General features: G+C 60.2%; 106 protein-coding genes, 3 tRNA genes and 1 riboswitch (1 of these 110 cut by a window edge). Of the genes, 43 read left to right on the top strand and 66 right to left on the bottom strand.

The window, feature by feature from the left end:
• The 4 genes from dps to glnQ all read left to right on the top strand — a co-directional run.
• Positions 1-42: the 3' end of a DNA starvation/stationary phase protection protein Dps gene (dps, locus tag H7K56_RS04380; protein ID WP_021508421.1), read on the top strand. It extends 462 nt beyond the left edge of the window; the window shows 42 of its 504 coding nt (coding positions 463-504); its start codon lies off the left edge, out of view; its stop codon occupies positions 40-42.
• A gap of 311 nt (positions 43-353) precedes the next feature.
• Positions 354-1100 carry a glutamine ABC transporter substrate-binding protein GlnH gene (gene glnH, locus H7K56_RS04385; RefSeq protein WP_021508422.1) on the top strand — a complete coding sequence of 249 codons (747 nt, stop codon included), beginning with the start codon at positions 354-356 and terminating at the stop codon, positions 1098-1100.
• Between the two features lie 86 nt (positions 1101-1186).
• A complete protein-coding gene (glnP, locus tag H7K56_RS04390; protein WP_021508423.1) occupies positions 1187-1846 on the top strand; it encodes a glutamine ABC transporter permease GlnP in 660 nt (219 codons plus the stop codon).
• Positions 1843-2565 (top strand): glutamine ABC transporter ATP-binding protein GlnQ, encoded by a 723-nt coding sequence (glnQ, locus tag H7K56_RS04395; protein ID WP_150360609.1) that lies wholly within the window; start codon positions 1843-1845, stop codon positions 2563-2565. The genes glnP and glnQ overlap by 4 nt, the downstream gene beginning before the upstream one ends.
• Positions 2566-2633: 68 nt before the next feature.
• Here glnQ and rlmF read toward each other — a convergent pair whose 3' ends face one another.
• On the bottom strand, positions 2634-3560 hold the full coding sequence (gene rlmF / locus H7K56_RS04400) for a 23S rRNA (adenine(1618)-N(6))-methyltransferase RlmF (RefSeq protein WP_150360608.1): 927 nt from the start codon (positions 3558-3560) through the stop codon (positions 2634-2636).
• Between the two features lie 179 nt (positions 3561-3739).
• Here rlmF and H7K56_RS04405 point away from each other — a divergent pair, with 179 nt between their 5' ends.
• Complete coding sequence (locus tag H7K56_RS04405; protein WP_150360607.1) at positions 3740-4369, top strand: flavin reductase family protein; 630 nt, start codon at positions 3740-3742, stop codon at positions 4367-4369.
• Positions 4370-4402: 33 nt separating this feature from the next.
• Here the strand turns inward: H7K56_RS04405 and H7K56_RS04410 are convergent, their stop codons facing one another.
• From H7K56_RS04410 to hutI, 7 genes are all read right to left on the bottom strand, one after another.
• Positions 4403-5887: an HAL/PAL/TAL family ammonia-lyase gene (locus H7K56_RS04410; RefSeq protein WP_058757806.1), complete on the bottom strand. Its 1485-nt coding sequence runs from the start codon at positions 5885-5887 to the stop codon at positions 4403-4405.
• Positions 5884-6684: an ABC transporter ATP-binding protein gene (locus tag H7K56_RS04415; RefSeq protein WP_021508428.1), complete on the bottom strand. Its 801-nt coding sequence runs from the start codon at positions 6682-6684 to the stop codon at positions 5884-5886. The genes H7K56_RS04410 and H7K56_RS04415 overlap by 4 nt, the downstream gene beginning before the upstream one ends.
• Before the next feature lies 1 nt (position 6685).
• Positions 6686-7414, bottom strand: coding sequence for an ABC transporter permease (locus H7K56_RS04420; protein ID WP_150360606.1), 729 nt, complete (start codon positions 7412-7414; stop codon positions 6686-6688).
• Between the two features lie 11 nt (positions 7415-7425).
• On the bottom strand, positions 7426-8145 hold the full coding sequence (locus H7K56_RS04425) for an ABC transporter permease (RefSeq protein WP_031279871.1): 720 nt from the start codon (positions 8143-8145) through the stop codon (positions 7426-7428).
• A gap of 12 nt (positions 8146-8157) precedes the next feature.
• Positions 8158-9009, bottom strand: coding sequence for a transporter substrate-binding domain-containing protein (locus H7K56_RS04430; RefSeq protein WP_150360605.1), 852 nt, complete (start codon positions 9007-9009; stop codon positions 8158-8160).
• Between the two features lie 348 nt (positions 9010-9357).
• Positions 9358-10149 (bottom strand): N-formylglutamate deformylase, encoded by a 792-nt coding sequence (hutG, locus tag H7K56_RS04435; protein ID WP_104092739.1) that lies wholly within the window; start codon positions 10147-10149, stop codon positions 9358-9360.
• Entirely contained in the window at positions 10146-11360 is a 1215-nt protein-coding gene (gene hutI, locus H7K56_RS04440) for an imidazolonepropionase (RefSeq protein WP_104092738.1), read from the bottom strand. The genes hutG and hutI overlap by 4 nt, the downstream gene beginning before the upstream one ends.
• An 84-nt stretch (positions 11361-11444) precedes the next feature.
• Here hutI and H7K56_RS04445 point away from each other — a divergent pair, with 84 nt between their 5' ends.
• Positions 11445-12800: a formimidoylglutamate deiminase gene (locus H7K56_RS04445; RefSeq protein WP_150360604.1), complete on the top strand. Its 1356-nt coding sequence runs from the start codon at positions 11445-11447 to the stop codon at positions 12798-12800.
• Entirely contained in the window at positions 12797-13336 is a 540-nt protein-coding gene (locus H7K56_RS04450) for a HutD/Ves family protein (RefSeq protein ID WP_150360603.1), read from the top strand. Before H7K56_RS04445 ends, H7K56_RS04450 begins: the two co-directional genes overlap by 4 nt.
• On the opposite strand, the gene hutC is transcribed toward H7K56_RS04450, so the two are convergent.
• Complete coding sequence (gene hutC / locus H7K56_RS04455) at positions 13320-14075, bottom strand: histidine utilization transcriptional repressor HutC (protein WP_021508436.1); 756 nt, start codon at positions 14073-14075, stop codon at positions 13320-13322. The genes H7K56_RS04450 and hutC overlap by 17 nt on opposite strands.
• Before the next feature lie 319 nt (positions 14076-14394).
• Here hutC and hutH point away from each other — a divergent pair, with 319 nt between their 5' ends.
• The 3 genes from hutH to H7K56_RS04470 all read left to right on the top strand — a co-directional run bounded on the left by hutH (position 14395) and on the right by H7K56_RS04470 (position 19328).
• Positions 14395-15948 (top strand): histidine ammonia-lyase, encoded by a 1554-nt coding sequence (gene hutH / locus H7K56_RS04460; RefSeq protein ID WP_150360602.1) that lies wholly within the window; start codon positions 14395-14397, stop codon positions 15946-15948.
• A 10-nt stretch (positions 15949-15958) separates the two neighbouring features.
• Positions 15959-17644 carry a urocanate hydratase gene (hutU, locus tag H7K56_RS04465; RefSeq protein ID WP_150360668.1) on the top strand — a complete coding sequence of 562 codons (1686 nt, stop codon included), beginning with the start codon at positions 15959-15961 and terminating at the stop codon, positions 17642-17644.
• Between the two features lie 526 nt (positions 17645-18170).
• Entirely contained in the window at positions 18171-19328 is a 1158-nt protein-coding gene (locus H7K56_RS04470; RefSeq protein WP_021508439.1) for a M20 aminoacylase family protein, read from the top strand.
• A 114-nt stretch (positions 19329-19442) separates the two neighbouring features.
• Here H7K56_RS04470 and ybiB read toward each other — a convergent pair whose 3' ends face one another.
• The 3 genes from ybiB to H7K56_RS04485 form a co-directional block, all read right to left on the bottom strand.
• The gene (gene ybiB / locus H7K56_RS04475; RefSeq protein WP_150360667.1) at positions 19443-20411 is read right to left on the bottom strand and encodes a DNA-binding protein YbiB; all 969 of its coding nucleotides are present in this window, start codon (positions 20409-20411) and stop codon (positions 19443-19445) included.
• A 72-nt stretch (positions 20412-20483) separates the two neighbouring features.
• The gene (gene dinG / locus H7K56_RS04480) at positions 20484-22619 is read right to left on the bottom strand and encodes an ATP-dependent DNA helicase DinG (protein ID WP_150360601.1); all 2136 of its coding nucleotides are present in this window, start codon (positions 22617-22619) and stop codon (positions 20484-20486) included.
• A gap of 54 nt (positions 22620-22673) precedes the next feature.
• The gene (locus tag H7K56_RS04485; protein WP_136547546.1) at positions 22674-23570 is read right to left on the bottom strand and encodes a LysR family transcriptional regulator; all 897 of its coding nucleotides are present in this window, start codon (positions 23568-23570) and stop codon (positions 22674-22676) included.
• A gap of 128 nt (positions 23571-23698) precedes the next feature.
• Between H7K56_RS04485 and H7K56_RS04490 the strand changes: the two genes are divergently transcribed.
• Positions 23699-24784, top strand: a complete 1086-nt coding sequence (locus H7K56_RS04490; protein WP_150360600.1) for an iron-containing alcohol dehydrogenase family protein — start codon at positions 23699-23701, stop codon at positions 24782-24784.
• A gap of 181 nt (positions 24785-24965) precedes the next feature.
• Here H7K56_RS04490 and H7K56_RS04495 read toward each other — a convergent pair whose 3' ends face one another.
• Genes H7K56_RS04495 through argH form a run of 7 tightly spaced genes read right to left on the bottom strand, consistent with a single transcriptional unit; the run spans position 24966 to position 31981 of the window.
• Positions 24966-26327 carry an MmgE/PrpD family protein gene (locus H7K56_RS04495; protein WP_182688960.1) on the bottom strand — a complete coding sequence of 454 codons (1362 nt, stop codon included), beginning with the start codon at positions 26325-26327 and terminating at the stop codon, positions 24966-24968.
• The gene (locus tag H7K56_RS04500) at positions 26311-27198 is read right to left on the bottom strand and encodes a polysaccharide deacetylase family protein (protein WP_150361910.1); all 888 of its coding nucleotides are present in this window, start codon (positions 27196-27198) and stop codon (positions 26311-26313) included. The genes H7K56_RS04495 and H7K56_RS04500 overlap by 17 nt, the downstream gene beginning before the upstream one ends.
• The gene (locus H7K56_RS04505; RefSeq protein ID WP_021508446.1) at positions 27191-28036 is read right to left on the bottom strand and encodes a polysaccharide deacetylase family protein; all 846 of its coding nucleotides are present in this window, start codon (positions 28034-28036) and stop codon (positions 27191-27193) included. Before H7K56_RS04505 ends, H7K56_RS04500 begins: the two co-directional genes overlap by 8 nt.
• Positions 28037-28047: 11 nt before the next feature.
• Positions 28048-28869: an ABC transporter substrate-binding protein gene (locus H7K56_RS04510; RefSeq protein ID WP_021508447.1), complete on the bottom strand. Its 822-nt coding sequence runs from the start codon at positions 28867-28869 to the stop codon at positions 28048-28050.
• 18 nt (positions 28870-28887) lie between these two features.
• The gene (locus H7K56_RS04515; RefSeq protein ID WP_021508448.1) at positions 28888-29652 is read right to left on the bottom strand and encodes an amino acid ABC transporter ATP-binding protein; all 765 of its coding nucleotides are present in this window, start codon (positions 29650-29652) and stop codon (positions 28888-28890) included.
• A 13-nt stretch (positions 29653-29665) separates the two neighbouring features.
• On the bottom strand, positions 29666-30544 hold the full coding sequence (locus H7K56_RS04520; protein WP_021508449.1) for an amino acid ABC transporter permease: 879 nt from the start codon (positions 30542-30544) through the stop codon (positions 29666-29668).
• 9 nt (positions 30545-30553) lie between these two features.
• The gene (argH, locus tag H7K56_RS04525; RefSeq protein WP_150361911.1) at positions 30554-31981 is read right to left on the bottom strand and encodes an argininosuccinate lyase; all 1428 of its coding nucleotides are present in this window, start codon (positions 31979-31981) and stop codon (positions 30554-30556) included.
• A 156-nt stretch (positions 31982-32137) separates the two neighbouring features.
• Here argH and H7K56_RS04530 point away from each other — a divergent pair, with 156 nt between their 5' ends.
• A complete protein-coding gene (locus H7K56_RS04530; protein WP_021508451.1) occupies positions 32138-33109 on the top strand; it encodes a LysR family transcriptional regulator in 972 nt (323 codons plus the stop codon).
• A 166-nt stretch (positions 33110-33275) separates the two neighbouring features.
• Here the strand turns inward: H7K56_RS04530 and H7K56_RS04535 are convergent, their stop codons facing one another.
• Positions 33276-33794 carry a GNAT family N-acetyltransferase gene (locus tag H7K56_RS04535; protein ID WP_058775323.1) on the bottom strand — a complete coding sequence of 173 codons (519 nt, stop codon included), beginning with the start codon at positions 33792-33794 and terminating at the stop codon, positions 33276-33278.
• The gene (locus tag H7K56_RS04540) at positions 33791-34354 is read right to left on the bottom strand and encodes a helix-turn-helix domain-containing protein (RefSeq protein WP_058775322.1); all 564 of its coding nucleotides are present in this window, start codon (positions 34352-34354) and stop codon (positions 33791-33793) included. The genes H7K56_RS04535 and H7K56_RS04540 overlap by 4 nt, the downstream gene beginning before the upstream one ends.
• 152 nt (positions 34355-34506) lie before the next feature.
• Here H7K56_RS04540 and H7K56_RS04545 point away from each other — a divergent pair, with 152 nt between their 5' ends.
• Positions 34507-35241 (top strand): MerR family transcriptional regulator, encoded by a 735-nt coding sequence (locus H7K56_RS04545; protein WP_031279872.1) that lies wholly within the window; start codon positions 34507-34509, stop codon positions 35239-35241.
• A 79-nt stretch (positions 35242-35320) separates the two neighbouring features.
• Positions 35321-35428: a YohO family small membrane protein gene (locus H7K56_RS23595; protein ID WP_021508455.1), complete on the top strand. Its 108-nt coding sequence runs from the start codon at positions 35321-35323 to the stop codon at positions 35426-35428.
• On the opposite strand, the gene H7K56_RS04550 is transcribed toward H7K56_RS23595, so the two are convergent.
• Genes H7K56_RS04550 through osmF form a run of 4 tightly spaced genes read right to left on the bottom strand, consistent with a single transcriptional unit; the run spans position 35409 to position 39146 of the window.
• Complete coding sequence (locus tag H7K56_RS04550; protein WP_058757824.1) at positions 35409-36140, bottom strand: ABC transporter permease; 732 nt, start codon at positions 36138-36140, stop codon at positions 35409-35411. The genes H7K56_RS23595 and H7K56_RS04550 overlap by 20 nt on opposite strands.
• The gene (locus tag H7K56_RS04555; RefSeq protein ID WP_021508457.1) at positions 36140-37075 is read right to left on the bottom strand and encodes an ABC transporter ATP-binding protein; all 936 of its coding nucleotides are present in this window, start codon (positions 37073-37075) and stop codon (positions 36140-36142) included. Before H7K56_RS04555 ends, H7K56_RS04550 begins: the two co-directional genes overlap by 1 nt.
• On the bottom strand, positions 37068-38234 hold the full coding sequence (locus tag H7K56_RS04560; RefSeq protein ID WP_182688961.1) for an ABC transporter permease: 1167 nt from the start codon (positions 38232-38234) through the stop codon (positions 37068-37070). The genes H7K56_RS04555 and H7K56_RS04560 overlap by 8 nt, the downstream gene beginning before the upstream one ends.
• Before the next feature lie 3 nt (positions 38235-38237).
• Complete coding sequence (gene osmF / locus H7K56_RS04565) at positions 38238-39146, bottom strand: glycine betaine ABC transporter substrate-binding protein OsmF (RefSeq protein WP_058757827.1); 909 nt, start codon at positions 39144-39146, stop codon at positions 38238-38240.
• A 217-nt stretch (positions 39147-39363) separates the two neighbouring features.
• Here osmF and H7K56_RS04570 point away from each other — a divergent pair, with 217 nt between their 5' ends.
• Positions 39364-40830 carry an MFS transporter gene (locus H7K56_RS04570; RefSeq protein WP_150361783.1) on the top strand — a complete coding sequence of 489 codons (1467 nt, stop codon included), beginning with the start codon at positions 39364-39366 and terminating at the stop codon, positions 40828-40830.
• A 31-nt stretch (positions 40831-40861) separates the two neighbouring features.
• On the opposite strand, the gene idi is transcribed toward H7K56_RS04570, so the two are convergent.
• Both idi and H7K56_RS04580 read right to left on the bottom strand, forming a co-directional pair.
• Entirely contained in the window at positions 40862-41395 is a 534-nt protein-coding gene (gene idi, locus H7K56_RS04575; RefSeq protein ID WP_021508461.1) for an isopentenyl-diphosphate Delta-isomerase, read from the bottom strand.
• Between the two features lie 193 nt (positions 41396-41588).
• The gene (locus H7K56_RS04580; RefSeq protein ID WP_058769488.1) at positions 41589-43484 is read right to left on the bottom strand and encodes a methyl-accepting chemotaxis protein; all 1896 of its coding nucleotides are present in this window, start codon (positions 43482-43484) and stop codon (positions 41589-41591) included.
• A gap of 397 nt (positions 43485-43881) precedes the next feature.
• Here H7K56_RS04580 and H7K56_RS04585 point away from each other — a divergent pair, with 397 nt between their 5' ends.
• Positions 43882-45294: a hypothetical protein gene (locus H7K56_RS04585; protein WP_150361784.1), complete on the top strand. Its 1413-nt coding sequence runs from the start codon at positions 43882-43884 to the stop codon at positions 45292-45294.
• 43 nt (positions 45295-45337) lie between these two features.
• The gene (locus tag H7K56_RS04590) at positions 45338-45910 is read left to right on the top strand and encodes a hypothetical protein (protein WP_058787681.1); all 573 of its coding nucleotides are present in this window, start codon (positions 45338-45340) and stop codon (positions 45908-45910) included.
• A gap of 158 nt (positions 45911-46068) precedes the next feature.
• Here H7K56_RS04590 and H7K56_RS04595 read toward each other — a convergent pair whose 3' ends face one another.
• Positions 46069-46803 (bottom strand): sulfite exporter TauE/SafE family protein, encoded by a 735-nt coding sequence (locus tag H7K56_RS04595; protein ID WP_150361785.1) that lies wholly within the window; start codon positions 46801-46803, stop codon positions 46069-46071.
• 100 nt (positions 46804-46903) lie between these two features.
• Between H7K56_RS04595 and H7K56_RS04600 the strand changes: the two genes are divergently transcribed.
• Positions 46904-47797, top strand: a complete 894-nt coding sequence (locus H7K56_RS04600) for a LysR substrate-binding domain-containing protein (RefSeq protein ID WP_150361786.1) — start codon at positions 46904-46906, stop codon at positions 47795-47797.
• 51 nt (positions 47798-47848) lie between these two features.
• On the opposite strand, the gene H7K56_RS04605 is transcribed toward H7K56_RS04600, so the two are convergent.
• The gene (locus tag H7K56_RS04605) at positions 47849-48958 is read right to left on the bottom strand and encodes a suppressor of fused domain protein (RefSeq protein ID WP_021508468.1); all 1110 of its coding nucleotides are present in this window, start codon (positions 48956-48958) and stop codon (positions 47849-47851) included.
• Positions 48959-49184: 226 nt separating this feature from the next.
• On the opposite strand from H7K56_RS04605, the gene H7K56_RS04610 reads away from it, so the two are divergent.
• The gene (locus tag H7K56_RS04610) at positions 49185-49478 is read left to right on the top strand and encodes a DUF983 domain-containing protein (protein ID WP_150361787.1); all 294 of its coding nucleotides are present in this window, start codon (positions 49185-49187) and stop codon (positions 49476-49478) included.
• Here H7K56_RS04610 and H7K56_RS04615 read toward each other — a convergent pair.
• Together H7K56_RS04615 and bglX are read right to left on the bottom strand one after the other, a co-directional pair.
• A complete protein-coding gene (locus H7K56_RS04615) occupies positions 49469-50347 on the bottom strand; it encodes an oxygenase MpaB family protein (RefSeq protein WP_058775313.1) in 879 nt (292 codons plus the stop codon). The two genes, H7K56_RS04610 and H7K56_RS04615, sit on opposite strands and share 10 nt — an antisense overlap.
• Before the next feature lie 181 nt (positions 50348-50528).
• A complete protein-coding gene (bglX, locus tag H7K56_RS04620; RefSeq protein WP_031279874.1) occupies positions 50529-52826 on the bottom strand; it encodes a beta-glucosidase BglX in 2298 nt (765 codons plus the stop codon).
• A gap of 155 nt (positions 52827-52981) precedes the next feature.
• On the opposite strand from bglX, the gene dld reads away from it, so the two are divergent.
• On the top strand, positions 52982-54691 hold the full coding sequence (dld, locus tag H7K56_RS04625; RefSeq protein WP_104092722.1) for a D-lactate dehydrogenase: 1710 nt from the start codon (positions 52982-52984) through the stop codon (positions 54689-54691).
• 100 nt (positions 54692-54791) lie between these two features.
• Here dld and H7K56_RS04630 read toward each other — a convergent pair whose 3' ends face one another.
• The 3 genes from H7K56_RS04630 to H7K56_RS04640 form a co-directional block, all read right to left on the bottom strand.
• Positions 54792-57233 carry a DUF3772 domain-containing protein gene (locus tag H7K56_RS04630; RefSeq protein WP_150361788.1) on the bottom strand — a complete coding sequence of 814 codons (2442 nt, stop codon included), beginning with the start codon at positions 57231-57233 and terminating at the stop codon, positions 54792-54794.
• 224 nt (positions 57234-57457) lie between these two features.
• Positions 57458-58396, bottom strand: coding sequence for a D-alanyl-D-alanine endopeptidase (gene pbpG / locus H7K56_RS04635; RefSeq protein ID WP_058781286.1), 939 nt, complete (start codon positions 58394-58396; stop codon positions 57458-57460).
• Positions 58397-58620: 224 nt separating this feature from the next.
• Entirely contained in the window at positions 58621-59208 is a 588-nt protein-coding gene (locus H7K56_RS04640) for a Yip1 family protein (protein WP_021508475.1), read from the bottom strand.
• Between the two features lie 164 nt (positions 59209-59372).
• Here H7K56_RS04640 and H7K56_RS04645 point away from each other — a divergent pair, with 164 nt between their 5' ends.
• A complete protein-coding gene (locus tag H7K56_RS04645; protein ID WP_150361789.1) occupies positions 59373-59948 on the top strand; it encodes a DedA family protein in 576 nt (191 codons plus the stop codon).
• On the opposite strand, the gene H7K56_RS04650 is transcribed toward H7K56_RS04645, so the two are convergent.
• Positions 59945-60724 carry an SDR family oxidoreductase gene (locus H7K56_RS04650; protein WP_058757839.1) on the bottom strand — a complete coding sequence of 260 codons (780 nt, stop codon included), beginning with the start codon at positions 60722-60724 and terminating at the stop codon, positions 59945-59947. The two genes, H7K56_RS04645 and H7K56_RS04650, sit on opposite strands and share 4 nt — an antisense overlap.
• Positions 60725-60842: 118 nt before the next feature.
• Here H7K56_RS04650 and H7K56_RS04655 point away from each other — a divergent pair, with 118 nt between their 5' ends.
• Both H7K56_RS04655 and H7K56_RS04660 read left to right on the top strand, forming a co-directional pair.
• The gene (locus H7K56_RS04655) at positions 60843-62657 is read left to right on the top strand and encodes a glycoside hydrolase family 15 protein (protein ID WP_150361790.1); all 1815 of its coding nucleotides are present in this window, start codon (positions 60843-60845) and stop codon (positions 62655-62657) included.
• A 199-nt stretch (positions 62658-62856) separates the two neighbouring features.
• Positions 62857-63969, top strand: coding sequence for a L,D-transpeptidase family protein (locus H7K56_RS04660; RefSeq protein WP_058775308.1), 1113 nt, complete (start codon positions 62857-62859; stop codon positions 63967-63969).
• Positions 63970-64067: 98 nt separating this feature from the next.
• On the opposite strand, the gene H7K56_RS04665 is transcribed toward H7K56_RS04660, so the two are convergent.
• Entirely contained in the window at positions 64068-65093 is a 1026-nt protein-coding gene (locus H7K56_RS04665; RefSeq protein ID WP_058775307.1) for a transporter, read from the bottom strand.
• Positions 65094-65259: 166 nt separating this feature from the next.
• Here H7K56_RS04665 and H7K56_RS04670 point away from each other — a divergent pair, with 166 nt between their 5' ends.
• A complete protein-coding gene (locus H7K56_RS04670; protein ID WP_150361791.1) occupies positions 65260-66867 on the top strand; it encodes an inorganic phosphate transporter in 1608 nt (535 codons plus the stop codon).
• Here the strand turns inward: H7K56_RS04670 and H7K56_RS04675 are convergent.
• The 4 genes from H7K56_RS04675 to H7K56_RS04690 form a co-directional block, all read right to left on the bottom strand.
• Complete coding sequence (locus tag H7K56_RS04675; RefSeq protein ID WP_150361792.1) at positions 66851-68050, bottom strand: MFS transporter; 1200 nt, start codon at positions 68048-68050, stop codon at positions 66851-66853. The two genes, H7K56_RS04670 and H7K56_RS04675, sit on opposite strands and share 17 nt — an antisense overlap.
• Before the next feature lie 174 nt (positions 68051-68224).
• Positions 68225-69187: a tRNA dihydrouridine(16) synthase DusC gene (gene dusC, locus H7K56_RS04680; protein WP_150361793.1), complete on the bottom strand. Its 963-nt coding sequence runs from the start codon at positions 69185-69187 to the stop codon at positions 68225-68227.
• Positions 69188-69191: 4 nt separating this feature from the next.
• Positions 69192-70598, bottom strand: coding sequence for an ATP-dependent RNA helicase RhlE (rhlE, locus tag H7K56_RS04685; RefSeq protein WP_021508484.1), 1407 nt, complete (start codon positions 70596-70598; stop codon positions 69192-69194).
• Between the two features lie 239 nt (positions 70599-70837).
• The gene (locus H7K56_RS04690; protein WP_021508485.1) at positions 70838-71230 is read right to left on the bottom strand and encodes a YbhQ family protein; all 393 of its coding nucleotides are present in this window, start codon (positions 71228-71230) and stop codon (positions 70838-70840) included.
• A 176-nt stretch (positions 71231-71406) separates the two neighbouring features.
• Between H7K56_RS04690 and H7K56_RS04695 the strand changes: the two genes are divergently transcribed.
• The 3 genes from H7K56_RS04695 to H7K56_RS04705 are packed head-to-tail and all read left to right on the top strand — an operon-like array spanning position 71407 to position 74374.
• Positions 71407-72168 carry an endonuclease/exonuclease/phosphatase family protein gene (locus H7K56_RS04695; RefSeq protein WP_150361781.1) on the top strand — a complete coding sequence of 254 codons (762 nt, stop codon included), beginning with the start codon at positions 71407-71409 and terminating at the stop codon, positions 72166-72168.
• Positions 72165-73409, top strand: coding sequence for a cardiolipin synthase ClsB (gene clsB / locus H7K56_RS04700; protein WP_150361780.1), 1245 nt, complete (start codon positions 72165-72167; stop codon positions 73407-73409). The genes H7K56_RS04695 and clsB overlap by 4 nt, the downstream gene beginning before the upstream one ends.
• Positions 73409-74374 carry a lysylphosphatidylglycerol synthase domain-containing protein gene (locus H7K56_RS04705; protein WP_058757844.1) on the top strand — a complete coding sequence of 322 codons (966 nt, stop codon included), beginning with the start codon at positions 73409-73411 and terminating at the stop codon, positions 74372-74374. The genes clsB and H7K56_RS04705 overlap by 1 nt, the downstream gene beginning before the upstream one ends.
• A 136-nt stretch (positions 74375-74510) precedes the next feature.
• Here H7K56_RS04705 and H7K56_RS04710 read toward each other — a convergent pair whose 3' ends face one another.
• From H7K56_RS04710 to moaA, 7 genes are all read right to left on the bottom strand, one after another.
• A complete protein-coding gene (locus H7K56_RS04710) occupies positions 74511-75218 on the bottom strand; it encodes a Bax inhibitor-1/YccA family protein (protein WP_021508489.1) in 708 nt (235 codons plus the stop codon).
• Between the two features lie 57 nt (positions 75219-75275).
• Complete coding sequence (locus H7K56_RS04715; protein WP_104092716.1) at positions 75276-76370, bottom strand: DUF1615 domain-containing protein; 1095 nt, start codon at positions 76368-76370, stop codon at positions 75276-75278.
• Positions 76371-76452: 82 nt separating this feature from the next.
• Positions 76453-76905 (bottom strand): molybdopterin synthase catalytic subunit MoaE, encoded by a 453-nt coding sequence (gene moaE, locus H7K56_RS04720; protein ID WP_021508491.1) that lies wholly within the window; start codon positions 76903-76905, stop codon positions 76453-76455.
• 2 nt (positions 76906-76907) lie between these two features.
• The gene (gene moaD, locus H7K56_RS04725; RefSeq protein WP_058757846.1) at positions 76908-77153 is read right to left on the bottom strand and encodes a molybdopterin synthase sulfur carrier subunit; all 246 of its coding nucleotides are present in this window, start codon (positions 77151-77153) and stop codon (positions 76908-76910) included.
• Complete coding sequence (moaC, locus tag H7K56_RS04730; RefSeq protein WP_058757847.1) at positions 77146-77631, bottom strand: cyclic pyranopterin monophosphate synthase MoaC; 486 nt, start codon at positions 77629-77631, stop codon at positions 77146-77148. The genes moaD and moaC overlap by 8 nt, the downstream gene beginning before the upstream one ends.
• A gap of 2 nt (positions 77632-77633) precedes the next feature.
• The gene (moaB, locus tag H7K56_RS04735; protein ID WP_058769469.1) at positions 77634-78149 is read right to left on the bottom strand and encodes a molybdenum cofactor biosynthesis protein B; all 516 of its coding nucleotides are present in this window, start codon (positions 78147-78149) and stop codon (positions 77634-77636) included.
• A gap of 17 nt (positions 78150-78166) precedes the next feature.
• On the bottom strand, positions 78167-79153 hold the full coding sequence (moaA, locus tag H7K56_RS04740) for a GTP 3',8-cyclase MoaA (RefSeq protein WP_021508495.1): 987 nt from the start codon (positions 79151-79153) through the stop codon (positions 78167-78169).
• Positions 79142-79278: riboswitch (molybdenum cofactor riboswitch) on the bottom strand. Its footprint overlaps the gene before it by 12 nt.
• A gap of 195 nt (positions 79279-79473) precedes the next feature.
• On the opposite strand from moaA, the gene H7K56_RS04745 reads away from it, so the two are divergent.
• Positions 79474-80376, top strand: coding sequence for a gluconeogenesis factor YvcK family protein (locus H7K56_RS04745; protein WP_150361779.1), 903 nt, complete (start codon positions 79474-79476; stop codon positions 80374-80376).
• A 30-nt stretch (positions 80377-80406) separates the two neighbouring features.
• Here the strand turns inward: H7K56_RS04745 and uvrB are convergent, their stop codons facing one another.
• The gene (gene uvrB / locus H7K56_RS04750) at positions 80407-82428 is read right to left on the bottom strand and encodes an excinuclease ABC subunit UvrB (RefSeq protein ID WP_021508497.1); all 2022 of its coding nucleotides are present in this window, start codon (positions 82426-82428) and stop codon (positions 80407-80409) included.
• Positions 82429-83346: 918 nt separating this feature from the next.
• Here uvrB and H7K56_RS04755 point away from each other — a divergent pair.
• Complete coding sequence (locus tag H7K56_RS04755) at positions 83347-84063, top strand: ABC transporter ATP-binding protein (RefSeq protein ID WP_021508499.1); 717 nt, start codon at positions 83347-83349, stop codon at positions 84061-84063.
• A gap of 42 nt (positions 84064-84105) precedes the next feature.
• Here the strand turns inward: H7K56_RS04755 and bioD are convergent, their stop codons facing one another.
• From bioD to bioB, 4 genes are read right to left on the bottom strand one after another with little or no spacing between them, the layout of a single operon-like run.
• Positions 84106-84777: a dethiobiotin synthase gene (gene bioD / locus H7K56_RS04760; RefSeq protein WP_150361778.1), complete on the bottom strand. Its 672-nt coding sequence runs from the start codon at positions 84775-84777 to the stop codon at positions 84106-84108.
• Positions 84774-85529, bottom strand: coding sequence for a malonyl-ACP O-methyltransferase BioC (bioC, locus tag H7K56_RS04765; RefSeq protein ID WP_058757848.1), 756 nt, complete (start codon positions 85527-85529; stop codon positions 84774-84776). Before bioC ends, bioD begins: the two co-directional genes overlap by 4 nt.
• Positions 85510-86661 (bottom strand): 8-amino-7-oxononanoate synthase, encoded by a 1152-nt coding sequence (gene bioF / locus H7K56_RS04770; protein ID WP_141496539.1) that lies wholly within the window; start codon positions 86659-86661, stop codon positions 85510-85512. Before bioF ends, bioC begins: the two co-directional genes overlap by 20 nt.
• Positions 86662-87693: a biotin synthase BioB gene (gene bioB / locus H7K56_RS04775; RefSeq protein WP_058757850.1), complete on the bottom strand. Its 1032-nt coding sequence runs from the start codon at positions 87691-87693 to the stop codon at positions 86662-86664. It lies immediately after the preceding gene.
• A gap of 87 nt (positions 87694-87780) precedes the next feature.
• Here bioB and bioA point away from each other — a divergent pair, with 87 nt between their 5' ends.
• A complete protein-coding gene (gene bioA / locus H7K56_RS04780) occupies positions 87781-89073 on the top strand; it encodes an adenosylmethionine--8-amino-7-oxononanoate transaminase (protein WP_104092710.1) in 1293 nt (430 codons plus the stop codon).
• Between the two features lie 67 nt (positions 89074-89140).
• Positions 89141-89617 carry a kinase inhibitor gene (locus H7K56_RS04785; RefSeq protein ID WP_058781275.1) on the top strand — a complete coding sequence of 159 codons (477 nt, stop codon included), beginning with the start codon at positions 89141-89143 and terminating at the stop codon, positions 89615-89617.
• Between the two features lie 78 nt (positions 89618-89695).
• On the opposite strand, the gene pgl is transcribed toward H7K56_RS04785, so the two are convergent.
• The gene (pgl, locus tag H7K56_RS04790) at positions 89696-90691 is read right to left on the bottom strand and encodes a 6-phosphogluconolactonase (RefSeq protein WP_150361777.1); all 996 of its coding nucleotides are present in this window, start codon (positions 90689-90691) and stop codon (positions 89696-89698) included.
• Positions 90692-90839: 148 nt separating this feature from the next.
• Between pgl and H7K56_RS04795 the strand changes: the two genes are divergently transcribed.
• Entirely contained in the window at positions 90840-91658 is an 819-nt protein-coding gene (locus H7K56_RS04795; RefSeq protein ID WP_058769464.1) for a pyridoxal phosphatase, read from the top strand.
• 106 nt (positions 91659-91764) lie between these two features.
• Here the strand turns inward: H7K56_RS04795 and modC are convergent, their stop codons facing one another.
• The 4 genes from modC to H7K56_RS04815 all read right to left on the bottom strand — a co-directional run bounded on the left by modC (position 91765) and on the right by H7K56_RS04815 (position 94571).
• Entirely contained in the window at positions 91765-92823 is a 1059-nt protein-coding gene (gene modC / locus H7K56_RS04800; protein ID WP_150361776.1) for a molybdenum ABC transporter ATP-binding protein ModC, read from the bottom strand.
• Positions 92823-93515 (bottom strand): molybdate ABC transporter permease subunit, encoded by a 693-nt coding sequence (modB, locus tag H7K56_RS04805; RefSeq protein ID WP_150361775.1) that lies wholly within the window; start codon positions 93513-93515, stop codon positions 92823-92825. The genes modC and modB overlap by 1 nt, the downstream gene beginning before the upstream one ends.
• Positions 93512-94285: a molybdate ABC transporter substrate-binding protein gene (gene modA, locus H7K56_RS04810; RefSeq protein WP_150361774.1), complete on the bottom strand. Its 774-nt coding sequence runs from the start codon at positions 94283-94285 to the stop codon at positions 93512-93514. The genes modB and modA overlap by 4 nt, the downstream gene beginning before the upstream one ends.
• A 127-nt stretch (positions 94286-94412) precedes the next feature.
• Entirely contained in the window at positions 94413-94571 is a 159-nt protein-coding gene (locus tag H7K56_RS04815; protein WP_021508511.1) for an AcrZ family multidrug efflux pump-associated protein, read from the bottom strand.
• 117 nt (positions 94572-94688) lie between these two features.
• Between H7K56_RS04815 and modE the strand changes: the two genes are divergently transcribed.
• The 6 genes from modE (at position 94689) to gpmA (ending at position 101408) form a co-directional block, all read left to right on the top strand.
• Positions 94689-95471 carry a molybdenum-dependent transcriptional regulator gene (gene modE, locus H7K56_RS04820; protein WP_150361773.1) on the top strand — a complete coding sequence of 261 codons (783 nt, stop codon included), beginning with the start codon at positions 94689-94691 and terminating at the stop codon, positions 95469-95471.
• 76 nt (positions 95472-95547) lie between these two features.
• A complete protein-coding gene (gene modF, locus H7K56_RS04825; protein ID WP_150361772.1) occupies positions 95548-97020 on the top strand; it encodes a molybdate ABC transporter ATP-binding protein ModF in 1473 nt (490 codons plus the stop codon).
• A 262-nt stretch (positions 97021-97282) separates the two neighbouring features.
• On the top strand, positions 97283-98326 hold the full coding sequence (gene galT, locus H7K56_RS04830) for a galactose-1-phosphate uridylyltransferase (protein WP_059010746.1): 1044 nt from the start codon (positions 97283-97285) through the stop codon (positions 98324-98326).
• On the top strand, positions 98327-99475 hold the full coding sequence (galK, locus tag H7K56_RS04835) for a galactokinase (protein WP_150361771.1): 1149 nt from the start codon (positions 98327-98329) through the stop codon (positions 99473-99475).
• Complete coding sequence (gene galM / locus H7K56_RS04840) at positions 99469-100503, top strand: galactose-1-epimerase (protein ID WP_021508516.1); 1035 nt, start codon at positions 99469-99471, stop codon at positions 100501-100503. Before galK ends, galM begins: the two co-directional genes overlap by 7 nt.
• A 152-nt stretch (positions 100504-100655) precedes the next feature.
• Positions 100656-101408 (top strand): 2,3-diphosphoglycerate-dependent phosphoglycerate mutase, encoded by a 753-nt coding sequence (gene gpmA, locus H7K56_RS04845; RefSeq protein WP_010616013.1) that lies wholly within the window; start codon positions 100656-100658, stop codon positions 101406-101408.
• Between the two features lie 63 nt (positions 101409-101471).
• Here the strand turns inward: gpmA and aroG are convergent, their stop codons facing one another.
• Positions 101472-102524 (bottom strand): 3-deoxy-7-phosphoheptulonate synthase AroG, encoded by a 1053-nt coding sequence (gene aroG, locus H7K56_RS04850; protein WP_021508517.1) that lies wholly within the window; start codon positions 102522-102524, stop codon positions 101472-101474.
• Between the two features lie 294 nt (positions 102525-102818).
• Here aroG and H7K56_RS04855 point away from each other — a divergent pair, with 294 nt between their 5' ends.
• The 4 genes from H7K56_RS04855 to zitB all read left to right on the top strand — a co-directional run bounded on the left by H7K56_RS04855 (position 102819) and on the right by zitB (position 107859).
• Complete coding sequence (locus H7K56_RS04855) at positions 102819-103178, top strand: YbgS-like family protein (protein ID WP_165899363.1); 360 nt, start codon at positions 102819-102821, stop codon at positions 103176-103178.
• 103 nt (positions 103179-103281) lie between these two features.
• Positions 103282-103866, top strand: coding sequence for a response regulator transcription factor (locus H7K56_RS04860; RefSeq protein ID WP_150361770.1), 585 nt, complete (start codon positions 103282-103284; stop codon positions 103864-103866).
• Positions 103848-106928: an ATP-binding protein gene (locus tag H7K56_RS04865; protein WP_166709785.1), complete on the top strand. Its 3081-nt coding sequence runs from the start codon at positions 103848-103850 to the stop codon at positions 106926-106928. Before H7K56_RS04860 ends, H7K56_RS04865 begins: the two co-directional genes overlap by 19 nt.
• Positions 106903-107859: a CDF family zinc transporter ZitB gene (gene zitB / locus H7K56_RS04870; RefSeq protein WP_058757864.1), complete on the top strand. Its 957-nt coding sequence runs from the start codon at positions 106903-106905 to the stop codon at positions 107857-107859. Before H7K56_RS04865 ends, zitB begins: the two co-directional genes overlap by 26 nt.
• Here the strand turns inward: zitB and pnuC are convergent.
• The 3 genes from pnuC to H7K56_RS04885 form a co-directional block, all read right to left on the bottom strand.
• A complete protein-coding gene (gene pnuC / locus H7K56_RS04875; RefSeq protein ID WP_058769456.1) occupies positions 107856-108575 on the bottom strand; it encodes a nicotinamide riboside transporter PnuC in 720 nt (239 codons plus the stop codon). The genes zitB and pnuC overlap by 4 nt on opposite strands.
• 25 nt (positions 108576-108600) lie before the next feature.
• Positions 108601-109662, bottom strand: a complete 1062-nt coding sequence (nadA, locus tag H7K56_RS04880; RefSeq protein WP_058757866.1) for a quinolinate synthase NadA — start codon at positions 109660-109662, stop codon at positions 108601-108603.
• Between the two features lie 126 nt (positions 109663-109788).
• Positions 109789-110304, bottom strand: coding sequence for a methylated-DNA--[protein]-cysteine S-methyltransferase (locus H7K56_RS04885; protein ID WP_021508524.1), 516 nt, complete (start codon positions 110302-110304; stop codon positions 109789-109791).
• Positions 110305-110462: 158 nt separating this feature from the next.
• On the opposite strand from H7K56_RS04885, the gene H7K56_RS04890 reads away from it, so the two are divergent.
• On the top strand, positions 110463-111929 hold the full coding sequence (locus tag H7K56_RS04890) for an AlkA N-terminal domain-containing protein (protein ID WP_104092700.1): 1467 nt from the start codon (positions 110463-110465) through the stop codon (positions 111927-111929).
• A gap of 363 nt (positions 111930-112292) precedes the next feature.
• On the opposite strand, the gene H7K56_RS04895 is transcribed toward H7K56_RS04890, so the two are convergent.
• The 5 genes from H7K56_RS04895 to pal form a co-directional block, all read right to left on the bottom strand.
• Positions 112293-112368, bottom strand: a tRNA-Lys gene (locus H7K56_RS04895).
• A 32-nt stretch (positions 112369-112400) separates the two neighbouring features.
• Positions 112401-112476 (bottom strand) — tRNA-Lys (locus H7K56_RS04900).
• A gap of 50 nt (positions 112477-112526) precedes the next feature.
• A tRNA-Lys gene (locus H7K56_RS04905) sits at positions 112527-112602 on the bottom strand.
• Positions 112603-112768: 166 nt separating this feature from the next.
• Positions 112769-113560 (bottom strand): cell division protein CpoB, encoded by a 792-nt coding sequence (gene cpoB / locus H7K56_RS04910; RefSeq protein WP_058757869.1) that lies wholly within the window; start codon positions 113558-113560, stop codon positions 112769-112771.
• A gap of 9 nt (positions 113561-113569) precedes the next feature.
• Positions 113570-114088: a peptidoglycan-associated lipoprotein Pal gene (gene pal / locus H7K56_RS04915; protein WP_021508527.1), complete on the bottom strand. Its 519-nt coding sequence runs from the start codon at positions 114086-114088 to the stop codon at positions 113570-113572.
• Positions 114089-114094 lie beyond the last annotated feature (6 nt).

A 114094-nucleotide genomic window follows, 5' to 3' on the forward strand; every position in this document is an offset into this window, starting at 1 on the left:
CTTGATAAGTTCCTGTGGTTTATCGAATCAAATATCGAGTAATGCTCAAACAGGCGGGTTATCCCGCCTTTTTTATGCCTGCTACCCGCCCGGCTTTTTTGACGCCGTTAACAATTCCTTAATCCTTTCTTTCCCTTATTATCACTCTGATGCACACTGTGCCTGCACCACCACAGCACAATGCACCATTTTGGTGATTCATTCTGGTGCAAACTTTTCCCGGCGTGCAGAATCGTGTCAGCCTGCCCCGGCAATCTGTTGATTTCCGCGTTTGAGAAAAGTTGGCATAATTTTTTCATATGATGAGCCGTACATCAGGCCACCAGGCCTGACGGGTAATAAGGAAAAAAATGATGAAGTCGTTGATTAAAGTCTCCGTGGCCGCGCTGGCGCTGGCCTTCTCGCTTTCCTCCACTGCAGCAGACAAAAAACTGGTGGTCGCTACCGACACCGCCTTCGTTCCGTTTGAATTTAAACAGGGCGACAAGTACGTCGGCTTTGATATCGACCTGTGGGACGCTATCGCTAAACAGCTGAAGCTGGATTACACCCTGAAGCCGATGGATTTCAGCGGCATCATTCCGGCGCTGCAAACCAAAAACGTTGACCTGGCGCTGGCCGGCATCACCATTACCGAAGAACGTAAAAAAGCCATCGAATTCTCTGACGGCTACTACAAAAGCGGCCTGCTGGTGATGGTGCGTAACAACGAAAACGACATCAAAGGCATCGACGATCTGAACGGTAAAGTGGTCGCAGTGAAAAGCGGCACCGGTTCGGTGGATTACGCCAAAGCGCATATCAAAACTAAAGACCTGCGCCAGTTCCCGAACATTGATAACGCGTACATGGAGTTAGGCACCAACCGTGCTGACGCCGTGCTGCACGACACGCCAAACATCCTGTACTTCATCCACACCGCTGGCAAAGGCCGTTTCAAAGCCGTCGGTGACTCCATCGAAGCGCAGCAGTATGGCATCGCTTTCCCGAAAGGCAGCGACGACCTGCGTGAGAAAGTGAATGGCGCGCTGAAAACCCTGCACGACAACGGTACCTACAACACTATCTATAAAAAATGGTTCGGCAGCGAACCTAAATAATTCAGGCCTGACGCCTTTTTATCAGCAGGGAGCTTTGTTCTCCCTGCTTTTTACATTTCCACTGCAACAGATTCTGGAGTCACACCATGGAGTTTGACTGGAGCGTCATCTGGCCCGCCTTACCGATCCTGATCGAAGGCGCCAAAATGACCCTGCTTATCTCGATCCTCGGCCTGATTGGCGGCCTGGTTATCGGCCTCGTGGCCGGTTTCGCCCGCGCCTACGGCGGCTGGATCACCAACAACATCGCGTTAGTGTTCATTGAACTGATTCGCGGCACGCCGATCGTGGTGCAGGTGATGTTCATCTACTTCGCCCTGCCGATGGCCTTCCCGGACCTGCGCATCGACCCGTTCACCGCCGCCGTCGTGACCATCATGATCAACTCAGGTGCTTATATTGCGGAGATTACCCGCGGTGCGGTGCTGTCGATCAACAAAGGTTTCCGTGAAGCCGGCCTGGCGCTTGGCCTGTCGCGCCGCGAAACGCTGCGCTACGTGATCATGCCGCTGGCGCTGCGCCGCATGCTGCCGCCGCTGGGTAACCAGTGGATCGTCAGCATCAAAGACACCTCGCTGTTCATCGTGATTGGCGTGGCGGAACTGACCCGTCAGGGGCAGGAGATCATCGCTGGTAACTTCCGCGCGCTGGAGATCTGGAGCGCCGTTGCCATCATTTACCTGGTTATTACGCTGGTGTTGAGCTTTGTGCTGCGCCGTATTGAGAAAAGGGTGAAAATCCTGTGATTGAATTTAAAAACGTCTCGAAAAACTTCGGCCAGACTCAGGTACTGCACGACATCAACCTGAAAATTAATCAGGGTGAAGTGGTGGTAATCATCGGGCCGTCCGGCTCCGGTAAATCTACCCTGCTGCGCTGCATCAACAAGCTGGAAGAGATCAGCAGCGGCGAACTGATTGTCGATGGCATGAAAGTTAACGATCCGAAAGTGGATGAACGCCTGATCCGTCAGGAAGCCGGTATGGTGTTCCAGCAGTTCCATCTGTTCCCGCAGATGAGCGCGCTGGACAACGTGGGCTTTGGTCCGATCCGCGTGCGCGGGGCGAAGAAAGACGCCGCACACAAACTGGCGCGTGAGCTGCTGGGCAAGGTCGGCCTCGCAGAGCGTGCGCACCACTTCCCTTCTGAGCTGTCCGGCGGCCAGCAGCAGCGCGTGGCGATTGCCCGTGCGCTGGCGGTGAAGCCGAAGATGATGCTGTTCGATGAGCCAACCTCGGCACTCGATCCCGAGCTGCGTCACGAAGTGCTGAAAGTGATGCAGGATCTGGCGGAAGAAGGCATGACCATGGTGATCGTGACCCATGAAGTGGGCTTCGCACAGAAAGTAGCGTCGCGCCTGATCTTTATCGACAAAGGTACCATCGCGGAAGATGGCAATCCGGACGATCTGATCACTAATCCGCCGAGCGACCGTCTGCGTGAGTTCCTGCAGCACGTCTCTTAATACGGCGTAAAAACAACAAAGCCGCTGCGGATCCCCGTAGCGGCTTTTTTTTTTTACCTGAGCAGCGCTTAGCGTGCCAGCCACTGCGCGCGCGTGGCGGGCGGTAAAAATGTCCAGGCGATAAAGCGGCTCTGCTTCTGGCCCTGCGCCATGTCGACGATGCGTACCTGATAAGCGTCGTGCGCCTTCAGCCGGTCGCGCAGTTCAGGCAGATGCTCTTTGCGCGACACCAGCGAGGTAAACCAGACGATGCGATCGCCTAATGCGACGCTTTCATCGATCATTCGGCCGATAAACGCACGCTCACCGCCGTCGCACCACAGCTCGTTATGCTGACCGCCGAAATTAAGCGGCGCCTGCCTGCTCAGGCCGAGATTGCGCACTTTACGCTGACTGCCGGCCGCCGCATCGGCCGCCGAGGCGTGGAACGGCGGATTACACAGTACCGCGTGATAGCGTTCGTTCTTGTGCACCACGCCAGCAAAAATCGCACTCTCCTGCTTCTGACGGCGCAGGCGAATGGCGCGCTGCAGGCCGGGATTGCTGGCGACAATCTGACTGGCGGCGTTAACAGCGTCCGCGCTGATGTCGGTGCCGGTAAAGCGCCAGCCATACTCCGCGTGACCGATCAGCGGATAGATGCAGTTGGCACCGCAGCCAATATCCATCACGTCGAGATCGCGCGGCAGCACGCCACCGTTATCGCTGGCCAGCAGATCCGCCAGCGCATGGATATAGTCAGCGCGGCCTGGTACCGGCGGCGTCAGATAGCCTTCCGGCAGCTGCCAGTTCAGGTTATAAAACAGTTTCAGCAGCGCCTGGTTCAGCAGCAGCACTGCGTGCGGATCGGCGAAATCAACCGACAGCTCACCGTAACCGTTGGGGCGCACTTTGTCCGCCAGCGGCGGATGCGCGGCAGTCAGGGCAGCAAAATCATAACGGCCCTGATGGCGGTTACGCGGATGAAAGAGCGCGGTAGCGGCAGGCTTGTTCATAGATTCTCCGGACATTAATGCGCGCGTAAGATACGCTGGATGACGGCAGCGCACAATCCGCCAGGAAAATTTAGTGCAACGAATTTAAATCTATTCTCCCTAAAACTGAATCCGCAATACTGCGTCCAGCCGCCAGCACCGCCGGAACACGCAGTATCCAGGACGAATCAGGAGCGCAAATGCGTCAACGTTACACTTATCAGCCACGCAGTGGACACGGTCTGCCTCACGATCCGCTCAACGCCATCGTCGGCCCGCGCCCGATTGGCTGGGTCAGCTCGCAAAGCGCCAGCGGCCAGCGCAATCTGGCGCCCTATAGTTTCTTTAACTGTTTTAACTACCATCCGCCAATCATTGGTTTTGCCAGCAGCGGCTGGAAAGACAGCGTGCAGAATATCAGTGAAACCGGCGAGTTCGTCTGGAACCTGGCGACGCGTCCGCTGGCAGAAGCCATGAATGAGAGCTCCGCCTCGGTGCCGCCCGATCACGACGAGTTTGCCCTCGCCGGCCTGACGCCGCTGGCCGCTTCCCACGTTAACGTCAGCATGGTAGCGGAGAGCCCGGTCAACTTTGAGTGTCGCCTGACGCAGCTGATTCGCCTGCAGAATGCACAGGGAGGCGAGCTGGAGAGCTGGCTGGTACTGGGCGAAGCGGTGGCGATTCACATCGATGAAGCGCTGCTGGAGAACGGCATCTATCAGACCGCCAAAGCGCAGCCGATTCTGCGCGCCGGCGGTCCTTCCGCCTATTACGCGATCAGCGAAGATCAGCGTTTTGATCTGGTGCGCCCGGACGCGCGCCGCGGTTAAATCAGGCCACTGGCGGCGCGTCACCTCGCGCCGCTAGCAGGCCAGCGTCTGTAACACCTTCACCGCCCGGGCTATCTCCGGTGCCAGCCAGCGATCCTCCTGCCAGGTGGCAACCTCAGCGCGCAGCGCGCGTAGCGCCCGGCCCGTGCCGCTGGCCAGCTGCGCCTCACCGTGAAAATCCAGCGCCTGCGCCGCCAGCAGGTACTCAATCGCCAGCACCTGCCAGAGGTTATTCAGCAGCCTGAGCAGCTTGAGCGCCGCGCCGGTACCGAGGCTGAGGTGATCCTCCTGCAGTCCCGAGGTGACGTAATTGTCCAGCACCGCCGGCTGCGCCAGCTGACGATTCTCCGCGCACAGGGAAGCCGCCACGTATTGCGCGATCATCATGCCGGAGTTGACGCCCGGCTGCGCCACCAGAAACGGCGGCAGCCCGCTGACCAGCGGATTGACCAGCCGGTCCAGCCGGCGCTCGGCAATACTGCCAATCTCCGCCATGGCAATTGCCAGCAGATCGGCCGCCATGGCGACCGATTCACCGTGCGGATTGGCCTGCGACACCACGCGCCAGTTATCCGGCGTGCCCAGTACCAGCGGATTATCGGTGCAGGCATTCAGTTCGATCTCAACCTGACGCGCTGCGTGGGCGAACTGATCGCGGCTGGCGCCGTGCACCTGCGGCATCGAACGCAGGCTGAGCGCATCCTGGGTGCGTATGCCGCAGCTCGCCGCCAGCAGCGGGCTGTCGCTCAGCAGCGCACGCAGACGCTGGCCGCTATGCTGCATACCGGGGCTGGCTTTCAGCGCAATCACCTCGGCATCAAAGGCCGCCAGCTGACCGCGCAGCGCTTCGAAGCTCATCGCGCCGGTGACATCCGCGCAATCCAGCAGCCGCGCCGCATCGTCCAGCGCCAGACAGCTCAGCCCGGTCATGCACGGCGTACCGTTGACCAGGCTCAGGCCCTCTTTGGCACCGGGGCGATACGGCTGTAAACCGGCCAGCCGCAGCGCCTGCTCCGCCGGCATCACCTGTTGCTGGTACTCAACCTCGCCCACGCCAATCAGCGCCAGCCCGATATGCGCCATGTGGGTGAGATAACCGACTGAACCCTGCGATGGCACCTGCGGCGTGATCTGCTGATTGAGCAGCGCCAGCAGATGCTGCACCAGCGCCACCGAAACGCCGGATTTGCCGTGGCTGTAGTTGGCGATGGCCGCACACAGAATGGCGCGCGTCTGCTCGCGCGTCAGCAGCGGACCGACGCCGCAGGCGTGGCTCAGCAACGTATTGCGTGACAGCTGGCTGAGCTGGTCTTCCGGCAGCGTGATGTTACACAGCGCCCCCAGCCCGGTGTTGATGCCATAGGCAATCTGACCGCTGGCAACGATCTGTTCGACGATCTCGCGACCGCGCGCAATGCGCTGCCAGGCGGCGGCGCTCAGCGTCAGTTCGGCGTTATGTCGCGCTACCTGTACCAGCGCCTGCCAGGTCAGCGGCGCATCGCCCCAGACGACGGTCATACTGGCTGCTCCGCGTGATGGCTCTGATGGCTGGAGATAAACTGCTTAAAGCGCGATGAACCGCTGGCGCCAAACATCGCTTCCGGCGTGCCCTCGCAATCAATGTTGCCCTGATGCATAAACACCACGCGATTTGAGACGTTGCGCGCGAAGCCCATCTCGTGCGTCACCACCAGCATGGTGCGCCCCTCTTCCGCCAGGCTGCGCATCACTTTGAGCACCTCGCCGACCAGTTCCGGGTCGAGCGCCGAGGTTGGCTCATCAAACAGCATCACTTCCGGATCCATCGCCAGCGCGCGGGCAATTGCCACACGCTGCTGCTGGCCGCCGGAGAGCTGCGCCGGATAAAAATCCTTGCGGTTAAGCAGCCCGACGCGATCCAGCAACTGCTCTGCCTGGGCGATACAACTCTTTTTGTCGCGCTTCAGCACATAGTGCGGACCTTCAATCACGTTCTGCAGCACCGTCATGTGCGACCACAGATTGAAGCTTTGAAACACCATGCCCAGCCGCGATCGCAGGCGTTCAATCTGCTTAGGATTCGCCGCCAGCTGATGGCCGCGCGCGTGGCGCTTCATTTCAATGGTTTCGCCGCCGACGCTCACCACGCCGGCATCCGGCGTTTCCAGCAGATTGATGCAGCGCAGCAAGGTACTTTTGCCCGAGCCGCTGGCACCAAGAATTGAAATAACATCGCCCTGATGCGCCTGCAGCGAGATGCCTTTGAGCACCTCCATAGCGCCAAAGGATTTATGGATATCAGTGGCGGACAAGGTGACTGGTGAAGTGGAATGCATATTACTCTCCGGCAAGCGGTTTAACGGCGGGCAGCGGCTTTTTTTCAGCGCGGTGCACCGGGGTCAGACGGCGCTCTAACAGCGCGTACAGCTGGACGATAATAAAGTTGAGAATCAGGTAGATCGCCGCAGCGCAGATAAACACTTCCATAGTGCGATAGGTACGCTGGATGATCTGCTGCGCCACGCCGGTGACATCCCACACCGTGACCAGGCTGGCAAGCGCGGTGGATTTCACCAGCAGAATCGCCTCGGTGGAGTACGCCGGCAGCGCATAGCGCAGCATGATCGGCGCGATGATGCGGCGCAGCAGCAGCCAGCGTGACATGCCGCAGGCCAGCCCGGCTTCGACCTGACCTGCCGGCACCGCCAGCAGCGCACCGCGCAGGATCTCAGCGGTGTAAGCGGCGGTACACAGCGACAGCGCCAGCACCGCGCAGATAAACGGCTCGCGCAGAAACGGCCAGACGAAGCTGTGGCGAATCACGCCAAACTGGCCGAGCCCGTAGTAGATGAGAAACAGCTGAATCAGCAGCGGCGAGCCGCGAAACACCAGAATATAGCCGCGGGCAAAACCGCTCAGCAGCCGCCAGCGGCTCATGCGCAGCGCCACAATGCCCAGCGCCAGCAGCCCACCGCAGACAAAGGCGCTGATAAACAGCCCGAGCGTCACCGGCAGCGCCGCGCTCAGCTTAAGAAAAGTGTCGGCAAGAAAAGCGAAGTCGATCATACTGCTGCTCCTTAGTGCTGTGCCGCAGTGCGACTTTGCCATGCGCGGCCGAGGCGCGACTCCGCGCGGCGAAACGCATGGTTCGACAGCAGTGTCAGCAGCAGATAGCAGCCACCGCCAATCAGGTAAAAGGTGAAGTAATCGCGCGTTGACCCGGCCGCCACCTGGCTGGCGCGCATCAGCTCGACGATGCCGGTAACTGACACCAGCGCCGAATCTTTCAGGCTCATCTGCCAGACGTTGGACATCCCCGGCAGCGCGTAGCGCACAATCTGCGGGACGAGGATGCGCTGGGCGATACGCCAGCGCGGCATCCCGATGGCTACCGCCGCTTCGACTTCGCCCTTGGCCAGCGCCAGGCGCGCAGCGCGATATACTTCACCCTGATAGGATCCGGAGATGAGCCCGATAGCCAGCGCGCCAATCAGGAACGGCGGCGCTTCAATAAAGCCGTCTGCACCAAACAGCTGGCCGACCAGCGTGATCAATCCCGATCCACCGAAGTAGAACAGGTAGATCACCAGCAGTTCCGGGATGCCGCGAAACACCACCGAATAGCTTTCACCCAGCCAGCGCAGCCAGCGCTGGTGCGAGAGTTTCGCCGCCGCCACGCCGGAACCGACCACGGCGCCAATCATCAGCGCCGCCAGCGACAGCAGCAGCGTGGTACCGGCGGCGCTCAGAATCAGGCGACCCCAGCCATCTGCACCAAAACTCAGCAGGCTCATCATCTTTCACCTCACTTACGGCGTTACGTCAGTTTTAAACCACTTCTCGCTCAGCTTTTTCACCGTGCCGTCCGCCAGCGCAGCGTGAATGGCGGCATCGAGTTTGGCCTTCAGGTCGTTATCAGCCATGCGCACGCCCATCGCTTCGCCTTCCCCCCAGATCGGACCGCCCAGTTGCGGGCCGCTGAACGTCAGGTTGCTGTTCTCTTTACGCGCCAGCATCGACTGCGCGAAGGTCACGTCATCAAACACCGCATCGATGCGGCCCGCCTGCAGATCGAGAATCGCATCCGCCGAAGCGGTGTATTCGCGCACGTCGGCCACATCTTTGAAGTATTTATCGATAAATGGCGTATACACGGTGCCGGAGGCAATACCGATGGTTTTGCCCTTGAGCGCCGCCTTCAGCGGGGCGATGGCCGCATTGATGGCAGCCTCGTCGTCGTGCAGTTTGATGATGTTCTTATCGGCTGGCAGCAGCGGGTTATCTTTGCTGGTGATGAAGGTCGCCGGCGTTGACGCGTACGGCGTGGTGAAGTTGACCACTTTTTTCCGGTCCGGCGTAATCACAATCGCATCCATGATGACGTCATATTTCCCGGCGTTCAGTCCGGCAATCATCCCGTCCCAGTTCTGCACCACCAGCTTGCACTGAATGCTCATGCGTTTGCAGAGATCTTCCATCAGTTCAGGTTCGAAGCCGCCCAGCTTGCCGCCCGGCAGCGTCAGGTTCCACGGCTCATAGCTGCCTTCAGTGGCGATGGTGATGGATTTCCACTCTTTAGCCTCGGCAGCCACGCCGGCCAGCATCAGGCTGGCAAACAGCGTGGTAAGGCACAAACGGCGAAACGGGGCACGGTGTGTCATACGTCTTCTCCTGGTGGTTAACAAATCTGGCTGTCTCTGTTGGCTGATACAGCGCAAATGACATTTCATGTATATACAAGTTAGCTTGCGGCAGATCATTGTCGGCATAAGCTTTTTGTGAGCCAGCCAGAATAAATAGTCATCATTGCCGCGCGGTCTTTACTTGTACATACAAGCTAGCAAGGGCTGTGCCAGATCGGCAAAGACGGTAAACGGAGGGGATCGGCGTCAGGCGGAACGCGTCGTGCACACTTACAGGGCAGGGGTTGCACAGCATTGGGGAGTGAGGCAGCGGTTGTACATCCGCCACATAAGAAACGGGGTCACCGTGATGGCGACCCGCATCAATTAAACGGCTTTCCCCGCCTGCAGAAACGCCTGCAGCAGCGGCTTCAGCACTTGCTGCAACCGCGTGGCGCGATCCTGCTGCCAGGCAAACGGCGGCGCCTCATCCATGTAATTCAGCTGCGCCAGCTCCAGCTGCACCGCCTGCACGCCCTGCGCTGGCTGGCCGTAAGCGCGCGTGATGTAGCCGCCTTTGAAGCGTCCATTCACCACCCAGCTGTAGTCGCTTTGCGCGGCGCACACCTGCTCAATCGCCGCGATGCTGGCCGCCGAACAGCTGGCGCCATCGTTGGTGCCGATGTTCAGGTCCGGCAGCTGGCCGTCGAACAGGCGCGGAATCACCGAAGCGATGGAGTGCGCATCAAACAGCAGCGCATAGCCATGTTCGGCTTTTAACCGCGCCAGCTCCTGCTGAATCTGCTGATGATAGGGCTGCCAGATAGTCTCGAGATAGCGCTGGCGCGCCGCGCTGTCCGGCGTCATGCCGGGTTTGAAGGTCGGCGTGCCATCAAACAGCGTCTCCGGATAGAGCCCGGTGGTGGCCGTGCTGTACAGCGGCTGGTTGTCCGGCGGACGGTTGAGATCGATCACGAAGCGCGAGTAGTGACCGATTAGCACGCTGGCACCGAGGTCGCGCACAAAGTCGTACAGCAGCGGAATATGCCAGTCGGTATCCGGCAGGCCGCGCGCGGCCTCGCTCAGCCCGGCGTCAACCTCCGGCGTCAGTTGGGTACCGGCATGCGGAATACTGACCAGCAGCGGCAGCTTACCGGCGGTGAAATGAAAAGGGGTCATTGCGCTTCTCCACGATAGATAACCTGGCACGGCAGTTCGCCGCCCAGCCAGTAAACCAGCTCAGCCGGGCGAGCCAGCGGCCAGTGGACAAAATTGGCTACTTTGCCTGGCTCCAGCGAGCCGTGCGTGGCCTGCAGGCCAAGCGCCTTCGCGCCCCACAGCGTGACGCCGGCCAGCGCTTCCTCCGGCGTCAGGCCAAACAGCGTACAGCCCATGTTCAGCATCAGCCGCAGCGACAGCGCCGGTGACGTGCCCGGATTGGCATCGCTGGCCAGCGCCATCGGCACGCCGTGCTGGCGGAACAGTTCGACCGGCGGACGCTGCGTCTCGCGCAGCAGGTAGAACGCTCCGGGCAGCAGTACTGCCACCGTGCCATGCTCCGCCATCGCGCGGGCATCCTGTTCGGTGGCATACTCGAGGTGATCGGCAGAGAGCGCACCATAGCGCGCCGCCAGTGCGGCACCGCCGAGTGCCGACAGCTGTTCAGCGTGCAGCTTCACCGGCAGGCCGAGCGCTTTGGCGGCATCAAATACCGCGCTCACCTGCTGCGGTGACAGCGCCAGGTGTTCGCAAAACGCGTCGACCGCATCTGCCAGCCCCTCCGCTTTCACCCGCGGCAACAGGCGCTGACAGATAATATCGATCCAGCCCTGCGGGTTATCCCTGAACTCTGGCGGGAAGCCGTGCGCTGCCAGGCAGGTGGCCTGCACATCGGCAGGCACCGACTGCGCCAGCTCGCGGATAGCGCGCAGCAGAGTGAGCTCGCTCTCCTCGTCCAGCCCGTAGCCGGATTTAATCTCCACCGTGGTCACGCCTTCGGCCAGCAGGCGATCGAGCCGCCAGCGCGCTGACGCCACCAGCTGCTGCTGACTGGCCGCGCGCGTGGCGCGCACCGTCGACAGGATGCCGCCGCCCTGCGCGGCGATCTCCGCGTAGCTCACGCCGTTGAGCCGCTGTTCGAACTCCTGGCTGCGATCGCCGCCAAACACCAGATGCGTGTGGCAATCCACCAGACCGGGCGTGATGATGCCGCCGTCAAACTGCTGCTGCCGGCGCGGGGCAAAGTCCGGTAAGGCACTGCGCGGGCCGACCCACACCAGCTCGCCGTTATCCACCGCCACGGCGCCATCCTCAATCAGGTTATAGCGACCGTCACGCATGGTGACCACATCGGCCCCCAGCCACAGGCTGTCGATCTGTTTACTTGCCATCCCACTCCCCTTTTGTCTGGCGATTTACACTGCGCCTCAAAGTATGTATATGTATATACAACTTTCCGCCATTGAGGATCAACCATGGCAGTTTATTTTGCCCCACGCGCACGGCTGGCCGACGGCTGGCAGGAAAACGTGCTGATCGCAACCGACGATCAGGGATTTATTTGCGCCCTTACCGCCGACAGTACGCCCGGTGACGCCGTGCGCCTGGCCGGCCCGGTGATTCCAGCGATGGCCAACCTGCATTCCCATGCCTTCCAGCGCGCCATGGCCGGGCTGGCGGAAGTGGCAGGCGATCCGCAGGACAGCTTCTGGACGTGGCGCGATCTGATGTACCGCATGGTGCAGCGCCTGTCGCCTGAGCAGGTCGGTGCCATCGCCACCCATCTCTACATTGATATGCTAAAGGGCGGCTACAGCCAGGTGGCGGAATTTCACTATCTGCATCACGATCCGCACGGCCAGCCGTATGCCGACGATGCGATGCTGCAACAGCTGATGCAGGCAGCGCACACCGCCGGTATCGGCCAGACGCTGCTGCCGGTGCTGTACAGCTACAGCGGCTTCGGTGCGCAACCGGCCAGCGACGGTCAGCGACGCTTCATTCAGCACACCGATGCCTATCTGCAACAGCAGCAGCGCGTCGCGCAGTGGAGCGCGCAGCAGCCGCTGATCAACCACGGCCTGTGCTTCCACTCGCTGCGCGCGGTGAGCGAAGCCCAGATGCATGAGGTGCTGGCCGCCAGCGCTGCGCATCTGCCGGTGCACATTCACGTTGCCGAGCAGGAAAAAGAGGTTAATGACAGTCTGGCATGGAGCGGCGAACGGCCGGTGGCGTGGCTGTATAACCGCTTTGCCGTTGATGCACGCTGGTGCCTGATTCACGCCACCCATCTCGATCAGCAGGAGATCGCGCGCATGGCGGACAGCGGCGCGATTGCCGGTCTGTGTCCCACCACCGAGGCCAATCTCGGCGACGGCATCTTCCCGGCGGTGGAGTACATCGGGCGCGGCGGACGCTGGGGCATTGGCTCTGACAGCCACGTTTCGCTCAGTGCGCTGGAGGAGCTGCGCTGGCTGGAGTATGGCCAGCGGCTGCGCGATCGTCGCCGCAACCGCATCACGCTAACCGATCAACCCTCGGTCGGCGATCTGCTGTGGCAGCAGGCGGCGCAGGGCGGCGCGCAGGCCTGTGGCATTGCCAGCGGTGAGCTGGCGGTGGGCAAACGCGCCGACTGGCTGGTGCTGGAGGAGGATGCGTTGCTGGCCAGCGTCAGCTCCGCCGCGCTGATCAATCGCTGGCTGTTTGCCGGCAGCAGCCAGCAAATTCGAGACGTGTTTGTTGCCGGACAGGCGGTGATTCAGCAGGGCCACCACGCGGCGGAAGAAGCGGCCGCCGCTGGCTTCGCCCGGGCAATGCGGGCGCTGCAATGATCGCGCGCTTTGACTACGCGCAGCTGCCGGTCAGCCGCTGGCGCAACGGCGGCGGGGAGACGCGCGAAATTATCAGCTATCCGCCGGGCGCAGCGCAGTTCGAGTGGCGCGCCAGCATCGCCACCATCGACGCCGACGGGCCATTCTCGCCCTTCCCCGGTGTCGATCGGGTGATCACTTTGCTGCATGGCGATAGCGTGCTGCTGCGCTGTGAACAGGCCGAACAGACGTTACTGCCCCATCAGCCGTGGGCCTTTCCCGGCGAATGGGCGATAGAGGCGCAGGTCAGCGGCAGCTGTCAGGACTTCAATATCATGACGCGGCGCGACGCATGGCGCGCGGCGGTAAGCGTGGAGCAGCTGGCGGTCAGCAGCCTGCATGGCGTGGCGTATGTGCTGGCCGGTACATGGCGCAGCAGTGCGGGCGAGACGCTGCAGGCGCAGCAGGGGATGTGGTGGCTGCAGGAGCAGCAGCAGCTGGTGCCGCAAACGGCAGAGGCCAGCCTGCTGTTTATCGCGCTTAGCCGTGTCCCCTGAAGCGGCCCAGCAATTTGTAGCGTGAGCCTGGGTAGAGCAGGCGCGCATAGGTGACGATTTTGTTGTCGCTCCACGTCTGGCGGCGGATAAGCAGGCACGGCTCGTGCTCGTCCAGCGCCAGATGCTTACGCTGGCGCAAATCCGGCAGTACCGCTTCAACGATATGCTCACCGGCGGTCAGCGGGGCGACGCGCATCAGATAGGTGTACGGCGTCAGGCTGTGGTAATCCTGGCTGAGGTAGTCAGGCGCGACCAGCGGATTGACCAGACGATCTTCCAGCTGCACCGGCAGCTCATTTTCATAGTGCACGATCAGCGAATGATACAGCGTCTGGCCGGTGGAGAGTCCCAGCACCGCCGCCTGTTCCGGATCGGCCTTCATCTGACCTATCGAGAGAATTTTGCAGCTGTGCGTATGGCCGCGCTGGGCAATTTCATCGGCGATGTTATGCACTTCCAGCATTGCGGTGTAGCCCTTCATCTCCGCGACAAAGGTCCCGACGCCCTGCATGCGCACCAGAAACCCTTCGCTGGTGAGTTCGCGCAGCGCACGGTTGATGGTCATGCGGCTGACGCCCAGTTCATTGACCAGCTCGCTCTCCGACGGCACCCGCTGGTTGGCTTTCCAGTGACCTTCGCGGATCTGGCTGACGATTGCCTGCTTAACGCGCTGGTAAATGGGCGCGGGTTCATCCCCCATCGCTGCCGCCAGCTGTGCGATTGCCGTTTGCTCCGCCATTTCCTGTTCCTTTTCCGAATGATGTGTGAAGTTTACTGTCTCGCCGCCTAAATGTATATACATCCAATGGTGCATAGCCTGCCTGCGTGGTGCAGCTTCCGCCCGCTTTTGGTGCAGCGTACCAGGCTGGAGGTTGCCGCGCCCGCATTGCGGCACGTTTCACAGAATACGATCAATCTGGCACAGCGCTTGCTACTTGTATAGACAAGATTAGACACTTATGCTTCACTCACAACACTTATAGCGCCCCTGGCGGATGCCATCGCAACTTACGCTCCGCCACAACGTGGCAGATCACTTGTATAGACAGGAGTAGACTATGTCAGGTTCGGTTCAGGCAATTCGCCTCGTTCCCGGTGAAGTGGACCTCGCCACCTTACGCCGTATTTATCAGGAGAAGGTGACCCTGCAGCTGGCAGAGGAAGCGCGGGCGGATATTGACCGCGCCCGTGAAACCGTCGAGGCCATCGTCGCCTCGGGCAAGGTGGTGTACGGCATCAACACCGGCTTCGGCAAGCTGGCACAAACGCAGATTCCCGCCGAACGCCTGGCGGAACTGCAGCGTAACCTGGTGCTGTCACACAGCGTCGGCCTCGGCGATCTGCTGCCGGACAACGTCACCCGCCTGGTAGTCGCCAGCAAAATCATCAGCCTGGCACGCGGCCACTCGGGCATCCGCAGGGAACTGATTGACGCGCTGCTGGCGCTGTTCAACGGCGGCGTGATGCCGTGCATCCCGGCGAAGGGATCGGTTGGCGCATCCGGCGATCTGGCGCCGCTGGCGCATCTCTCCCTGATGCTGCTCGGTGAAGGTCAGGTGCGCATTGACGGCCAGCTGGTGCCCGCCAGCGAAGGCCTGGCCCGCGTCGGCCTGCAGCCGATTGTGCTGGGGCCAAAAGAGGGTCTGGCGTTGCTCAACGGCACCCAGGTCTCTACCGCGCTGGCGCTGCGTGGGCTGTTTGAAGCCGAAAATCTGTTTGCCGCCGGGCTGATGGCCGGCGCGCTGTCGCTTGAAGCGATCAAAGGCTCGGTTAAACCGTTTGATGCGCGCATCCATCAGGCGCGCGGCCAGCACGGGCAGATTGCCGTCGCCGCTGCGGTGGCGACGCTGCTCGAAGGCAGCGAAATTCTCAGTTCGCACAGCAACTGCGGACGCGTGCAGGATCCCTATTCGATCCGCTGCGTACCGCAGGTGATGGGCGCCTGTCTCGATAACCTCAGCCACGCCGCGCGCGTGCTGCAGATTGAAGCCAACGCCGCTTCTGACAACCCGCTGGTCTTCAGCGACAGCGGCGACGTGATCTCCGGCGGTAACTTCCACGCCGAGCCGGTAGCCTTTGCCGCCGACATCATCGCGCTGGCGATTGCCGAAGTCGGTGCTATATCCGAACGCCGCCTGGCGCTGCTGCTCGACACCGGCCTCTCCGGCCTGCCGCCCTTCCTGGTGCGCGACGGCGGTGTGAACTCGGGCTTCATGATTGCGCAGGTTACCGCTGCCGCGCTGGCCTCGGAGAACAAATCGCTGGCGCACCCGGGCAGCGTCGACAGCCTGCCGACCTCAGCCAATCAGGAAGATCACGTATCGATGGCCACCTACGCGGCACGCCGCCTGGGCGAGATGTGCTTCAACACTGCTGCCGTGGTCGGCATTGAAGCGATGGCAGCGGCGCAGGGCATCGACTTCCACCGCCCGCTGCAAAGCTCTGCCGCGATCGAACAGGAGATGAGCCGCATTCGTGCGCAGGTCGCCTTCCTCGATCAGGACCGTTTACTGGCGCCGGACATTGATGCCATGCGCCTGTGGGCCAGCAGTTATGTCTGGCCTGAAACCCTTACTGCGCTGCTGCCAAGCCAGCGTTCTACTGCTAATTAAGGAACCGATGATGAGCGAAACTTTGACTCAGGCTGTTGCCCGTGAAATCCGTGCGCCGCGCGGTAATGAACTGCACTGCGCCAACTGGCTGATTGAAGCGGCATACCGCATGATTCAGAACAACCTCGATCCTGACGTGGCCGAACGCCCGGAGGATCTGGTGGTGTATGGCGGAATCGGCAAAGCCGCGCGCAACTGGGCGTGCTTTGAGCAGATTCTGCGCTCGCTGCGCGCGCTGCAGCCGGAAGAGACGCTGCTGATCCAGTCCGGCAAGCCGGTCGGTGTGTTCCGCACCCATGCCGATGCACCGCGCGTACTGCTGGCCAACTCCAACCTGGTGCCGCACTGGGCGACGTGGGATCACTTCCACGAGCTGGATAAGGCCGGGCTGATGATGTATGGCCAGATGACCGCCGGTTCATGGATCTATATCGGCGCGCAGGGCATCGTGCAGGGTACCTTTGAAACCTTCGCCGAAGCCGGTCGCCAGCACTACAACAGTGACCTGACCGGCCGCTGGATCCTCACCGCCGGTCTGGGCGGCATGGGCGGCGCGCAGCCGCTGGCGGGCGTCCTGGCCGGTGCCTGCGTGCTGGCGATTGAGTGCCAGGAGTCGCGCATCGATTTCCGTCTGCGCACCCGCTACCTCGACCATAAAGCCTACAGCCTGGATGAGGCGCTGGCGCTGATCAAAGACGCCACCGAAGCCGGCCAGGCGATCTCCGTGGGCCTGCTGGGCAACGCGGCCGAGCTGGTCCCGGAACTGGTGCAGCGCGCGAAAGCGGGCGGCATGAAGCCTGACATCGTGACCGATCAGACCTCCGCGCACGACCCGATCAATGGCTATCTGCCGGTGGGCTGGGACGTGGCGCGCTGGGAAACCGAGCGCGTCAGCAATCCGAAAGCGGTAGAGAAAGCGGCACGCGCTTCCATGGCGCAGCACGTGCAGGCGATGCTCGACTTCCACCACATGGGTGTGCCGACCGTGGATTACGGCAACAACATTCGTCAGGTGGCGCTGGATGAAGGGGTGAAAAACGCCTTTGATTTCCCGGGCTTCGTGCCGGCGTATATTCGTCCGCTGTTCTGCGAAGGCAAAGGCCCGTTCCGCTGGGTGGCGCTCTCGGGCGATGCGGAAGATATCTATAAAACCGACGCCAAACTGAAAGAGCTGTTCCCGGATCACAAAAACCTGCACCGCTGGCTGGATATGGCGCAGGAGCGCATCGCCTTCCAGGGCCTGCCGGCGCGTATTTGCTGGCTGGGGCTGGGCGAGCGTCATAAAGCGGCGCTGGCATTCAATGAGATGGTGCGCAACGGCGAGCTGAAAGCGCCGATCGTGATTGGTCGTGACCACCTCGACTGCGGCTCGGTGGCGTCACCTAACCGTGAAACCGAGGCGATGAAGGATGGCTCGGATGCGGTGTCAGACTGGCCGCTGCTGAACGCGCTGCTGAACACCGCCGGCGGGGCCACCTGGGTGAGCCTGCACCACGGCGGCGGCGTCGGTATGGGCTTCTCGCAGCATTCCGGGGTGGTGATCGTCTGTGACGGTACGGCTGAAGCGGATGCGCGCCTTGGTCGCGTGCTGTGGAACGACCCGGCCACCGGCGTGATGCGTCATGCCGATGCGGGTTACGAGCTGGCGCAGACCTGCGCAGAGCAGCACGGTCTCAATTTGCCGATGCTGAAGTAGTTCCAGGTGCGCATCAATGCGCACCCTACGGGAAGTTACCCCGGCTGGGCAATGCCGCAATGTGCGGTCTGTTAAGCCTTAACACTGTTCGCAAAGGTTGCACTGTACAAGGTCGGCATTGATGCCGACCGCGTGCAGCGCCAGCACGGCAGCATCCCATCACGCCCTGTAGGGTCGGCATTCATGCCGACCGCGTGCAGCGCCAGCACGGCAGCATCCCATCACGCCCTGTAGGGTCGGCATTGATGCCGACCGCGTGCAGCACCAGCACGGCGGTATCCTATCGCACCCTGTAGGGTCGGCATTTATGCCGACCGCGTGCAGCGCCAGCACGGCAGCATTCCATCACGTCCTGTAGGGTGGGCATTTATGCCGACCTTGCCCCCCCCTTATGCCAATCCGCTATAGCCTATAGCCAAATTATTCCTTTCCACGATAGACGCCCCCCACGCTTACCACTACAGTGGACACTTAACTTCCCGCGTCGGAGATTGCGCAGCTGACGCTGCTGATGGAGCCTTACCTTATGAGCCTGCCTGCTGTCCTGCTGGAAAACGCCCTCACCTGGCGTCGTCAGTTACATCAACACCCTGAACTGGGTTACCAGGAGCAGCAGACCAGCGAGCTGGTAGCCCAGGTACTGACCGATGCCGGACTGCAGGTGTTTCGCGGCCTCGCCGGCACTGGCGTGATCGGCACGCTGGAAAACGGTCCCGGTCCGGTCATCGGGCTGCGCGCCGATATGGATGCCCTGCCGATTACCGAAAAAGGCGAGCCGCAGTGGAAATCGAGCCGGCCTGGCGTGATGCACGCCTGTGGTCACGATGGCCACACCGCGATATTGCTGGCCGCAGCCTGTCAGCTGGCCGCCACGCGTAATTTCAAAGGTACGGTACACTTCCTGTTTCAGCCGGCCGAAGAGAATCTCGGTGGTGCGCGCAAAATGGTGGAAGAAGGTCTGTTTCAGCGCTTCCCGATGGATGCCGTGTACGCGATGCACAACTGGCCGGGATTGCCGGTGGGATCGCTGGCGGTAAATCCGGGCGCGATGATGGCATCGCTGGATTCGTTTGAGATTACGCTGCACGGCAAAAGCTGCCATGCGGCGATGCCGGAAAGCGGTGCCGACCCGATGGTGGTCGCCGCCGAGCTGATTCTGGCGCTGCAAACCATCCCGTCGCGCCGCCTGTCACCGCTGGCGTCGGCGGTGGTCAGCGTCACCCAGATTCACGGTGGCGAGGCCATTAACGTCATTCCGGAGCAGATCACGCTGCGCGGTACGGTGCGATGTCTGCAGACCGACGTGCGCAATCGCGTGCGCGGTCTGATTGAAGATTTTGTCACCACCCTGCCGCGCCCGTTTGGCGTCAGCGGCGAGATTCACTGGTATCCCGGCTATCCGGTTACCGCCAACCATGTCGCCCCGGCGGAGCAGGTGCGTGACGTGGCGTGCCAGCTGCTGGGTGAACAGCAGGTGCACTGGCAGGTTAATCCGTCGATGGCGTCTGAAGATTTCGCCTGCATGCTGGAAGCCTGTCCCGGCGCCTATTTCTGGCTCGGCGCTGACGGTGCCACGCCTTCAGCCCCGCTGCACAATGCGAACTATGATTTCAACGATGCGCTGCTGCCGATTGGTATTACGTTCTGGCAGCAGCTGGTGGAGAGCGTACTGATTAAACGCTGATGGCGCTGCTCAGCAAGCTCCTTCAGCTGCGCAGGCGTGCACCCCCTGCGCAACCGCTGCGGTGACCGCCGTCACCGCCCAGGTTTTTCGTGCATAGCCGGCCGGGCAGCCCGGTTAAATTCCCGCCTGCTGTAACCGCGTTTCGGCATCGGCCATTGTTGCGGCTTCGCCGGTCGCCACCAGACAGCACGCCAGCTGCAGGCGCAGCGCCTGCGGCACCGCGCGTTCACCGGCCAGCACCTGACGGATCCACGCTGCGGTATCCTGGGCGCCTTTGCTCTCTGCTAACGCCAGCGCGACCTCTGGCTGCCGCTCAACCCACACTTCCGCTTCTGCGCCGGCACCGCGAATATAATTAATCGCCGGGCAGCGCTGCGGATTGGCATAGACCTCACCTTCAGTGCCGTTCAGCAGAATGGCCGGTGCATCGATATCCTGGAAGAATTTCCCCACGCGCGGCACATATTCCGGATGCGACACGCTCGCCAGCCGCAGCGCGGCGCGTTCGGCAAACGGCGTCGCCAGCTTGGCCAGCGTGTGCGCGCTGTTACGCACGCCCATGCGCCAGCGCAGCGCCAGCTGTTTAGCCATTGGCGCACATAAATCATTGATGGTAATGAATGCCAGCTCGCCAGCGTCGAGTTTCGCCTGCGCCTGTTGCGCGCTGGTCACTGGCGCAATATCCAGCGCCGCCAGCACCGCTTCGCTGGTCACGCGGGTTGGGTCGTCGCTGACGCCGTGCAGCAACACCGGAAAACCGAGCTTCACCAGCAGCAGCGCCAGCAGCGGCGTCAGGTTGCCCTGGCGACGCGCGCCGTTATAGCTGGGGATGACGATGGGCATCGGACGCTGTGCCGGGGCCTGCAGCCGCATCATGCGCTGCTGCATCGCGTGGTAGAAGCCGCGCATCTCTGCTTCCCCTTCGCCTTTGATGCGCAGCGCAATCAGCACGCCACCCAGTTCGAGATCCGGCACCTCGTCCGCCAGCATCGCGCTGTAAAGCGCCACGGCAGTGTCAAAGTCGATATCGCGTGCGTGATTCTTGCCGCGGCCAATCTCTTTAATGATCTTATTCAGTTCCATCATACTTTCCCGCTTCCAGGGCGCGCCGTCACCCGGCGGCCAACAATCGTGCATCCGGCTGTTGCCGCATACTCAGGATTTCTTGCTGCGCTTCGCCGGTTTGTCCGCTTCCGGCACCGGCGGTTGTTCAATCGGAAACACCGGCAGCGCGGCCAGCAGGCGGCTGCCGTAGGTTTTGCTCAGCAGCCGGCGATCGTAAATGATGATTTCACCAAAACACTGATGGCTGCGGATCAGACGCCCGACCTGCTGGATCAGCGTAAACGACGCGCTGGGTAAACTTTGTACTTCAAACGGGTAGCGTTTGAGACTCTTCAGCCACTCCCCTTCGGTCAAAATTACCGGACTGTCTACCGGCGGAAAAGCGATTTTATGGATGTGCACCTGCGACAGCAGATCGCCTTTCAAATCGAGCCCTTCGGCAAAGGATTGCAGGCCAACCAGAATGCTGCTTTGTCCGGCGGTCACCCGTTGCCGGTGAAGCTCCACCAGTCGTGAACGCGGCTGATCGCCCTGCACCAGCATCGACAGACGCAACTCCGGCACCAGGCTGACAAACTGCTGCATCGCACGCCCGCTGGCAAACAGCACCAGCACGCCTTTGTGCTGCTGCGCCTGCATTTGCTGGCGGAAGAAGCGCGCCATCTCAGCGATGTGCTCCTCTTCATTGGCCAGCAGCGGCTCATAGCGCATTTGCGGGATGATCAGCTTGCCCTGATCGACATGGTTAAACGGTGAGTCGAGTGCCACAAAGCGGTCGCCGGCCTTTTGGTTCAGGCCGGACATCTCCTGCAGGCGGTTAAAGCTGTTTAGCGAACGCAGCGTAGCCGAGGTCACCACCACATGCGGGATTTTGCGCCACAGCAGCTTTTCCAGCTGGTCGCTGACGCGAATCCCGGCGCAGTGAAACAGCAGATGCGCCTGGCCGTCACGAATTTCACGCGTCACCCATTTCGACACCGGCGCGTTGGACGCTTTTTCCATCGCCGCCAGCCGCCACAGTTTGCTGATGGATTCAAACCAGCCGAAGTGGCGATTGAGCTGCAGGATGGCTTTGTGCAGCCGCATGATATCGGCCTTGCCGGTCTGTTCGCCCAGCTCGTTGAGCAGCCCTTCGCTCAGGCCGCGCAGCGCATCACTCAGCTTAAACAGCCGCGCGCACAGGGTCAGCAGTTCTGGCGGCAGCTCACCGAGCACAAAGCGAAACTCGCCTGGCTGATTGTCGCGCGGCAGCAGAGGATTGAGCGCGTTGCACAGCGTCTGCAGCTGCTCGCGCATCTCATCACAGTGTCCTTTCAGACGCTCAGGATTGCTCAGCGGCGGCGGGGATTTCGGCCGGAACTGCGCCATGATGGTCTCCACCAGCCGCACAAACAGATCGAGCTGCAGGCTGCTCCAGCCCGGCGTGATCTCCGCGCTCATCTCCAGCGCATCCCGCGCCACTTCCGGCAGGTGATGCCCTTCATCCAGCACCAGCATCAGGTGTTTGGCCGGCGGCAGCACCGACTCATTCTCCATTGCCGCCATCACCAGCGCATGGTTCGCCACTACCACATCGGCCTGCTCGATTTCGCGTCGCGCCACAAAGAACGGGCATTCGCGATACCAGCGACAGTGGTGTGCCAGGCAGTTCGCTTTATCAGTGGAAAGGCGCTGCCACAGGCTGTCGTCAATCGCCACGTCGCTGTGATCGCGCAGGCCATCCCACTTATAGCTGCTGAGGTCTTTCTCCAGCCGCGCGCAGAATTTCTGCTCCTCTTTCGAACCGGTCACCGCCTGTTCGTCGAGATACAGCAGCAGATCGCCCTGCTGATCGTCCGTGGCTGCCAGTGCGGTCAGGTTGCGCGGACAGACATAGCGTCCGCGACCAAAAGCCGCGGTGAAGGTGAGGTCAGGAATGATTTTCTTTAATAGCGGCAGATCTTTGCTGAAGATCTGATCCTGCAGCGCCACGTTGGCGGTGCTGATGACTAAACGTTTCTCTTCGGCGCGGCTGACCGCAATGCCGGGAATCAGGTAGGACAGGGTTTTGCCGACGCCGGTGGGCGCCTCAATGGCCAGATGGCGCCCCTCGTCACCGGCCAGACTCTTCGCCACTTCGGCGATCATCTGGCGCTGCGGCGCGCGTGGGATAAAGTCAGGAACCTGCTGCTGCAGCGCCTTATACCATTGCGCAATCTGGCTTTTTATCGCTGCTGTCAGGGCCATAGTGAATACTGTTGGTTAAACCGGCCTGTATTTTTACACAGTATTGCCACAGCGTCAGCTTTCGCGCTCAGTTTTTCGCGCTGGATTCAGAATTTCGCGCATCGCGCGGATCAGCGGCTCGCGCGCGCGGCCGCGCCGGAAGGCGAACGAAAACGGCGCGCGAAAGTGAAAATGGTGGGGCAGCAGGCGCAGCAACTGGCCCTGCTGCTCGCGGCTGCGCGCGTAATGCTCGGGCAAAAAGCCAATATAGCGCCCGGAGAGAATCAGCGTCAGCTGCGCTTCAATGCTCTCCACCGAGGCGGTGCTATGGCGGAAACCGCGCTTGTTCAGCTCCTGCTGGTTCCAGTAGCGCCGCGTTACCATGCCGGTCTGCTGCACGCGACGCACATCCGCATCGCCCTGTGCCAGCGCATGCTGCGGACTGCAGTACAGCCACTGCTGCTCCTCGTACAGCGGCAGCGTCACCAGATTGCTGGCGCGCAGCGGAAAGTGTCCGATGGCCAGGTCGAGCCGATCTTCCAGCACCTGCTGCTGCAGTTCGTTGGGCTCGCACACGCTGAGGGTGAGAAACACCGCCGGAAAGCGCTGATTAAAACGGGCGATAACCGCCGGCAGATCCAGCGTGCTGTCGGTGACGGTGGCGTCGACCACGCCGAGCGCAAACGTGCCACCCTGCGCGCTTTTCAGCGTCTCCACCTGCGACTGCCAGCCGCTCAGGGTCGCCAGCATTTCCCGGGTATAGGCGTAGAACTGTTCGCCTTTGCTGGTCAGCGCAAAGCCTGCGCGCCCGCGCTGGCACAGGATAAAGCCCAGCTGGCCTTCCAGTTCGCTCATGTAGGCGCTGATGGCCGGCGTGGTCATGTTCAGCGCCTGCTGCGCACGCGAATAGCCCTGGTTTTCCACCACGCTGGCGAACACCTGCAGCAGTTTCAGATTGGGTAAGGTTGGCACCGCACTTCCTTCAGGGATTGCTGACAATAGTTAATGAATCGCTGAAGTGATTATCGGCTGACAGGGATTTTTTCTGCAAGCCGCTTTGGCGATGATGCAGCCATTCCCTGAAAAAGAGAGCTTTCGCTATGTCGCAACAAAATTTGCTGTTCCCGGCGCGCGTGCTGCGTGGTGCGGGTGTGATTAACCAGCTGGGGGCCATCTGCGCCGGGCTGGGCCAGCGGGCACTGCTGATTGGCGGCCAGCGCGCAATGCAGGCGGTGGCGACGCAGGTAAAGACGCAGCTCGACGCCGCTGGCGTCACGCTGCTGGCACCGGTGTGGTTTGGTGGCGAAACCTCGCTTAACCATATCGAACGGCTGGCGGCGTTAGCGGTTGAACAACAGGCAGAAGTGCTGATCGGTGCGGGCGGCGGCAAGGCGCTGGACACGGTTAAAGCGGTGGGCGCACAGCTCGGGCTGCCGGTGATAACCGTCCCGACAATTGCCGCCACCTGCGCTGCGGTGACCCCGCTGACCATTCGCTACGACGATAACGGCAACTTCTTTGATATTTTCCCGCTGCCACAGGCGCCGGCGGCGGTGATCATCGACAGTGAACTGCTGGCAGCCGCCCCTGCCCGCTGGCTGGCCGCGGGCCTCGGCGATACGCTGGCTAAATGGTATGAGTTCCGGGCGGTAAGCACGCGCCATCCGGCGCGCACCGGCAATGCGCTGTCATCGCTGGCGCACAGCCAGATCTGCTATGAGGTGATCGCGGAGCACGGTCCGGCGGCTTACGCAGCGGTGCTGCGCGGTGAGAGCGGCACTTCACTCGATCAGGTGCTGGACGCGATTTTTACCTGGGCCGGTCTGACCTCGCTGATGAGCAATGGCGCCCACGCCGCCGCTGCGCACGCCATTTACGAAGGCTTCACCTTCTGCGACAAAACGCGCGAGTTTGGTCACGGCCTGCTGGTGGGTTACGGCAATTTGTGCCTGCTGGCGCTGGAGGATCGCAGCGACGAAGAGCTGGTGGATGAGATGCGCCTGGCGCGCGACTGCGGCGTACCGTTGACGCTGGCCGAGATTGCCGCGCTGGATGAAAGCGAGCTGGCGTTGATTATACGCGAATCTGTCTACGCGCCGGATATGGCGAACATGGCCGAACCGGTCAACGAAGCGCGGTTGCGGGCAGCGATGGCGCGGATTGAAGGGCTGGCGGAACGGGTTTGATTGCGGTCGCAATGGATGTGGTAAATCCCAGGTCACCGTAAACGGCAAATCCCAGGTCACCGTAAACGGCGACCCTACGGGCCAGCGCGCGCTTTTGTAGGGTGCGCATTTATGCGCACCGTCATCATCAGGTCGCGCTGGCCTGACCGAGCGGCATTACGCCATGGCTGGCGCCCCACTTTTACCTGGTCGCCAGCATCGCCGCGACTTGCCGCACATCCGCCACGTTATCCAGCGTCAGACACAGCGTTTCCAGCTGCTGCACCTGTGCCGCCGGCAAGACGCGCGCGGCGAGGCTGCGGTATTTGGCGCGCAGCGCCGCGTCGCTCAGCGGATTCGCCGGCGATCCGGACGGCACCGCGACGTGCTGCTGCCACTGCTGGCCCTGCACCGTTTCCAGCCGGACCCACGGCTCATCATCGCGCCCCTGCTGGTGGTCAATCTCCAGCTCAATACGCGCCATCAGCGCGGCAGCTTCCGCACTCAGGCGACGGCTGTCGTCATAACTCGCCAGCTCCGCGGAGCCATACAGCGCACGCGCCGTCAGCGCATACGGCAGGCTCATTTGCGCGGCGGCGAGGCTGGTGAGCTCACGCGTGCCGCACATCTCCAGCAGGAACGGATTGAGCCCAACCACAATGCGTGCAATATCCCCGGTCGCCACCGCATGCTGCTCAAGCAGCAGACCCAGCGCATCGATCGCCGCATGCGTACCGCGACAGGCGGCGTACGGCTTGATGGAACAGCGCGCCAGTTTCCACACCTCGCCCAGTTGGGCCGTGAGCGCGGCGGGCTGTTGCGTTTCACCGGCCAGGGTTTGCAGAAAGCCGCCCCAGCGTGCCTCAAATACCGCAGCCGGTCCGCTGATGCCGCGCTGTGCCAGCAGCGCCGCCTGTACGCCCCCTTCCGCCGCGCGCGCCGCGTGCAGCTTTTTGGTGTGTGAGCCATCATGAATAAAGCCCCACAGGCCACCACTGAAGCTGGCAGCGATGCCCAGCGCCGAGGCACACTGCGCGGCCGGTAGCCGCAGTAAACAACTGACGGCGGCAGCCGCGCCAAAAACGCCACAGCTGGCAGTTGAGTGCCAGCCCGCACCGTTGTGCGCCGCATACCCCCCGCAGGCTTCCAGTACGCGGCGGCCGATGTCATAACCCACGACCATCGCGGTGAGAAATGCCCGGCCGTCGACCGGCTGCGTCGCCAGCGGCAGTGCCGCCAGCAGCGCCGGTAACACCACGGCACCGGAGTGATCGCAGCCACCGGTGTCGTCCAGTTCATACATGTGCGCCGCCACGCCGTTGAGCCACGCCGCCTGGCGCGGGGAAGCTTGCTGCGCACAGCCCCACAGCTGCGCCACGGCGCTGCCGCCCTCTTCGGCCACCAGCGCCCGGCATTCGCGCCAGATCGGGCTGTCACAGCCCGCCAGCGCCGCGCCGAGCGTATCCAGCAGATGGCGCTTCGCCTGCGCTACCAGCGGTTCCGGCAGCTGGGCAAAGCGGGTGGCCGCGATGAAGTCCGCCAGCCGATCAAGCGTGGTGTCCATGTTCGCCTCCGCTGAGCCGGGCAAACACCTCTGCCGGATGATCGGCATCGTTATCCGGCTGCGTCTGCCAGTGCGCGGCCACCTGGCCGGCAGTAGCGATCCACACCTCATGCTGCTGCAGCGTCTCCAGCAGCTGACGCAGCAGGCCAATGCGTCCGGCGGTGCCGATAATTTCCGGGTGCAGCCGCAACAGGTAGCACAGGCCGAAACGGTGAAAACCGTGGAAATCCTGCGTCAGGTTAGCCAGCGTTTCGCCATAGGGCGCGATGCGCGACTGTCCGGGTGGAATCGCCGGGCTGAGGTTGAAGGCAAAATAGGGCGCATCCTCCAGCGTGTAGTGCATGGGCAGCTCCACCAGCCGGGTGCCGGGGTGAAAATAGGGTAAATCATCACCGCGCCAGCTGGAGGACCAGCGGATGCCGTGCGTTGCCAGCGCCGCAGCAAGGCCCGGTTTCCACTGGCCGGCCGGCGTGCGAAACCCTGCAATCGGCTGGCCGGTCAGCTGCGCCAGCCGCTCGCAGCCGCGCGTTACACTGGTAATCTGCTGCGCCAGCGTCAGCGCAGAGAAGTCTTCGTGTCGCTCACCGCTGCAGGCGATCTCATGCCCGGCGGCGACGATACGCTGCAGCACCTGCGGCTGCTCTTCGGCGACGATGGCCGGCAAGCACCAGCTGGCCAGCAGCTGTTTCTCCGCCAGCAGATCCAGCAGGCGATCAACGCCGCGCAGCGTGCCATAGCGCCACACCGACAGGGTTTTATCGCGCCCGGCAACCGCAGGCGCCTGCGTCAGGATGCCGTGAATATCGTGATAGTCGATGGTAATGATGGCCGCCGATTGTTTGCCCGACGGCCAGCGTGAATGTTCAGTCATGTTGCTGCTCCTGCAAATACCACGCGGCCACCGCATCACAGCGCGCAAACCACACATCGTCGCGCGCCGTCATGTGGGCAAACAGCTGCTCCAGCAACAGCAAACGGCCAGGCTGCCCGGAAATTTTCGGGTGGAACAGCGTGGTCAGGCACAGTCCTTCGGCCATCGCGCCGTCAAATTCGCGCTGCCAGTTGTCACCGGTGTGCGCATAGCTGGCGATGCGGTCGCCGCCCTGTGGAAAATCCGGCTGGCGCGTGTAGGCCAGCGAGGCGTAATCATCCATCTCCCATTTGCCGGGAATCTCCACCAGCGGCGTATGCCCGGCGACGGCAATGCTGTACGGCCGATCGTCACCACGCATGCTGCTGGAGTAAATCACCCCGGCTTCCCGCAGAATCTGCGGCGTTTCGGCGTGCCAGTCGCCGGAAGGAGTACGAAAACCGCAGGCGCGGATACCAAGATGTTGCTGAAAGATGGCGGCAGAGCGCGCCATCACGGCGCGCTGTTCATCTGGCGTAATCGCCCAGAACGATTCGTGGCGATAACCGTGATAGGCCACTTCGTGGCCCTGTTCGATAATCGCCTGGCACTGCCGCGGCCACTGCTCCACCACCCACGCCGGCACAAAAAACGTAGCCGGTAGTTGGAAGGCGCGCAGCAGATCCAGCAGCCGACCGAGCGCGCGAAACGGCCCGTAGGCGCCAAAGGTGAAATACTCTGGTGTTGACCACAGGCTGCCATTGAGCATGGCATCGCCAGTGGGACCATCAAGATCAAACGCCAGCGCCATACAGCCACGCTTGCCCTGCGGCCAGCGCACTGCGCCCGGTTGTTGCATACGCCCGCTCCTTAGCCCTGATTCACCGTGGCTTCGGCAATGCCGTTGTCGCTCAGGCCCCATTTGCTGAGGATTTTCTGGTAGCTGCCATCGGCAATCATGGCATTGATGGCTGCCTGAATTGCCGTGGTCAGCTCACCGGCATCTTTACCCAGCGCCATGCCGGTGTACTGGAAGGAGAAGGCTTTATCCAGCGGCTTAAAGGTGCCTTTTTCCAGGTTCATGATGTACGGCAGGGTTTCGCTGCCCTGTACCGCGCCATCCAGACGACGCTGACGCAGCTGCGTGCGCGCATCGGCGGTGCCTTCCGCGCCCACCACGATAATCGCGGGTTTACCGGCCGCTTCGCAGTGCGCTTTTGACCAGGTAGCAATCTCCTGCGGGAAGGTGGTGCGGCGGCTGGTACCTACTTTTTTGCCGCACAGATCGGTGGCGCTGTTGATGTCGCTGCGCGCCGCCAGGGTGTAGAATTGCGGACCGGTTTTGAAGTAGTCGATAAAGTTAACCACCTTCTGCCGCTCTTTGGTGTCGGTCATGCCGGACATCACCAGATCGACGCGTTTGGTCACCACCGCGTTGACCATCTGTTCAAACGCGATCTCCTGCCAGTTAACCTTAACGCCGAGCTTCTCGCCAATTGCCTGGCCCAGCTCATAATCGACGCCGCTCAGCTGATTGGTGGCCGGATCTTTAAAATCCATCGGCGGGTAGTTCGGCATGATGGCGACGGTCAGCCCTTTCTCTTTGATACTGGCCGGTACGGCAATCTCCGCCCAGGCAGAGGATTGCAGCAGCAGCGCGGCACTGATGGCACTCAATAACAATTTTTTCATCTATTCACCCCGGTCACGTTAAAGAAGAATCGCGTTGATAAAGTTTTTCATCCGTGGGTTTTGCGGGTTCAGCAGAATCTCTTCCGGTGCGCCCTGCTCAATAATGCGTCCCTCATCCATAAACACCACCTGGTTGGCGACCTCACGCGCAAAGCCCATTTCGTGGGTCACCACCAGCATGGTGGTGCCTTCTTTTGCCAGCTGGCGCATCACCGCCAGCACTTCACCGACCATCTCCGGATCGAGCGCCGAAGTCGGTTCATCAAACAGCATCAGTTTGGGTTTCATCGCCAGCGCGCGGGCAATCGCCACACGCTGCTGCTGGCCGCCGGAGAGCGACTGCGGATAGTCGTGCGCTTTGTGCGCCAGTCCGACGCGATCCAGCAGCGCCATCGCCTCTTCGCTGGCCTCGCGTTTCGGCCGCAGCAGCACGCGACACGGTCCCTCAATGATGTTCTCCAGCGCGGTCTTGTGCGGAAACAGGTTGAAGCGCTGAAATACCATGCCGGTCTGCAGCCGCTGGCGCGCAATCTGTTTGTCACTCAGCGGATGCAGCTTGTTGCCGGCAATGCGATAACCCGCCAGCTCGTTGTCGACCCAGATGCCGCCCTGATCCACTTTCTCCAGCTGGTTGATACAGCGCAGAAAGGTACTTTTACCGGAACCCGACGGGCCGAGAATGCACATCACCTCGCCGTAGTTCACTTCCAGGCTGACGTCCTTCAGCGCGTGGAACTGATCGAAATATTTGTTCACCTTGACGGCGCGCACGATGTTTCTCATCTCTCACTCCCGGTTACTGGCGACGACGATGGCCGCGTGAGAAGTAGCGTTCCAGCTGGCTCTGCCCGAACGACAGCAGCGTCACGATAATCAGGTACCAGATGCCCGCCACAAACAGCAGCTCCATCACGCGCGCGTTGGCGAAGTAGATGGTTTGCGCGTTGTACAGCAGCTCGGAGTACTGAATCATGCTGGCCAGACTGGTGGTTTTGATCATGCTGATGAACTCATTGCCGACCGGCGGCAGAATCACCCGCATCGCCTGCGGCAGAATGATGCGCTGCAGCGCCTGCAAACGCGGCATGCCGATGGCTTTGGCGGCTTCATACTGTCCGGTATCTACCGATAACAGCCCGGCGCGCACCACTTCTGAGGTGTACGCGCCCTGATTGATGCTCAGGCCAAGCAGCGCGGCGAGAAACGGCGTCATCACCGTGACGGTTTGCACGCTGAACAGACCGGGAATGCTGATGGTGGGAAACACCAGCGCCAGGTTGAACCACAGCAGCAGTTGCAGAATCAGCGGCGTGCCGCGAAAGATCCACGCATAGCCCACCGCGATATAGTGCAGCACCGGATTGGGCGACATGTACATGATGGCGGTGATGACGCCAAACAGGATGCCCAGCGCCATCGCCAGCACCGACATAATCAGCGTGTTAACCACGCCGTTAAGGATCGCCTGCGCGGTGAAGAACTGGCCGACGAACGACCACTCAATATTGCCGTGCGCAAAGGCGTTAACCAGCAGCGCCAGCAGCACGAGGATCACTGCCGATGCGGTGATGCGGCCATAATAGCGGCGCGGTACCACCTGATAGCGATCGAGATCGTAATGGGGCTGGACGCGGCCATTGTTGACCGATGGTTCAACCGGTGTGGTGTGTGACATAAGCTCTCCTCAGGCGCGCGGTCCGGCGTAATCATCGGCCCAGCGCTGCTGGTCCTGCATCAGGGTTTGCAGACGGGCCAGCTGCTCGCGCACCCGTGCCGGCGCGGTGCCGCCGTAGCCGCTGCGAGCTGCCAGCGCCGCTTCCAGCGTTAACGCCTGACGCACCTCGGGCGTGAGCCGTACATCGACGCCGTGCAGCTGCGCATCGCTGAGATCGGCCAGGCCGCAGTTTTCGCGTTCACACAGCTGCACCAGCTGGCCGGTAATCTCGTGCGCCTCGCGGAATGGCACGCCGCGCATTGCCAGCCAGTCGGCCACTTCGGTCGCCAGCGTAAAGCCATCCGGCGCCTGCTTGCGCATCACCTCAGTATTGAATTTCAGCGTCGCCATCATGCCGGCCATGGCAGGCAGCACCATCAGCAGCGTGTCGACCGCATCAATCACGTTACGTTTGTCGTCGCTGAGATCGCGGTTGTAAGAGAGCGGCATGGCTTTCATGGTGGTCAGCAGCGCCATCAGGTTACCGACCAGCCGGCCGCTGCGGCCGCGCGTCAGCTCGGCAATGTCCGGATTTTTCTTCTGCGGCATGATCGAACTGCCGGTGGCGTAACTGTCGTGCAGCTCCACCCAGCGGAACTGCCTTGACGCCCACAGGCACACCTCTTCACACAGCCGGGACAGGTTGATGCCGATCATGCTGGTGACGAACAGGAATTCCGCGGCGTAGTCGCGGCTGGCGACCGCATCGATCGAGTTTTCACACGGCGCCAGATAAGCGAGATCGGCTGCGGCCAGCTGTGGCTGACGCGCAATCGCCGAACCGGCCATCGCCGCCGCGCCCAGCGGACAGCGCGCGCTGCGGCGATCCCAGTCCTGCATACGCTCGATGTCACGCGCGAAGGATTGGGCATGCGCCAGCAGCTGATGGCTAAACACAATCGGCTGCGCCTGTTGCAGATGGGTGAAGCCGGGCGCGACGCTGTCAGTGTGTTGCGCGGCCTGCGTCACCAGCGCCTGCTGCAACTGCAACAGCGCGCTCACCAGCTTGCGGCCGTTATCCCGCAGGTAGAGACGCAGATCGTTGACGGTCTGATCGTTGCGTGAACGGCCGGCACGCAGCTTGCCGCCCAGCGCGCCAAGGCGTTCTGTCAGCGCGCGTTCGATGAAGGTATGCACGTCTTCATCGGCGGCAATCGGCTGCAGCTGGCCAGCGCGATAATCGGCGTCCAGCGCGTCAATCGCCGCCAGCATGGTATCCAGCTCGTCAGCACTCAATAGCCCGGCACGCGCCAGCTCGCGCGCATGGGCGCGGCAACCGGCGAGGTCATACGGCGCCAGCGCAAAGTAATAATCCGGGCTACGCGACAGCGCGGTTAAACTGGCTGCCGGAGCCGCTTTAAAACGTGCGCCCCATAACAGTTCGGCATTCTCAGACATGCTATTTCCCTCACAAATCAGCCGCAGCAATATGAAAAAGTTTGGATTCAGCCGGCAGCGATAATAAAAACTTATTTTATTGCCACGCTGGCAAATAGGTGGTATTTCAGATTCACTGTACTTTCACCGCAATTATTCCGGAGTTGAATAGCAAAAATGGAAAGTAAAGTTTCCCAGTCTGGAAACAATGCGAATAATCGCGGCGATAATGCGGTTCTGGCGCTGAGTAATATCGACTTAAAATTGCTGCGGGTATTTAAATGCGTGGTGGAAGCCGGCGGATTAACCGCCGCCAGTCACGAATTAAATATTGGCCTGGCGGCGATCAGTAAACAGGTTTCTGATCTGGAGATTCGGCTGGGCATGACGCTGTGCAGCCGCGGCCGTGAAGGTTTTGAGCTGACGCAGTACGGCATCAATGTTTATCAGGCCACGCTGGAGCTGTTCGTATCGCTCAACCTGTTTCGCGAGCGGCTGCACAACAGTCGCAACGAGCTGCTGGGCGACATCGCGATTTGCGTGGTGGATAACACCATTAGCGATCCGCACTCGCCGGTCACCAGTGCGGTGCAACAGCTGCACCAGAAAGCGCCAAAGGTGCAGATTCGTCTGCAGACCGCACAGCTGGATGATATTGAACGCGGCATAAGCGAAGGGCGTTTTCATTGCGGCATTGCGCCCGTGTATGAAATGAAAAATGAGTTTGATTACTTCGAACTTTATAAAGAATACGCAAAATTATATTGCGCTGCGTCACATCCTCTCTATTGCGGATCTTGCGATAAAAATATTTCGGTGGACGTATTACGTCAGCAGAAAATTATTAATCATTTATATGTTACCCCACGCGATGAACGCCGCCTGATTCCGGTGCAGGAGAGCGGTGTGCAGGCGGTGCAGGTGGAATCGGTGGCCATGCTGATTTTAACCGGTCACTTTATTGGGTATTTACCGGAACATTATGCCGCTCCGTTTATTGCCCGCGGACAATTGTGTGAGCTGGGCGATGACACGCTGCGGCGCGAAACGGCATTTTGTCTGGTGATGAAGAAAGGCCGGAAAATAAATCCTATCATCCGGCTGTTTATGCAGGCGCTGGGGTTGAGCGATGCGGCGGCGGCGCACTGATTTGGTGCGTGTGACCGGGTTTCTGCTGGCACGGGATGGGAAAGTGTACGCTGATGCCCTCACCCCGGCCCTCTCCCACCGGGAGAGGGAGACGCAGCCTGCGGACAAGGGAGAGGCAGCCTGCGGACAAGGGAGAGGCGGCGTCCGGTAACAGCAACCAGAACGCTTACGTCAGCCGCTTATACATCACCGTGGTAGCATCCAGCTCGCCGGCCGTGGATTCGGCATAGCACGGAATCGAACCCGCCACCTGCCAGCCGAGCGAAAGATAGAGCGCGCTGGCAACATCGCTGCTGCGCGTATCCAGCACCAGCAGCGTTTTCCCCTGCTGCTGCGCCAGCTGTTCGGCACGTAACATCAGACGGCGCGCAATGCCCTGACGTCGCGCACGCGGATGCACCAGCAGCTTGCTGATCTCCGCACGATGGCGGCCGTTGGGCATACTGCTGAAGCCCAGCATCACCGTGGCCACTATCTCGCCCGCTTGCCAGGCCACCAGCAGCTGATTATCGCCGCTCGCCAGGCTGTAAATTTTGTCCTGCCAGAAACGCGCCATCACTGCGCGATCGTCCGCGTCAATGAAGCCGACGCTGGCACCGTCTGCCACGCAGCCGTGCAGCACTTCACACAATGACGCCAGCAGCGGCTGCGCCTGGGTAGCGCTGAGAGAGTCGATTTCAATCATGGTTTGCACACCACCAGAATGTAGCGCGCGCCGCCTTCGGCATGCGCCTGAAAAGAGGAACGTCCGCTGAGGTGGAAGCGCAGGCAATCGCCGGCCTGTAGCGTCCAGCTCTGCGTCTCCATGGTGATGGTCAGCTCGCCCGACTGCAGCCAGATGTGCTGTTCCAGCCCCTGTACCGGTGGCGCATCATAATCAATGCGCGCGCCCGGACGCAGCACGCCCTCCACCAGCTCCGCTTTAAACTGACTGGCCGGCGGCGAGACGTTGCGCCGCTGGAAGCCGCTGAGCGTGTCCTGCCAGACTGGCTGCTGCTCCGCTTTCAGCAGCAGCGCCGCTTCTTCTTCTACTTCGCTGAGCAGTCGCGACATGGTTAAACCGTAGGCCACGCACAAGCGATTAAGCAAAGCGGCGGTAGGGCTGGTCTCGGCGCGCTCAATGCGCGACAATGATGCCCGGCTAATGCCGGTTGCCAGAGCCAGTTCATCCAGCGACCAGCCGCGCTGCAGGCGTAATTCCGCCAGACGTGCCGCAAGCCGATCTTCCGTATTTAGAGCAGACATCTTTAACCTCTCATTTTCGGGAAATTAATCTCATATAAGAGATAAAGCCCGAAATCGTGCAGTGGGTCAAGTTGTACAATAAAATAATCATTGTACAAGCTCACTCTGGCGGTTAAGGTGTTGTTATGCAGGTCAGAATTTTAGAGGATGCCATGGCCTTATACAGTATCGGTGATGTTGCCGAGCGCTGTGGAATTAACCCGGTAACCCTGCGCGCCTGGCAGCGTCGTTATGGATTGTTAAAGCCGCAGCGCACTGAGGGTGGTCATCGACAATTTGATGATGAAGATGTTCAGCGGATCGAAGAGATCAAACGCTGGATAGAGAGCGGTGTGCCTGTTGGCAAAGTCAAAGCCCTGCTTGAAGGAGAGACCTTCAACGTGCATGACGGCTGGACGGCGCTGCAGGAAGAGCTGATGAGCGTGCTGCGCCACGTGCGCGCCTCCAAACTGCGCACCAAAATCGCCACCATTGGCCGTGAACACCCGGTCGATGCGCTGATTGACCACGTTTTTGTACCGGTACGCCAGCGTCTCGGGCTGGATCAAAATACCGCCCGCACCATGTGCAGTCTGCTGGACGGCGCGCTGATTGATTATGTCGCGTTCTGTCTGGCAGGCGCGCGTAAAAAAGCCGGCAAAGATGCCTTAATGATTGGCTGGGGCGTAGAAGATCGCACCCGCATCTGGCTGGAAGCCTGGCGCTTAGCGCAGCAGGGCTGGCGCATTGATGTGCTGGCGGAACCGCTGGATATGCCGCGTCCGGAGCTGTTTCCCGGCCAGCATCTGTTTATCTGGACCGGTAAAAAGCCGACGCGCCGCCAGCTGGAGCAGTTTGAACACTGGCAGGCTCAGGGCTTCTCGATTCACGTCCACGAACCGACCTGAAAAATCGCACATGCGGCCTTTGCCTTACCGCATGTGCGCGTTATCATGCCGCACTTCATGACTTTTCTCAGGTTTACCTATGAACTGGAATAAAATTCTCATTGGCACCCTGTTTGCCATCATGGCGATTGGCGGCATGGGCGGCATGATGTTGGTTGGCTACAGCCTTATTCTGCATACCCACTGAGTGCGTGCTGCAACCGCTCCAGCAGCCGGTCGCAGATCAGCGCCAGCAGCGCCACCAGCAGCGCGCCCTGAATCACATAAGCGGTATTGAAGCCGCTCAGACCGATAATCACCGGCGAACCCAGACTCTCCGCTCCGACGGTTGAGGCGATGGTCGCGGTGCCGATGTTGATCATCACTGAGGTGCGCACGCCCGCCATAATCACCGGTGCCGCCAGCGCCAGCTCTATCTGCCACAGACGCCGCCACGGTCCCATTCCCAGACCGACGGCGATCTCACGGCTGCTGGCCGGAACGCTGTCCAGTCCCGCCAGCGTGCCCTGCAGAATTGGCAACAGCCCATACAAAAACAGCGCCATCACCGCCGGCGCAGCGCCAAAGCCCATGACCGGCACGGCAATCGCCAGCACCGCCACCGGCGGAAAGGTCTGACCGGCAGCCGCCAGCGTCTCCAGCAGCGGGCGGAACGCCCTGCCGCCGTGACGGGTAGCGAAGACCGCACAGCCAACGCCCACCACAATCGCCAGCGCGCTGCCGCTGATCACCAGCAGCAGATGGGCCAGCGCCAGCTGCCAGAAACTCTCCTGCTGGTACAGCGGACGCTCCAGCTGCGGAAACCAGTGCGCAAACAGCGGCGCACTGTGCGGTAACCCCCACAGCAACAGCAGAAATACCCCCAGCAGCCAGTAGAGCGGATCGCGCAGCACTCGCATCAGCCCGCCTCCTGCTGTCGCAGCAAATCGCTAAAATGCAGGACGCCCAGCGGCTGCTGATGCTGATCGACAACCGGTAATTTGTCGGTGCGGCGCGCAATAAACTGCGACAGCGCCTCGCGCAGCGTCAGCCCGGCGGCGATCGGTTCCGCCTCCAGCCACTCACCGCGCCGCGCCGCACTGCCGGCCCGCCCCAGCGCCAGCAGACGCACGCCCAGCTCGCTGCGGCCAAAGAACTGGCGCGCGAAATCACTGGCAGGCTGCGTCAGCAGGTCAATCGGCCGTCCCTGCTGCACAATCTCTCCGCCGTCCATCAGCACCAGCTGATCGGCGAGGGTTAACGCTTCGTCGATATCGTGCGTCACCAGCACCACGGTGCGCCCCGACAGCTGCTGAATGCGCAGCATCTCCTGCTGCAGCGCCTGCCGGTTGACCGGATCGAGCGCGCCAAACGGTTCATCCATCAGCAGCAGTTCCGGATCGGCCGCCAGCGCGCGCGCCACGCCAACACGCTGCTGCTGGCCGCCGGAGAGCTGGTGCGGATAGCGCGACGCTAGCTGACTGTCGAGATTGAGCAGCGCCAGCAGCTCCTCAACCCGTGCGGCAATTTTTTCCCGCGGCCAGCCAAGCAGCGACGGCACGGTGGCGATATTTTTGGCCACATTCCAGTGTGGAAACAGGCCGATGGACTGAATGGCATAGCCAATGCGCCGCCGCAGCGCGCGCGCATCCATCTGCTCGATCGGCTCACCGGCAAAACGGATTTCGCCGCTGTCATGCTCAACCAGCCGGTTAATCATCTTCAGCGTAGTGGATTTACCCGAGCCGGACGTGCCGATCAGCACGGTAAAACTGCCCTTCTCAATCTTTAGCGACAGGTTGCGAATCGCCTCTTTACCGGCGAACGCTTTGCTCACCTGATGAAATTCAATCATGTCCTCTCTCCAGCAGCGCCGACAGCAATCGCAGCAGCGCATCGAATATCACCGCCAGCGCCACCACCGGAATCACGCCCAGCAGCACCAGATCCAGCGCGCTGCTCAGCAGTCCCTGAAACACAATGGCGCCGAAGCCGCCGGCCCCAATCAGTGCGGCGACCACCGCCAGCCCGACGGTTTGCACCACCACCACGCGCAGTCCGGAGAGCCACACCGGCAGCGCCAGCGGCAGCTCGGCGTGCCAGAACTGCTGCCAGCCGCTCATGCCCATGCCGCGCGCGGTTTCACGCACCTCCTGCGGCACCTGCTGCAGCCCCGCGACCACGCTGCGCACCAGCGGCAGCAGTGCATACAGCACCAGCGCAATCAGCGCCGGCGCGACGCCAATCCCGCTGATACCGAGGCGCGCCAGCAGCGGAAAATGCGCCGCCAGCCCGGCCAGCGGTGCAATCAGCAGGCCAAACAACGCCACAGACGGCACGGTCTGGATCAGATTCAGCACGCTGAAGGCGGCATGTTGCCAGCGGGCACGACGCGCGATGGCAAGTCCCAGCGGCAGACCAATCAGCAAGGTGGGCAGCAGCGTGCCGCCCAGCAGCAGCAGATGCTGGCTGAACGCGGCGTTAAAGACGGCGGTGCGATTGCTGTACTCTTTCAGCAGCGACAGCGCGTCCAGCTGACCACTCAGCAGCAGTATCAGCGGCGGCAGCCACAGTTGCAGATTAAGCAGAATACGCAGCGGCGTCTGCTGGCTAAGCTGGCGAATCGCTTCGGCGGCCAGCAGCAGCGCTAATCCTGCCGCACACCATAGGCCGCTGCCCAGCGCGGTGCGCGCCAGCGGGCTGCCGCTGCGGGCCAGCTCACTGGCGGCGTGGCCGCCGATGCCAATCAGCAGGGCGAACAGTAGCTCCGCGCCCAGCAGCTGCGCCAGCGCCGCGCCGCGTCCCGGCGGCCACCATAATCCCAGCCATAGCCATAACAGCGGCAGCAACAGCAGCCAGCCCGCCGTTACCTGCCAAAGCATCAGCGGCTGTCCGGAGACCAGCCGGTTAGCCGCGTAGCTCAGCAGCGGTAGCGCTCCCAGCGCCAGCGTGATCAGTAGCGTCAGCACCAGCAGCACCGGCTGCTGGCGCGGTCGGTTTATCCGTGACAGCACCGCTTACAGCAACTTATTCTGCTGCAGCCACTGCTGCGCCACCTGGCTGGCGTCCTGACCGTCAACGGCGATTTGCGCGTTGAGCTGCTGCAGGGTTTTCTCATCCAGCTTGCTGAATACCGGCTGCAGCCAGTCGGCAATCTGCGGGTACTGTTGCAGCACGCTGGCGCGGATCACCGGCGCGGGCGCGTAAATCGGCTGTACGCCCTTCGGGTCGCTCAGGGTTTGCAGGCCGAGCGCCGCGACCGGGCCGTCGGTACCGTAAGCCATCGCCGCATTGACGCCGGACGTTTGCTGGGCGGCCGCTTTGATGGTAACAGCGGTGTCCCCGCCGGCCAGCGACAGCAGCTGTGACTGGCCCAGCTTGAAGTTGTAGGCTTTCTCAAACGCCGGCAGCGCATCGCTGCGCTCGATGAACTCCGCCGACGCCGCCAGCTTAAAGGTGCCGCCTTTTTTCAGGTAAGTGCTGAGATCGTCAAGGGATTTCAGGTTATTCTGCTGCGCGACATCGCCGCGCACCGCAATGGTCCAGGTGTTGTTAGCCGGTGCTGGCGTCAGCCACACCAGATGATTTTTCTCTGCATCGAGCTTTTTCACCTTCTCATAGCCCTGCTGCGCGTTTTTCCACGCCGCGTCCTTCTCATCATTGAAGAAGAACGCCCCGTTGCCGGTATATTCCGGATAGATATCCAGCTCACCGGCGGTGATTGCGCCGCGCACCACCTGCGTGGTACCGAGCTGGATTTTATTCACGGTTTTTACCCCATGCTGGTTCAGCACCTGCAGAATGATGTTGCCGAGCAGCGAACCTTCAGTATCAATCTTGGAACCTACCTTGACCGGGTCCGCTGCCTGCACGGCCCCGACACTCATCGCGAATGCGATCATCCCCAATAAACCCTGCTTAATCATGGCGCTTTCCTCAGCATTATTTTCTTTCAGTGATTATCAAGCGTAGCCTGGCGAAACGGGATGGGTGCGGTCAAGCGGCGCAATTCGTTCTTTTTCTGCTATCCGTTGCCGGTTTTATAGAACGCTTTGGTTGCACTTATAACCAAATCGAATTTTTCACATCCGTGGCGCGGCTTATGCTCATAGCCCCACTCTTTACAATAAATCACACAACATCATGTCTGACTTAACCTCTTCGGCGCACGTGGCGCTGGCAGGGAATACGCCGCAGGGCGAGACGCAGTGGATTCGCAGCGCGGCCGACGTGACGCGGCTGGTCAATAGCAGTAACGCCTCGCGCAGCAATGCGCGCATCGTCATCGCCATTGCGCTGGGCGGGGTTTTTCTCGATGCCTACGATCTCGGTGCGCTGGCCTTCGGTATTAAAGATGTCACGCGCGAATTCAATCTGACGCCCGCCGGCACTGGCATGGTGGCGTCGGCTATCACCTTTGGCGCGATTGTTGGCGCGCTGATCGGTGGCTATCTCACCGATAAAATTGGCCGCTATCGGGTCTTTATGGCCGATATGTTCTTTTTCGTGGTGGCGGCACTGGCCTGTGCCTTTGCGCCGAACGAGTACGTGCTGGCGGCGGCGCGCTTTGTAATGGGGCTCGGCGTCGGCATCGATCTGCCGGTGGCGATGGCGTTTCTGGCGGAGTTTTCCCGACTGCGCGGTCAGGGCAATAAGGCCGCCAGCGTCGCGATGTGGTGTCCCACCTGGTACGCGGCGATCAGCATCTCCTATCTGCTGGTGCTGCTGCTGTATGCGGTGCTGCCAGAGAGCCATACTGACTGGCTGTGGCGGCTAATCCTCGGCTTTGGCGCGGTACCGGCGCTGTTGATCATCGCCATCCGCAGCCGTTACATGAGCGAATCACCGATCTGGGCGGCAAATCAGGGCAACCTGCAGGGCGCAGCGGCAATCCTGCGGCGGTCATATAACATCAACGCGGAGGTCGCGCAGGATGCCGAGCTCACTGCCGCACAGCCAGTACGTAAAGCCAGCTGGCGCAACTACGGCGCGCTGCTGCAGGGCGTTTACCGCCGCCGTACGCTGCTGGCAACGATAACCTCGATTGCCTCGTCGTTCGCCTATAACGCCGTGGCCTTTGGCCTGCCGGTGATCATCTCCAGCTTCCTCGCGCAGTCGATGCTGACCACCATTCTGGTCTCGCTGGCGCTTAACCTGCTGTTTGCCTTTGTCGGGGGGCTACTGGCGGTACGGCTGGTGCCGCGACTGGGCGCGTGGAAGATGTCGGTGGCCGGTTACGCCTGCCAGTGTGCGGCGCTGCTGGGCCTGGCGCTGATTGGTCGCCCGGCCGGCGGCGAGCAAGCGGCCCTGGCGATTGCCATGCTGGCACTGTTCCTGTTCGGTCAGGGGTTTGGTCCGGGTTCGCACACCATGACCTTTGCCTCGCTGAGCTATCCGGCTTCGCTGCGTGGCGTGGGCGTCGGCTTTAACCAGACGCTGATGCGCGCCAGTTCGACGGTATCCCTGTTTGTGTTTCCGCTGCTGGTGGCGGCGTTCGGCACCGGCGTGTTCTGGGTGATCCTGCTCGCACCGCTGGCTGGATTACTGGCGCTGCTGGCGATTCGCTGGGAACCGTCAGGCTATGACGTCGATGCGGAAGATTTTCAGTAAGCGGATAACGCCTCAGCGATGAGGCGTTGGCTCAGGCGGTGAGGCGGAAATCGCCCAGCGTGTTGGGGATGCGCGGGAATGTGTGCAGGAACCACGGCGTGAATTTTGCCGGATTGTCGCGCATCTCCTGCTGAATCTGGTCGACTGAACGGTAACACCAGTCGTCAGCCTCATCAAGGTTGAGCACCGGCACTTCGTCACTGATGGCGAAAAACACGTGACCGTACTCATGTTCGATCAGACCGTTGCTGAGCGGCAGGTTATAGCTCAGTTCAAACACCGGCGTTAACGCCAGATCCAGTCCCATCTCTTCACGCAGGCGGCGCTCAGCCGCATCGCGCGTCGGCTCCTGCGGGTAGGGATGGCTGCAGCAGGTATTGCTCCACAAACCGCCGCAGTGATACTTGCTTTGCGCACGGCGCTGCAGCAATAGTTCATGGCGCGAATTGAACACGTAAACCGTTACCGCACGATGCAGCAATCCTTTCTCATGCACTTCCAGCTTTTCCATCTTGCCGGTGGGACGATCGAGGTGGTCAACGAGGATAACTTCAATGGCGGGCATGACAACTCCTTCGGAAAAATCCCCACTATTGTACACAATAGCGGAAGCAGCAGCGGAGAAAATCGCGCACATTCCGTGCGCTGGCGCGATAAGCAGTAAGCTTAGCAGCCAGCAGATAATTCAGCAGAAAAAGGTGGGGAAAAGCGTGACAGCGGCGCAAAAAACGCGCCGCTGTGCGCTCTGACGGGATGAATTACAGTTTGAAGCCGTGCACCACCTGCTCAAGCTGCACGCTCTGCTCTTCCATGGCGCGCGCCGCTGCCGAGACCTGCTCCACCAGCGCCGCGTTCTGCTGGGTGCTGCCGTCGAGCTGGGTAATCGCCACGTTCACCTGTTCGATCCCCATGCTCTGCTCGCGGCTGGCGGACATGATTTCGCTCATCAGCGTTGTGACGCTGCTGACGCCCTGCATCAGCTCGTCCATGGTTTGTCCGGCCTGCTCCACCAGCTGGCTGCCGGTGTCGATATTGGCCACCGACTCCTCAATCAGCTTCTTGATTTCGCGCGCGGAGTTGGCGGAACGCTGCGCCAGATTGCGTACCTCCGAAGCCACCACGGCAAACCCGCGGCCCTGTTCACCGGCGCGTGCCGCTTCTACCGCCGCGTTGAGCGCCAGAATGTTGGTCTGGAAAGCGATGCTGTCGATCACGCTGATGATATCCACCACCTTACGCGAGGAGTGATGGATTTCGCCCATGGTGCTGACCACCTGACGCACCACTTCACTGCCGCGCGCCGCCACCTGAGACGCGCCATCTGCCAGCTGGTTGGCGTGCGTGGCGTTGTCGGCGTTCTGACGCACCGTGCCGGTCAGCTCTTCCATCGACGCGGCGGTTTGCACAATGGAACTCGCCTGCGATTCCGTCCGCGCCGAGAGATCGGCGTTGCCGCTGGCGATTTCGCGTGAAGCTGCGGTAATCGCCAGTGCGCTGTCGCCCACCTGGCGCATCAGCCCCTGCAAATGGGCGATGAACTGGTTAAAGCTTTGCGCCACGGCGTTGAACTCCGGGCTATTGCTGGCTGGCAGACGCTGCGTCAGATCTGCGCCACCGGTCGACAGCGCTTCGATGTTTTGATGCAGCAGATTCAGGCGTTTCATCATCGCGCGGACAAAGCCAAGCAGCACCAGCAGCAGCAGAATCGCCAGCGGGATCTGGACCAGGCCGAGACGGGTCAGCATGCTGTGCGTCTGCGCATCCAGCAGCGCGGACGGCACGTCGCTGGCCAGATACCACGGGCTGCCGGGAATGGCCTGCAGGAACAGCGTGTGCTCGCCATCTTCTCCGCTGAAGGTGGTTTGCGACGGCTGAGAACCGGCCTGTGCCAGCAGCCCTTTCAGCGCCGCCGCCATTGGCAGTTGGGTATCAGCCAGATTTTCCAGCTTCGGCGTCCCCTCCAGCAACGCGGCATTGCCGACCACTTTGCCGTCCGCTTCGACAATCAGTACGCGGCCATGAATCGCCTCACCCATCTGCTGCGCCAGCTGGTTGAAAAAGCCGAGCGTGACGTCAATAGTTGAGACGCCCCACACAGTGCCGTTACGGTAAATCGCCATGGCGCAGTTGGTGCGCGGCTGCGGGCTGGCGGCATCCTGATAAGCCTTCGCCCACGCGCACTGGCCTTTTTCTGCGGCCATGCCATCTTTGTACCACGGCTGCTCCCAGTATTTGTCGGCAGCATCGGAGTTCCAGTAGGTGTTGACCTGCAGCTGGTTGCTGGCGTTACGCGCAAAGAACGAGCTGTCTTTCTCTTTCGCCGGATCGCGCCGGTTGGGTAACGGCCAGATACCGCCGCCGAACACGTTGCTGTCCTGATACTGGTTAACCAGCGCCGGCAGCAGCGTATCAATGGCGGCGCTGTCCATCACGCCCGCCGCTTCGGTAATGGCACGCTGCTGCGCCTGCACGCGGTTCATCTGCTCGACGATACGTCCGGCGAGACCATCCACCTCATAGCGCACCAGCCGGCTTTCGTTCTGGCTAAGCTGCGGTGCGATGAACTGGTTAATCACCAGGACGGTGACCAGCATAAGAACAACGAAGAATGCGACTAAGGTCGCGGTAAAACGGGATTGTGTGGTTTTTAACATCGGTGTGCCCTTACCCTGGTGTGGCGAGTTGCCTGATCGAGGTTAACGGCTTGTTACAGAAGAACTTGAGGTGCGCCAGATCACAAAATGGTTAACTGATTGAATAGCGTGATCATAAGAGCGCTTATTGTCACCGGCCTTACCCTGCCCCCTTTCTGACCGCTCTGGTGTTAACTTCCGTGCCAGTCGCTACGCCGGGCTTTCAGCCTTCAGTTCGCCGTCCGGAAGCGTCCTGAAAGGGAATTTGGCGCAAGCGCTGGTTCCGTTGAGTTGTGCTAACAGCGGACGTAATCGCCCCACGTATAGTGCATTTCTAAGCTGCCCACGCACAGAGACTAAAAATTTGCTGCAGGATGCCGATACCTGAACTTCTTAATCAATATATGAAGGACCATATATGTACTTCGTACGCTCTTTAATTCGTCCGCTTTCTTTGCTGTCTCTCCTGCCGTTTTCTTGCGTCCAGGCTGCAGATATGCCCGAATTAACAGGTGCCATCACGAATCCCTTTTCCGTTACCCGCATCCACGATCGGGTAAATTTCATGGTGTCATTAAACTTCAATAACGGAAAAACGGCGCAACAATGGCGGTCGATTGATTGCAAACAGGGCAAAGCACAGCTCCTGTATAAGGATCTGTTAAATGATAAGGGCTTTACCATCGCTCGTTATTACGGTAACAGCTATCTCCGGTATGCGCCTGCACAGGATGATCAGCAAATTACCGCAGACGATATCCACAAGGTGTGCAAACTCCCCATAAAAGAGGCTCGGTGGGAAAAGTTATCAGCCACGTCTGAAATCGGCACCACCAAACTGGTCGATGTGAATAGCATTCAACACACTGGCGACATTTTATCGGTTCGCCTGGGATATGATTACGCAGATATCATCTGGGAACCGCCTTACGATGCGCCGCTGGGATTAAAAACAGAACACTACCTGTACAACTGTAAGACCCATCAGGGTGCTGTAATTGCTGCCATGAATTTCGACAGCGAGGGGCGCGTTACAGATTCACTCATCACTGCTGATCTTGTTCGCCGCAAAAGTAGCTTCAAAATTGATACTCAGATGACACAACGCTTCGATCAGCTCTGCCAGTTACCCGCAGGAAAAAAGTTTACCGCTGAAGGACATTTTGTGTCCGCTGCGAATAAGCCAGCATCCACGTTGATGGGGCCATTAATGCCTGACCTGAGTAAAAATAATTCGCAGTGGCTGGATAAGTATTCTCTTTCTGATGAAATTGAACGGCAGGCACAAGCACTGATTAACCCCTGGGCGCTGCCACGCTTCAAACAAGTCCGTTATACCGAAGTAAGCACGCTCGGTAAGGTTGAAGTGCAGCTGGATGCACAGCCAAATGGTTATGTACGTAAGCTGGAAGATTACGGTATCTGGAAGGTGCAACGTTTGACGCTGGCTAATCAGTTGCAGCTTAAGTTCACCATGTCCATCAGCACAGGCGCATCTCTCCTTAATAAGTTGCAGACGGATCTGCGTTTTCCGCTAGTAACGGGTCAACAATATCAGGCGCAATGGGAAAGTATTGACTCCGACAAGAAAATTACGTCTTCAGGGTTACGCTGCAAGGTCACCTCGATGGGAGACGCAAAGAGCATTGCAGATGAATTTAGCGGCAAATATCTCTTAGTCGAGTGTCAGCAAACTGATTCAGGACAAGCGGGTAGCCGTGTCAGACTCGCCTGGCTGCAGGATCTCAATGTGTTCGTCACCGTTGCTATGCAGGTAGGTGATAAGCCGGAAAGCCTGGTGAAACTGGAAAATGTAAGTGTAATACGTTAATCAGCAGGCAGGCACACAGCATTGATTATTTATGGTATCTGAAATGAGTGAATTTAAAGATTTTGAGCTTGTAAAGGAATCACTGTTAGAGTTTATTAAAAAAAAGGAAGTAAAAGCCAGATTTGCTCATGTCGTGGCCAATGAGTACAACGACTGGGAAAAATGGTTTCAAATAGAATTTGAATATTTCCTTTTGAATGAAAAGTATTTTCATACCAGAAGGGAGTGGAAGGCAAAATCTGATCGGAGAAGCAAACCCAATCGTTTTCACATATTTGTCGATTTGATTTTCAGAAAACCTAATACTGCCAAGGATCAGTACATCTACCTTGAATTTAAGCGGGCAATAAAAGCGACAACGTTAGTCAAAGGAATGTTGCACGACATATCCAAAGTGAATTCGATCGTTAAATCACACTACATTGAGACTGAAACTAAGCAGCGTTCATTTTGGTGTGTGGGTTTTTATCACTCTTTCCATAAATTGACGGTTGACCGTGCACAGGAAGAGATCAAGCAATACTCCAAAAGCTTTCACGAACCGGTGTATCTATGCTCGTGCCGGGGCGCATCGCATTATGATGAATGCCCAAAAATCGGCGTAGTCATCATCTGACAGGTCTGTTTCCTGCGTACCTGAACCTTGCATAACTGACTCATCACAGCATCGCGCGAAAAGTATCCGTTGCCTATTGCAACTATTACTTCTCGTTGCGATGCCGATGGGGCTGACCCGCTACGCTTAAATTATTTCAAGGGTGATAAAGATTAATTTCATGGTGCTCCTGACCAGGCATTAACGATTAATCCTGCGCCGGAAATAAACAGAATGGCGTCTATCAGCACGGCAAATTGTGTGACTGACAGTCTCTGGACTATCACCTTCGTGCTCAGGGTGCCCAGCATAATGCCACTGCCCACTAACACACCGGTGAGCACAACCTGCATTGAGAGCGCCTGCTGGAAGGCGAACGTACTGACCTTGCTGAAATATAACAGCAAGGCGCTCGATGCTTCCGTGCCAATAAACGCGCCACGGCTCAATCCATAGGCGGTATAAATCAGCACGCTCACCGGTCCGGTGGAGAGAACCAGTCCGGTCAGAAAACCCACTACGCCACCACAAAGCCCTAACTGCTTTATCGAGAGCGTCCAGTGACTGTTTTTCAGGCTGCGTCTGACCAAAATCATCACCCAGAAAAACAGACCCAGCGCACCATCAATGATCCAGGCGGGTAAAGAGAGCAGCACATGCGCGCCTAACGACGCAGCTGGCACGCCAGGAAGGCTATAGGCCAGAGTGGCGCGCCAGTCGATTTCACGCCACCAGACCGCGATGCGCGAGAGATTTCCCAGGATTGCGGCGATAGCCATGACTGGCATCGCCACTCTGGGGCCGAAATTGCTGACCATCAGCGGCAGCAGCAGTAACGAAGAACCGGTGCCGATGATGCCACTCAGCGCCCCGGAGAGGATCGCGATCAGCGTCACAAAGAGATAATCACCCACTGACTTTCCTCATTTTCAACGGCAAAGCACGCATCTTAATCAGGGCGATTCGATCATAATATCGATAAATATTGCCCACTCCTGATACTAAAAGTCACAGATGAAAAAACGTAACCTGCCGCCGTTGAATGCATTGCGGCTGTTCGAAACGGCCGCGCACGCCAACAGCCTGAGTGATGCGGCTGAGGAATTAGGGATGACTCACGGTGCCGTTAGCCGCCAGATCAAATTGCTTGAAGAGTGGCTGGGACAACCGTTATTTGAACGCCAGGGACAACGCAGCGTGGCGGCGGAACATGCCCGGGCTTTTGCCGCAGAGATCAGCACCGCTTTTGACATCATCAGCGATGCCGCAGTGCGCTTTGGCAAAACACCCAACACCCGCACGATACGCGTCAATGCGCAAACCACCTTTGCGATGCACTGGTTGATCCCGCGCCTGCCGGCATTCCACAGCCAATATCCCGACATTGAAATCTCGGTATCCACCTCAAACAGTTCGGAGGTGAAAGGGCTATCTGGCTTTGACGTATTGATTCGCCGGGATGCACTTAACAAACCTGAATGGCGTTACTTTGAGAAGAAAGCGTTATTTGAGGAAAAACTCACCCTGATTGCCGCGCCGAAACTGTTAGCCACAAAAGCACTGAACACCCCTGCAGACCTGGCGACCCACGTTGTCGTGTTATCCAGTACGCGGTCAGGCGAGTGGGAACGGTGGATGAAGCAGGCTGGCGTCGGGGAGGTGCGTCCGGAACGTTTTCAGCGATTCGAACACAATTATATTAGTCTGCAGGCGATTATTGATGGCGTCGGTGTGGGTATCGGTGGAATACAAATGCTTGGACATGATCTGCAGGGCAACCGGCTTGTCACCCCGTTAGCTATTGAGGCGAAGGGGAGCCGCTACGTGGCGTTAATTGCGCCTGACGTGGATAAATCATCCTCGCTAAACCGCTTTGTCGCATGGCTGGAACGGGAAGCATCCGCTTAATACCCGCCTGGTCGCTGCCAGAGGGGTATGTCAGGGCTTTTTCGGCAGGCACTACGGTGCGGACTCCACCACTTCCTGGCGCGGACGGAACACATGATCGCTGCCCTGCGCCAGCAAACGCTGCAGCAGCTGCTGGCCGCCGCGATCGTCCGCCTGGGCAAACAGCCGCTCGGCTTCGGTGATTGGCGTCGCCCACAGCAGATTTGGCCGATCGCCGTCGCGCTTCGGCAGCCGCAGTTGCGCGTTTTCGCCCGCCAGCCCGTTGGCCAGCAGGAAGCTTTCAAAGCCGACCGGCGCGACCTCCGACGCCAGCGTGTGCCCTTCGCCAATCCACGTCAGCCGCGCCCACGGCAAATGAGCAAACTCCGCCAGCGCGCTGGCCATCTGTACCGCGTTGGCCTCGGTCATCACTTCGCCATCCACCGCCATCGCCAGCTCTACACGCCGGTACTGCGGTGCCAGCTCGTCAAACAGATAATCCACCTGCGGCATCGGCCGGATACTCATGCCGAGCGTGAAGAAATACCACACGCCGTTATGCCAGTGCTGCGAAATCGCCATCGGCGGCCAGTTGCCCTGATCGATGGCGTAATATTTTACCGACTCACCAAACTGCGCCTGGTAACGTTGCAGCAGCTCGCTCTGCACGCGATCCCACTGCTGGCCATCGTGCCAGTCACGCCAGAAATGACGCTGCTGTTCGGCGCGCGCGTAGTAATCGTTGGTGGAGGCTGAACCGAGCGGCGCGGTGAGACGGTTCTCTTTGATGCAGCCCGCCGAGAAACTGACCTGCTTGTCCTGATACAGGCTCCAGCCAGGGATCACCGCCAGCAGCTGGCCGTAATACCACAGCGCGGCACCGTCGTCGCTGGGCTCCCACAGAATCTGCAGGCCGGCCGGATCGAGCATCGGCTCCGCTTCCAGCGTGCGGCAATAGCTGGCGCTGAGCAGCGGCGCAATACCCTGCTCCATCGCTTCGCGATCTTCCTGCGCCGGTGCCGGCAGCAGATTGCGCAACCAGCAGCCGCGCACGGCGTACTGACTGCGGAACAGGTCGTTCGGCCAGATATAAAAATAGGCGGTACGCGCATCCTGTTCGACGATGGCGGTTAAAGTGTGTTGCTGATTCGGCACCTCAGCAATCAGAGGTTGGTGTGTCATAACGCCTCGACAATGCCTGGAGGGATCCATTTTCCCCGAGAATAGAGCAGGATCGGCACTCGCGCCATGTGACACAAGGGTAAAACTCTCAAAGTGCGCCAGGCCATCGTTCAGCCCGGCTTAAGAATGGCGGGGGCAGCGGCGGCGAAGCTTCAGATTTTTTTGCGATTCTTTTACCGCTTCGCATGCTATTGTCAGGGCAGTCTTCTGTTGCGGAGCTGTCGTCATGGTGCTGCAAAGCCTCGATCTCAATCTGCGCGAAATCGTGATTCTCGCCCTGCTGCTGTGGCTGTTTGTCCGCTATACGTGGGTGATGGCAGCCCTGACGCTGATCGTCGCTGCCATCGCGCTGCTGGTGCTGCTGCCGCTGGATATCTACTACACGCTGGTGCCGCTGGCGCTACTGGGCGTTGGCCTGGGCATGCTGCTGCATCACTATCAGCAGCGCCAGCTCCTGCTGAAACGCGAGGCGCGCACGCCGCGCAGCTACACCAGCAAGCAGGATGAATTTCACCTGTAACGCGGATCGCGCCCCATGCGCTGCATGGCACGCGCCCAGGCGCCACGCTGAATTGACCAGCGCAACAGGGCGGCAATCAACGCGATCTGCTTATCAATCCGCCATTGCGCCACTGGCCCGATCGGCTGTTGCATCAGCTGTTGCGCCCAGTCCGGCAGCAGACCACAGCCAGCCCGCAGCATGACGCGCATCGCCGGTTTCGCCTGCCAGCTGGGTGCCGGCGCGTTAAGCAGCAGCTGCATCACTTCGTGAGTGCGCGCATCGTAAACCAGCTCTGCCCGCATCGCCTGTAAATAGGCCTCAACCGCCTCTACGCTTTTCGGGACCTGCTGCGCACCAAGCGCTTCCGCTACCCGCGCCGCTTCGGCGTAATAACGATCGCGATCGGCGAGGCTGAGCTGTGGATTTTTGTAGCGCAGATGCGCGGCCAGGAAGCGGCTGGTTTCTGCAACGTGCACCCAGGTGAGCAGATGCGGATCGCTGGCGGCATAAGGTTTGCCGGTGTTATCGATGCCGGTGACGCGCAGATGGATGCGTTTAACCCGCTCAATCAGGGTATGCGCATCGGCGGTGTTGCCGAAGGTGGTGACCGCGATGAACTGACTGGTGCGCCGCAGCCGGCCGAGCATATCCTGGCGGAAACTGGAGTGATCCCACACGCCCGCCAGCGCCGCCGGATGCAGCATCTGTAGCATCAGCGCGCTGATGCCGCCGCACAGCATCGCGGGAAAGTCGCCGTGCACCTGCCAGATGATGTGGTCAGGGCCGAACAGGCCGGGATCGCCCGGCGGTTGAGAGATGTCAAATTCGTTGAGCGACAGGCCGTTAAGGCGAAAGACCTGCTGTTCGATGCGGTGGCGGAGATTCATTTGTTCGTTCTTGCGCTAATGACCTTTCCCTCACCCCAGCCCTCTCCCGCGCGCGGGAGAGGGGGCAGTCCGCTGAAGCGGGCAGGTCAGAGGATAATATCCGCTAAAAGTCGGTTTGATCGGTTCCCTCTCCCGCCGGGAGAGGGTTAGGGTGAGGGAAACCAGGATAACAAACCCTCAATTACAAATAATCGAACTGCGCATCCTGGGTTCTGACCGAATCCAGACCGATCATCACGTTGAATTTGCCCGGCTCGGCGACGTGCTGCATCTTCTGATTCCAGAACTTCAGCGCATCGACATCAATCTTAAAGCGCACGGTCTGCGACTCGCCGGCCTTCAGCATAATGCGCTGGAAGCCGCGCAGCTCCTGCACCGGACGGCTGATACTGGCGACCGGATCGTTCAGGTACAGCTGCACCACCGTGGCACCATCGCGTTTGCCGGTATTCGTCACCGTCACGCTGGCTTCCACCGTGCCGTTACGCGGCATGGTCGGGGCAGACATCTTCACCGGCGACACGCTGAACTGGGTATAGCTCAAACCGTAACCAAACGGATAGAGCGGACCGTTGACCGCGTCGTAATAGTGCGAGGTGTACTTGTTCGGCTTCTCGAAATTGTACGGACGGCCGGTTGGCAAATGATTGTAATAAATCGGAATCTGCCCGACCGAGCGCGGGAATGACACCGGCAGTTTGCCCGATGGGTTGTAATCACCGAACAGCACATCGGCGATGGCGTTACCGCCTTCGGTACCGCTGAACCAGGTCTCCAGCATCGCATCCGCCATACGGTCCTCATTCACCAGCGCCAGCGGACGGCCATTCATCAACACAATCACCAGCGGTTTCCCGGTGGCTTTCAGGGCCGCCAGCAGCTTCTGCTGGCTCGGCGGGATCACCAGGTCGCTGCGGCTCGACGCTTCATGCGCCATGCCCTGCGCCTCGCCCACGGCCGCCACTACCACGTCCGCTTTTTTCGCCTGCGCGACCGCTTCGTCAATCAGCTGCTGTGGCGAACGGGCATCGACGCTGACCGCCTGCTCATACAGGTTGAGGAAGTTCTGGATACCTTTGTTATCGGAAATATTGGCCCCTTTGGCATACAGCACGGTGCCTTTGCCGGCCATGGCACTGCGCATGCCCTGCAGCAGCGAGACAGATTGCTTCGCCACGCCCGCAGCCGACCAGCTGCCCATGATATCGCGCTGGCTATCGGCCAGCGGTCCCACCAGCGCCACGGTGGCCTCTTTCTTCAGCGGCAGGGTTTCATGCCAGTTTTTCAGCAGCACCATACTGCGGCGCGCCACGTCGCGCGCTTCCGCCCGGTGCAGGCGGCTTTCCGCATTGGTGTCCTGCGGATCGCTGCCTTTCGGTCCGAGATGGCTGTACGGATCGTTGAACAGGCCCATGTCATATTTAACGTTGAGCACGTGACGGGCCGCATCGTCGATTTCCGCCATGCTCACCGCGCCGCTTTTCACCAGTCCCGGCAGGTATTTGCTGTAATACTCGTCGCTCATACTCATGTCGATGCCGGATTTCAGCGCAATGCGCACGGCATCCTGCGGATCGCTGGCGACGCCGTGTTTGATTAACTCTTTGATGGCACCGTGATCGCTGATGGTGATGCCTTTGAATTTCCAGTCGTTGCGCAGAATATCTTTCAGCAGCCAGCTGTCGGCGGTGGCCGGGGTGCCGTTCAGCGAGTTGAGCGCCACCATCACGCCGCCGCTGCCGGCATCCAGTGAAGCTTTATACGGCGGCAGATAATCCTGGAACAGGCGCTGCGGACTCATGTCGACGGTGTTGTAATCGCGACCGCCTTCCACTGCGCCGTAAGCTGCAAAATGCTTAACGCTGGTCATGATGGCGTAGCGGTCGGCGGCGCTCTTGCCCTGCATGGCTTTGACCATCGCACTGCCCATCTGCGACGTGAGATAGGTATCCTCGCCAAACCCTTCAGAGCCGCGGCCCCAGCGCGGTTCACGCGAGACATCCACCATCGGCGCCCAGGTCATGTTGAGGCCGTCGTCTGCCGCTTCATAGGCGGAGATGCGTCCCACTTCGCTAACGGCTTGCAGATCCCAGCTGGCGGCGAGGCCGAGCGGAATCGGAAAAATAGTGCGCTGGCCGTGCACCACGTCATAGGCAAAGAACAGCGGCACCTTCAGGCGGCTGAGCTGCATGACCTGATCCTGCATGGCGCGGATATCCGGACGCGTTACCGTATTGAAAATCGCCCCGACCTGGCCGTGCTGAATCATGTCGCGAATCGCCTCTTTTGGCGTATCCGGACCGACGCTAATCAGGCGCATCTGCCCGATCTTTTCATCCAGCGTCATTTTGCTCAGCAGCTGATTAACAAAGGCGTCGCGCGCCTGTTCCGTCATTGGATGGGGGCCGAACAGGTCGTCCGCAAACGCGGGTTGCACGGCAAGGGAAACAGCGAGGCTAACAGAGTAAATCCATTTCATCAGGTCGGGTTCTCTTAAGTAACTGCGCAATATCGAAATAACCGGGGCAGTGTGCCACAAGATGAGGATAGCAGGTAGCCGCCATTGTCACACTGCGCCCCCGTGGCCGACGCGTGCTACAGTAGAAACGCCACGTTAACGACAAGGATAGGCTAATGAATAACAACACCTCACACCCTGCCCTGCTGTCCGAGCTGCGCCGTCTGGTCGGCGCATCGCAGCTGCTGACCGACGCGGAGCAGACCGCGCGCTATCGTAAGGGTTTCCGTTCCGGCGAGGGCGATGCGCTGGCGGTGGTTTTCCCCGGCTCGCTGCTGGAGCTATGGCGCGTGCTGCAGGCGCTGGTACAGGCCGATGCCATCGTGCTGATGCAGGCCGCCAATACCGGCCTGACCGAAGGTTCAACGCCCAACGGCAACGATTACGATCGCCCGGTGGTGATCATCAGTACCCTGCGTCTCGACAAACTGCAGCTGATCGACGGCGGCAGGCAGATTCTCGCCTTTCCCGGCAGCACGCTGTATCAGCTGGAGAAAACCCTTAAACCGCTCGGGCGCGAGCCGCACTCGGTGATTGGCTCCTCGTGCATCGGCGCCTCGGTGCTGGGCGGCATCTGCAATAACTCCGGCGGCTCGCTGATCAAACGCGGCCCGGCCTACAGCGAAATGGCGCTGTTTGCGCAGGTGGACGCCGACGGCAAGCTCCGGCTGGTCAACCATCTGGGCATTGACCTCGGTCATTCGCCGGAAGAGATTCTCGGCCGGCTGGACGACGAGCGCTGGCAGCCGGATGATGTGCGCTGGGATGCGCGCCACGCGTCCGACCACGAATACGCCGAGCGGGTGCGGGACATTCACGCCGATACGCCGGCGCGTTTCAACGCCGACCAGCGGCGCCTGTTTGAGGCGTCAGGCTGCGCCGGCAAACTGGCGGTGTTTGCCGTGCGGCTCGACACCTTCCCCACCGAGCCGAAGCAGCAGGTGTTTTACATTGGCACCAACGACCCGGCGACGCTCGGCGAGCTGCGTCGCCACATGCTGGCGGAGTTTACCCATTTACCGGTCGCCGGTGAGTACATGCACCGCGATATTTTCGACATCGCCGAGGTCTACGGCAAAGACACCTTTGTGATGATTGATAAACTCGGCACCGACAAGATGCCGCTGTTTTTCACCCTCAAAGGCCGGGTTGATGCCTGGCTCAGCAAGCTGAGCTTCGTTAAGCCGCACCTGACCGATCGCCTGCTGCAACGCATCAGCCGCTGGTTCCCGGCGCACCTGCCGAAGCGCCTGAAGCAGTATCGTGACAAATACGAGCACCACCTGATGCTGAAGATGTCTGGCGACGGCGTGGCCGAAGCGCAGGCGTATCTGCAGGAGTATTTCCGCGAAGGCGGTGGTGAGTTCTTTGCCTGCGACGCCAAAGAGGGCGCGCACGCCTTTTTGCATCGTTTTGCCGCAGCCGGTGCCGCCGTGCGCTATCACGCGGTGCACGCTGACGAAGTGGAGGATATTCTGGCGCTGGACATTGCGCTGCGCCGCAACGATCAGGAGTGGTTTGAGCGCCTGCCGCCGGAGTTTGATAACGATCTGATTCATCGCCTTTACTACGGCCACTTCTTCTGCCATGTGTTCCATCAGGATTACATTGTGAAGAAAGGCGTAGATGCCCATGCGCTGAAGGAGAAGATGCTGGCGATCCTCGCGGCGCGCGGCGCGGAGTATCCGGCAGAGCATAACGTTGGCCATCTGTATGCGGCCAAACCGCAGCTGCAGGCGTTTTACCGCCAGCTCGATCCGACCAATACCTTTAACCCGGGCATCGGGAAAACCAGTAAGCACAAAGGCTGGGCGGTGAAAGCCTGAGTCAGATCTGCCGGACCCGTAGCGGCGCGATTTATCGCGCGGGTTTGCTGCATCAGAGGCAAACCCGCGCGATAAATCGCGCCGCTACGGTCTCGTGCCATTATGGCAACGCTTCACCTTCATTCTGCGTCGCCGGCAGCGCGCGGCGTTCGATAATCATGGTCTGCGGCGTCGACAGCACGATGCCCTCTTTGCGCAGGCGCGTCAGGATATCAAACAGCAGATCGCTTTTCGCACCGGAAATCTGGCGCTGGCTGGCGACGTTGCCGGTCACGCTCAGCACAATACCCGCCGGCGTCAAATCTTTAAACGAAACCGACGGCTCCGGCGTTTCGAGAATACGCTCGTTTTCGCGATACACGTCCAGCAACAGTTCGCGCACCTGCACCGGATCGATATCCAGCGGGAAGGTCAGCTGAATCGTCACCACGCCCTGCGCGTTGCCCATGGTGGCGTTACGCACGTTCTGCGAAATCAGCTGCGAGTTCGGCACGATCACCGTGGATTTATCGCCCAGCTGAATCTCAGTCGCACGCACGTTAATACGGCGAATATCCCCTTCGATGCCACTGATGCTCACCAGATCGCCGACCTTCACCGGACGTTCGGTCAGCAGGATCAGACCGGAGATAAAGTTCTTCACGATCTCCTGTAAGCCGAAACCGATACCCACCGACAGGGCGCTGACGATCCACGCCAGCTTGTTCCACTGCAGCCCCATAATCGACAGCGTCAGCAAAATAATCAGCACGTAGCCGATATTGCTGAACAGCGTCACCAGCGACACGCGCATGCCGATATCCATGGTGGTCTTCGGCAGGAACTCTTTGTCCAGCCAGCGCCGCACCGAGCGCAGCACGTAGATACCCACCACCAGACACAGAATGGCGTTCACCATGTGCGCCGGCACAATGTTGAGCGACTCCAGCCCTTTGCCACCCCAGAACTCAATGACTTTCTGGATCAGCTCAATCGGCGTGGACGAGGCAAACGTGCCGTTGAGCAGCGCCAGCGCGACAAACGCCACCAGCAGGGTTTTCCCCACGGCGCTGAGCAGCGTTGCCGCCTGCTGCAGATAGCGCTCGTCAATATTCAGTGAGGTCTGCAACCGCTTGCCGGTCGCGTTGTTGGTGGAGAACAGGCTTTCACAACCGTCGTTGATCAGATGACTGAGGAAGTAGAACGAGCCAAACAGGATGCCGCACCAGATCACTTCATAGCTGAGGAAGCGCGCCAGCGTGACGTAGCCGACAATCAGCGAAACCAGAATCGCCACGGCGGTGACCGTCAGCGCCAGCTGCACCAGGCCGACGACTGTGGGACGCGCTTCCGGCGGATTGCCGGCCTGCGCCATGCGACGACGCACGCGATTGGTGCGCATGCTGATCGCCAGCCCGGTGCTGCCAATCAGCAGCGCCGTCAGACCGTTGGCAAAAATGGTGGTGTTCAGGCTGGTGCCGACCGTGTAGTTAAACGACTCGGCGGTCTGGAAGATAAACACCAGCGCGGCGGTAATCGGCGGGAACGGCTTCAGCGCCAGCGCCACTTCACTGGAGATGCTCGGCAGACGCCAGCTCGGGCGGCGCGTTGACAGAAATGCGCGGCCGAGACCAGCGATCAGTCCGCAGTAAACGCTGAGCTGCACCAGACGGCTGATGAAATCCTGCACGTCGCTGGACACTTCATCGCGGCGCACAAACGCCAGCGAGAGAAAGTTAAAGGTCAGCACCACGGCCGCCAGCGTAGTCAGCGCAATCGCCGCCGCGAGGAAGCTGCGCCGCAGCCGCCCTTCCGGCAGTTTGTGAATGCTGACCCACGCCAGAAACTCTTCGCTGTAACGCCGGCCCAGCGTCATCACCAGCAGCGCCGCCAGCAGCCAGCCGACCGTGCCCACGCGCCAGCCCGGCTCCCACGACAGCGCGGCGGTATCCTGCAGCTCGCTGATAAAGTCGCCAATTTTTTCGCCATCCAGGTCCTGACGGCTGAACAGCGGTGACCAGAAGCGCGGTCCTAAAATACTGCCGGAGTTGAGCGCCAGCTGGCTTTTCAGCTGATCGCGCCGCAGGTTGACGATCTGCGAGGACAGTACCAGCGCCCCGTTTTTGATGCCGTCGGCCTGCTTGATCTGATCATCCAGCTTGCCCTTCTGATTCTCCAGCGCGGCGCGTTTGCGCGTCACTTCCGGCGTCTCTTTCACGCCGCTGTCCGCCTTCGGCGCCGGGCCGAGCACCGCCAGCTGCGCATCCAGCTGCTGACGCTGCGGAATCAGCGCCTGGCCGAGGGTTTCCGCATTACCTGACAGCTCCAGCGCCATCTCATTGAGCTGGTTGAGCTGGTTTTCATTGGTATCGCCAGACACCTGGCCCTTAATTTTGTCGAGGATCTTCTGCATCTTCGGCAGTTCAACCGCCGGATTGACCTTCGGTGCCGCGTCTTCTTCCTGCTGCGCGGGCGCGGCGTTGTCATCCGCATAGCTGAGCGCCGGCGTGAATAACACCAGTAGCAGCAGGAACGGGGTAAACAGAGAACGAAACTTGAACATATGAGTGAGATTCCAGCGCAATAACAGCCTATAAACGCAAGGTTGACCGTGAATGGTCGCCAGTGTAGGACTTTGCCGTCAGGGAAACTATAGGAATGGTGGCGTAAAACATTGGTGCTAACGATAAGAAATTTTGTTCATTTAAGCGCCGTTGACCGTCAGCCACGCGCCACCACGACACACGGCGCACTCCCTTGCGCCGCTACGCTGAGTAACAGGTTGCGTTACTCCACGTCCGCACTGCTGGCAAGCTGCGACGCTTTCTGCTTTTTGTACGCCAGCGCGGCCGCCGGCACCGGCGCCGCCTTGCCGGTTTCCAGCCAGTCGCGCAGGCGGTTGGCATCGGCAAAGTGGGTATATTTGCCAAACGCATCCAGCACCACCAGCGCCACTGGACGGTTATTAATCATGGTACGCATTATCAGGCAGTGACCGGCCTCGTCGGTGTAACCGGTTTTGGTCAGCTGAATGCGCCAGTCATTTTTGTACACCAGATGGTTAGTGTTGCGGAACGGCAGCGCGTAGCTGGGGTGTTTAAACACCGCCGTCTCCTCTTTGGTGGTGCTCAGCTGACCAATCAGCGGATACTGGCGCGTGGCCTTGAGCAGCTTCACCAGATCTTCCGCACTGGAGACGTTATGCAGCGACAAACCGGTCGGCTCTACGTAGTGGGTGTGCGTCATGCCGAGCGCGCGCGCTTTGGCGTTCATGGCGCGGATAAAGGCGTCGTAACCGCCGGGATAGTGATGCGCCAGGCTGGCCGCCGCGCGGTTTTCCGAGGACATCAGCGCCAGCAGCAGCATGTTGCGGCGGCTGATTTCACTGTTGAGCTTCACGCGCGAGAATACGCCGCGCATTTCGGGCGTCTGGCTGATATCGACCGACAGCATTTCGTCCATCGGCAGTCGGGCATCCAGCACCACCATCGCGGTCATCACTTTGGTGATCGACGCGATAGGCCGCACCCGGTCCGGATGGCTGGAAAACAGCACTTTGTTATTATCGAGATCGACAATCAGCGCGCTGCCGGAGGCGATTTGCGGCTGGGCAATCGGCGCCAGATCGGACAGTTTTGCTGCGGCGGCGAGCGCCGGAGTCATCGCAGCTGGCGCGGCGACAAACAGCGCCAGCGACAGCAAAGAAATACGCATTTTTACAGACATCGTGTCAAAAAAATCCGGTGAGGAGGTTTGCGCTGTGTCGAAACACAGGCCGCCGGCGTCAGGCCTGATGCGACGCGGGCTGGCTGCGCTATCATACGCGCTCATCTGCGAAATTTCTTAGGGAGATTGTTTCCGGGCGTTAAAAAAAGCGGGCATGACAAACGCTGCCAAGCGCAGCGGGATCAGTCAGGTCGCCATGGCTGACGACCTGCCCCCTCTCACGGTCAGAACAAGCGTGGTCCGTAACCCCACAGAATCACCGTCAGCGCCAGCAGCACCTCGAACACCAGCACGCCAATCGCCAGCGTCGAGCCGGAGAAGCGCAGGCTCTCTTCACGGTCAATGTTGAGGAATACCGGGATGCCGACGTACAGCAGATAGCCGGTGTACATCAGCGCTAACGCACCGGCCAGCACGCACAGCCACACCAGCGGATAGAGCGCCACCAGCCCGCTGATAAACAGCGGCGTTGCCACATAGCCGGCAAACACGGTACAGCGCTGTATGCTGGGACGCTGCGGATAGTCGCGCGCCATCCAGTGAATGACGCGGCCCATCACCGCCACACCGCCTAAGATGATCAGGTAAAACAGAATGCCGAGACCAATACCGGTCAGCATGTTGAGTTGCACGAACTGCCCTTCGCCCAGATTCCAGCCCAGCTGCGTAGTGCCAATAAAGGCGCAGATCACCGGGATCGCCGCCATCAGCAGAACGTGATGGGTGTAGTGGTGCGAAACGCTCTCGTTTTCCTGCTTGATATCACGCATCTCCTGATTGGGATGCGCCAGAAGACCCCAGACATGATTCATACAATCACTCCTCTGATGCGACGGGCTGCCCCAGCGATCAGGCTGTCCAATGCAGGCAGCTTCAGTTCAAGTATAATCGGCGCGGCTGTTTTTGCGGCCAGCGGCACAAAAAAAGCCGCAGCCAGCTAGACTGTTAGCTGTATCGCTTACCCAGGGAGGAGCAATTGCACATCGATATCAATGGATTAATCACCCAGTACGGTTACCTGGCACTGCTGATTGGCTGCATTGCCGAAGGGGAAACCTTTACCCTGCTGGGCGGCGTCGCGGCGCACGAGGGCCTGCTGCACTTCAGCGGCGTGGTGCTGGCGGCGATAGGCGGCGGCATTATTGGCGATCAGCTGCTGTTCTGGCTTGGCCGCCGCTATGGCACGCGCATTCTGCGGCGCTTCCGCAAACATCAGGACACCATTAAAAAAGCTAACCGGCTGATTCAGAAGCACCCCAGCCTGTTTGTGATTGGCGTGCGCTTCATGTACGGCTTTCGCCTGATTGGACCGATTATTATTGGCACCAGCCGTCTTAAGCCGCTGCGCTTTTTCGTGCTTAACGTCATTGGCGCCGCGCTGTGGGCGCTGATTTTTGTCACCCTCGGCTACTTCGCCGGTGAAATCATCACGCCGTGGCTGCACAAGCTTGATCAGCACCTTAAGCACTTCATCTGGCTGGCGGCGGCAATTGTGTTCGGCATCGTGCTGCGCTTTGTGATTCGCCGCTGGAACCGCCGCCGCGCCGGTTAACTGTGGTAACCCTTGAACTGCGGGTTGGCCAGCATGAAGCCGCCGTCGACCACGAATGACTGCCCGGTGGTGTAAGTGGCCCATTCCGAGCACAGCCACGCCACCAGACTGGCGATTTCGCGCGTATCGCCAGGGCGGCCAATCGGGATTTCCGGCATGCGCCGGCTGTGCGCCTCGCTGTTGCTCATGTCATTCATCGGCGTGGCGATGGCGCCCGGCGCCACGGCATTCACCAGAATGTGGTGCGGTAACAGGCTCAGCGCCATTGATTTGGTCAGCCCGCCAAGCGCATGCTTGGCCGCGGTATAGGCGGCGGCATCCGGCAGCGGCGTATGCTCATGCACCGAGGTGATGTTAATGATGCGCCCGCCGTCGCCCTGATCGACCATATGCCGTGCGGCAATCTGGCCGCAGACAAAGGCGCCGTCTACGTCAACGGTGAAGACTTTGCGCCAGTCCTCAAAGGTCACATCAAGAAAATCGGCTTTGGTCATCACGCCGGCATTGTTCACCAGCACATCGATGCGGCCCAGCGAGTTGATCAGCTGCGCCAGCTGCTGCCCGCCAGCCTGCGGATCGGACAGATCGAGCTGCCGCACCTGGGCCAGCTGGCCTTTACTCTCCACCAGCCGCGCGGTCTCCTGCGCGCCCTCTTCATCCGAGCGCCAGGTAATGCCGACGGTGTAACCGGCCTCGGCCAGCATCACGGCGCAGCTGCGTCCAATCCCCGAATCTGAAGCGGTCACTACGGCGACTTTCTGTTTGCCCAGTGTCATAACGTTCTCCTGCCTGATGGGTGTCTTCACAGTATAGAAGTTATCGTTCTGTGCCACGTCGCAGCCGATTCTGCCGTTTCGTCTATAGTTAACAATCGGATAGCGTTCAGGAGGCAGGATGAGCAAGATTAAACGCAGAATTGACGACCACGGCGTCATCGGTGATTTACGCACCTGTGCCCTGATCGCGAACGACGGCACCATTGATTATCTCTGCTGGCCCGAACTCGATAGCCCCTCCGTGTTTGCCGCCCTGCTCGACAGCGACGAAGCCGGCCTGTTTTCGCTGGCACCGCAGTGGCAAAACGCGCGCCAGCAGCAGCTCTACCTGCCCGATACCAACATTCTGCAAACCCGCTGGCTTGATGAGGCCGGCGTGGCGGAAATCACTGATTACATGCCGATCTGCGACGAGCGCAGCAAAGTGCCGCGCCTGGTGCGGCGGGTAAAAATGATCCGCGGCACCGCCACCTTTGATCTGCGCTGCGCGCCGCGTCACGACTATGCCCGTGCGGAAACGCGCACGGAGACGCGCCCTGGCGGTATCGCCTTTGTCGCCGAAGGCCAGCCGTCGCTGCGCCTGAGCGCCACGGTGGTGATGACGCGCGAACCGGACAGCGCGGTGGCGCAGTTTACCCTGCAGGCCGGTGAGCACGCCGAATTTGTGTTTGGCAACGATGACGATCCGCAGGTGCAGCATATCGCGACCGGGCGCTGCTTTCGCGATACCGTGGATTACTGGCGGCGCTGGAGCAGTCACAGCTCCTATCGCGGCCGCTGGCGCGAGATGGTGACGCGCTCGGCGCTGGCGCTCAAGCTGCTCACCTCGCACCAGCACGGTTCGATTGCGGCTGCCGCCACCTTTGGCCTGCCGGAAGAGCTGGGCGGCGAGCGTAACTGGGATTACCGCGCCTCGTGGATCCGCGATGCCTCGTTCAGCATGTACGCGCTGATGCGGCTCGGCTATGTGGAAGAAGCGCGTGACTTCACCCATTGGGTCGGCCGCTGCGTTGAACACAGCCACGACGATACGCCGCATTTGCAGGTGATGTACCGTCTCGACAGCGGCACCGAGCTGCACGAAACCGAACTGCTCAACCTCTCCGGTTACGCCAACTCGCGCCCGGTGCGCATCGGCAATGATGCCTGGCGCCAGACGCAGCTGGATATTTATGGCGAGCTGATGGATGCGGTCTACCTTGCCAATAAATATGGCGAAGCCATCTCGCAGCGCGGCTGGCGCCATGTGTCCAGCATGATTGACTACGTCTGCGTTAACTGGAACCAGCCGGACGCCGGTATCTGGGAGATGCGCGGCGAGCCGGAGCACTTTCTGCATTCGCGCCTGATGTGCTGGGTGGCGCTGGACCGCGCGCTGCGGCTGGGTATGAAGCGTTCGCTGCCAATGCCGTACGATCGCTGGGATCGGGTGCGCAGCGAAATCCGCGACGACATCTGGCAGAACTTCTGGAACGACGAACTCGGCCACTTCACCGCCACGCGCGGCGGTAAATACCTGGATGCGTCGATGCTGCTGATGCCGCTGGTGCGCTTTGTCAGCTCGACCGATCCGGAGTGGATCGCCACGCTGGATGCGATTAAAACCCATCTGGTGAGCGATGGTTTAGTGCGGCGTTATAACATCAGTGAGACGCCCGCCGATGCGCTGACCGGCGGCGAGGGCGCATTTGCCGCCTGTTCGTTCTGGTATGTGGAGTGTCTGGCGCGCGCCGGGCGGGTGCATGAGGCACATTTCGAGTTTGAAAAGCTGCTGAGCTACGCCAATCCGCTGGGATTGTACGCCGAGGAGTTTACCGCGCACGGCAACGCGCTGGGCAACATGCCGCAGGCGCTGACCCATCTGGCGTTGATCAGTGCCGCGTTTTTCCTTAACCGTAAACTGAGCGGCGAAGTGACGCTGTGGCAACCGTAAGAAAATTCACATTTTGGGCGGCGTGGCAAAGAGAATAGTCTGTGAAACGCGGTGTTTTGCGTAAAGTATCTTCAACCAGCGAAAATCCTGATTCCCATCATTGCGCCTATGCACATATAATGCGCAGCGGGTTATTCTGACCCTGATGGGTTCGACACACTGACAAGCCATGAAAATGGCCATAACGACTTGTAAAAACATGAAAAAAAGCATTCGCGCGTTCGCTTCACTCGCCCTCGTACTGGCGGCGTTCAGCCAGTCGGCCTTTGCAGTCGTCTATCCGCTGCCTCCAGCGAATAGTCGCCTGATTGGCGAAAATATTGAAATCACCGTGCCAGACGACAGCAAACTGCCGCTGGAAGCGTTTGCGGCGCAGTACCAGATGGGCCTCAGCAACATGCTGGAAGCCAATCCGGGCGTGGACGTTTACCTGCCAAAAGCAGGCACTAAAATGGTGATCCCGCAGCAGCTGATTCTGCCTGACGCACCGCGTGAAGGCATCGTGATCAACAGCGCCGAGATGCGTCTGTATTACTACCCGAAAGGCACCAAAACTGTCGTGGTGCTGCCGATCGGTATCGGCGAGCTGGGTAAAGATACGCCGGTTAACTGGACCACCGCGGTTGAGCGCAAGAAGAATGGTCCAACCTGGACGCCAACCAAAGCGATGCACGCAGAGTACGCGGCGCGCGGCGAGAGCATCCCGGCCGTGTTCCCGGCAGGTCCGGATAACCCGATGGGCCTGTACGCGCTGTACATTGGCCGTCTGTATGCGATTCACGGCACCAACGCCAACTTTGGTATCGGCCTGCGCGTGAGCCACGGCTGCGTGCGTCTGCGTGCGGACGACATCAAATGGCTGTTCGACAACGTGCCGGTCGGTACGCGCGTGCAGTTCATTGACCAGCCGGTTAAAGCCACCGTTGAGCCAGACGGTTCGCGCTACATCGAGGTTCACAACCCGCTGTCGACCACCGAAGAGCAGTTCAACTCACGTGAACTGGTGCCAATCAGCCTGACTTCTGCCGTGACCAAAGTGGTGGCCGATGCCAGCACCAATCAGGATGCCGTGAACAACGCCATCCAGGCACGTACCGGTATGCCGACCAAAATCAACGGTCAGCCGGGCGAAGCCCAGCCTGCGCCGGTGATGGTACAAGAGTCTTCTGACGCGATGCCGAAAGAAGAGCCGATGACGCCGCAGGGTGCCACCGCCGTCGCGCCACAGGCCGATGCGCAGCAGCCCGCTGAAGCCGCTCCGGTTGAGCAGGCCGCGCCGGCACAGCCTGCCAGCAACGGCAACAGCCTGTAAGGGTTTGCTGTCGATGATCAAGCCAGCCGCAGGGCTGGCTTTTTTATTGCCCGATCGCCGGGATCATTGTGCGATAGTGTCGCGGTGCAGTTGCGCGCTCAATCGTGTGGTCGACGTAACGCCAGCCAGCCCGCCACCAGAGTAAACACCAGCACCACCAGCACTAACAGCAGAAAGCCGTGCGGATTGTTCGCCAGCGGAATGCCGCCCACGTTCATGCCAAAAAAACCGGCCACGATATTGATGGGCAGCGCCAGCACGGTGATTGAGGTGAGCAAAAACAGCGTTCGGTTGCTCTGCTCCATCAGGCGGGCAGCGATCTCCTCCTGCAGCAGGCGAATGCGCTCCATCAGGCTGGCAAGGTCGTTAAGCGCTACGCTGAACTCCTCGGTGAAAATCCGCAGCTCACTGAGCGGTTCCCGGTTGAGCCAGTTTGGCGGCCGGTTAAGCAGGCGAAACAGCGCGGCCGGCTCCGGCGCCAGCAGCCGCTGGACGCGCAGCAGCATGCGGCGCAGATGGCCCAGCTCGCTGCGGTTGGCTTTGATCGCCGCGCTCAGCAGCCGCTCTTCTATCGCATCCACCGCCTGGCTGGAGCGCCGCACCACCTGCTCCAGCTGCACTTCCTGTTCGCCGAGCAGCCACAGCAGCATCGCATCAGGCGCGCTGAAGCACAGCCGATCAATCTGCTGATGCATACGTTCAATCATGCCAACCGGGCGATAGCGCGCGCTGACCATCACCTGCGGCCGGCACCAGATCCACAGCGTCGCATTTTGCGTGTTGCGCTCCTCTTTACTGAAGGTGACGTCATTCAGCACCGCCAGCAGCGCATCGTTTTGCTGCGCCAGCCGGGTGCGCGGTGAGGCCGAATGAATCTCATCGAAAAAATCGTCATCTACGCTGAAATGGTCCTGAACCCAGCGCTCGGCGCGGGCATGATTCAGGTTAATGTGCAGCCAGAGAAAGCAGCCGTCGGGTAGGGTGTGCCGCGCCAGCTGCGCGGCCTCGCGGGCGTTGAGCCGCTGTGGCGGCGCATCCGGGTTGAACAGGTAACCGTGAATCAGTCCGGCGACTTCGTTGTTGAAGTCGGGCAGCGAGGCAAGCGGCAGGACAGGCTGGAGCATAGCGGCGTGAAGATCCCAGAGCGGTCAGATCCACAGCCTGCGACAGGTCTGTTACAGCATGATGACAGCCCGCGCTGGCATCATCATTCTGTCATACAAAACCCGTATCACACTGCAGTTAACGGGTGCCATTCGTGCATCGTTAATTCACCCCGGGGGGTGTGTTATGGCTGAAAACAGTTTACCTGCATCATCGTCCGCCAGCGGACGCCCTAATCTGCACCCGCGCAGCGGTCGCGCCTCGCGCGTGCTCTTTCTGCTGCTGCTGGTGGCCGGGCTGGTGTTCACCGGTATCAATCTGTTCAACGACGTGGAAGAGACCGGCGCGGTCGTCACCAGCTATACGCCGTTTCTGCTGCTCGGCGTGGCGCTGCTGATTGCGCTCGGCTTCGAGTTTGTTAACGGCTTCCACGATACCGCCAACGCCGTCGCCACGGTGATCTACACTCACTCGCTGTCGCCGGGCGTGGCGGTGGTCTGGTCCGGCTTGTGTAATTTCCTTGGCGTACTGCTCTCCAGCGGCGTGGTGGCGTTTGGCATTATTTCGCTGCTGCCGGTGGAGCTGATTCTGCAGGCGGGCAGCGGTCACGGTTTCGCCATGGTGTATGCGCTGCTGTGCTCGGCCATTGTCTGGAACCTCGGCACCTGGTATTTCGGCCTGCCCTCTTCCTCTTCGCACACGCTGATCGGCTCGATTATCGGCGTAGGCGTGGCGAATGCGCTGCTGCACGGCCGCAGTGGCACCAGCGGCGTCGACTGGGATCAGGCGGTTAAAGTCGGTTACGCCCTGCTGCTGTCGCCGGTGATTGGCTTCATCTGCGCCGCCGTGCTGCTGCTGGCCATGAAGGCATTGGTACGCAATCGCCAGCTGTATCAGGCGCCGGAAGGTAATCAGCCGCCGCCAGCGTGGATTCGTGGCCTGCTGATCCTCACCTGTACCGGCGTCTCGTTTGCCCACGGCTCGAACGACGGTCAGAAAGGCATGGGGCTGATTATGCTGATCCTGGTTGGCACCATGCCGATCGCCTATGCGCTCAACCGCTCGCTGCCGCCGGAGCAAATTCCGCGCGTGGCGGCGTTAACTCAGGTGACCGAACAGCAGCTGCTGACGCTGCAGCCGCCGCCCGCCGCGATGCCGGCAGCGCGTGAGGTGCTGACGGAATATGTGCGCACCAGCCAGAACCGGCCGCAGGTGCTGCCGGCGCTTGGCATGATGCTCGGCGATATCGGCGAACAGATTCGCCAGTACGGTTCGGTAGAAAATATCCCGGCGCAGGCGGTCACCAACACGCGCAACGATATGTATCTCGCTTCGGAAACCATCAAGCATCTGCAATCGGCCAACGTCGCGCTGCCGGAGGAGACGGCGCGCAACCTGACGGCGGTGAAGCACGAGCTGGACGCGGCTACGCGCTTTATCCCGATGTGGGTCAAAGTGGTGGTGGCGATTGCGCTGGGTCTCGGCACCATGGTCGGCTGGCGCCGGATTGTGGTTACGGTGGGTGAGCGCATCGGCAAAACCCATCTCACCTATGCACAAGGTGCCAGTGCGGAGCTGGTGGCGATGGCCACCATTGGCGCGGCCGATGCCTTTGGTTTACCGGTGTCGACCACCCATGTGCTGTCGTCCGGCGTGGCCGGTACCATGGCGGCTAACCGATCTGGCCTGCAGCTCGCCACCCTGCGCAATCTGGCGCTGGCGTGGGTGCTGACGCTGCCGGTATCAGTGCTGCAGTCAGGGCTGCTGTATGCGCTGTTTATTCATCTGGCCTGATAGGCTCTGAAGACTGCTGGTGCAGGCGCAGCGTAATCAGGAACGCGCCCAGCACCATCAGTGCCGCCGCCAGATACACCGACTGCATGCCCCAGTGGCCGATCAGCAGCCCGGCCACCGGTCCGGTCAGTCCCAGCCCCAAATCGAGAAACGCCGAATAGGTACCGAGCGCCGATCCCTGATCCTGCTGCTGCACCCGCTTCACCGCTTCCACACCCAGTGTCGGGAACACCAGCGAGAAGCCGCCGCCGGTGAGAAATGCGCCGATATCCACCAGCCAGCTGCTGTCCGCCTGCCAGATCAGCAGCAGACCGGCGGCTTCCAGCACGAAGGAGATCAGCGAGACCTGCAGCCCGCCGAAGCGCGTGATATAGCGCCCGCACGCCAGCCGTACCAGCACGAAACCGAGGCTGAACAGCGTCAGCGCGAACGCCGCGCCGCTCCAGTCGCGACTGGCGAAATAAAGGGTAATGAAGGTGGAGATCACGCCAAAGCCGATGGTGCCAAATCCCAGCGCCAGGCCAAACAGCCAGACACGGCTGACCACGCGATGAAACGGAATGCGCACGCCGGCGCTGACGCTGACCGCCGGCTTGCCGGAGGCCATCCAGAAGCCGATCGCCCCCATTAGCGCGACCAGACCGGCAAAGCCGCTGATGCCAAAAATCTGATTCAGCAGCACGCCCAGCGGCGCACCAATCGCCATGGCAAAGTAAGTCGCGACGCCGTTCCACGAAATGACTCGCGCGGTTTGCCGCGGGCCGACAATATTCATGCCCCACAGCGTCGAGCCGGTACTGCTGAAACTTTCCCCGACGCCGAGGAACAGCCGCCCCAGCGCCAGCAACGTCAGGCTCAGCAGCGGCGCACCGCTGCACAGCGCGGCAATGATCGACAGCACGCCGCTCATGCCGCAGCACACCAGCCCCATCATCACCACGCGTTTCGGGCCGTAGCGATCGGCCAGCCGGCCAGAGTGCGGGCGACTGAGCAGCGTGGCGAAATATTGCAGACTGATGATCAGCCCGGCGATAAACGAGCTGAAGCCCAGCTGGTTATGCACAAACCCCGGCAGCACCGCCAGCGGCAACCCGACGGACAGGTAGCAAAAGAAGGTGAAAACGATGACGGAGAGGATGCGTTTATTTAACTGAGCATTACTCAGTACAGCGGCGTCAGACATGGAAGATGGCGTCAGAAACGTGGTGAAAGCGAAGATTCACTATACCGGTTAGCAGACTAAGGATCGCGGCTTTTTTTGTTATAAAACATGGCGGCAGCGCACGCTTTCACCGGATGATCGCTGGCTTGCCCGTTAACGCGGCGGACCTGACGGTTCAGGTACCACCGCTCAGGTTCAGATGCAGGACACCTGGGCCATGCGTGCGGCATGGCGTTCGATGGCGCTGGCGATCTCGGCGGAGACACGCAGCGTGCGGATCTCGCTGAACAGGCCGTCGGCCTCATGGTAGGCTTTGCGCAGATAGCCCAGCCACTGCTTGATGCGCGCCACGTGATAATTGCCGGTATCACCCTGCTTTTCCAGCTGGGTGTAGCGCAGCAGCAGCTCAACCACCTGCGACCACGGCATCGGGGCTTCGTTGTATTTCACCACGCGCCCCAGGTTAGGCACATTGAGCGCGCCGCGCCCGAGCATGACCGCGTCGCAGCCGGTAATGCGCAGGCAATCCTGCGCATCCTGCCAGTCCCAGATTTCGCCGTTGGCGATCACCGGAATTGTCAGACGCTGGCGAATCTCACCAATCGCCTGCCAGTTGATGCTCTCTGCGCGATAGCCGTCCTCTTTGGTCCGGCCATGCACCACCAGCTCGCTGGCACCGGCCTGCTGCACCGCATCGGCGATCTCGAAACGCCGCGCGCCCGAATCCCAGCCGAGCCGCACTTTCACCGTGACCGGCAGATGAGCGGGCACCGCCTCGCGCATCGCTTTGGCACCGCGATAGATCAGCTCCGGATCTTTCAGCAGCGTCGCACCGCCGCCGCTGCCGTTCACCAGCTTCGACGGGCAGCCGCAGTTGAGGTCAACGCCCCACGAACCCAGCTCCACCGCGCGTGCAGCGTTTTCTGCCAGCCACTCAGGATACTGGCCCAGCAGCTGCATGCGCACGCGCGTGCCGGAGGGCGTCCGGCTGTGATGGTGCAGTTCCGGACACAAACGGTAGAAGGATTTTACCGGCAGCAGCTGATCGACCACGCGTAAAAACTCAGTGACGCACAGGTCATAGTCATTCACACCGGAGAGCAGTTCACGTACCAGCGAATCCAGTACGCCTTCCATAGGCGCCAGTAAAACCCGCATACCGTTACGCGTTCCCGTTGCTCTTCGCTGCCGGACGACGTGAGCGCGCCGGTTTACCCGCGTTGCCTGCCGCCGGGCCGTTGTTGCCCGGACGACGCGGTGCACGCGCCTCGCCCTGTGGACGCGCGCCGCCGTTACCGGCGCTGGCACGCTGACCATTGCCGCCGCTGCGGCTGCGCGGTGCGTCAGCACCCTGCCCCGGCGCGCGGCCCTGGCCACGTCCGCGTGGCTGCTGCTGACGGCCATTCTGAATCGGCTCCGCCTTGATGCTCGGATCCGGCTCAAAGCCCGGCAGCGCAATGCGCGGAATTTCCCGCTTCAGCAGGCGCTCGATATCACGCAGCAGCTTGTGCTCGTCCACGCACACCAGCGACAGCGCAGCACCGGTGGCCGCGGCACGACCGGTACGGCCGATGCGGTGCACGTAATCTTCCGCCACGTTCGGCAGCTCGTAGTTGACCACGTGCGGCAGCTCTTCGATATCCAGACCGCGCGCGGCAATATCCGTTGCCACCAGCACGCGAATGCCGCCGGTTTTGAAGTCGGCCAGCGCACGGGTACGCGCGCCCTGGCTCTTATTGCCATGGATCGCGGCGGCAGTGATGCCATCTTTGTTGAGCTGCTCAGCGAGGTGGTTAGCACCGTGCTTGGTGCGGGTGAACACCAGCACCTGCTGCCAGTTGTCGCGACCAATCATCAGCGACAGCAGTTCCCGTTTGCGCTTCTTATCGACAAAATGCACCTGCTGCGACACCTGCTCGGAAGCGGTGTTGCGGCGTGCCACTTCCACCTGTTCCGGGTTGGTGAGCAGTTTTTCCGCCAGCGCTTTGATCTCGTCCGAGAAGGTGGCAGAGAACAGCAGGTTCTGCCGTTTGGCCGGCAGTTTTGCCAGCACGCGGCGAATGTCGTGGATAAAGCCCATGTCGAGCATACGATCCGCTTCGTCCAGCACCAGGATTTCCACCTGCGACAGATCGACCGCGTTCTGGTGCGCCAGATCGAGCAGACGCCCCGGCGTGGCGATCAGTACATCAACGCCGCCGCGCAGTTTCATCATCTGCGGATTAATGCTGACGCCGCCGAACACCACCAGCGAACGCATGTTGAGGTACTGGCTGTATTCACGTACGTTTTCGCCAACCTGCGCCGCCAGTTCACGGGTTGGAGTGAGGATCAGCGCACGTACCGGACGGCGACCGCGCGCCGCTGCCGGTTTTTCTGACAGACGCTGCAGCAGAGGCAGCGTGAAACCGGCGGTTTTACCCGTGCCGGTCTGGGCGCTCGCCAGCAGGTCACGACCGGCCAGCACCACGGGAATCGCCTGACGCTGGATTGGCGTCGGTTCACGGTAGCCCTGTTCTGCTACCGCACGCAAAATATCGGCATTCAAGCCGAGAGAGTCAAAAGACATGCAGGTGTATTACTCCGAACCGCCCTGATCGCGCTGCGCGATGTAGTTTTCAGGGGGGATATGACGCAGCCTCGAGGCCTGCGTGTGAAAAGGGCACAAACTACCATGCGTAAGAGCGGCAGTGTAGCAGCTTTCCGCAAGAACCGCGACCAGCAAAACGTGAGGGCGATGGGCCGCTGCGCGGTAGCGCATAAAAAAGGAGCCGCAGTGGGCTCCTCTTTTCTTGCTGGCACGTCCGCTTAGCTGCGTTTTTTCTGCACGCGCTGCGGTGGCTCTTTGGCCAGCAGCGACACCAGCGCCGGGCCCACCAGCATTACCACGCCCAGACAACCAATCAGCAGATTGTTGTGGATGAAGCGTGAAATCAGGAACAGCGTCAGCATCGCCGCGCCGAAGTAGTATGTCGTCGTCACTTCTTCCAGAGAGTCACCAAAGCGGCGCAAACGGGCACTACGCTGCAGGGCCAGCATGGTGATGAACACCAGCGCATAAGCTGCCACCAGGGTACTGCTCACTTCGACCAGTGCCTTATGTTTCCAGCCCCACACCAGCGCCGCGATCACCAGCAGGTGGGTCGCAATATGCAGGCAGGTTTGACCGGTAACAATCTGAACACGATTAGACCATTTCATTCTCTTCTCCTGGCAGACCCAACAGGTCGCCCAAGTGTATCTGACCGCAGCCAGACGGATTTCCTCAATGTAAAGCAAATTTCGGATAACACCCTAATTTTCTGTCTCCAGCACCACCCATTTGTGACAAAGACTACACTTTGTTCTGTTGATGATGAAAAGGAGCGCGTCGCAGTATGCCACAAAATACGCAAGGATCTTCATTTAAAGTCCTGACGATCAATACCCATAAGGGGTTCACCAGCTTTAACCGTCGCTTTATCCTGCCGGAACTGCGCGACGCAGTGCGCGCGACCTCGGCGGATATCGTCTTTTTACAGGAAGTGATGGGCACGCACGCCATCCACTCCGCACACATTAAAAACTGGCCGGAAAATTCGCACTACGAATACCTTGCCGACACCATGTGGCACGATTTCGCTTACGGCCGCAACGCGGTCTATCCCGAGGGCCATCACGGCAACGCGATACTGTCACGCTTTCCGATCACCGAATACCAAAACCGCGATATTTCTGTCGCTGGCAGTGAGAAACGCGGCATGTTGCACTGCCAGATCAGCCTGCCGGATCGGCCGGAACCGATTCATACGTTGTGCGTGCACCTCGGCCTGAAAGAGAAGCATCGTCTGGCGCAGATGCGCATGATGTGTGAACTGATTGAGTCGCTGCCACCGGATGCGCCCCTGGTGGTAGCCGGCGATTTTAATGACTGGCAGGTACGCGCTAATCGATTTTTACAGCGCGGAGCCGGTCTGCAGGAGGTGTTTAGCATGAAAAACGGTCGCCCGGCACGCACCTTCCCGGCGCGCTTTCCGCTGCTGCGTCTTGATCGCATTTATATCCGTAATGCGTCGGTGAGCCAGCCGTGGGCGTTGCCGGTGAAACCCTGGTCACATCTGTCCGATCATGCCCCGCTGGCCGTGGAGATCTTTCTATGAATTTCAGCTGGCGCGAAGGTAACCAGCTGCGACTGCTGGAAAATGGCGATCAATTCTTTCCGCGCGTCTCCGGCGCGATCCAGCGCGCCCAGCGTACGCTGCTGCTGGAGACGTTTATCCTGTTTGAAGATGAGGTCGGTAAGGCGCTGCACCGCGATCTGCTGGCCGCCGCGCAGCGCGGTGTTAAGGTGGAAGTGATGGTGGATGGCTACGGCTCGCCGGATCTTTCCACCCAGTACATCAACAGCCTGACCGAAGCAGGCGTGCGCTTTATCTATTACGATCCGCGCCCGCTGGTGATGGGCATGCGCACCAACGTGTTCCGCCGTCTGCATCGCAAAATTGTGGTGATTGATGAGGAGATTGCGTTTGTTGGCGGTATCAATTTCTCCGCCGAGCACAACACCGATTACGGGCCGGAAGCCAAGCAGGATTACGCCGTGGAGGTGAAAGGGCCGGTGGTGCGGGACATCGCACGCTATGTACAGCAGGCGATCGGCAGCGAACAGGTGACGCGCCGCTGGTGGGGCGCGCGCTCCCAGCGCCTGGCGGTGAACGCCCTGCCCGGGGATGCGCAGGTGCTGTTTGTCTACCGCGATAACGATGAGCACCGCGACGACATCGAACAGCACTATCTCGATATGCTGCGCAAGGCGAAGCAGGATGTGATTATCGCCAACGCCTACTTCTTCCCCGGCTATCGCCTGCTGCGGGAAATGCGCAGTGCGGCTCAGCGCGGTGTGCGCGTGCGGCTGATTGTGCAGGGTGAACCGGACATGCCGATTGTCAAAGTCGGCGCCGAGCTGCTGTACAACTATCTGGTGGATGCTGGCGTTGAAGTGTACGAGTACTGCCGTCGCCCGTTACATGGCAAAGTGGCGGTGCAGGATCAGCAGTGGTCAACGGTGGGTTCCAGCAACCTCGACCCGCTCAGCCTGTCGCTGAATCTCGAAGCCAACCTGATCATTCACGACCACGCCTTCAACCAGACGCTGCGCGATAACCTTGAGCAGCTGCTGGCTGCGGACTGCGTGCGCGTCGATGAAGACAAGCTGCCGCCGCGCACCTGGTGGCAGCTGACCAAGAGCGTCATCGTGTTCCATTTCCTGCGCCATTTCCCGGCCATCGCCGGCTGGCTGCCTGCCCATACGCCCCATTTGTCTCAGGTCGATCCGCCGGTGCAGCCGGAAATGGAAACCCAGGACCGGGTTGAAGCCGATAACGAAGGAGCGAAACCCTGATGAGCAAAAAGAACCCGCGCTGGCAGTTAGCGAAAAAAATCCTTACCTGGCTGTTCTTCATTGCGGTGATCGTGCTGCTGGTGGTTTACGCACGCAAGGTGAACTGGGAGGACGTGTATAAGGTCATCGTCGGCTATAACCGCTACGTGGTACTGAGCGCCGCCGCGTTAGTGGTGGTGAGCTACCTCACCTATGGTCTGTACGATTTGATTGGTCGCGCCTACTGCGGGCATAAGCTGGCCAAACGTCAGGTGATGCTGGTGTCATTCATCTGTTACGCCTTTAACCTGACGCTGAGCACCTGGGTGGGCGGTGTGGCGATGCGCTATCGCCTCTATTCGCGCCTCGGCCTGCCCGGCGGCACTATCACGCGCATCTTTTCACTGAGTATTGCCACTAACTGGCTCGGCTACATTTTGCTTGGCGGCGTAGTGTTTGTCTCCGGCATGGTGCCGATTCCGCCCGGCTGGTTCATCGGCGAAGGCACGCTACGGGTAATTGGTGCGGTACTGCTGGCGATGGTGGCGGTTTATCTGTGGGCCTGTGCTTTCGCGAAGAAGCGCCGCTGGACGGTGAAGGGCCAGCATCTGCAGCTGCCCTCACTGCGCATGGCGCTGTTTCAGTTTGCCGTTTCCTGCGCCAACTGGATGGTGATGGGCACCATTATCTGGCTGCTGCTGGCGCGTGAAGTGGATTATCCAATCGTGCTGGGGGTGCTGTTAATCAGCAGTATTGCCGGGGTGATTATTCATATTCCGGCGGGCATTGGCGTGCTTGAAGCAGTGTTCCTCGCGCTGCTCAGCGGCCAGCATGCCTCGCACGGTGAGATTATCGCCGCGCTGCTGGCTTATCGCGTGCTCTATTTTATTCTGCCGCTGCTGCTGGCACTGGTGCTGTATCTGTGGCTGGAGAGCCGCGCGAAGCATTTACGGCAGAAGAATGAGCGCAAGATGGCGGCACGATAAGGCGTGCCAGGTGGAAGATGAAGAACGCGTAATACATTGCGCCGCTACGGAGAAGGTGAAACGGGCTGATAAGTACAAACCGTTCACCTGGCCGTAGCGGCGCGATTATTTTCACAGCCTTAATGGCTGGTGACTGTTAACGACGGTTACCGAAAATCCGCAGCAGCATCAGGAACAGGTTGATGAAATCGAGATACAGCGTCAGCGCGCCCATGATGGAGAAGCGGCGCAGATTCTCTTTATCGTTAACATCAATGCCCTCACCGATGGCTTTCAGCTTCTGCGTGTCGTAAGCCGTCAGGCCCACAAACACCACCACGCCGATATAGGTAATCGCCCACATCAGCGCCGGGCTTTTCAGCCAGAAGTTCACCAGCGACGCCAGCAGAATGCCGATCAGCGCCATAAACAGCAGGCTGCCGAAGCGGCTCAGGTCGCGTTTGGTGGTGTAGCCGTAAAAGCTCATGGCACCAAACATGCCCGCGGTAACGAAGAAGGTACTGGCGATCGACGAGTAGGTATAAACAAGGAAAATACTCGCCATTGTCAGCCCGGTCAGCGCGGAATAGAGCATAAACAGCCCGGTCGCCACGGCGCCGCTCATGCGCTGCACCATGCCGGAAAGCACGAATACCAGCGCCAGCTGCGCGATAATCAGGCCGAAGAAGGTGATGCGATTGGCAAACACCAGCTCCATGACGGCAGGCGTGCGCGCGGCAAACCACGACACAAACGCCGTCAGCAGTAAGCCGCAGGTCATCCAGCCATACACCTGCGCCATATAGGTTTGCAGCCCGGTCGACGCCTGCTGCACGATTGAACCATTACGTGGATATCGATCCATGATGCACCTCTTTAAAAGTTACTGATAACGTCAGTGTGAAGTGTACACCACCGATCGTCAACGGCGCGTCATACACTGCTGATATCGCCCGTCAACCCGCTGGGCAAACCACGCGGTGGTGAGATTACGGGTAATTTTCGGGCTCTCCAGCTTAATGCCCGGCAGCACTTCGCGCGGCAGACGTTTTCCCGCCATCTTATCGGCGAGGATAAAGGTCTGTTTCCACAGCGTGCTGTCGCTGAAGCTTTCGCTGTCGCCCTTCTCCAGATCGCGGCGAATTTCCCGCGGGCTCATGTCCAGCTGCTTCGCCAGCGTGCGCACCGCCAGTTCGGTGGCGCTCGCCTGTTCGCTGCCGTAGCGGATCAGGTCGCCGTCCAGCGCCAGTTTGATGCCGCTGGCACGCGCCACCGCAGCCTGGAACGCGGCGTTGCGGCTGGCGTACCAGCCGGCGTTGAAGTCGGCGAAGCGATACAGCGGCTGGCTGTAGTCTACCGGATAGCCCAGCAGGTGCAGCGTGCCGAAGTAGATACCGCCGCGCCGGCTAAACACTTCGCGCCGGATTGAACCGTCAATCGGGTATGGATAGCCCTGCGCATGCGCTTCGGCAAAGGCAATGCTGACCTGCATCGGCCCGCCGGTGTGGATTGGGTTGAGATTACCGAACAGCTTCTGCCCCATCGGCACCATATCGATAAAGTCATCAAAAATGGCGCTCAGCTCTTTCTCGCTGTGCACCTTATCGAGACGTGCCGCGTAGCTCTCGCCGTTGGAGGATTTGATCAGTAACGCGGTGCGCACCAGAAACGCCGGCACGTGCACGCTGGCGGCGCGGCGGTCAATCTCCGCCCAGGCGATTTTTGGCAGACCCGGCACGGTGGCATCGGCGCTGAAGTTAGATTCCTGATCGGTCACGGCGATCACCGCGCAAATGTTGCTGGCGCTGGCGTCGATGTGCTGCACGCGCAGCGCGGTATAGATGTCGTCGGCCCAGGCCGATTTTTGCGTCACATGGGCGGGCAGCAATTGCTGAATCTGCGCTTTCACGTCAGCGGGCTGGCGGGCCGGTAGCTGCGGCTCCTTTTTGGTGCTGCATCCGGCCAGCACCAGCGCAGCCAGCAGCGCTGCGCCGCGTAATATCGTGTTGGTGTTCATCCTGCTCCCTGATAAGCCAGCAAAAACCGTACCTTACCGTTTTCGTGGTCTGGCGGCTATCAGCGCGGGCGGATTTTGCGCGCTAGTTCCAGCGTTCAGCGGCCTGATGGTCGCTGTCGCGGGCATCGACCCAGCGATCGCCCTGCGCGGTGGCTTCGCGCTTCCAGAACGGCGCGCGGGTTTTCAGGTAATCCATGATGAATTCACTGGCGGCAAAGGCGCTGCCGCGATGGGCGCTGCTGACGCCAACGAACACGATCTCATCACCGGGGAACAGTTCGCCTACGCGATGAATCACCGTCACCTGCTGCAGCGCCCAGCGCTGACGCGCATCCGCCACAATCTCTGCCAGCGCTTTTTCCGTCATACCCGGATAGTGCTCCAGCGTTAACGCGGCCACGCTGTCGCCAAGATTGTGGTTGCGGACTTTGCCGGTGAAGGTGACGACCGCGCCGTCGCTGTCATGCGCTGCCAGCAGCGCATACTCGTCGCCAACGTTAAACGGCGCGCTGCCGACGCGAATTCGGGTTGTCATGCTCAGCCTCCGGTAACCGGCGGGAAGAACGCCACTTCATCGCCGGCGCGCAGCGGATGATTCATCGGCACCAGCGTCTGATTCACCGCCGCCAGCAGCTTGCCGGACTCCAGCGCCAGCGCCCAGCGATCGCTTTTCTGCGCCAGCGCAGCGCGCAGCGTGGCGACGTCAGCATACTCTGCCGCCAGATCCAGCGTGGCGGTGCCGGTCAGTTCGCGCACCTGGGCAAAAAACAGCACCTTAATCATGGCGCACCGCCTGGAAATCACCGGATTTACCGCCGCTTTTGCTCAGCAGCCGCAGCTGGTCGATGACGATATCTTTCTGCACCGCTTTGCACATGTCGTAGATGGTCAGCGCCGCGACCGACGCGGCGGTCAGCGCTTCCATTTCCACGCCGGTTTTGCCGCTCAGGCGACAGCGCGAGGTAATGCGTACGCGGCTGTGCTCCGGCTCAGCCACCAGCGTCACCTCGACTTTGCTCAGCATCAGCGGATGGCACAGCGGAATCAGTTCCCAGGTACGCTTCGCCGCCTGGATGCCGGCAATGCGTGCGGTGGCGAAAACATCGCCTTTGTCATGGCTGCCGTCGAGGATCATTTGCAGCGTGGCCGGCTGCATCAGCACCAGCGCTTCCGCCTGCGCTTCTCGCACGGTGTCAGTTTTGCCGGAGACGTCCACCATGTGGGCTTCGCCGGCCGCGTTGATATGGGTTAACGAGGACATGCTTATAACTTCTTCAAATGTGAGACAAAATTACACGGACGCGTACGCGCATCCAGCTGGGCTTCAATAATCCGCTCCCATGCACTGCGGCAGGCACCGGTTGAGCCCGGCACGGCAAACAGCAGCGTCTGGTTGGCCAGACCGGCCACCGCGCGTGATTGCAGCGTCGCGCTGCCGATCTCCTCGTAAGAGATCATGCGAAACAGTTCACCAAAGCCGTCAATTTCGCGATCCAGCAGCGGCAGCAGCGCTTCCGGCGTACTGTTTTTACTGTTAAAGCCGGTACCGCCGTTAATCAGCACCACCTGCACATCTTCACTGGCGATCCAGCGCGACACCGTGGCGCGGATGCGATAACGGTTGTCCGGGACGATGGCGTGATCGACCACCTGATGCCCGGCTTCGGTCAGCGCCTCACGCAGATAGTCGCCGGAGCTGTCACTGCTGGCGTCGCGGCTGTCAGAGACGGTCATCACCGCCGCATTTAAGGCGACAAAATCGCCGGAAGGTTTACCCATGGCCGTAACTCCTGTGTTTAGCCACCAATGAAGGAGAGATTCTGCGTGATGCCGGTATTGCCCTGATGCAGGAAATGCGTCTGCTTCTTCTGCCCGAGGCTGTGAGCGATGCGCGCCTGTAGCTCGGCCTGCTGATCGTCGGAGGCCAGCAGATCGCGCAGCGGCACGCCGCCGTCGCCAAACAGGCACAGATGCAGGTTACCGATCGCCGATACGCGCAGACGATTACAGCTGGCGCAGAAATCTTTTTCATACGGCATGATCAGGCCGACTTCACCCTGATAATCCGGATGGCGGAACACCTGGGCCGGACCATCGCTGCGGCCGCGCGGCTGGCGCTGCCAGCCCTGCATGATCAGCTGATCGCGAATCACCTCGCCGGACACATGATGACGGCGGAACAGATCGCCGCCCTCGCCGGTTTCCATCAGCTCGATAAAGCGCAGCTGAATCGGCCGGGTGCGGATCCACGCCAGAAAGGTCTCCAGACTGTGGCTGTTGACGTCGCGCATCAGCACGCTGTTGACTTTGACGGTGCTGAAACCGGCATCAAAGGCCGCATCAATCCCCGCCATGACTTCATGAAACTTGTTCTGCCCGGTAATGGCGTGAAACTGCCGTGCGTCAAGGCTGTCGACGCTGACATTGATATGAGTGAGGCCTGCCGCACGCCAGGCGCCGACGTCGCGCGCCATGCGGTAGCCATTGGTGGTCATGGCGATCTGGCGGATCGCCGCGTTGTCGCGCACGGCGGCAATGATATCGGTGAAGTCGCGCCGCATCGAGGGTTCGCCGCCGGTCAGGCGCACTTTTTCGGTGCCCGCCGCCGCAAAGGCACGCGTCACGCGACGAATCTCATCCAGCGAGAGAAAACTTTTGTTGTGCACGCCGTTCGGCCGGTAGCCGTCGGGCAGGCAGTAGGTACAACGGAAGTTACACACATCCGTGACCGACAGGCGCAGATAATAAAAGCTGCGCGCATAGGCATCTGTAAATTGTGGCACCTGAACACCTTTCCAAAGTACGGGAGATGCAGTCATTTCTTTCTGCACCCTGGCAGCTCGCGGCTGCGGCCAGGCATCCATATCACACGACTTAGGAACGCAAGGCTTGGGAGTCTGTTGTCATTGTGGACAACACGGTTAAAGCAAATGGTAGCGCGATTTGACGCTCGCATCCATCAGCATTTATCGCTATATATATTGATACATAACGTTATTTCACCGCATTTTCGCGACAGGATACGGTAAAATGCGCGACAGATATTGATACACATCAGTTGAACGCCGTCTGCACCTCACGTGCGGCGTTTTTAAGGAGCAGCATGAATCGTACCCTGGCAGATTTGGATCGCGTGGTGGCACTCGGCGGCGGCCACGGCCTTGGCCGCGTGATGTCGGCGCTGGCGCCGCTGGGCTCACGCCTGACCGGCATCGTCACCACCACCGACAACGGCGGATCCACCGGCCGCATACGCCGTTCAGAAGGCGGCATTGCCTGGGGCGACATGCGCAACTGCATTAATCAGCTGATCACCGAACCCAGCGTGGCCTCTGCCATGTTCGAGTATCGCTTTACCGGCAACGGCGAACTGGCCGGGCATAATCTGGGCAATCTGATCCTGAAAGCGCTCGATCACCTCAGCGTGCGTCCGCTGGAAGCCATCAACATTATCCGCAACCTGCTGAAGGTGGATGCGTTTCTGATTCCGATGTCAGAGCAGCCGGTGGACCTGGTCGCGCAGGATAGCGAAGGCAATATGGTGTACGGCGAAACGGCGATTGACGAAATGAAGCAGGCGCCGGAAGAGCTGATGCTGCACCCCAATGTGGTGCCGACGCGTGAAGCGCTGGACGCCGTCGCCGAGGCCGATTTGATCCTGATTGGTCCCGGCAGCTTTTACACCAGCCTGATGCCGATTCTGCTGATGGAGGAGATGGCACGCGCGCTGCGCCGGACGCCCGCCACCATGGTGTTCATCGGAAATCTCGGTCGCGAACTGAGCCCGGCGGCGGCCAGCCTGACGGTCGCCGACAAGCTGGCGATGATGGAAAAAGCCATTGGCAAACGGGTGATTGACGCTGTAGTGGTCGGCCCGTCAGCAGACACGCGCGGCGTCACTGAGCGGTTGATCGTGCGCGAACCGCTGGAAGCCGCCGATATCCGCTATCGTCACGACCGCCAGCTGCTGCGCCGCGCGCTGGAACATGTCATTCAGGCGGTTTAGCCGGCGCGCAACGCGACCGCCGGCTTCAGATTAAGAGGCGGCGATAAACAGTTCACGCAGCTCGTGCAGCTGGTCGCGCACCCGCGCGGCCTCTTCGAACTCCAGGTTCTGCGCGTGCTGCTGCATCTGCCCTTCCAGCTCGTGGATCTTCTTCTGCATGGCCTGGGGCGTGAGCGCCAGATAGCTGGCCTCAGCCTCGGCGGCAGTGCGTGAAGCCGTTTTACCTTTACCGCGCGTTTTCACCACGTTTTTGCCCAGCTCAAGAATATCGGTGATTTTCTTGTTCAGGCCCTGCGGCACAATGCCCCGCTCTTCGTTATAGCGCTGCTGCTTCTCGCGGCGGCGCTCGGTCTCTTCCATCGCCCGCGCCATCGACGGCGTGATCTTATCTGCGTAGAGAATCGCTCTGCCGTTGACGTTACGCGCCGCGCGTCCGATGGTCTGAATCAGCGAGCGCTCGGAGCGCAGGAAGCCCTCTTTATCGGCGTCCAGAATCGCCACCAGCGACACTTCCGGCATATCCAGCCCTTCGCGCAGCAGGTTGATCCCCACCAGCACGTCAAACTCCCCGAGACGCAGATCGCGAATGATCTCCATACGTTCAACGGTATCAATGTCGGAGTGCAGATAACGCACCTTCTCGCCGTGCTCTTCAAGATACTCGGTGAGGTCTTCGGCCATGCGCTTGGTCAGCGTGGTGACCAGCACGCGCTCGTTGATTTCGACGCGCTTGCGGATCTCCGACAGCAGATCGTCGACCTGGGTCGCCACCGGACGCACCTCAAGAATCGGATCGAGCAGACCGGTAGGCCGCACCACCTGATCGATGACGTCGCCGCCCGATTTCTCCAGCTCGTAGTTACCTGGCGTGGCCGAGACGTAAATGGTCTGCGGTGCCAGCGCTTCAAACTCTTCAAAGCGCAGCGGACGGTTGTCCAGCGCCGACGGCAGGCGGAAACCGTACTCCACCAGCGTCTCTTTACGCGCGCGGTCACCGCGATACATGCCGCCAATCTGCGGAATAGTCACGTGGGATTCATCGACCACCAGCAGGCCATCCGCCGGCAGGTAATCAAACAGCGTCGGCGGCGGCTCACCCGGTCCGCGCCCGGAGAGATAGCGCGAATAGTTTTCAATGCCCGAGCAGTAGCCGAGTTCGTTCATCATTTCGAGGTCAAACTGGGTGCGCTGGGTGATGCGCTGCTCTTCCAGCAGTTTGTTGTTTTCCAGCAGCACTTTGCGCCGCACCGCCAGCTCATCCTTGATCTCTTCCATCGCCTGCAGAATACGCTCGCGCGGCGTCACATAGTGCGTTTTCGGGTAGATAGTGAAACGCGGAATCACCGAGATCACCTGGCCGGTCAGCGGGTCGAACAGCGACAGGCGCTCAACCTCTTCATCAAACAGCTCTACACGCAGACCAATGTCATCAGATTCCGCCGGGAAGATATCGATCACTTCGCCGCGCACGCGGAAGGTGCCGCGCTGGAAAACCTGATCGTTGCGGGTGTACTGCAGTTCGGCGAGGCGGCGCAGGATGCTGCGCTGGTCGATGATCATGCCGCGCGTCAGATGCAGCATCATTTTCAGGTAGAGATCGGGATCGCCCAGGCCGTAGATAGCAGAAACCGACGCCACCACAATCACGTCGCGGCGCTCCAGCATCGCTTTAGTGGCAGAGAGACGCATCTGCTCGATGTGCTCGTTTACCGCCGCATCTTTCTCGATGAAGGTATCCGAACTGGGCACGTAGGCTTCGGGCTGATAGTAGTCGTAGTAGGAGACGAAGAACTCGACGGCATTATCCGGAAAGAACTCTTTCATCTCGCCATACAGCTGTGCCGCCAGCGTTTTATTCGGTGCCATTACCATGGTCGGCCGGTTGAGATCGGCAATGACGTTGGCGATGGTAAAAGTTTTTCCTGAACCGGTAACCCCCAGCAGCGTCTGGTGCGCCAGTCCATCCTCCAGCCCTTCTTCAAGGCGACGAATCGCCTCAGGCTGATCGCCTGAAGGTTTGAAAGCGGAGTTGAGTTTAAAGGCTTTACTCATGGTATTACGGTTCCTGCTGAAGAAGTCGGCGGGCAGGCTGGTAATTCTACTCTGCTATGGCGATTTTGCCAGAAAAAAATACTGGATATAATTACAGATATGCTGCACGATGATGGGGAGATGTCGCGATTCGCTTCAGCGTAATTTATGCGGTAATCCGGAAGCGTTTGTTGCGCAAGGTTATCCCCAGACGAGCAACGCTTTTAACAATTGTCAATAGAGCGTCATTAAATTGCAGTCTGATGACAAGCCAGACAATTCTCAGGCTTGCTTTTAAATAACCTGCTGATTTAAAAGAGATTGGCTTAAAAGCCCAGTTTCGCAGCATTATGTATGCAACCCGCGTATTTCCTCGCTTGCGCCCGGTTTTCAGTCGCTAATGCACAAGGTTATCCACAGGAATAGTGGATAACTGAATCCAGCCCCACGTCCATCGGCTGTGTATAATTTTCCCCTCGCTTATCCTGCCGTGCGAAAAAATTTTTTTTGCGATTATTTTTCCATCATCCCGTGCGGCTTTAACTATTCTTTTGGCGTACCCCATCGTGCCGTAACGGGAAAAAGCCCAGCGTTAAGGCCACTTATTTCTTCAGTCCCTGCCTTATGACAGCACAGATGCACCAGAAACGTTAAGCAGTCAGCACCGTCAAGGTGCACGCGAGTTATTACTGTGGGCAATTGTTAAGCTTTTCTCATCAATTATGGCGATTTTCGCTGCCTTTTACCCCGGTTGAGGCTGCTTTGGCGGATCTGGCCTGGGAATTGCAGTGAATTAACGGTGGAGTGACGAGTCCATGCCGGCAGGATGAACAAGCGCCGCCGGCGACAGCAGTGTCCCAATAGCCATTGTGCATGACTGTATGCCAGACGACACAGAGCGGGAGCATTCAGGCGAATAATCTGGAAGGAGAATGTCAGATGCTGAGTTTACGTTCGGTGAATCAATTTTACGGTCAGAACCATATTTTATGGGATGTGGATCTCGATCTGCCGCCAGGCACCTGCACCGGCGTGCTGGGCAGCCCGGGGATGGGCAAAACCACGCTGGTGAACTGTATTATGGGTCGCCTGCCCATTAATAGTGGATCGATGACCTGGCAGGAAGACGGCGCGCCGCCGGAAAACCTGCTGCTGCAGCCTGCTGAGCAACGCGCGCGCATGGGCATCGGCTACGTACCACAGGGACGCCACATCTTTTCCCAGATGAGCGTGGAAGATAACCTGCTGATTGCGCTGATGGCGGCACAGGACGATCGCAGCCGCGCTATTCCCGAGATGGTGTTCGATCTGTTTCCGGCGCTCTACTCGCTGCGTCATCAGCGCAGCGGCGAACTGCCGATGGATCAGCAGCAGCAGCTGGCCCTGGCGCGCGCGCTGGTGCTGCAGCCGAAACTATTGATCCTCGATGAACCCACCGAAGGCATGTCGCCGTGGCTGGAGGAGGAGATGGGGAATCTGATTCGCCGCCTGAACCGCGACTATGGCCTGACGATTCTGCTGCTGGAACAGCATGTGTCGTTCATTCGCCGCGTGGCAGACTATTTTCTGCTGCTGCATCGTGGCCGCAACGTGGCGCAAGGCAGCGTGGCGCAGCTGGATGATGTCACGGTGAGTAAGTGGTTAACGGCCACCTAGCGTCGGTAGCGTGCGGCGCAGAGTGCTGCGCCGCCGCGCCATTTACTGTGGCAGGGTAAGGTAACGGCCACAGTCGGCCTGCTGTGCCGCGCTGCTCAGCCACGGAATCTCACCGAGGAACGGGGCCATAATGCGCTGTTGCAGCGTCGCCAGATATTCCGCATGTCGCTTACCCGGCGGCTGGATGTCATTGGCAATCCAGCCGGCGAGGCGCAACCCGCGCGCCTTCACCGCCTCCGCCGTCAGCATGGCGTGGTTGATGCAACCGAGCTTCACGCCGACCACCAGAATCACCGGCAGCTGCTCGGCGGCGACCCAGTCGGCGTAAGTTTGCGTCGCGGACAGCGGCGTGAACCAGCCGCCCGCACCTTCCACCAGCACCCATTCAGCCTGCTGCTCCAGCGCGCGTAAGCCAGCGGAGAGCTGCGCAAATTCAATCGGCCTGCCCTCTTCCGCGCTGACGATATGCGGCGACGTCGGTTCGATGAACGCCAGCGGGTTCACCTGCTCATAGCTCAGCGCCAGGCTGCTGTAGCGCTGCAGCGCCAGCGCGTCGCTGTTGCGTACGCCGTCGGGCGTGACCTCGCAGCCGGAGGCCACCGGTTTGTAGCCAGCCGTGCGTAATCCCGCGGCGCTGGCCGCCTGCAACAGGGCGCCGCTGGCGACTGTTTTGCCCACTTCGGTGTCAGTTCCGGTAATAAACCAGCGTGTCATTTTTGTAAAACTCCATACATCAGGTGATAACTGAGACGATAGCCGTGCGCATCCTGCGGCCAGTGCTGCTCCAGCTGCGCCAGCTGCGGGCGCGTCAGCAGGGCCGCGTGTCGCCCATCGTGCAGATGCGTTGCGCCGATGCCTTTCAGCGAGCGCATGGCACTGAGCGCGCTGGGGAAGTGCAGCGTGACGATCTGCGTCTGGCTGCGCAGCGGCAGGCCCGCGGTCGCCAGGGCAAAGGCATCGCCGCTGAGGAAGCGATTGGCGTGACGCCGACCATCGATCTGCGCCCACGCCTGGTGCACCTCCTGCAGCGAGCCGTCGAGCAGCGTCGAGAACAGCACGCTGCCGCCCGGGCGCGTCACGCGCAGAAACTGCAGCAGCGCGGTGCGCAGATCGCTGCTCCACTGCACCGCCAGGTTGCTCCAGACGCCGTCGACGCTGTTATCTGCCAGCGGTAACTGGTCGATATCGCCCTGTAAATAGTCGTGCGCCGAGTGCTGTTCGCGCGCCGCCTGCAGCATCGCCGGTGACAGATCCAGCGCGCAGACCTGGCGACCGCGATCGCGCCAGTAGCGGCTGAACCAGCCGGTGCCGCAGCCGGCATCCAGCAGCTGCGGGCCAAATCCGGCCGGCGCCAGCGCCAGCAGCGCCTCGCCGCTCTGGCGCTGCAGCTGAGCATGCTGTTCGTAGTGCGCGGCCGCCCGGCCAAACGCCTGCGCCACCGCCTGTTTATTCACCTGCAGCGTCATACAGTGCCTCCAGCAACGCGTCGATATCTTCGGGATGATGCGCCGCGGTGAGCGTAATGCGCAGCCGCGCCGTACCCGGCGGCACCGTCGGTGGCCGGATCGCGCTCACCCAGCAACCGGCCTGCGCCAGCCGCTGTGACAGCGCCAGCGCGGCACGGTTTTCGCCAACGATCAGCGGCTGAATGGCGCTGTCAGAGGCCATTAGCTGCCACGGCAACTGCGCCGCTCCCGCGCGAAAGCGGGCAATATTTTGCTGCAACCGCGCGCGCAGCGCGTCGCCCTGCTGGATCTGCGCCAGCGCCGCCAGCAGCGCACAACACTGCGCCGGCGGCATGGCGGTGGAATAGATTAAATGGCGCGAGAATTGCTCGACGTAATCTGCGGTAGCGTCATCACACAGCAGCGCGGCGCCGCTGACGCCAAAGCCTTTACCAAAAGTCACCACCAGCAATTCCGGTTTCACCTGCTGCTGCCAGCAGCTGCCGCGCCCCTGCTCACCGGTGACGCCAATGCCGTGCGCATCGTCCACCAGCAGCCAGCCGCCCGCGCGCCGGGTTTCGGCGGCAAGTTCAGCCAGCGGCGCACTGTCGCCATCCATGCTGAATACGCCCTCGGTCACCACCAGCGTGCCGCCTTCCGCGCGCGTCGCCAGCAGCTTCGCCAGGCTGGCCGGCTGGTTGTGGGCAAAACGGCGCAGCGTTGCCGGACTGTGGCTGGCGGCATCCAGCAGCGAGGCGTGCGCCAGTTTGTCAGCGATAATGCGATCCGACTTTTGCGCCAGCAGATGGATTACTGCCTGGTTGGCGGCAAAGCCGGAGATAAACAGCAGCGCGCGCGGGTAGCCGAGCCAGGATGCCAGCTGCTGTTCCAGCTGCGCATGATGACGGCTGTAGCCAGTGACGTGGCCGGAAGCCCCAGCACCGACGCCTGCCTCGCGCACGCCCTGCTGCCAGGCGGCCATCACCGCCGGATGCTGGCTCAGGCCGAGGTAATCATTACTGGAGAAGTGGCGATAGCGCTGCCCGTCGAGGGTAATTTCACGCACGCTGTTGTGCTCAATGCGCCGCCGCTGCCGCCAGCCGTCGGCGGCACGCTGCGCCGTCAGCGCCTGCGCAATACGTTCAGACCACATTTACACGGCCGCGTTATAGAACTGCGCGCTGTCGGCGTGCAGCAACTGCTCGCTGAGCTGATGCTGCTGTTCGTTATCGCCCGCAGTCGTTGCGGTGTGCTCCGGATTCAGGCCCAGCTTGCGGAACAGGATCAGATCTTTGTCCTCTTCCGGGTTCGGCGTGGTCAGCAGCTTGCAGCCGTAGAAAATCGAGTTGGCACCCGCCATGAAGCACATCGCCTGGGTCTGTTCGCTCATCTGCTCGCGACCGGCCGACAGACGCACGTGCGAGGTCGGCATCATGATGCGCGCCACGGCAATGGTGCGGATAAAGTCGAACGGCTCGACGTCATCGTTATCCGCCAGCGGCGTGCCTTTGACTTTCACCAGCATGTTAATCGGCACGCTCTCCGGCGGCGTGGGCAGGTTGGCCAGCTGCACCAGCAATCCGGCGCGGTCGTTGACCGTTTCGCCCAGCCCGACAATGCCGCCCGAGCATACTTTGATGCCGGCATTGCGCACTTTATCCAGCGTATCAAGACGCTCCTGATAGGTACGGGTGGTGATGATGCTGCCGTAAAACTCCGGCGAGGTATCGAGGTTATGGTTGTAAAAATCGAGCCCGGCGCTGGCCAGCCGCTGCGCCTGATCGTGGTCGAGCGTTCCCAGCGTCATGCAGGTTTCCATGCCCATGGCTTTCACGCCCTGCACCATCTGCTCCAGGTACGGCATGTCGCGCTCGTGCGGGTTTTTCCACGCTGCGCCCATGCAGAAGCGGCTGGAGCCGGCTGCTTTGGCCTTGCGCGCCGATTCCAGCACCGCTTCCACCTCCATCAGGCGCTCGGTTTCCAGCCCGGTTTTGTAACGCGCGCTCTGCGGACAGTATTTACAGTCTTCCGGACAGGCGCCGGTTTTGATCGACAGCAGCGTGCTGACCTGCACCTGACGCGGGTCGAAGTGCTGGCGGTGCACCTGCTGTGCTTCAAACATCAGCTCGAGAAAAGGTTTATCAAATAGCGCCTGAGCCTGAGCCAGTGTCCAGCGATTAGCCATTGCTTACTCCAAAAAAGGGGGTTCATCCTGACGATTAACGTGGTTATACTTGTAAACTAAATCTTTTCAAAATGGTTTACAAGACAGATGTTCACACAGGACGACCTCCGCTTTGACCGCCAGCATATCTGGCATCCTTACACCTCAATGCGCGATCCGCTGCCGTGCTACCCGGTGGTGGCCGCGCACGGCTGCACGCTGCAGCTGGCTGATGGACGTGAGCTGGTCGACGGCATGTCGTCGTGGTGGGCAGCGATCCACGGCTATAACCATCCGCGCCTCAATCAGGCGTTGCAGCAGCAGATGGCGCAGATGTCACACGTGATGTTCGGCGGCATCACCCATCCGCCAGCCGTGGAGCTGAGCCGCCAGCTGATCGCCATGACGCCCGAGGCGCTGGAGTGCGTGTTCCTCGCCGATTCTGGCTCGATCGCCGTCGAAGTGTCGATGAAAATGGCGCTGCAGTACTGGCTGGGACGCGGAGAGACGCGGCAGAAATTCCTCACGCTGCAGCGCGGTTATCACGGCGATACGTTTGCCGCCATGTCGGTCTGCGATCCGGAAAACTCCATGCACAGCCTGTGGCGCGGCTACCTGCCGGAGCATCTGTTCGCCCGCGCGCCGCAGTGTGGCTTTGACGATGACTGGGATGACAACGATATTGCCGATTTCGCCCGGCTAATCGAGCAGCACCATCGCAGTATCGCCGCGGTGATCCTCGAACCTATCGTGCAGGGTGCCGGCGGCATGCGTTTCTACCATCCACGCTATCTGCAACAGGTGCGGACGCTGTGCGATCGCTACGGTTTATTGCTGATCGCCGATGAGATCGCCACCGGCTTCGGCCGCAGCGGCAAGCTGTTTGCCTGCGAACACGCCGGCATCACGCCGGACATTTTGTGTCTCGGCAAGGCGCTGACCGGCGGCACCCTGACGCTCTCCGCCACCCTGACCACGCGCGACGTCGCCGATACCATCAGCCGCAGCGCGGCGGGCTGCTTTATGCACGGTCCGACGTTTATGGGCAATCCGCTGGCCTGTGCGGTGGCAGTCGAAAGCCTGAAGCTGATCAACGAAGGGCACTGGCCGGCGCAGGTGGCGGCGATTGAACAGCAGCTGCGTGCGGAACTGCTGCCGCTGCGCGACCATCCGATGGTGGCGGATGCGCGCGTGCTGGGGGCGATTGGCGTGATTGAGACCCATCAGCCGGTGAACATGGCGGCGCTGCAGCAGTTCTTCGTGGAACGCGGCGTATGGATTCGCCCGTTCGGTAAGCTGATTTACCTGATGCCACCTTATCTGATTTCTGCCGCACAGCTGACGCAGCTGACGGCGGCGCTAAGCGCTGCACTGGCGGTGGACGGCCACTTTCAGCCCTGACACCGCTGGCACTCGCCGCCATTTTCCACCATCATGGAAAGCAGTACACAACAGGAAAGGAGAGATCATGCGCGTAGTGAGCCAGGATTTTAACGATGGCGATAAAATGCCCGAGCGCCACGTGTTTAACGGCATGGGTTACCAGGGCGATAATCTGTCGCCGCACCTGGCATGGGATGAAGTGCCGGCCGGCACCAAAAGCTTTGTGGTGACCTGCTACGATCCGGATGCCCCGACCGGCTCCGGCTGGTGGCACTGGGTGGTCGCTAATATTCCGGCTGAGGTGACCGTGCTGTCACAGGGCGCCGGTTCCGGCGTGGCGGAACTGCCAGAGGGTGCCATTCAGACGCGTACCGATTTCGGCCAGAGCGGTTACGGTGGCGCAGCGCCGCCGCAGGGCGAATCGCATCGCTACATCTTTACGGTGCATGCGCTGGACGTGGAGAAAATTGAGGTGGACGAAGGTGCCAGCGGCGCGATGGTCGGCTTCAACGTGCACTTCCATGCGCTGGCCAGCGCGTCGATCACGGTGAAATACGCCTGATTACATAAGGTGCGCATCGCTGCGCACCCCAGCAGAGGTCGCCGTAGATGGCGACCCTGCATGACCGAAGCGCGTTCCTCAGTCCAGCGCGTGAATCACTACCCACATCGGGCCCTGACCCAGAGCGTAACGCGCCAGCGGTTGCAGCAGGCCACGATCGCCGATGCGATAGACTTCAATGTGATGCGATTTCTGCCCCGCCGCCACCAGATACTGACCGCTGCCATCAATGTTAAAGCCACGCGGCTGAGTTTCGGTCGGCTGATAACCCTCAATCGTCAGCACCGAGCCGTCCTCACTGATACTGAACACGGTCAGCGTGCTGCTGGTGCGGTCACAGGCATACAGGAAGCGACCGTCCGGGGTGATATGGATATCCGCTGCCCAGCGCGTATCGCTGAAGCCCGGTGGCATCATATCAAGACTCTGCACGCGCTCGACCTGGCCGTTAACATTATTCAGCGCCCAGACGTCGACGGTGCTGTCCAGTTCGTTAACCACATAGCCATAGGCGCCGTTCGGGTGGAACGCCATATGACGCGGGCCGGCGCCTTCTACGGTGGTCACCTGCGGCTGCGCGCGCGGCGCCAGCGTGCCGTCCGCCTGCAGCTGATACAGGCAGATGCGATCCTGTTTCAGTGCCGGCACAAACAGCGTCTGGTTGCTGAGGTCGATATTCGCCGAATGGCAGCCCTCCAGCCCGTTAATCACCTGCAGTGGCGACTGCGGCAGGCCGTCGCTGCCAATCGGACTGATGCTGACACAGGCATCGTTATACGAGCCGCAGAACAGATAGTTGCCCTGGCGGTCGGTAGAAATGTGAGTCGGGCTGCCCGGCAGCGGCGCTTCACCGGCCAGGCTTAACGTACCGTCGGCCGCAATGCGGTACGCCAGTACGCGAAAATTCGGACGCACGCCGACATAGAGAAAATCTTTCTTCGGGCTCACCACCATCGGCTGCACCTGGCCGGCCACATCCGTGACCTGCAATAACGTCAGTGCGCCATCTTCCTGCATCTGCCAGGCGTGGATCTGCTGGCTCTCGGGACTGGCGGTATACACGACTTGTTTCATGCGTTTTCCTTATTCGCTGCCTGATGAAAAACAGTAACTGTAGCGCGTTTCACCGCCGCGCGCTGGGCTGATTTGTGCCCTGCTTTTTGTCTCAGGGCCGCTGGCGGGTGTAGACTTACTGCTTTGCTAACTCCGGACGGAAAGTGTAATGAGCTACCGCGTAATCGCCCTTGACCTCGACGGCACCCTGCTAACCCCAAACAAAACCATCCTGCCAGAATCCCTTGAAGCCTTAGCCCGCGCGCAACAGGCTGGCGTTCAGGTGCTGATCGTCACCGGTCGCCATCACTGCGCGATTCACCCGTTTTATCAGGCGCTGCAGCTGACAACGCCCGCCATCTGCTGTAACGGCACGTACCTGTACGATTACCAGGCGCAACGGGTGCTGGCGGCCGATCCGCTGGAGAAAAGTCAGGCGGCGCGGGTGATTGAGATGCTCGATCAGGAGAATATTCACGGTCTGCTGTATGTCGATGATGCGATGCTGTACCAGGAAGCGACCGGCCATGTGACGCGCACCCTCAACTGGGCGCAGTCGCTGCCGAAAGCGCAGCGCCCGCTGTTTGTACAGGTGCCGAGTCTGGCGCAGGCGGCACACGACGCGCAGTCGATCTGGAAATTTGCCCTGTCGCATCCGGATACCCGCGCGCTGCAGCAGTTTGCTGAACGCACCGAACGCGAGCTGGGTCTGGCGTGTGAATGGTCGTGGCACGATCAGGTCGACATCGCTCAGGCCGGCAACAGCAAAGGCAAACGCCTGGCGCAGTGGGTGGCGAGCCAGGGTCTGAGCATGCAGGACGTGCTGGCGTTTGGCGACAATTACAACGATCTCAGCATGCTGGAGCAGGCCGGGCTGGGCGTGGCGATGGGCAATGCCGATGACGCCATCAAAGCACGCGCGCGCAAAGTTATCGGTACTAACCTTGAGCCGGGCATTGCGCAGGTGATCTACCAGGAAGTGCTGTAACGCCAGGCTGGTCGCGGCACAAGGTATCTGTAGGGTGACCGGAAAAAAGCGCGAAAAATCGCGCTGATCCGCAGACCAGACGTACCGCGTTGTCGTCCGGTTTGTGTTACGCGGTAATCGACACGCTCTTGATCTGCGCATACAGCCACTGATCGGGCCGGATATTCAGCTCGTCGCGCGCCCACGGTGAAATGCGCGCCCACAGCTCGCTGACGCCGATGCGCAGCTTCACTTCGACCTGGTCGTCCAGCTCCAGCAGCTCCACCACCTGCGCCGGTAAGATATTGCGGATCGAGGTATTTTGCGGCGGCTGCAGCGCCAGCGACACGTCCGCCGAGGCGATACGGATGCGCAGTATACTTTTCACCGGCTGATTCACCCGGCTGACCCAGATGTGCTGATCGCCAAGCGACAGCGCGGTCATCGGGTAATCCGGATGCTGCTCCAGCACCTGCACGCGCAGTACGCTGCTGCGCTCGGCCGCCGGCAGCCAGGGCCGCATCGTGCTGCTGCCCCACACTTTTTCCAGCGCGCCGAAGGCTTTGACGTTACCGTTATCCAGCACCAGCACCTGATTCGCCAGCTGGACAATCTCCTCCAGACTGTGGCTCACGTACAGCAGCGGAATCTCCACCTGCTTCGCCAGCTTCTGCAAATAGGGCATCAGCTCGCGCTTGCGTGGCAGATCGAGCGACGCCAGCGGTTCGTCCATCAGCAGGATATCCGGCGCGCTCAGCAGCGCCCGGCCCATCGCCACGCGCTGCTTTTTACCACCCGACAGCGAGGCCGGATAGCGATCCAGCAGCGCATCCAGTCCCAGCAGCGTCACCAGCGCCCCGAACTGCGCTTTCATTTTGGGCGCCATGCCATACTGCAGATTGCCGCGCACGCGATAATGGGGAAACAGGCGCGCATCCTGAAACACGTAGCCGATGCGGCGTTTTTCCGGCGGCAGATTGATACCGCTGTCGCGGTCAAACAGCAGACGATCGTTAAGCGCAATCTGGCCGCTCTGCGGCTGCGTCAGACCGCTGATGGCATTGATTAATGAGGTTTTTCCTGCCCCGGACACGCCAAAAATCGCGGTGATGCCGCTGGCCGGAATCTCCACATCGACGTTGAGCTGATGCTCACCGAGCTGTTGCGCAATGTTGATTTTCAGCATCAGGCCGCTCCCAGCCGCTTGCGGCCCCAGCGCGCCAGCAGCTCTGAGGCCACCAGCGACAGCAGCGCCAGCGCAATCGCCACCGCGCACAGCCGCGCCGCAGTGCCTTCCGCGCCGGGCGTTTCAATCAGGGTAAACATGGCTGACGGGATGGTGCGGGTTTCGCCGGGAATGTTGGAGACAAAGGTAATGGTGGCACCAAACTCACCGAGCGAGCGGGCAAACGCCAGCACGGTGCCCACAATGATGCCCGGAAAAGTCAGCGGCAGCGTGATGGTGAAAAACACCCGCCAGCGGCCCGCGCCTAAGGTACGCGCCGCCTGTTCCAGCCGGCTGTCTACCGCCTCCAGCGCCAGACGAATGGCGCGCACCATCAGCGGAAACGCCATCACCGCGGAGGCCAGCACCGCACCGCGCCAGCTGAAGGCGAAGGTCACGCCGAACCAGTCGTACAGCCAGCTGCCAATCAGACCGCGCCGGCCCAGCGTCAGCAGTAGCAAATAGCCGACCACCACCGGCGGCAGCACCAGCGGCAGATGAATCAGACTATCGAGCAGGGTTTTGCCGGGAAAGCGACAGCGCGCCAGAATCCAGGCCATCAGGATGCCAAACGGCAGGCTGCACAGCACCGCCACGCAGGAAACTTTCAGGCTGAGGAATACGGCCTGCCATTCGGGATCGCTCAGTATCATCTCTTCGGCGTAAATCCATACTGTTTAAACACGGCAGCGGCATCCGGCCCCTGCAGATAGTCATAGAAGGCCTGCACCGCTGCGTTCTGGTGATCGCTGACCACCGCCATCGGGTACTCTACGGGTTTGTGACTCGCTTCGGGGAAGCGTCCGACCACCTGCACCTTATCACTGGCTACCGCGTCGGAACCGTACACGATGCCATATGGCGTTTCGCGTCGCTCCACCAGCGCCAGCGCGGCACGCACGTTGTTAGCCGGTGCGAGCCGTGAAGACAGCGTGTCCCACGCACCCAGCTTTTGCAGCGCTTCTTTGGCATAGATGCCTGCCGGCACGTGATCCGGATCGCCCACCGCCAGGCGCTCGCCCTTAAGCAGGTTCTGCCATTGGGTCTGCGCATTGATGGTCACCGGCTGCGCGTTAGCGCTTTTTGCCGCCACCAGCACCAGATCATTGCCCAGCAGCGTGTAGCGCGTACTGCCGATCACGCTGTTTTTCGCCACCGCATCGTCCATCCACTGCTGATCGGCAGAGATAAACAGATCCGCCGGGGCGCCCTGCTCGATTTGCCGCGCCAGCGTCGACGAGGAAGCGAACGAGGATACCACTTCAACGCCGCTTTTTTGCTGATATTGCGTGGCAATCTGCTGCATCGCGTTGGTGAGCGAGGCCGCAGCGAACACAGTAATTTTCTCCGCCGCCAGCGCCTGACCCGACAGCGACACGGTGACCACGGCTGCGGCCGCCCAGTGATAAAGCGTATTTTGCATAGAGAACTCCAGGTTACGTTATATAGTTGATAATACAACGCGAGCCTGAAAGCTGTCATGAGCTTTATATCGGCAAAAACGGCGGGAAGTTAAGGGCAAAACGCCCGCAGCGTGCGGGCGTTAAAAATCAGTGGTGTGAGCTATTGGCGGGACGGTCGTCGCGGCGGCCAAATTTAGAGATGACGTTAAAGACTTCACCCAGGCCGTAAATCAGACCCAGCATAATCGCCATCACGATGGGCACCATGATGATGGCGACCGCCAGGCTTTTTAACAGTTCCAGCATGGAAACCTCGCGCAAAGAGTAAAAAAGTGATTGTAACGGCTGGAGAAAAAAAGGCACTGCCCTTTTCGTGCTTTTACTTTAGGCCTTACAATTGGCGCATTCATCTAAGGAGCTGACATGCAGGCAGAACTCTCTCTTCACATTCGTCTTCAGCAGAAACTGTTTGCCGATCCGCGCCGTATCGAGCTGCTCAGGCGCGTGCAGGAAACCGGCTCCATCAGCCAGGGCGCCAGACTGGCGGGCATCAGCTATAAAAGCGCCTGGGACGCCATCAATGAGATGAATCAGCTGGCGGATCAGACGCTGGTCGAACGCGCGACCGGCGGCAAAGGCGGCGGCGGTGCCCGGCTGACGCGCTACGGCGAGCGATTGATTCAGCTGTTTCAATTGATGGAGCAGATCCAGCAAAAAGCCTTTGACGTGCTGCAAAACGACAGCCTGCCGCTCGACAGCCTGCTGGCGGCGATCGCCCGCTTTTCCCTGCAAACCAGCGCGCGCAACCAGCTATTTGGCACGGTGCAGGCGCGCGATCGTCAGCAGGTGCAGCAGCATGTTGAGATACTGCTGAACGACGGCGTGACTCGCCTGCAGGTGGCTCTGACCGAACGCAGCGCGGAGCGGCTACAGCTCGACAGCGGTAAAGAGGTGCTGGTGCTGATCAAAGCGCCGTGGATCCGCCTGACGCCTGACGCCGCAGAGGGCGATAATCAGCTGCCGGGCCTTGTCCACACCATCGAACCCGGCGAAACGCAGAGTGAAGTGCTGATTGCGCTGGCGGGCGGTGAAATGTTGTGCGCCACCGTCCCCAGCCAGGCGCTTCGCCAGCATAATCTGCAGCCCGGCAGCGCCGTGACCGCCTGTTTTAATGCAGAACACGCCATCATCGCCACACTGCTCTGATCTGGCCGCCATGATTTGACTTCATTTCGCTGGCTCGCTACAACTGAGCGACTTGATGCAGAAAACGGAACAAATCATGGCCTCATTGCAAATTTCGCAAGGCATATTTCACCTGAGCGATAGCCGTACCCTGACCCTGCCGGACTTAACCCTGCACAGCGGCGAAAGCTGGGCCTTTGTCGGTGCCAACGGCAGCGGTAAATCTTCGCTGGCGCGCGCGCTGTCCGGCGAGCTGACGGCGGCAAAGGGCGAGCTGCGGCAGGATTTTCAGCGCCGCACCCGTCTGTCGCTGGAGCAGCTGCAACAGCTGGTGACGCAGGAGTGGGAGCGCAACAACACCGATCTGCTGAGTGAAGGCGAAGATGACACCGGCCGCACCGCGCTGGAGATCATTCAGGATGAAGTAAAGGATGAGGCGCGGGCGCAGGCGCTGGCCCAGCAGTTTGGCATCAGCGCTTTACTGACTCGCCGCTTCAAATACCTTTCTACCGGCGAAACGCGCAAAACGCTGCTGTGTCAGGCGCTGATGGCGCAGCCGGATTTGCTGATCCTCGACGAACCTTTTGATGGTCTGGATGTGGCATCGCGCGCCAGCCTTGCCGATACGCTGCATCAGCTGCATCGCGACGGCTACACCGTGGTGCTGGTGCTGAACCGCTTTGACGATATCCCGGATTTTGTCCAGCAGGTCGGCGTGCTGGCGGAGTGCACGCTGACGCACGTGGGCGCGCGCCAGGCGATTCTCGCCGAAGCACTGGTGGCGCAGCTGGCGCACAGCGAACGCCTGCAGGGCATGGCGCTGCCGGAGCCGGACCAGCCGGATCAGCTGCCGCAGCTGGCGGCAGATGCGCCGCGCGTTATCCTGCGCAACGGCGTGGTGTCGTATAACGATCACGCGGTGATCGACGACCTGAACTGGCAGGTCAATCCCGGCGAGCACTGGCAGATCATCGGCCCCAACGGCGCGGGTAAATCGACCCTGCTCAGCCTGGTCACCGGCGATCATCCGCAGGGCTACAGCAATGATTTAACGTTGTTTGGTATTCGCCGCGGCAGCGGTGAGACCATCTGGGACATCAAGCAGCATATCGGTTACGTCAGCAGCAGCCTGCATCTGGATTACCGCGTCAGCTGTAATGTGCGTACGGTGATCCTCTCGGGCTTTTTTGATTCGATCGGTCTGTATCAGGCGGTATCGGATCGGCAGAAAGCGCTGGCGCGCCAGTGGCTGGCGCTGCTTGGCATGGACAATGCGCTGGCCGATGCGCCGTTTCATAGCCTGTCGTGGGGCCAGCAGCGGCTGGTGCTGATTGCGCGCGCGCTGGTGAAGCACCCGACGCTGCTAATCCTGGATGAACCGCTGCAGGGGCTCGATCCCATTAACCGCCAGCTGGTGCGCCGCTTTGTTGATGTGCTGATCGGCGAAGGCCGTACCCAGCTGATGTTTGTGTCTCACCACGCTGAGGACGCGCCGCAGTGCATCACCCACCGCCTGAGTTTTGTAAAACAGGGCGCGGGCTATGCTTATCAGCAGGAGGCGTTGCGTTAGTTTTCATTGATGAGCGGGTCGCCATGCATGGCGACCCGGCGATAACAGTACGCACCTGACAGATTTCTTCCCCTAAAAATGTAACCGCTACCACTAGCCTGCCGCATTATTCAGCAAACGTTGCGCATAAACCCACAAAATGAGAATCGTCACCTTGTGTAAACGATACCATTTATCCAGACTGGATCACGCTTTCAGCGCCACCGTTATGCTACGTTGAAGGCAGTGATTTTCTTCTGTTTGCCGATTACCAGGACTTGTTATGCAAAAATTTAACCCGGTCGATCATCCGCATCGCCGCTATAACCCGTTGATCGATCAATGGGTGCTGGTGTCACCGCATCGCGCCAAACGTCCTTGGCAGGGTGCGCAGGAGACGCCGGCGCTGGAGCAACTGCCCGCACACGATCCGGACTGCTTCCTGTGCGCCGGTAACACCCGTATCACCGGCGACAAAAATCCCGATTACAAAAGCACTTACGTGTTCACCAATGACTTCGCCGCGCTGATGACCGATACGCCGGACGCGCCGCAGAGCGATGATGTGCTGATGCGCTGTGAAGGCGCGCGCGGTACCAGCCGGGTGATCTGCTTCTCGCCAGATCACAGCAAAACCCTGCCCGAACTGCCGCTGCACAACCTGCAGGACATCGTGCGCACCTGGCAGGAGCAGACCGCTGAACTCGGTCAGCACTATCCGTGGGTGCAGGTATTTGAAAACAAAGGCGCAGCGATGGGCTGCTCAAATCCGCATCCGCACGGTCAGGTGTGGGCCAACAGTTTTCTGCCGAATGAAGCGCAAAAAGAGGATGACAACCAGCGCCGCTACTTTGCTGATAAAGGTACGCCGCTGCTGGTGGATTACGTAACGCGTGAACTGCAGGACGGCAGCCGTACCGTGGTTGAAACCGATCACTGGCTGGCGGTAGTGCCGTGGTGGGCGGCCTGGCCGTTTGAAACCCTGCTGCTGCCTAAAACGCACGTGAAACGTATTACCGATCTTAACGAGGCGCAGCGCACCGATCTGGCGCTGGCGCTCAAGCAGCTCACCAGCCGTTACGACAATCTGTTCCAGTGCTCGTTCCCCTATTCGATGGGCTGGCACGGCGCGCCGTTTAACGGCGAAGCCAACGATCACTGGCAGCTGCACGCGCACTTCTATCCCCCGCTGCTGCGCTCCGCCACGGTACGAAAATTTATGGTTGGCTACGAGATGCTGGCCGAGACCCAACGTGATTTAACGGCGGAACAGGCAGCAGAACGTCTGCGCTCTGTCAGCGCTATCCATTTCCGCGAGGAACAATAAATGTCTTTAAAATCGATCACTCAACAGGTTTTCGCTGACACCTTCGGCTATGCGCCGAGCCACAGCATTCAGGCACCGGGCCGGGTGAATCTGATCGGCGAGCATACCGATTACAACGATGGCTTCGTGCTGCCCTGCGCTATCGATTATCAGACCGTGATTGCCTGCGCCCGCCGCGACGATCGCCAGGTGCGCGTGGTGGCGGTGGATTACGACAATCAGCAGGATAGCTTCTCGCTGGATGCGCCGATTGAGCCGCTCAGCGAACCGATGTGGGCCAATTACGTGCGCGGCGTGGTGAAACATCTGCAGCAGCGCGACGCCAGCTTTGACGGCGTGGATATGGTGATCAGCGGCAACGTGCCGCAGGGTGCCGGTCTCAGCTCGTCCGCCTCGCTGGAAGTGGCGGTGGGCACTGTGTTCCAGCAGCTCTATCAGCTGAAGCTCGACGGCGCAGCGATTGCCGTTAACGGGCAGGAAGCGGAGAACCAGTTTGTTGGCTGCAACTGCGGCATCATGGATCAGCTGATATCCGCACTCGGCCAGCAGGATCACGCCATGCTGCTGGACTGCCGCACGCTGGGTACGCGCGCCGTATCCATGCCGGAGGATGTCGCGGTAGTGATTATCAACTCGAACTTCCGCCGTAATCTGGTGGGCAGCGAATACAATACCCGCCGCGAGCAGTGCGAAACCGGTGCGCGCTTCTTCAACAAAAAGGCGCTGCGCGACGTGACGCTGGAGGAGTTTGCGGCAGCAGAACAGCAGCTCGATCCGCTGGTGGCCAAACGCGTGCGTCACGTGATCACCGAAAATGCCCGGACGCTGGAAGCGGCGGACGCGCTGAGCAGCGGCGATCTGCAACGCATGGGTGAGCTGATGGCCGCCTCGCACGCCTCAATGCGCGACGATTTTGAGATCACCGTACCGCCCATCGATCAGCTGGTGGAGATTGTTAAAGCGGAAATCGGCCCGCGCGGCGGCGTGCGTATGACCGGCGGCGGCTTCGGTGGCTGTATTGTCGCCCTGATGCCAACCGATCTGGTCGATCAGGTGAAAACGGCGGTGGCGCAGCAGTACGAAGCGCAGACCGGCATCAAAGAGACCTTTTACGTGTGTAAAGCCTCAGCAGGAGCCGGCCAATGGTAAGCGACGTCAACTCTCATGCGCCGGACGGCCAGCCGTGGCGCATCACCGTGCTGCGCAACCGCAACGGCATGGTCGCCACCTTTATGGACTGGGGCGCCACCTGGCTGTCGGCGCGCGTGCCGATGCAGGACGGCAGCGTGCGCGAAGCGCTGCTCGGCTGCGCCACGCCGTCCGACTATCTGCATCAGGATGCTTATCTCGGTGCCACCATCGGGCGTTACGCGAACCGCATCGCCTTCGCTGAGCTGAAGCCGCTTAACCGGCTGCTGGCGGCCAATCAGGGTCCGCACCAGCTGCATGGCGGGCCGCAGGGTTTCGACAAGCGCCGCTGGCAGATCCTCAGCCAGAGCGACAGCGCAGTGCACTATCGTCTTGATTCGCCGGACGGTGATCAGGGCTATCCCGGCAATCTGATTGCCGATGTGATTTATCAGCTCGATGACGATAACTGCCTGTCGATTCGCTATGAAGCGCAGACCGATCAGGCCTGTCCGGTCAACCTGACCAACCATGCTTACTTCAACCTTGATGCGCATCATGGCGACGCGCGCCAGCATCGCTTACAACTGCAGGCCGATCGTTATCTGCCGGTGGACAGCGCAGGCATTCCCAATGCGCCGCTGAAAGCGGTGGACGGCACCAGCTTTGATTTCCGCCAGCCGAAACGCGTGGCGGATGAGTTCCTGGCCGACGACGATCAGCGCGCGGTGAAAGGTTACGATCACGCGTTTCTGCTCACCACCGCCGGTGACAGCAGCCAGCCTGCTGCGCAGCTGTGGTCAGCGGACGACAAACTTAGCGTGAGCGTGTTCACCGCCGCGCCGGCGCTGCAGTTCTACTCCGGCAACTATCTGGAGGGAACGCGCGCCCGTGAACAGGGCAGCTATACTGCTTTCCAGGGCATCGCTCTGGAGAGTGAGTTTTTACCGGATTCGCCCAACCATAGCGAGTGGCCGCAGCCTGATTGCTGGCTGCAGCCCGGCGACACATGGCACTCCGTGACGCGTTATCGCTTCACCCCGCACTAAGCGCCGGTTGAAAAACGCGCACTGCGGTGCCGACAGGCTTACGCCGTGCGCTGTTTTCCGCTATGGTATGGCGCTATCAGTGTGCCGCTGAAATCAGCGGCCGCAGCCGGTTTCTATCATCATCGAAACATTAAGCATTAAGGAGTAAAGCTATGGCCGTAACTAAGCTGGTTCTGGTGCGCCACGGCGAAAGCCAGTGGAATCAGGAAAACCGCTTCACCGGATGGTACGACGTGGATCTGTCCGACAAGGGTCGCACCGAAGCCAAAGCAGCCGGTCAGCTGCTGAAAAAAGAAGGTTTCGTGTTTGATTTTGCCTACACCTCAGTGCTGAAGCGTGCCATCCACACTCTGTGGAACGTGCTGGATGAGCTGGATCAGGCCTGGCTGCCGGTCGAGAAAACCTGGCGTCTGAACGAGCGTCACTACGGTGCGCTGCAGGGCCTGGACAAAGCGGAAACCGCCGCCAAATATGGCGACGATCAGGTGAAACAGTGGCGCCGCGGCTTTGCCGTTACGCCGCCAGAGCTGGATCGTAACGACGAGCGTTTCCCGGGCCACGACCCGCGCTACAAATCCCTGACCGACGCGCAGCTGCCAACCACCGAAAGCCTGGCACTGACCATCGATCGCGTGATCCCATTCTGGAACGAGAGCATTCTGCCGCGCATCAAGAGCGGTGAGAAAGTGATCGTTGCCGCGCACGGTAACTCACTGCGCGCGCTGGTGAAATACCTCGATAACATGAGCGAAGATGAGATCCTCGAACTGAACATCCCAACTGGCGTTCCGCTGGTGTATGAGTTCGACGAGAACTTCAAGCCAATCAAACATTACTATCTGGGTGATGCCGACGAGATCGCAGCGAAAGCCGCCGCCGTTGCTAACCAGGGTAAAGCGAAGTAAGTTCACGCTGAAACGCAAAAGGCCAGACGCGAGTCTGGCCTTTTTTTATGCCGTGCGCTGCCGTTAGCCGCGACGGGTTTTGATCGCCTGTGCCAGCTGACGCAGCGCTTTTTCCGTGTCGTCCCAGCCAATACAGGCGTCGGTGACGCTCTGGCCGTACACCAGCGGTTTGCCGCTGTCGAGGCTCTGGTTGCCTTCCACCAGGTGGCTCTCAATCATCACGCCGGTAATCGCCTGCTCGCCGCCGGCAATCTGCTGCGCCACGTCTGCGGCCACCACCATCTGACGCTGGAACTGCTTGCTGCTGTTGGCGTGGCTGAAGTCGATCATCACCTGTGGACGCAGGCCCGCTTTTTCCAGCCCGGTTTTCACCGCCGCAACGTGTTCCGCACTGTAGTTCGGCTCTTTGCCGCCGCGCAGAATGATGTGGCAATCTTCATTACCGCTGGTTTCGACAATCGCCGAATGACCATATTTGGTGACTGACAGGAAGCAGTGCGGCGCGCTGGCAGCACCGATGGCATCGATCGCCACTTTGATGGTGCCGTCGGTACCGTTTTTGAAGCCGACCGGACAGGAGAGCCCGGAGGAGAGCTCGCGGTGCACCTGCGATTCGGTAGTACGCGCACCAATCGCGCCCCAGCTCATCAAATCCGCCATGTATTGCGGCGTGATCATGTCGAGGAACTCACCGGCAGCCGGCAGTCCGGTGTCGTTGATATCCACCAGCAGCTTACGCGCCAGGCGCAGGCCGTCGTTAATCTGGAAGCTACCGTCCATGTAAGGATCGTTGATCAGCCCTTTCCAGCCCACCGTGGTACGCGGTTTTTCAAAGTACACGCGCATCACCACTTCCAGCTCACCCTTCAGCTCCTCGCGCAACGTCAGCAGGCGCGCGGCATACTCTTTGGCTGCCTGCGTATCGTGGATGGAGCATGGCCCAATCACCACCAGCAGGCGGTCATCTTCACCGTGCAGAATGCGGTGAATGGCCTGGCGGGCCTGGGCAACGGTTTGAGCAGCGTTATCGGTGGCGGGGAATTTTTCCAGCAGCGCAACAGGGGGCAATAACTCTTTGATCTCTCTGATGCGTAAATCGTCGTTCTGGTAATCCATACTTATTCCATTCAAATTTCTGGCCCTGCGTACGCCGGGCGCAACCCGTCCAATGTATCCCTTCAGGCACCAGGTGTAAATTATGTCCTGTGCGCCAATGGCTCGCTCAGATTTGCATTTATTCGTTTATGAACTAAGCTTTTTAAACGTAAGCACTGAGGAATGAGGTGCTTTCGCTATTTATATTCATGCCGAACACTCATGACGGAATTAAATTCCGTCGCGGCACGCTTTTTTCGTCAAACAGCACCAGCGGGTGTCACGCGGCAACTATCCATTTATTACAGGAGCATAATGATGAATAAGTTTGCATTGATTTTTCTGACGGCAGCGATGACTTTGGGCAGCGGCGCAGCACTGGCTGCAGATAACAACAACGGCCAGGCGAATGCGTCAGCAGAAGCCGGCGCAGCCGCAGGCGGCGCGAAAGAGAATCTGCCGCCAAATAATGTCGATAATAGCAACATTAATAACGGCAGCATGAACACCAACGGTGCCGCGACTTCTGGTACCAGCTCCGGCAATATGTCGGCCAGCCAGGAACACAAAAATACCATGTGTAAAGATGGTCGCTGCCCGGATATGAATAAGAAAGTTGAAACTAAGGAAGGCGGTGGTCACGTTAAACACAAAACTGACGGCACCACGCAGTAATCCACGCGGAGCGTGATGCAGGGCGAGCTTCGGCTCGCCCTGTTGTTTTTCCCCTGCCCTATTTCCGCTATGCTAACGCTATGAAATTCACAGGAACTGTTTCATGGCTGCGCTGCTGCTTATCGATGATCACCCGTTAGTTGAAGTCGCGCTGGAAGCGGCCTGCCTCAACGCCCCCATTCCGTTACAGCTCTACGCCGCCGGCGACGAAGCTCAGGCGCGCCTGCTGCTGCAACAGCATCCTATTGACCTGATTGTGCTGGATATCGGCCTGCCGGACAGCGATGGTCTGGAGCTGCTGCGCCGTCTGCGCGCGCGCCATCAGCAGTGTCCGGTGCTGATTTACTCGGCCCAGCAGAGCCGCCACACGCTGCTCAGCGCCGCTTCGTTCGGCGCGGCCGGCTATGTGGTGAAGAGTCAGAGCATGGCGCAGCTGCTGAGCGCGATTCTGGCGGTGCTGGGCGGCCAGCAGGCGTTTCCGCCGCTGCCGGAGCGCATTGCACTTCCACTCACCGAGAAAGAGCAGCAGATTGTCGCGCTGCTGGTGCGCGGGCTGTCGAACATCCAGATTGGCGAACAGCTGCACATCAGCAATAAAACCGTCAGCACCCACAAGAAAAATATCCTCGAGAAGACCGGCGTGCAGTCGGTGGTCGAGCTGGCAGAACTGTGGAAAGCGCAGCAGTGACACGCTGGCTGCTGCTGTTCGCGCTGTTTTTCAGTCTGCTGGCGCGCGCCGGATTGCAGCCCGCCAGCAGCGTGATGCTGCCCGCCATGATGCCCGCGCCGCACGCCGAGCCGTGGCCAGGACCGGTGCTGCGCGTGGCGGTGCCGGCGCAAAACAGCGCGCCCTGGGCGATGCGCATCGGCGATCGCATCTGGGGCATTGATGCCGATTATCTCAGCGCCCTCAGCCAGCTGAGCGGCAGCACATTCAGCCTGCACGGCTATCCTGACTTTGCCGCCCAGCTGGCGGCGCTGCAGCGTGGCGACGTGGATATGGTGCTGAGCACCCGCCAGCGCGATCTGCCCGCCGACGTACTGACCAGCGAGAGCTGGTTCACCAGCCCGATGCGCATCTACCGCAATCGCGACAACCAGCGCGCGGTGATGTTCAACAGTGACAACGCTCAGCTGACCATCGCCGCCGACACGCTGGCGCAACTGCCGCAAACCTTTGCACATCGCCACCGCTGGCAGACGCTGCCCGGCAATTTACAGGCGCTGTATGCGCTGCTGAACCAGCAAAGTGACTATCTGGTGGCCGATGAAGCCAGCGCCGGTTTCCTGCTCGGCCAGCTGCAGCAGGGACAGATTTATCAAATCACCGCCGATCCCGGTGCCGGCGAGCTGTCGCTGCGCGCACTGACACGCGATCCGGCGCTGATTGCCTGGCTCAACCGCCAGCTGCGTTTGCTGCCAGCGGAGTTCAGCAATCGCGTGCAGCAGCGCTGGAGTCCACCGCTGCTGCGCTATCAGGATACGCAAACCCTGATGCTGACGGGCGAAGAGAAACAGTGGCTGGCGCAGCAGGATGCCATCCCTTATGCCGCCGAGAGCGATAACGCGCCGTGGAGCTATCGCGATGCCAGCGGCAACGCGCGCGGCTTCGGTATTGACCTGCTTAACGCCCTGAGCCAGAGCACCGGCCTGCGTTTCACGCCGCGCTGGGTCAATAATCCGCAGCAGGCCGCCAGTCTGTTGCAGCAGCAGCAGGTGATGCTCAACCTGTTACAGCCGCTGTACGGGGACGATGCTAACCGCACCGCGCTGCCGGTGTGGCGCGCCATCTGGGGCATTTACACGCTGTCCGACAGGCAGCCGATGGGCTGGTCCGCGCTGCACGCTCAGCGCGTCGGCGTGCTGCGTGGCGATCTGGCGCAGCGTCTGCTTCCGGCTGAGATCGCGCCCCAGCTGTTCGACGATCGCGCCCAGCTGTGGCAGGCCCTCAACACTGGCCAGATTGATGCAGTGGTGGATAACGTGCTGTCGGCGCGCTGGCGCATGGCCAGCCATGAGGGCAACCGCGTGCATCTCGCCTTTGTGGCCAGCGATATCGCCTGGCCGCTGGCGCCGCAGGTGAGCGCACAGCAGCCGCAGCTGAGCGCCCTGCTCGACCATGCGCTGCAGCAGATTCCGGCGGATACGCTGAACCAGATGCGCGTCAGCTGGTCGCAGCCGCCGCAGCCCGGCACCACCATGACGATGCGCAATGTGCCGCTGCTGATTTTGATTGCGGCCGCCGTGATCATCCTGTTGTTGCTGGTATTGCTGCTGCGCCGCTATCTGCAGCAGCGGCGTGAGCGGTTACAGCGCGAGCAGGCGGAGCGCGCCAATGCCGCTAAAAGTCAGTTTCTCGCCACCGCCAGCCACGAGCTGCGCACGCCGATGCAGGCGATACTGGGCCTGCTGGAGCTGGAACAGCAGCAGCATCCCAGCGCGCGGCTCGATGTAATGCACAGCAGCGCCCGGTCGCTGATGACGCTGCTGAACGACCTGCAGGATCATGCGCGCATCGAGAATCACAGCTTCCGCCTCACGCCGCGCCCGCTCGATCTCACACTATGGCTACAGCAGCAACAGCAGTTTTATCACCCGCTGATGCGCGATGGCGGGCCGCAGCTGCACGTAGCGGCGCTGACGCCGCTGCCGGCCAGCGTGATGCTCGACAGCGATCGCCTGCAGCAGGTGGTGAACAACCTGGTGGCCAATGCACTGAAATTTACCCGCCACGGCGAAATTCGCCTGACGCTGGCGGTCGCCGGGGATATCGCGCTGACGGTGAGCGACAGCGGCAGCGGCATTCCGCTCAGCGAGCAGGCGCAGCTGTTTGAACCGTGGTATCAGGCGCCGTCGGGCAAGCGCCATGCGGTGCAGGGCAGCGGCCTCGGGCTGTTTATCTGTCGCGAGATTGTACAGCGCATGGGCGGCACGCTGTCGCTGCACTCCGCACCGCAGCAGGGCACCACGGTGAGCGTGCGCCTGCCGCTGGAACCCTGTGCGGCGACGGCGGCGGATGACGCCACGCACTGGCCGCACTATCCGCAGCTGCGCGTGGCGATTGTCGACGATCACCCGACCAATCTGCTGGTGATGCAGCAGCAGCTGGCGAGCTTTGGCATTACTGCGGCGGTGTTTGAGGATGGCCGCGAACTGCTGCGGGCCGATGCGCAGCAGCCGTTTGATGTGCTGTTTATCGACCAGATGATGCCACGCCCGGATGGCCTGACGCTGCTACGCATCCTGCGCCGCCGTCAGCGCCAGCGCGAGCAGCCTGCGCTGCGCATACTGTGCTCCGCCGACGTACAGCTGCTGAAACTGCCACTGCAGGCGCACGAAGCGCAGCTGGTTAAGCCAGTGACTCTGCGGGATATTGCACCGCTGCTGGCGCAGGCAGTGCGCGATCCGCTGCAGGTGCTGCCGGACAGCCTGCAGATTCTGGCGCAGCACAATCCGGCTTTCATCCCGCGTATTTGCCACACCCTGCAGCGTACGCTGCAGCAGGATCGTGATGCGCTGCTGCAGGCGAGCGCGGCCGCAGACTGGCCCCAGCTGGCGCGCGCGGCGCACCGCCTGAAAGGCAGCTGGCTGATGCTCGGCATTGACGACGTGGCCGCCCGCTGCCAGCAGCTGGCCGACGCGGCAAAACAGCATCAGCCTGACCGTGATAATCTCAATTTACTGATATCATTAACGAACAGGCTACTTAACCAACTGGAACGTTATGGCACACACTCATTCTCACAGTGAGCACGGCGGCAACCGCGCGCGTCTCGCCGCCGCGTTTGGCGTCACCGCGCTGTTTATGGTTGCCGAGGTCATCGGCGGGCTGGTGTCCGGCTCGCTGGCGCTGCTGGCCGATGCCGGACATATGCTCACCGACGCCGCCGCGCTGCTAATGGCGCTGCTGGCCGTGCAGTTCGCCCGGCGCAAACCGAATGCGCGTCACACTTTTGGCTTGCTGCGTCTTACCACGCTGGCAGCGTTCGTTAACGCCATCGCGCTGCTGGTGATTACCGTCCTGATCGTCTGGGAAGCGCTGCGCCGTTTTTACCAGCCCGAGCCGATTGAAGGCGGCCTGATGCTCGGCATCGCCATTGCCGGCCTGCTGGCGAATCTGCTGTCGTTCTGGCTGTTGCATCGCGGCAGCGAAGAGAAGAATCTCAACGTGCGTGCCGCCGCGCTGCACGTGCTGGGCGATCTGCTGGGTTCGGTGGGCGCGATCGTGGCAGCGGTGATCATCATGCTGACCGGCTGGACGCCGATCGATCCGATTCTGTCGCTGCTGGTGGCGCTGCTGGTGGTGCGCAGCGGCTGGGCGCTGCTGCGCGAGAGCCTGCACGAGCTGCTGGAAGGCGCACCGACGCATATCGACGTGGATAAGCTAGCGCGGGCGCTGACACGTCACATTGATGAAGTGCGTAATGTGCATCATGTGCATGTGTGGCAGGTGGGCGAAAAGCCGGTGCTGACGCTGCACGTGCAGGTGATTCCGCCGTACGATCACGACGGCCTGCTGCGACGCATTCATCAGTATCTGCACCAGCATTATCAGATTGCCCATGCCACGGTGCAGATGGAGTATCAGCCCTGCGTCGGCCCGGACTGCGAGTTATGCGAGGAGAGCGGCACGCAGCACGAGCACGCAGCGCTGGAAGGCCACGCGCATCATCACCACTAATGGGACAGCGCGCGCGAACCCTGTTCCCGTGCGCTCTGCATCCACAGGCGCGTGCCGTTCAGCGCGATCAGCGTCAGAATGGCGTACTCCAGCGCCATGGCATACACGCCCTGACGCGCAAAGATCATCACGCTGATAACGTTGATCACCACCCACAGCAGCCAGTTCTCGACGTATTTGCGCGTCATCAGGATCATCGCCACAATCGACAGCACCATCATGCAGGAATCCCAGAACGGGAAGGCATCTGGCTGCAGCTGCGGCATCGCCACGTTAAGGCCGAGCGACTGCATCAGACCCACCGCGGTGCGCGTGAGGAAAGCGAATACCGGGTCGATATAGCGCGTCATCAGCGCAATGGCGATCACGCAGGCGGCGCCCCAGCCGATGGCTTTCGGCAGCGGCAGCCAGCGGATTTTCAGCGCCGCTTCATGGCTGCTGGTCTGCCGGCTCCACGCGTACCAGCCGTACACGTTGGCAACAAAGAAGAACAGCTGCAGCAGCAGGCTGGCATACAGCTGAATCTGAAAGAAAATCACCGCAAACAGCGTGACGTTAATCAGACCAAACAGGTAGTTGATAATTTTTTCCTGGCTGGCGAGCCAGATACACAGCAGGCCGGCCAGCGTACCGATCGCCTCAATCCATGACAGATCGTAGCCGCCGACGCCAATCGGAATGTGAACCAGAATATTGTGTGTGCTAAAGAAGTCCATCATCTGCACCTGTATGAAAACCGCCTCAGGCGTTCCCTTTCAGCGTAAGTTTGAGTTGTGCTGCAAAGTCTAGCATGCGGTTGAGCGGCAGTAACGCCGCCTGACGCAGCGCCGCATCGACGTGAATTTCATGCTGCTCGCCGCCGTGTGCCAGCCCTTCAGCGATAGCCTGCAGGCCATTCATCGCCATCCACGGGCAGTGCGCGCAGCTGCGGCAGGTCGCTCCTTCGCCCGCGGTGGGCGCTTCCAGTAACTCTTTATCCGGTACCGCCTGCTGCATTTTGTAGAAGATGCCGCGATCGGTCGCCACAATCATCTGCGGATGCGGCAGCGTTTTGGCGGCCTGAATTAACTGGCTGGTGGAACCGACCGCATCGGCCAGGTCGACGATCGCCTGCGGTGACTCCGGGTGCACCAGCACCGCCGCGTCAGGATAGAGCGCTTTCATGCGCTGCAGCGCCTGGGTTTTGAACTCATCATGCACGATGCAGGCGCCCTGCCAGCACAGCACATCAGCGCCGGTTTGCTGCGTAACGTAACGGCCCAGATGGCGGTCCGGTGCCCAGATAATTTTCTCACCGCGACTGTCGAGATATTCAATCAGCTCAACCGCAATGCTGGACGTCACTACCCAATCGGCGCGTGCTTTTACCGCTGCCGACGTGTTGGCATACACCACTACAGTCCGATCCGGATGCGCATCGCAGAAGCGGTTAAATTCGTCAATCGGGCAACCGAGGTCAAGCGAGCACTCTGCCTGCAGCGTGGGCATCAGCACGGTTTTTTCCGGGCTAAGGATTTTGGCGGTTTCGCCCATGAAACGCACGCCGGCCACCAGCAGCGTTTGCGCCGGATGCTGGCTGCCAAAGCGTGCCATCTCAAGGGAATCCGCCACGCAGCCGCCGGTCTCTTCGGCCAGCGCCTGGATTTCCGGATCGGTGTAGTAATGCGCCACCATCACCGCATCGCGTGCTTTGAGCAGACGTTTAATTTCTTCGATGTAACCGGCTTTTTCCTGCGGGCTGAGGCGCGCCGGTTTCGGCGGGAAGGGATAAATGGCGCTTTCAGCATCAAACATTGCACTCATGACACGGCTCTCGTTTTATCGATTTAACAAAATCGCCCATCAGGACGATGATGCGGCATTAAATCCGCCATCGTGTTTTATATGCTAAACACAATAGCGGATTACACCGAGCCTGTCGTGTGATTTTTATGCGGGAAGTACCAGCTGCGCGCCGGCTTGCGCCTGTTGTGGGCTTTCCAGCTCAAGCAGAAACGCTTTTACCGCCAGGCCGCCTGCAAAGCCGGTGAGCTTACCGTTGCTGCCGATAACGCGATGACAGGGCGCCATGATCGACAACGGATTTTTACCGTTGGCAGCGCCGACGGCGCGTACCGCTTTCGGGTTGCCGATCTGCTCCGCGATTTGCAGATAGCTGCGGGTTTCACCAAACGGAATGGTGAGCAGCGCCTGCCAGACCTTTTTCTGAAACGCAGTGCCAACGGTGTCGTACGGCATGTCAAACTGCTGACGCTCGCCGGCAAAGTACTGGCGCAGCTGGCGCTCAGCCTCACAGAGAATCGGATGCTGGTCGTTACGCGCGATCGGTTTCAGCGGCACACGCTGCGCGCCTTCGTTTTCCCATAAAATGGCTGACAGACCGCGATCCGTGGCAATGAGCGTCAGTTCTCCGACGGGCGTGGTAATGATTTTAGCGTGATACATGTTGCACCTCCGACGTGGGCTATGCGGATGATTATCGCACTTTTGCGCGGCGAAACTGGCTGTTTTCGGCCATGAGCATAAACTGGTTAGCTGTCCGAAAGCAGCCAGTTTTCCATCTGCACCTGCGCGACGATGGTGTTTATTTGCCGGAGACGATGATGTTTGATCCTGAAATTGCCTATCAGGCGCTGACGGCGCGCGACAGCCGTTTCGACGGGGTGTTTTTTGTCGGCGTGACCTCCACCGGTATTTACTGCCGTCCGATCTGTCCGGTGAAAGCGCCGATGCAGAAGAACTGCCTGTTTTTCACCAGTGCCGAAGCGGCTGAAAAGGCGCACTTTCGCCCCTGCCTGCGCTGTCGTCCCGAGCTGGCACCTGGTTCGGCGCCAGTCGATAGTCATCATCGCATCGCCGACCGGCTGATACGCCGTATCGAAGAAGGCTTACTGGAAGAACAGGAGACGCTGGCTGAGATCGCCAGCGAGTTTGACCTGAGTGAACGCCAGCTAAGGCGGGTGATTCAGCAGGAGCTGGGCGTGTCGCCACTTGAACTGCGGCAAACCCGGCGTATGCTGCTGGCGAAGCAGCTACTGACTGAAACCGCATTGCCGGTGACCGAGATTGCCTATGCCAGCGGTTTTCGCAGTCTGCGCCGTTTTAACGACGTGTTCCAGGCTCGCTATCGCATGACGCCTTCGCGTCTGCGTAAGCAGATTCAGACGGAAGCCCTGAATGGTGAGCAGGAGAGCGCCGAACTGCGCCTCAGCTACCGGCCTCCTTATGACTGGGACGCCATCCTCGATTTCCTGCAACAGCGCGTGATGAAGCAAGTCGAGTGGGTCAGCGAGGGCGTTTATCATCGTACTGTGGCGCTCGGTCAGTGTCGTGGCTGGGTGCGCATTAGCCATTTGCCGGAAAAGCAGGCGCTGAAGGTGCAATTTACTACCACGCTGACGCCGGTGCTGCCTGCCCTGCTGCGCCGCTTGCGCGATCTGTTTGATCTGGATGCCCAGCCACAGCGCATCAGCGAGCAGCTCAGCCAGGATCCGCTATTAGCTGCGAGTCTGGCACGCTATCCAGGTTTGCGCGTTCCTGGTGCCTTTGACGGCTTCGAGCTGGCGGTCCGCGCCATCCTCGGCCAGCAGGTGACGGTGAAAGCCGCGACCACGCTGAGCAGTCGCGTGGCGGAGCGTTTTGGCGCGCCCCTCACCACGCCGTGGCCTGCGCTCTCCCGCTTACCGCCAGAGGCCGAATCACTGGCTACTGCAACTCTGGATGATATCGCCAGCCTCGGCATTGTGAGCGCCCGCGCGCAGGCGATCCAGGCACTGGCCGGGGCCTGCGCCTCAGGAGCGCTGCGCTTCAATGGCGCGGTTAATCCGGACGTGGTGCAGCAGCAGTTGCTGGCGCTGAAGGGTGTCGGGCCGTGGACAGCGAGTTATATCGCCATGCGCGCCCTGCGCTGGCCGGATGCCTTCCCGAAAGAGGACATTGCGATCCGCAATAATCTCGGCGGCGTGAGCGCAAAGGTCGCAGAGCAGATGTCACAGGTGTGGCGCCCGTGGCGCAGTTACGCGGTGCTGCATATCTGGAAGAGCCTGACGCCGGATAAGGTAAAAAAGTAGATCAGCTTGAAACCTTGCAGCCAGCCGAAAGTACCGGGCGGTTCCGTAAAGTCGCCGTAAATACGTCCCTGTAGGCTCTGCCGGCGCATCCATGCGCCGGAAGCTTTACTCCACCGCCCGGCCCTTCCGTCTTCTTTGAGCATGGGTGCGATTATCTAAAGCAATGACAAGGCTTGATGGCCAGTTAAGGCGGGAGCGGAAGGAGCGAAGCGTCCGAGCCATGGATGGCGAGGCCGATCCACAGGGATGTGAGATTCCTTTGCGATCCGCCCCGCCTTATCTGGCCTGAGTACGATCTCAAAGCAACATACCGAACTTCGTAAAAAAGCAAAAAGGCGCCTTTAGGGCGCCTTTCTACATAACTGGTGGGTCGTGCAGGATTCGAACCTGCGACCAATTGATTAAAAGTCAACTGCTCTACCAACTGAGCTAACGACCCGCTCGGGAAGTGGCTTACAACTTTCGACTTGATGGTGGGTCGTGCAGGATTCGAACCTGCGACCAATTGATTAAAAGTCAACTGCTCTACCAACTGAGCTAACGACCCATCAAGGTTGTGAAGCAAACTGAAGTGACATCAAAACTGAACGGTTGAGATGGTGGGTCGTGCAGGATTCGAACCTGCGACCAATTGATTAAAAGTCAACTGCTCTACCAACTGAGCTAACGACCCATCTTCAGTGCTGCCGATACTTGTTAAGATATGTCCCGGCAACGGCGGCATATATTACTGATTTAGCGGGAGGGCGCAACCCTTATTTTCCGCTAAATGTCTCAACTGCTTACCTTTCATGCGGCAAGACCAGAAATCAGACGAAATCCGGTCTTAACTGCAGCAATTACATGGCAGCGAGCCGTTTTTGTGCCTGCTTAGCAGACTCAGAGTTAGGGAATTGTTTGATCACCTGCTGGTAGACCGCTTTCGCTTTCGCTGTATCGTTCTTCTCCTGCATGATCACCCCAACCTTAAACAGCGCTTCCGCCGCTTTTGGCGATTTCGGGTAGTTTTTAACTACAGTGGCAAAATAGTAGGCCGCATCGTCCTTTTTGCCTTTGTTGTAAAACAACTGACCCAGCCAGTAATTGGCATTCGGCTGATAGGTGGAGTCAGGATACTTCTTCACCCACGCCTGCAGCGCAGTAATCGCCTGGTCGTACTGCTTCTTCTCAAGAATCAGCGCGACGGCAGCATTGTAATCGGTGTTGGCATCGCCGGTTTGTGCGGGTGCAGCGGCAGCCGTATTGCTGCTCCCCGCATCAGCGTTTCCCGCTGCGGCACCGGCTGCTGCATCGGCACCACCGCTGGCCTGCGCACCATTACTGCTGCTCAGACTGTCGATCTGCTGATAAAGCTGCTTCTGCCGCTCAATCACCTGATTAAGCTGATAACTGTTCTGCTGGATCTGCCCGCGCAGCGAATCGATATCGCTTTGGTTATCACTCATCTGCTGCTGCAACTGCTGCAGAAGCTGAGCCTGGGCATTGGAGATACGTTCAAGAGTGGTGACACGGTCTTCGACCGAGCCTGAGCCAACGCTACTGATTGACGCCTGGGCATTAGCGGCCCAGGGGGCCGCTACGCCAACCAGTAACGACAGACTCAACAGATGAAGTCTGAAGTTACTAATCATGTGATTCTCTTAGTAAACCAGTACGGCACGACGGTTTTTAGCGTAAGCCGCTTCGTCGTGGCCCAGTACAGCAGGTTTCTCTTTACCGTAAGATACGATAGACATCTGGTCAGCAGACACGCCTTTACCCTGCAGGTACATTTTAACGGCGTTAGCACGACGCTCGCCCAGGGCGATGTTGTACTCTGGGGTGCCGCGCTCATCCGCGTGACCTTCGATGGTCACTTTGTAAGATGGGTTGCTACGCAGGAAAGCAGCGTGCTGATCCAGCATCTGAGCGTATTCAGACTGCACGTCATACTTGTCCAGACCGAAGTAAACGATGTTGTTCTGCTGCAGCTGCTGCATCTGCAGACGCGCCTGCTCGTCAGAAGACATGTTGCCGTTCTGGCCAGCGCCAGCGCCGTATGCACCGTCAGCACCCATACCGGTCTGATCGTTGTTGTTGTTTTTGTGAGAGCTACATGCAGCTACCGCGATAACCGGCAGAGCCAGCATCAAACCCTTCAGCACTTTGTTCAGTTGCATTTCTTT

This window comes from Pantoea dispersa, from assembly GCF_014155765.1.
GTDB classification, from domain to species: Bacteria; Pseudomonadota; Gammaproteobacteria; order Enterobacterales; family Enterobacteriaceae; genus Pantoea; species Pantoea dispersa.

Bases quoted from the DNA above. Each gene is read 5' to 3' on its own strand.
- H7K56_RS04715 (WP_104092716.1), bottom strand. From the start codon at position 76,370: ATGAACACCAACACGATATTACGCGGCGCAGCGCTGCTGGCTGCGCTG.
- nadA (WP_058757866.1), bottom strand. From the start codon at position 109,662: ATGAGTGCAATGTTTGATGCTGAAAGCGCCATTTATCCCTTCCCGCCG.
- H7K56_RS04540 (WP_058775322.1), bottom strand. From the start codon at position 34,354: ATGTCTGCTCTAAATACGGAAGATCGGCTTGCGGCACGTCTGGCGGAA.
- glnH (WP_021508422.1), top strand. From the start codon at position 354: ATGAAGTCGTTGATTAAAGTCTCCGTGGCCGCGCTGGCGCTGGCCTTC.
- H7K56_RS04815 (WP_021508511.1), bottom strand. From the start codon at position 94,571: ATGCTGGAACTGTTAAAAAGCCTGGCGGTCGCCATCATCATGGTGCCC.
- H7K56_RS04420 (WP_150360606.1), bottom strand. From the start codon at position 7,414: ATGATCGACTTCGCTTTTCTTGCCGACACTTTTCTTAAGCTGAGCGCG.
- idi (WP_021508461.1), bottom strand. From the start codon at position 41,395: ATGCCCGCCATTGAAGTTATCCTCGTTGACCACCTCGATCGTCCCACC.
- H7K56_RS04535 (WP_058775323.1), bottom strand. From the start codon at position 33,794: ATGATTGAAATCGACTCTCTCAGCGCTACCCAGGCGCAGCCGCTGCTG.
- H7K56_RS04855 (WP_165899363.1), top strand. From the start codon at position 102,819: ATGATGAATAAGTTTGCATTGATTTTTCTGACGGCAGCGATGACTTTG.
- H7K56_RS23595 (WP_021508455.1), top strand. From the start codon at position 35,321: ATGAACTGGAATAAAATTCTCATTGGCACCCTGTTTGCCATCATGGCG.
- H7K56_RS04550 (WP_058757824.1), bottom strand. From the start codon at position 36,140: ATGCGAGTGCTGCGCGATCCGCTCTACTGGCTGCTGGGGGTATTTCTG.
- H7K56_RS04655 (WP_150361790.1), top strand. From the start codon at position 60,843: ATGAGCAAGATTAAACGCAGAATTGACGACCACGGCGTCATCGGTGAT.
- bioF (WP_141496539.1), bottom strand. From the start codon at position 86,661: ATGTGGTCTGAACGTATTGCGCAGGCGCTGACGGCGCAGCGTGCCGCC.
- H7K56_RS04580 (WP_058769488.1), bottom strand. From the start codon at position 43,484: ATGTTAAAAACCACACAATCCCGTTTTACCGCGACCTTAGTCGCATTC.
- H7K56_RS04630 (WP_150361788.1), bottom strand. From the start codon at position 57,233: ATGTTCAAGTTTCGTTCTCTGTTTACCCCGTTCCTGCTGCTACTGGTG.
- bioD (WP_150361778.1), bottom strand. From the start codon at position 84,777: ATGACACGCTGGTTTATTACCGGAACTGACACCGAAGTGGGCAAAACA.
- H7K56_RS04425 (WP_031279871.1), bottom strand. From the start codon at position 8,145: ATGATGAGCCTGCTGAGTTTTGGTGCAGATGGCTGGGGTCGCCTGATT.
- H7K56_RS04755 (WP_021508499.1), top strand. From the start codon at position 83,347: ATGCTGAGTTTACGTTCGGTGAATCAATTTTACGGTCAGAACCATATT.
- osmF (WP_058757827.1), bottom strand. From the start codon at position 39,146: ATGATTAAGCAGGGTTTATTGGGGATGATCGCATTCGCGATGAGTGTC.
- moaE (WP_021508491.1), bottom strand. From the start codon at position 76,905: ATGACAACCCGAATTCGCGTCGGCAGCGCGCCGTTTAACGTTGGCGAC.
- moaB (WP_058769469.1), bottom strand. From the start codon at position 78,149: ATGGGTAAACCTTCCGGCGATTTTGTCGCCTTAAATGCGGCGGTGATG.
- modF (WP_150361772.1), top strand. From the start codon at position 95,548: ATGGCCTCATTGCAAATTTCGCAAGGCATATTTCACCTGAGCGATAGC.
- H7K56_RS04885 (WP_021508524.1), bottom strand. From the start codon at position 110,304: ATGTATCACGCTAAAATCATTACCACGCCCGTCGGAGAACTGACGCTC.
- H7K56_RS04570 (WP_150361783.1), top strand. From the start codon at position 39,364: ATGTCTGACTTAACCTCTTCGGCGCACGTGGCGCTGGCAGGGAATACG.
- hutC (WP_021508436.1), bottom strand. From the start codon at position 14,075: ATGGCGGAGCAAACGGCAATCGCACAGCTGGCGGCAGCGATGGGGGAT.
- bioB (WP_058757850.1), bottom strand. From the start codon at position 87,693: ATGGCTAATCGCTGGACACTGGCTCAGGCTCAGGCGCTATTTGATAAA.
- bioA (WP_104092710.1), top strand. From the start codon at position 87,781: ATGTTCACACAGGACGACCTCCGCTTTGACCGCCAGCATATCTGGCAT.
- zitB (WP_058757864.1), top strand. From the start codon at position 106,903: ATGGCACACACTCATTCTCACAGTGAGCACGGCGGCAACCGCGCGCGT.
- bioC (WP_058757848.1), bottom strand. From the start codon at position 85,529: ATGACGCTGCAGGTGAATAAACAGGCGGTGGCGCAGGCGTTTGGCCGG.
- H7K56_RS04450 (WP_150360603.1), top strand. From the start codon at position 12,797: ATGATCGCGCGCTTTGACTACGCGCAGCTGCCGGTCAGCCGCTGGCGC.
- H7K56_RS04505 (WP_021508446.1), bottom strand. From the start codon at position 28,036: ATGCAACAACCGGGCGCAGTGCGCTGGCCGCAGGGCAAGCGTGGCTGT.
- hutI (WP_104092738.1), bottom strand. From the start codon at position 11,360: ATGGCAAGTAAACAGATCGACAGCCTGTGGCTGGGGGCCGATGTGGTC.
- H7K56_RS04650 (WP_058757839.1), bottom strand. From the start codon at position 60,724: ATGACACTGGGCAAACAGAAAGTCGCCGTAGTGACCGCTTCAGATTCG.
- H7K56_RS04860 (WP_150361770.1), top strand. From the start codon at position 103,282: ATGGCTGCGCTGCTGCTTATCGATGATCACCCGTTAGTTGAAGTCGCG.
- H7K56_RS04615 (WP_058775313.1), bottom strand. From the start codon at position 50,347: ATGAATCTCCGCCACCGCATCGAACAGCAGGTCTTTCGCCTTAACGGC.
- hutU (WP_150360668.1), top strand. From the start codon at position 15,959: ATGAGCGAAACTTTGACTCAGGCTGTTGCCCGTGAAATCCGTGCGCCG.
- rlmF (WP_150360608.1), bottom strand. From the start codon at position 3,560: ATGAACAAGCCTGCCGCTACCGCGCTCTTTCATCCGCGTAACCGCCAT.
- H7K56_RS04500 (WP_150361910.1), bottom strand. From the start codon at position 27,198: ATGACTGAACATTCACGCTGGCCGTCGGGCAAACAATCGGCGGCCATC.
- H7K56_RS04530 (WP_021508451.1), top strand. From the start codon at position 32,138: ATGGAAAGTAAAGTTTCCCAGTCTGGAAACAATGCGAATAATCGCGGC.
- pnuC (WP_058769456.1), bottom strand. From the start codon at position 108,575: ATGGACTTCTTTAGCACACACAATATTCTGGTTCACATTCCGATTGGC.
- H7K56_RS04410 (WP_058757806.1), bottom strand. From the start codon at position 5,887: ATGACCGTCGTCTGGGGCGATGCGCCGCTGACCTGGCAGGCGCTGGTA.
- H7K56_RS04430 (WP_150360605.1), bottom strand. From the start codon at position 9,009: ATGACACACCGTGCCCCGTTTCGCCGTTTGTGCCTTACCACGCTGTTT.
- hutH (WP_150360602.1), top strand. From the start codon at position 14,395: ATGTCAGGTTCGGTTCAGGCAATTCGCCTCGTTCCCGGTGAAGTGGAC.
- H7K56_RS04600 (WP_150361786.1), top strand. From the start codon at position 46,904: ATGAAAAAACGTAACCTGCCGCCGTTGAATGCATTGCGGCTGTTCGAA.
- H7K56_RS04890 (WP_104092700.1), top strand. From the start codon at position 110,463: ATGTTTGATCCTGAAATTGCCTATCAGGCGCTGACGGCGCGCGACAGC.
- H7K56_RS04745 (WP_150361779.1), top strand. From the start codon at position 79,474: ATGAATCGTACCCTGGCAGATTTGGATCGCGTGGTGGCACTCGGCGGC.
- glnP (WP_021508423.1), top strand. From the start codon at position 1,187: ATGGAGTTTGACTGGAGCGTCATCTGGCCCGCCTTACCGATCCTGATC.
- H7K56_RS04640 (WP_021508475.1), bottom strand. From the start codon at position 59,208: ATGAATCATGTCTGGGGTCTTCTGGCGCATCCCAATCAGGAGATGCGT.
- modE (WP_150361773.1), top strand. From the start codon at position 94,689: ATGCAGGCAGAACTCTCTCTTCACATTCGTCTTCAGCAGAAACTGTTT.
- H7K56_RS04415 (WP_021508428.1), bottom strand. From the start codon at position 6,684: ATGCATTCCACTTCACCAGTCACCTTGTCCGCCACTGATATCCATAAA.
- pal (WP_021508527.1), bottom strand. From the start codon at position 114,088: ATGCAACTGAACAAAGTGCTGAAGGGTTTGATGCTGGCTCTGCCGGTT.
- H7K56_RS04520 (WP_021508449.1), bottom strand. From the start codon at position 30,544: ATGTCACACACCACACCGGTTGAACCATCGGTCAACAATGGCCGCGTC.
- H7K56_RS04690 (WP_021508485.1), bottom strand. From the start codon at position 71,230: ATGAAATGGTCTAATCGTGTTCAGATTGTTACCGGTCAAACCTGCCTG.
- H7K56_RS04610 (WP_150361787.1), top strand. From the start codon at position 49,185: ATGGTGCTGCAAAGCCTCGATCTCAATCTGCGCGAAATCGTGATTCTC.
- H7K56_RS04470 (WP_021508439.1), top strand. From the start codon at position 18,171: ATGAGCCTGCCTGCTGTCCTGCTGGAAAACGCCCTCACCTGGCGTCGT.
- ybiB (WP_150360667.1), bottom strand. From the start codon at position 20,411: ATGGAACTGAATAAGATCATTAAAGAGATTGGCCGCGGCAAGAATCAC.
- dusC (WP_150361793.1), bottom strand. From the start codon at position 69,187: ATGCGGGTTTTACTGGCGCCTATGGAAGGCGTACTGGATTCGCTGGTA.
- H7K56_RS04695 (WP_150361781.1), top strand. From the start codon at position 71,407: ATGCCACAAAATACGCAAGGATCTTCATTTAAAGTCCTGACGATCAAT.
- H7K56_RS04605 (WP_021508468.1), bottom strand. From the start codon at position 48,958: ATGACACACCAACCTCTGATTGCTGAGGTGCCGAATCAGCAACACACT.
- modB (WP_150361775.1), bottom strand. From the start codon at position 93,515: ATGATACTGAGCGATCCCGAATGGCAGGCCGTATTCCTCAGCCTGAAA.
- dld (WP_104092722.1), top strand. From the start codon at position 52,982: ATGAATAACAACACCTCACACCCTGCCCTGCTGTCCGAGCTGCGCCGT.
- H7K56_RS04515 (WP_021508448.1), bottom strand. From the start codon at position 29,652: ATGAGAAACATCGTGCGCGCCGTCAAGGTGAACAAATATTTCGATCAG.
- H7K56_RS04795 (WP_058769464.1), top strand. From the start codon at position 90,840: ATGAGCTACCGCGTAATCGCCCTTGACCTCGACGGCACCCTGCTAACC.
- aroG (WP_021508517.1), bottom strand. From the start codon at position 102,524: ATGGATTACCAGAACGACGATTTACGCATCAGAGAGATCAAAGAGTTA.
- H7K56_RS04670 (WP_150361791.1), top strand. From the start codon at position 65,260: ATGGCTGAAAACAGTTTACCTGCATCATCGTCCGCCAGCGGACGCCCT.
- argH (WP_150361911.1), bottom strand. From the start codon at position 31,981: ATGTCTGAGAATGCCGAACTGTTATGGGGCGCACGTTTTAAAGCGGCT.
- bglX (WP_031279874.1), bottom strand. From the start codon at position 52,826: ATGAAATGGATTTACTCTGTTAGCCTCGCTGTTTCCCTTGCCGTGCAA.
- H7K56_RS04785 (WP_058781275.1), top strand. From the start codon at position 89,141: ATGCGCGTAGTGAGCCAGGATTTTAACGATGGCGATAAAATGCCCGAG.
- galK (WP_150361771.1), top strand. From the start codon at position 98,327: ATGTCTTTAAAATCGATCACTCAACAGGTTTTCGCTGACACCTTCGGC.
- cpoB (WP_058757869.1), bottom strand. From the start codon at position 113,560: ATGATTAGTAACTTCAGACTTCATCTGTTGAGTCTGTCGTTACTGGTT.
- moaC (WP_058757847.1), bottom strand. From the start codon at position 77,631: ATGTCCTCGTTAACCCATATCAACGCGGCCGGCGAAGCCCACATGGTG.
- H7K56_RS04510 (WP_021508447.1), bottom strand. From the start codon at position 28,869: ATGAAAAAATTGTTATTGAGTGCCATCAGTGCCGCGCTGCTGCTGCAA.
- H7K56_RS04495 (WP_182688960.1), bottom strand. From the start codon at position 26,327: ATGGACACCACGCTTGATCGGCTGGCGGACTTCATCGCGGCCACCCGC.
- H7K56_RS04545 (WP_031279872.1), top strand. From the start codon at position 34,507: ATGGCCTTATACAGTATCGGTGATGTTGCCGAGCGCTGTGGAATTAAC.
- gpmA (WP_010616013.1), top strand. From the start codon at position 100,656: ATGGCCGTAACTAAGCTGGTTCTGGTGCGCCACGGCGAAAGCCAGTGG.
- pgl (WP_150361777.1), bottom strand. From the start codon at position 90,691: ATGAAACAAGTCGTGTATACCGCCAGTCCCGAGAGCCAGCAGATCCAC.
- H7K56_RS04660 (WP_058775308.1), top strand. From the start codon at position 62,857: ATGAAAAAAAGCATTCGCGCGTTCGCTTCACTCGCCCTCGTACTGGCG.
- H7K56_RS04675 (WP_150361792.1), bottom strand. From the start codon at position 68,050: ATGTCTGACGCCGCTGTACTGAGTAATGCTCAGTTAAATAAACGCATC.
- pbpG (WP_058781286.1), bottom strand. From the start codon at position 58,396: ATGTCTGTAAAAATGCGTATTTCTTTGCTGTCGCTGGCGCTGTTTGTC.
- H7K56_RS04405 (WP_150360607.1), top strand. From the start codon at position 3,740: ATGCGTCAACGTTACACTTATCAGCCACGCAGTGGACACGGTCTGCCT.
- H7K56_RS04585 (WP_150361784.1), top strand. From the start codon at position 43,882: ATGTACTTCGTACGCTCTTTAATTCGTCCGCTTTCTTTGCTGTCTCTC.
- H7K56_RS04490 (WP_150360600.1), top strand. From the start codon at position 23,699: ATGTCGCAACAAAATTTGCTGTTCCCGGCGCGCGTGCTGCGTGGTGCG.
- rhlE (WP_021508484.1), bottom strand. From the start codon at position 70,598: ATGTCTTTTGACTCTCTCGGCTTGAATGCCGATATTTTGCGTGCGGTA.
- moaD (WP_058757846.1), bottom strand. From the start codon at position 77,153: ATGATTAAGGTGCTGTTTTTTGCCCAGGTGCGCGAACTGACCGGCACC.
- modA (WP_150361774.1), bottom strand. From the start codon at position 94,285: ATGCAAAATACGCTTTATCACTGGGCGGCCGCAGCCGTGGTCACCGTG.
- modC (WP_150361776.1), bottom strand. From the start codon at position 92,823: ATGCTGAAAATCAACATTGCGCAACAGCTCGGTGAGCATCAGCTCAAC.
- dinG (WP_150360601.1), bottom strand. From the start codon at position 22,619: ATGGCCCTGACAGCAGCGATAAAAAGCCAGATTGCGCAATGGTATAAG.
- galM (WP_021508516.1), top strand. From the start codon at position 99,469: ATGGTAAGCGACGTCAACTCTCATGCGCCGGACGGCCAGCCGTGGCGC.
- H7K56_RS04665 (WP_058775307.1), bottom strand. From the start codon at position 65,093: ATGCTCCAGCCTGTCCTGCCGCTTGCCTCGCTGCCCGACTTCAACAAC.
- uvrB (WP_021508497.1), bottom strand. From the start codon at position 82,428: ATGAGTAAAGCCTTTAAACTCAACTCCGCTTTCAAACCTTCAGGCGAT.
- galT (WP_059010746.1), top strand. From the start codon at position 97,283: ATGCAAAAATTTAACCCGGTCGATCATCCGCATCGCCGCTATAACCCG.
- H7K56_RS04445 (WP_150360604.1), top strand. From the start codon at position 11,445: ATGGCAGTTTATTTTGCCCCACGCGCACGGCTGGCCGACGGCTGGCAG.
- H7K56_RS04705 (WP_058757844.1), top strand. From the start codon at position 73,409: ATGAGCAAAAAGAACCCGCGCTGGCAGTTAGCGAAAAAAATCCTTACC.
- H7K56_RS04590 (WP_058787681.1), top strand. From the start codon at position 45,338: ATGAGTGAATTTAAAGATTTTGAGCTTGTAAAGGAATCACTGTTAGAG.
- H7K56_RS04555 (WP_021508457.1), bottom strand. From the start codon at position 37,075: ATGATTGAATTTCATCAGGTGAGCAAAGCGTTCGCCGGTAAAGAGGCG.
- H7K56_RS04710 (WP_021508489.1), bottom strand. From the start codon at position 75,218: ATGGATCGATATCCACGTAATGGTTCAATCGTGCAGCAGGCGTCGACC.
- clsB (WP_150361780.1), top strand. From the start codon at position 72,165: ATGAATTTCAGCTGGCGCGAAGGTAACCAGCTGCGACTGCTGGAAAAT.
- hutG (WP_104092739.1), bottom strand. From the start codon at position 10,149: ATGACCCCTTTTCATTTCACCGCCGGTAAGCTGCCGCTGCTGGTCAGT.